The 115,343-nt window shown below is 64.9% G+C and carries 93 protein-coding genes and 1 pseudogene (2 of these 94 running past the window's edge); 47 read left to right on the plus strand and 47 right to left on the minus strand.

What is annotated here, in order from left to right; genetic code table 11:
• From JQ627_RS02570 to JQ627_RS02585, 4 genes are all read left to right on the plus strand, one after another.
• Positions 1 to 495, plus strand: partial view of a hypothetical protein gene (locus tag JQ627_RS02570; protein WP_212482575.1) — the final stretch only. Its footprint begins 1,269 nt before the window's first position; the window shows 495 of its 1,764 coding nt (coding positions 1,270-1,764); its start codon lies beyond the left edge, outside the window; the stop codon is at positions 493 to 495.
• A gap of 46 nt (positions 496 to 541) precedes the next feature.
• Complete coding sequence (locus JQ627_RS02575) at positions 542 to 1,564, plus strand: TAXI family TRAP transporter solute-binding subunit (protein ID WP_212483148.1); 1,023 nt, start codon at positions 542 to 544, stop codon at positions 1,562 to 1,564.
• A gap of 119 nt (positions 1,565 to 1,683) precedes the next feature.
• The gene (locus tag JQ627_RS02580; RefSeq protein WP_212482576.1) at positions 1,684 to 2,181 is read left to right on the plus strand and encodes a hypothetical protein; all 498 of its coding nucleotides are present in this window, start codon (positions 1,684 to 1,686) and stop codon (positions 2,179 to 2,181) included.
• A gap of 61 nt (positions 2,182 to 2,242) precedes the next feature.
• Positions 2,243 to 2,929, plus strand: a complete 687-nt coding sequence (locus tag JQ627_RS02585) for a HemK/PrmC family methyltransferase (protein ID WP_212482577.1) — start codon at positions 2,243 to 2,245, stop codon at positions 2,927 to 2,929.
• Positions 2,930 to 3,031: 102 nt separating this feature from the next.
• Here the strand turns inward: JQ627_RS02585 and JQ627_RS02590 are convergent, their stop codons facing one another.
• The 3 genes from JQ627_RS02590 to JQ627_RS02600 form a co-directional block, all read right to left on the minus strand.
• Complete coding sequence (locus tag JQ627_RS02590) at positions 3,032 to 4,555, minus strand: HlyD family type I secretion periplasmic adaptor subunit (RefSeq protein WP_249142837.1); 1,524 nt, start codon at positions 4,553 to 4,555, stop codon at positions 3,032 to 3,034.
• Complete coding sequence (locus JQ627_RS02595; RefSeq protein WP_212483150.1) at positions 4,555 to 6,396, minus strand: type I secretion system permease/ATPase; 1,842 nt, start codon at positions 6,394 to 6,396, stop codon at positions 4,555 to 4,557. Before JQ627_RS02595 ends, JQ627_RS02590 begins: the two co-directional genes overlap by 1 nt.
• A gap of 207 nt (positions 6,397 to 6,603) precedes the next feature.
• Positions 6,604 to 8,013 (minus strand): calcium-binding protein, encoded by a 1,410-nt coding sequence (locus JQ627_RS02600; protein ID WP_212482578.1) that lies wholly within the window; start codon positions 8,011 to 8,013, stop codon positions 6,604 to 6,606.
• 1,033 nt (positions 8,014 to 9,046) lie between these two features.
• Between JQ627_RS02600 and JQ627_RS39765 the strand changes: the two genes are divergently transcribed.
• On the plus strand, positions 9,047 to 9,598 hold the full coding sequence (locus JQ627_RS39765) for a hypothetical protein (protein ID WP_249142838.1): 552 nt from the start codon (positions 9,047 to 9,049) through the stop codon (positions 9,596 to 9,598).
• Between the two features lie 221 nt (positions 9,599 to 9,819).
• Here the strand turns inward: JQ627_RS39765 and JQ627_RS02605 are convergent, their stop codons facing one another.
• Complete coding sequence (locus JQ627_RS02605; protein WP_212482579.1) at positions 9,820 to 12,102, minus strand: MHYT domain-containing protein; 2,283 nt, start codon at positions 12,100 to 12,102, stop codon at positions 9,820 to 9,822.
• Positions 12,103 to 12,593: 491 nt separating this feature from the next.
• Here JQ627_RS02605 and JQ627_RS02610 point away from each other — a divergent pair, with 491 nt between their 5' ends.
• The 20 genes from JQ627_RS02610 (at position 12,594) to JQ627_RS02705 (ending at position 34,732) form a co-directional block, all read left to right on the plus strand.
• Positions 12,594 to 13,844: an ABC transporter substrate-binding protein gene (locus tag JQ627_RS02610; protein ID WP_212482580.1), complete on the plus strand. Its 1,251-nt coding sequence runs from the start codon at positions 12,594 to 12,596 to the stop codon at positions 13,842 to 13,844.
• Positions 13,845 to 13,974: 130 nt separating this feature from the next.
• Positions 13,975 to 14,802 carry an AraC family transcriptional regulator gene (locus JQ627_RS02615; protein WP_212482581.1) on the plus strand — a complete coding sequence of 276 codons (828 nt, stop codon included), beginning with the start codon at positions 13,975 to 13,977 and terminating at the stop codon, positions 14,800 to 14,802.
• Positions 14,803 to 15,003: 201 nt separating this feature from the next.
• A complete protein-coding gene (locus JQ627_RS02620; protein ID WP_212482582.1) occupies positions 15,004 to 16,014 on the plus strand; it encodes a branched-chain amino acid ABC transporter permease in 1,011 nt (336 codons plus the stop codon).
• A gap of 1 nt (position 16,015) precedes the next feature.
• Positions 16,016 to 17,146, plus strand: coding sequence for a branched-chain amino acid ABC transporter permease (locus JQ627_RS02625; RefSeq protein ID WP_212482583.1), 1,131 nt, complete (start codon positions 16,016 to 16,018; stop codon positions 17,144 to 17,146).
• A complete protein-coding gene (locus tag JQ627_RS02630) occupies positions 17,139 to 17,921 on the plus strand; it encodes an ABC transporter ATP-binding protein (protein ID WP_212482584.1) in 783 nt (260 codons plus the stop codon). Before JQ627_RS02625 ends, JQ627_RS02630 begins: the two co-directional genes overlap by 8 nt.
• Positions 17,914 to 20,127: an ABC transporter permease gene (locus JQ627_RS02635; protein WP_212482585.1), complete on the plus strand. Its 2,214-nt coding sequence runs from the start codon at positions 17,914 to 17,916 to the stop codon at positions 20,125 to 20,127. Before JQ627_RS02630 ends, JQ627_RS02635 begins: the two co-directional genes overlap by 8 nt.
• Positions 20,128 to 20,130: 3 nt before the next feature.
• The gene (locus JQ627_RS02640; protein WP_212482586.1) at positions 20,131 to 20,964 is read left to right on the plus strand and encodes a phosphoenolpyruvate hydrolase family protein; all 834 of its coding nucleotides are present in this window, start codon (positions 20,131 to 20,133) and stop codon (positions 20,962 to 20,964) included.
• A 25-nt stretch (positions 20,965 to 20,989) separates the two neighbouring features.
• Complete coding sequence (locus JQ627_RS02645; protein WP_212482587.1) at positions 20,990 to 23,911, plus strand: flotillin family protein; 2,922 nt, start codon at positions 20,990 to 20,992, stop codon at positions 23,909 to 23,911.
• A 9-nt stretch (positions 23,912 to 23,920) separates the two neighbouring features.
• The gene (locus tag JQ627_RS02650; protein ID WP_014496426.1) at positions 23,921 to 24,358 is read left to right on the plus strand and encodes an SRPBCC family protein; all 438 of its coding nucleotides are present in this window, start codon (positions 23,921 to 23,923) and stop codon (positions 24,356 to 24,358) included.
• 5 nt (positions 24,359 to 24,363) lie between these two features.
• A complete protein-coding gene (locus JQ627_RS02655; protein ID WP_212482588.1) occupies positions 24,364 to 24,807 on the plus strand; it encodes an SRPBCC family protein in 444 nt (147 codons plus the stop codon).
• A 2-nt stretch (positions 24,808 to 24,809) separates the two neighbouring features.
• Complete coding sequence (locus tag JQ627_RS02660; protein ID WP_212482589.1) at positions 24,810 to 25,628, plus strand: xanthine dehydrogenase family protein subunit M; 819 nt, start codon at positions 24,810 to 24,812, stop codon at positions 25,626 to 25,628.
• A gap of 5 nt (positions 25,629 to 25,633) precedes the next feature.
• The gene (locus JQ627_RS02665; protein ID WP_212482590.1) at positions 25,634 to 26,110 is read left to right on the plus strand and encodes a (2Fe-2S)-binding protein; all 477 of its coding nucleotides are present in this window, start codon (positions 25,634 to 25,636) and stop codon (positions 26,108 to 26,110) included.
• A gap of 11 nt (positions 26,111 to 26,121) precedes the next feature.
• A complete protein-coding gene (locus JQ627_RS02670) occupies positions 26,122 to 27,714 on the plus strand; it encodes a xanthine dehydrogenase family protein molybdopterin-binding subunit (RefSeq protein ID WP_212482591.1) in 1,593 nt (530 codons plus the stop codon).
• Positions 27,715 to 28,737, plus strand: a complete 1,023-nt coding sequence (locus tag JQ627_RS02675; RefSeq protein WP_014496431.1) for a xanthine dehydrogenase family protein molybdopterin-binding subunit — start codon at positions 27,715 to 27,717, stop codon at positions 28,735 to 28,737.
• 8 nt (positions 28,738 to 28,745) lie between these two features.
• Entirely contained in the window at positions 28,746 to 29,627 is an 882-nt protein-coding gene (locus JQ627_RS02680; RefSeq protein ID WP_212482592.1) for a MoxR family ATPase, read from the plus strand.
• Positions 29,624 to 30,745 carry a VWA domain-containing protein gene (locus tag JQ627_RS02685; protein ID WP_212482593.1) on the plus strand — a complete coding sequence of 374 codons (1,122 nt, stop codon included), beginning with the start codon at positions 29,624 to 29,626 and terminating at the stop codon, positions 30,743 to 30,745. Before JQ627_RS02680 ends, JQ627_RS02685 begins: the two co-directional genes overlap by 4 nt.
• Positions 30,742 to 31,626 carry an amidohydrolase gene (locus JQ627_RS02690; RefSeq protein WP_212482594.1) on the plus strand — a complete coding sequence of 295 codons (885 nt, stop codon included), beginning with the start codon at positions 30,742 to 30,744 and terminating at the stop codon, positions 31,624 to 31,626. The genes JQ627_RS02685 and JQ627_RS02690 overlap by 4 nt, the downstream gene beginning before the upstream one ends.
• 30 nt (positions 31,627 to 31,656) lie before the next feature.
• Complete coding sequence (locus JQ627_RS02695; RefSeq protein WP_212482595.1) at positions 31,657 to 32,505, plus strand: MBL fold metallo-hydrolase; 849 nt, start codon at positions 31,657 to 31,659, stop codon at positions 32,503 to 32,505.
• Positions 32,506 to 32,527: 22 nt separating this feature from the next.
• A complete protein-coding gene (locus JQ627_RS02700; protein WP_212482596.1) occupies positions 32,528 to 34,102 on the plus strand; it encodes an isochorismatase family protein in 1,575 nt (524 codons plus the stop codon).
• Positions 34,103 to 34,105: 3 nt separating this feature from the next.
• Positions 34,106 to 34,732: an FMN-dependent NADH-azoreductase gene (locus JQ627_RS02705; RefSeq protein ID WP_212482597.1), complete on the plus strand. Its 627-nt coding sequence runs from the start codon at positions 34,106 to 34,108 to the stop codon at positions 34,730 to 34,732.
• Here JQ627_RS02705 and JQ627_RS02710 read toward each other — a convergent pair.
• The 3 genes and pseudogenes from JQ627_RS02710 to JQ627_RS02720 form a co-directional block, all read right to left on the minus strand.
• Positions 34,699 to 35,016, minus strand: a pseudogene (locus JQ627_RS02710) (hypothetical protein); the annotation flags it as partial. The gene JQ627_RS02705 and the pseudogene JQ627_RS02710 sit on opposite strands and share 34 nt — an antisense overlap.
• Before the next feature lie 255 nt (positions 35,017 to 35,271).
• Positions 35,272 to 38,376, minus strand: coding sequence for a DEAD/DEAH box helicase (locus tag JQ627_RS02715; RefSeq protein ID WP_212483151.1), 3,105 nt, complete (start codon positions 38,374 to 38,376; stop codon positions 35,272 to 35,274).
• A 318-nt stretch (positions 38,377 to 38,694) separates the two neighbouring features.
• Entirely contained in the window at positions 38,695 to 38,955 is a 261-nt protein-coding gene (locus JQ627_RS02720) for a hypothetical protein (protein WP_212482598.1), read from the minus strand.
• Between the two features lie 121 nt (positions 38,956 to 39,076).
• Between JQ627_RS02720 and JQ627_RS02725 the strand changes: the two genes are divergently transcribed.
• Positions 39,077 to 39,808, plus strand: a complete 732-nt coding sequence (locus JQ627_RS02725) for a DUF3750 domain-containing protein (protein ID WP_212482599.1) — start codon at positions 39,077 to 39,079, stop codon at positions 39,806 to 39,808.
• Between the two features lie 299 nt (positions 39,809 to 40,107).
• Here JQ627_RS02725 and JQ627_RS02730 read toward each other — a convergent pair whose 3' ends face one another.
• The gene (locus JQ627_RS02730) at positions 40,108 to 41,163 is read right to left on the minus strand and encodes a LacI family DNA-binding transcriptional regulator (protein ID WP_212482600.1); all 1,056 of its coding nucleotides are present in this window, start codon (positions 41,161 to 41,163) and stop codon (positions 40,108 to 40,110) included.
• 136 nt (positions 41,164 to 41,299) lie between these two features.
• On the opposite strand from JQ627_RS02730, the gene JQ627_RS02735 reads away from it, so the two are divergent.
• The 5 genes from JQ627_RS02735 to JQ627_RS02755 are packed head-to-tail and all read left to right on the plus strand — an operon-like array spanning position 41,300 to position 47,397.
• The gene (locus JQ627_RS02735) at positions 41,300 to 42,316 is read left to right on the plus strand and encodes a TRAP transporter substrate-binding protein (protein WP_212482601.1); all 1,017 of its coding nucleotides are present in this window, start codon (positions 41,300 to 41,302) and stop codon (positions 42,314 to 42,316) included.
• Positions 42,317 to 42,342: 26 nt separating this feature from the next.
• A complete protein-coding gene (locus tag JQ627_RS02740) occupies positions 42,343 to 44,220 on the plus strand; it encodes a TRAP transporter large permease subunit (RefSeq protein WP_249142839.1) in 1,878 nt (625 codons plus the stop codon).
• Positions 44,221 to 44,239: 19 nt separating this feature from the next.
• Positions 44,240 to 44,779 (plus strand): VOC family protein, encoded by a 540-nt coding sequence (locus JQ627_RS02745; RefSeq protein ID WP_212482603.1) that lies wholly within the window; start codon positions 44,240 to 44,242, stop codon positions 44,777 to 44,779.
• A gap of 15 nt (positions 44,780 to 44,794) precedes the next feature.
• The gene (locus tag JQ627_RS02750) at positions 44,795 to 46,036 is read left to right on the plus strand and encodes a ribulose-bisphosphate carboxylase large subunit family protein (protein WP_212482604.1); all 1,242 of its coding nucleotides are present in this window, start codon (positions 44,795 to 44,797) and stop codon (positions 46,034 to 46,036) included.
• The gene (locus JQ627_RS02755; protein ID WP_212482605.1) at positions 46,033 to 47,397 is read left to right on the plus strand and encodes a four-carbon acid sugar kinase family protein; all 1,365 of its coding nucleotides are present in this window, start codon (positions 46,033 to 46,035) and stop codon (positions 47,395 to 47,397) included. Before JQ627_RS02750 ends, JQ627_RS02755 begins: the two co-directional genes overlap by 4 nt.
• 52 nt (positions 47,398 to 47,449) lie before the next feature.
• Here the strand turns inward: JQ627_RS02755 and JQ627_RS02760 are convergent, their stop codons facing one another.
• Both JQ627_RS02760 and JQ627_RS02765 read right to left on the minus strand, forming a co-directional pair.
• A complete protein-coding gene (locus tag JQ627_RS02760) occupies positions 47,450 to 48,475 on the minus strand; it encodes a glycoside hydrolase family 5 protein (RefSeq protein ID WP_212482606.1) in 1,026 nt (341 codons plus the stop codon).
• A 21-nt stretch (positions 48,476 to 48,496) separates the two neighbouring features.
• The gene (locus JQ627_RS02765) at positions 48,497 to 49,783 is read right to left on the minus strand and encodes an O-antigen ligase (protein ID WP_212482607.1); all 1,287 of its coding nucleotides are present in this window, start codon (positions 49,781 to 49,783) and stop codon (positions 48,497 to 48,499) included.
• A 230-nt stretch (positions 49,784 to 50,013) separates the two neighbouring features.
• Here JQ627_RS02765 and JQ627_RS02770 point away from each other — a divergent pair, with 230 nt between their 5' ends.
• Positions 50,014 to 51,150, plus strand: a complete 1,137-nt coding sequence (locus tag JQ627_RS02770; RefSeq protein WP_212482608.1) for a GNAT family N-acetyltransferase — start codon at positions 50,014 to 50,016, stop codon at positions 51,148 to 51,150.
• 26 nt (positions 51,151 to 51,176) lie between these two features.
• On the opposite strand, the gene JQ627_RS02775 is transcribed toward JQ627_RS02770, so the two are convergent.
• Positions 51,177 to 52,400 carry an NAD(P)/FAD-dependent oxidoreductase gene (locus JQ627_RS02775; RefSeq protein ID WP_212482609.1) on the minus strand — a complete coding sequence of 408 codons (1,224 nt, stop codon included), beginning with the start codon at positions 52,398 to 52,400 and terminating at the stop codon, positions 51,177 to 51,179.
• A 474-nt stretch (positions 52,401 to 52,874) separates the two neighbouring features.
• Here JQ627_RS02775 and JQ627_RS02780 point away from each other — a divergent pair, with 474 nt between their 5' ends.
• The 3 genes from JQ627_RS02780 to JQ627_RS02790 all read left to right on the plus strand — a co-directional run bounded on the left by JQ627_RS02780 (position 52,875) and on the right by JQ627_RS02790 (position 57,178).
• Positions 52,875 to 54,221: a lipopolysaccharide biosynthesis protein gene (locus JQ627_RS02780; protein WP_212482610.1), complete on the plus strand. Its 1,347-nt coding sequence runs from the start codon at positions 52,875 to 52,877 to the stop codon at positions 54,219 to 54,221.
• Between the two features lie 230 nt (positions 54,222 to 54,451).
• A complete protein-coding gene (locus JQ627_RS02785; protein WP_212482611.1) occupies positions 54,452 to 55,618 on the plus strand; it encodes a glycosyltransferase family 4 protein in 1,167 nt (388 codons plus the stop codon).
• Between the two features lie 30 nt (positions 55,619 to 55,648).
• On the plus strand, positions 55,649 to 57,178 hold the full coding sequence (locus JQ627_RS02790; RefSeq protein ID WP_212482612.1) for a hypothetical protein: 1,530 nt from the start codon (positions 55,649 to 55,651) through the stop codon (positions 57,176 to 57,178).
• 79 nt (positions 57,179 to 57,257) lie between these two features.
• Here the strand turns inward: JQ627_RS02790 and JQ627_RS02795 are convergent, their stop codons facing one another.
• From JQ627_RS02795 to JQ627_RS02815, 5 genes are all read right to left on the minus strand, one after another.
• Complete coding sequence (locus tag JQ627_RS02795) at positions 57,258 to 58,205, minus strand: ABC transporter substrate-binding protein (protein ID WP_212482613.1); 948 nt, start codon at positions 58,203 to 58,205, stop codon at positions 57,258 to 57,260.
• Positions 58,206 to 58,306: 101 nt separating this feature from the next.
• On the minus strand, positions 58,307 to 59,341 hold the full coding sequence (locus JQ627_RS02800; protein ID WP_212482614.1) for an ABC transporter permease subunit: 1,035 nt from the start codon (positions 59,339 to 59,341) through the stop codon (positions 58,307 to 58,309).
• Entirely contained in the window at positions 59,334 to 60,857 is a 1,524-nt protein-coding gene (locus tag JQ627_RS02805) for a sugar ABC transporter ATP-binding protein (RefSeq protein WP_212482615.1), read from the minus strand. Before JQ627_RS02805 ends, JQ627_RS02800 begins: the two co-directional genes overlap by 8 nt.
• A 129-nt stretch (positions 60,858 to 60,986) precedes the next feature.
• A complete protein-coding gene (gene xylB / locus JQ627_RS02810) occupies positions 60,987 to 62,432 on the minus strand; it encodes a xylulokinase (protein ID WP_212482616.1) in 1,446 nt (481 codons plus the stop codon).
• A 13-nt stretch (positions 62,433 to 62,445) separates the two neighbouring features.
• On the minus strand, positions 62,446 to 63,369 hold the full coding sequence (locus JQ627_RS02815) for a LysR family transcriptional regulator (protein WP_212482617.1): 924 nt from the start codon (positions 63,367 to 63,369) through the stop codon (positions 62,446 to 62,448).
• Positions 63,370 to 63,477: 108 nt separating this feature from the next.
• Here JQ627_RS02815 and JQ627_RS02820 point away from each other — a divergent pair, with 108 nt between their 5' ends.
• The 11 genes from JQ627_RS02820 to JQ627_RS02870 all read left to right on the plus strand — a co-directional run bounded on the left by JQ627_RS02820 (position 63,478) and on the right by JQ627_RS02870 (position 74,353).
• On the plus strand, positions 63,478 to 63,801 hold the full coding sequence (locus JQ627_RS02820) for a Dabb family protein (protein ID WP_212482618.1): 324 nt from the start codon (positions 63,478 to 63,480) through the stop codon (positions 63,799 to 63,801).
• Complete coding sequence (locus JQ627_RS02825) at positions 63,798 to 64,877, plus strand: maleylacetate reductase (protein ID WP_212482619.1); 1,080 nt, start codon at positions 63,798 to 63,800, stop codon at positions 64,875 to 64,877. The genes JQ627_RS02820 and JQ627_RS02825 overlap by 4 nt, the downstream gene beginning before the upstream one ends.
• 4 nt (positions 64,878 to 64,881) lie before the next feature.
• The gene (locus tag JQ627_RS02830; RefSeq protein ID WP_212482620.1) at positions 64,882 to 66,255 is read left to right on the plus strand and encodes an amidohydrolase family protein; all 1,374 of its coding nucleotides are present in this window, start codon (positions 64,882 to 64,884) and stop codon (positions 66,253 to 66,255) included.
• Positions 66,256 to 66,276: 21 nt separating this feature from the next.
• Positions 66,277 to 67,179 carry an NAD(P)-dependent oxidoreductase gene (locus tag JQ627_RS02835; protein ID WP_212482621.1) on the plus strand — a complete coding sequence of 301 codons (903 nt, stop codon included), beginning with the start codon at positions 66,277 to 66,279 and terminating at the stop codon, positions 67,177 to 67,179.
• 14 nt (positions 67,180 to 67,193) lie between these two features.
• The gene (locus JQ627_RS02840; protein ID WP_212482622.1) at positions 67,194 to 68,078 is read left to right on the plus strand and encodes an intradiol ring-cleavage dioxygenase; all 885 of its coding nucleotides are present in this window, start codon (positions 67,194 to 67,196) and stop codon (positions 68,076 to 68,078) included.
• A gap of 59 nt (positions 68,079 to 68,137) precedes the next feature.
• Positions 68,138 to 69,532, plus strand: a complete 1,395-nt coding sequence (locus tag JQ627_RS02845) for an FAD-linked oxidase C-terminal domain-containing protein (RefSeq protein WP_212482623.1) — start codon at positions 68,138 to 68,140, stop codon at positions 69,530 to 69,532.
• Positions 69,529 to 71,055, plus strand: coding sequence for a sugar ABC transporter ATP-binding protein (locus JQ627_RS02850; protein ID WP_212482624.1), 1,527 nt, complete (start codon positions 69,529 to 69,531; stop codon positions 71,053 to 71,055). Before JQ627_RS02845 ends, JQ627_RS02850 begins: the two co-directional genes overlap by 4 nt.
• Entirely contained in the window at positions 71,048 to 71,998 is a 951-nt protein-coding gene (locus JQ627_RS02855; protein ID WP_212482625.1) for an ABC transporter permease, read from the plus strand. Before JQ627_RS02850 ends, JQ627_RS02855 begins: the two co-directional genes overlap by 8 nt.
• Complete coding sequence (locus JQ627_RS02860) at positions 71,995 to 72,972, plus strand: ABC transporter permease (protein WP_014496503.1); 978 nt, start codon at positions 71,995 to 71,997, stop codon at positions 72,970 to 72,972. Before JQ627_RS02855 ends, JQ627_RS02860 begins: the two co-directional genes overlap by 4 nt.
• Positions 72,973 to 73,014: 42 nt before the next feature.
• On the plus strand, positions 73,015 to 73,989 hold the full coding sequence (locus JQ627_RS02865) for a sugar ABC transporter substrate-binding protein (protein ID WP_212482626.1): 975 nt from the start codon (positions 73,015 to 73,017) through the stop codon (positions 73,987 to 73,989).
• Positions 73,990 to 74,065: 76 nt separating this feature from the next.
• Positions 74,066 to 74,353: a YciI family protein gene (locus tag JQ627_RS02870; RefSeq protein ID WP_212482627.1), complete on the plus strand. Its 288-nt coding sequence runs from the start codon at positions 74,066 to 74,068 to the stop codon at positions 74,351 to 74,353.
• Here JQ627_RS02870 and JQ627_RS02875 read toward each other — a convergent pair.
• The 13 genes from JQ627_RS02875 to hydA form a co-directional block, all read right to left on the minus strand.
• Positions 74,325 to 75,335: an ABC transporter ATP-binding protein gene (locus tag JQ627_RS02875; RefSeq protein WP_212482628.1), complete on the minus strand. Its 1,011-nt coding sequence runs from the start codon at positions 75,333 to 75,335 to the stop codon at positions 74,325 to 74,327. The genes JQ627_RS02870 and JQ627_RS02875 overlap by 29 nt on opposite strands.
• Positions 75,332 to 76,321, minus strand: a complete 990-nt coding sequence (locus JQ627_RS02880; protein WP_212482629.1) for an ABC transporter ATP-binding protein — start codon at positions 76,319 to 76,321, stop codon at positions 75,332 to 75,334. Before JQ627_RS02880 ends, JQ627_RS02875 begins: the two co-directional genes overlap by 4 nt.
• A 19-nt stretch (positions 76,322 to 76,340) precedes the next feature.
• Positions 76,341 to 77,264, minus strand: coding sequence for an ABC transporter permease (locus JQ627_RS02885; RefSeq protein WP_212482630.1), 924 nt, complete (start codon positions 77,262 to 77,264; stop codon positions 76,341 to 76,343).
• Positions 77,261 to 78,202: an ABC transporter permease gene (locus tag JQ627_RS02890; protein ID WP_212482631.1), complete on the minus strand. Its 942-nt coding sequence runs from the start codon at positions 78,200 to 78,202 to the stop codon at positions 77,261 to 77,263. Before JQ627_RS02890 ends, JQ627_RS02885 begins: the two co-directional genes overlap by 4 nt.
• A gap of 17 nt (positions 78,203 to 78,219) precedes the next feature.
• The gene (locus tag JQ627_RS02895) at positions 78,220 to 79,824 is read right to left on the minus strand and encodes an ABC transporter substrate-binding protein (protein ID WP_212482632.1); all 1,605 of its coding nucleotides are present in this window, start codon (positions 79,822 to 79,824) and stop codon (positions 78,220 to 78,222) included.
• 141 nt (positions 79,825 to 79,965) lie between these two features.
• A complete protein-coding gene (nikE, locus tag JQ627_RS02900) occupies positions 79,966 to 81,636 on the minus strand; it encodes an ABC transporter ATP-binding protein (RefSeq protein WP_212482633.1) in 1,671 nt (556 codons plus the stop codon).
• Positions 81,633 to 82,481, minus strand: coding sequence for an ABC transporter permease (locus tag JQ627_RS02905; RefSeq protein WP_212482634.1), 849 nt, complete (start codon positions 82,479 to 82,481; stop codon positions 81,633 to 81,635). Before JQ627_RS02905 ends, nikE begins: the two co-directional genes overlap by 4 nt.
• Positions 82,478 to 83,512 carry an ABC transporter permease gene (locus tag JQ627_RS02910; protein WP_212482635.1) on the minus strand — a complete coding sequence of 345 codons (1,035 nt, stop codon included), beginning with the start codon at positions 83,510 to 83,512 and terminating at the stop codon, positions 82,478 to 82,480. The genes JQ627_RS02905 and JQ627_RS02910 overlap by 4 nt, the downstream gene beginning before the upstream one ends.
• A 28-nt stretch (positions 83,513 to 83,540) precedes the next feature.
• Positions 83,541 to 85,160, minus strand: coding sequence for an ABC transporter substrate-binding protein (locus JQ627_RS02915; protein WP_212482636.1), 1,620 nt, complete (start codon positions 85,158 to 85,160; stop codon positions 83,541 to 83,543).
• A gap of 109 nt (positions 85,161 to 85,269) precedes the next feature.
• A complete protein-coding gene (locus JQ627_RS02920) occupies positions 85,270 to 86,706 on the minus strand; it encodes an NAD(P)-binding domain-containing protein (RefSeq protein ID WP_212482637.1) in 1,437 nt (478 codons plus the stop codon).
• A complete protein-coding gene (locus JQ627_RS02925) occupies positions 86,703 to 87,452 on the minus strand; it encodes an SDR family oxidoreductase (RefSeq protein ID WP_212482638.1) in 750 nt (249 codons plus the stop codon). Before JQ627_RS02925 ends, JQ627_RS02920 begins: the two co-directional genes overlap by 4 nt.
• A 1-nt stretch (position 87,453) precedes the next feature.
• Positions 87,454 to 88,428, minus strand: a complete 975-nt coding sequence (locus JQ627_RS02930; protein ID WP_212482639.1) for an NAD(P)-dependent oxidoreductase — start codon at positions 88,426 to 88,428, stop codon at positions 87,454 to 87,456.
• Between the two features lie 16 nt (positions 88,429 to 88,444).
• Complete coding sequence (gene hydA / locus JQ627_RS02935; RefSeq protein WP_212482640.1) at positions 88,445 to 89,914, minus strand: dihydropyrimidinase; 1,470 nt, start codon at positions 89,912 to 89,914, stop codon at positions 88,445 to 88,447.
• Between the two features lie 56 nt (positions 89,915 to 89,970).
• Between hydA and JQ627_RS02940 the strand changes: the two genes are divergently transcribed.
• Entirely contained in the window at positions 89,971 to 90,633 is a 663-nt protein-coding gene (locus JQ627_RS02940) for an aspartate/glutamate racemase family protein (RefSeq protein WP_212482641.1), read from the plus strand.
• On the opposite strand, the gene JQ627_RS02945 is transcribed toward JQ627_RS02940, so the two are convergent.
• The 18 genes from JQ627_RS02945 to JQ627_RS03030 all read right to left on the minus strand — a co-directional run.
• On the minus strand, positions 90,630 to 91,298 hold the full coding sequence (locus tag JQ627_RS02945; protein WP_212482642.1) for a flavin reductase family protein: 669 nt from the start codon (positions 91,296 to 91,298) through the stop codon (positions 90,630 to 90,632). The genes JQ627_RS02940 and JQ627_RS02945 overlap by 4 nt on opposite strands.
• Before the next feature lie 5 nt (positions 91,299 to 91,303).
• A complete protein-coding gene (locus JQ627_RS02950) occupies positions 91,304 to 92,236 on the minus strand; it encodes an N-carbamoyl-D-amino-acid hydrolase (protein WP_212482643.1) in 933 nt (310 codons plus the stop codon).
• 106 nt (positions 92,237 to 92,342) lie between these two features.
• Entirely contained in the window at positions 92,343 to 94,025 is a 1,683-nt protein-coding gene (locus JQ627_RS02955) for a long-chain-fatty-acid--CoA ligase (RefSeq protein WP_212482644.1), read from the minus strand.
• Complete coding sequence (locus tag JQ627_RS02960; RefSeq protein WP_212482645.1) at positions 94,022 to 95,317, minus strand: aspartate aminotransferase family protein; 1,296 nt, start codon at positions 95,315 to 95,317, stop codon at positions 94,022 to 94,024. The genes JQ627_RS02955 and JQ627_RS02960 overlap by 4 nt, the downstream gene beginning before the upstream one ends.
• A 10-nt stretch (positions 95,318 to 95,327) precedes the next feature.
• Complete coding sequence (locus JQ627_RS02965; RefSeq protein WP_212482646.1) at positions 95,328 to 96,908, minus strand: hydantoinase B/oxoprolinase family protein; 1,581 nt, start codon at positions 96,906 to 96,908, stop codon at positions 95,328 to 95,330.
• A complete protein-coding gene (locus JQ627_RS02970) occupies positions 96,905 to 98,914 on the minus strand; it encodes a hydantoinase/oxoprolinase family protein (protein WP_212482647.1) in 2,010 nt (669 codons plus the stop codon). Before JQ627_RS02970 ends, JQ627_RS02965 begins: the two co-directional genes overlap by 4 nt.
• 425 nt (positions 98,915 to 99,339) lie before the next feature.
• The gene (locus JQ627_RS02975) at positions 99,340 to 100,887 is read right to left on the minus strand and encodes a PLP-dependent aminotransferase family protein (RefSeq protein ID WP_212482648.1); all 1,548 of its coding nucleotides are present in this window, start codon (positions 100,885 to 100,887) and stop codon (positions 99,340 to 99,342) included.
• A gap of 180 nt (positions 100,888 to 101,067) precedes the next feature.
• Positions 101,068 to 102,501: an NAD-dependent succinate-semialdehyde dehydrogenase gene (locus JQ627_RS02980; RefSeq protein WP_212482649.1), complete on the minus strand. Its 1,434-nt coding sequence runs from the start codon at positions 102,499 to 102,501 to the stop codon at positions 101,068 to 101,070.
• Positions 102,502 to 102,602: 101 nt separating this feature from the next.
• Positions 102,603 to 104,300: a GMC family oxidoreductase gene (locus JQ627_RS02985; RefSeq protein ID WP_212482650.1), complete on the minus strand. Its 1,698-nt coding sequence runs from the start codon at positions 104,298 to 104,300 to the stop codon at positions 102,603 to 102,605.
• Positions 104,301 to 104,363: 63 nt separating this feature from the next.
• Positions 104,364 to 105,695 (minus strand): MFS transporter, encoded by a 1,332-nt coding sequence (locus JQ627_RS02990; protein WP_212482651.1) that lies wholly within the window; start codon positions 105,693 to 105,695, stop codon positions 104,364 to 104,366.
• Between the two features lie 73 nt (positions 105,696 to 105,768).
• Entirely contained in the window at positions 105,769 to 106,575 is an 807-nt protein-coding gene (locus JQ627_RS02995; RefSeq protein WP_212482652.1) for an enoyl-CoA hydratase/isomerase family protein, read from the minus strand.
• Positions 106,576 to 106,604: 29 nt separating this feature from the next.
• A complete protein-coding gene (locus JQ627_RS03000) occupies positions 106,605 to 108,149 on the minus strand; it encodes an AMP-binding protein (protein ID WP_212482653.1) in 1,545 nt (514 codons plus the stop codon).
• Positions 108,142 to 108,660 (minus strand): (2Fe-2S)-binding protein, encoded by a 519-nt coding sequence (locus JQ627_RS03005; protein ID WP_212482654.1) that lies wholly within the window; start codon positions 108,658 to 108,660, stop codon positions 108,142 to 108,144. Before JQ627_RS03005 ends, JQ627_RS03000 begins: the two co-directional genes overlap by 8 nt.
• Positions 108,657 to 109,472, minus strand: coding sequence for a xanthine dehydrogenase family protein subunit M (locus JQ627_RS03010; RefSeq protein WP_212482655.1), 816 nt, complete (start codon positions 109,470 to 109,472; stop codon positions 108,657 to 108,659). Before JQ627_RS03010 ends, JQ627_RS03005 begins: the two co-directional genes overlap by 4 nt.
• Entirely contained in the window at positions 109,469 to 112,480 is a 3,012-nt protein-coding gene (locus JQ627_RS03015; protein WP_212482656.1) for a molybdopterin cofactor-binding domain-containing protein, read from the minus strand. The genes JQ627_RS03010 and JQ627_RS03015 overlap by 4 nt, the downstream gene beginning before the upstream one ends.
• Before the next feature lie 142 nt (positions 112,481 to 112,622).
• Complete coding sequence (locus JQ627_RS03020) at positions 112,623 to 113,462, minus strand: helix-turn-helix transcriptional regulator (RefSeq protein ID WP_212482657.1); 840 nt, start codon at positions 113,460 to 113,462, stop codon at positions 112,623 to 112,625.
• Between the two features lie 124 nt (positions 113,463 to 113,586).
• Positions 113,587 to 115,008 carry a UbiD family decarboxylase gene (locus JQ627_RS03025; RefSeq protein WP_212482658.1) on the minus strand — a complete coding sequence of 474 codons (1,422 nt, stop codon included), beginning with the start codon at positions 115,006 to 115,008 and terminating at the stop codon, positions 113,587 to 113,589.
• Positions 115,009 to 115,036: 28 nt separating this feature from the next.
• Positions 115,037 to 115,343: the end of a UbiX family flavin prenyltransferase gene (locus JQ627_RS03030; RefSeq protein WP_212482659.1), read on the minus strand. Its footprint extends 314 nt past the window's final position; the window shows 307 of its 621 coding nt (coding positions 315-621); the start codon falls outside the window, past its right edge; the stop codon is at positions 115,037 to 115,039.

Here is a 115,343-nt window from a genome sequence, read left to right on the forward strand (position 1 = left end):
GCATGGAATGCTTCCGCGGTTGTGGCGGCGCCCTCGCGCGAGCCCTCCAGCCGCGCACCGAACCAGAGCAGCCAGCCTACCGCTTCGCTCCCGTCCGCGCCTTCAGCCTCCGCCTCGATGCAGCCTAGCGCGCAGATCGCAAAGGGCACTGCCCTGCCCGGCCCCAACTCGAAGGCCAAAGCAGCGGCGGAGCGACAAGTAGCTGCGAGCGGAGCGCAGCGCCCGCTCGCAAATGAGGAGCGACTGCTCGCTCGCGCCAGCGCATTGTTGCGGCAGGCGGACATCAACGGTGCCCGCGGATTGCTGGAATATGTTCTTGGACATGGCAGCGCGCAAGCGGCCTTCATGCTGGCCGAAACTTACGATCCTCACATGCTGCAATCTTGGGACGCCCGCGGCGTCGCCGGCGATTCCGCGAAGGCGCGCGAGCTGTATGAACGAGCCCAGGTTGGCGGCATTCACGATGCAGAAGGACGGATCAAGGGGCTCAAATAGCTGCTGGAGCGAGCCTCGGAAGCCAGACCAGAGAGTGGAGAGGCCCATGTCATTGAGCAAGCTCGCGTTCACGGTCGCATTCGCACTGGTCGGCCTGCAGCTTGCTGCCAGCGCCCAATCCCGATCACCGCGCGACCCGCCGGCGCCCTCCGCGCAACGGAATGCTGATACGGCCGCAAAGGAGCGCATCAATGCATGGACGGTGGGCCTCGCCGGAGGCCTTATCGAGGGCGCACCGCTTCGGCTCGCCGCAGAGATCGCACGCGTCGTTAATGAGGAGGACAAGCTTCACGTCATTCCGATCGTGACGACCGGCGCGACCGAGAACGTCAACTCGCTGCTCTATCTCAGGGGCGTTGATGCCGCGATCATCAACATGGATGCCCTCGACGAGTACAAGGCGCAGGTTCCGTCGATCGAACGGCGCATCGTCTATGTTCTCAACCTCTTCCCGGCCGAACTGCACGTCTTCGTGCGTCCAGAGATCAAGTCGCTCGATGACCTCAAGGGAAAGAAGGTCAACTTCAACACCCAGGGTACAGCAGCCGCTTATTCTGGTCCGCTGATCTTCAGCCGGCTGGGACTGAATGTCGAAAAGATGTTCATCCCCCACCAGGTCGCGTTGCAGCAGATGAAGAGCGGCGAAATCGCAGCGGTCGTCTTCATCACATCAAAGCCGGTCGATGCCTTCCTGAAAGGACGCTGGGATGATGGCTTCAAGTTTCTGCCGGTCGAATACGACCCCAGATTTGAAGACTACTATCTTCCGTCTTCCCTCGATTCAAAGGATTATCCAAACCTCGTGCCAGAGGGCAAGCGGATCGCGACCATTGCCGTTCCCACGATTCTTGCCGCCTACAATTGGCAGCCGCAAACCGAGCGCTATCGGCGCATGGCGCGCTTTGTGGAGCACCTGTTCGGACGGCTCGACCGACTGCAGTCCGCTGGCTTCGATACAAAATGGAGAGACGTGAATCTCCGTGCCGGCGTCCCCACTCTGGCTCGATTTGGTGCGGCGCAGGAATGGCTCGATCGCTCGCCCAGCGCGACAGTCGGACTATCGCGATGAAGCGAACCGGTACCCTTGCGGCCTCCTTGCTCGCGGGTATCGGTTGTCTAAGCTGTGCGCAAGCCGGCGACACGCCGGATCGTCTGAAGGCATGTGCGCGATTTGAGGGAATGGAGCACATGACCTGCGTCGACGACCAGATCGGGGAAGCACCCGAGCAAACCTTCCAAGCTCCGCCACCAAGTCCGAACTGGATCGTGAGCGAAACGACATCACCGGTGGACCACAAGCCGCAGATCGCCGCCCGAACCACCGCACGAGCCGGCTCGAAGGATGGGCTCTCGTCGCTCGCCATCCATTGTCGCGCCAATCGGACCGAGCTGCTGCTCTCCGCGTCGAGCTCCTGGACCAACACTCCGGTCACCGAAATCAGGGTCGTATTCCAGATCAATGATCAACCTCCTGTCGATCAACGCTGGAAGGTTGCCGAAGGCGGACGAAGTCTTGCCTTTCCGGGCGACGCCGCCCGCTTCATAAACTCCATGCCAGGGGTAGGCCGGCTTCTGGCCAAAGTGTATGCTGGAACGGCTCCGCCCTACGAGGAAACATTTGAACTGACCGGTCTGGACGCCGTTCGCCGGAGATTTGCAAAAGTGTGCGTCTGGCCGCCTGGCTGAATAGCCACAAGTCGGGCTGAACGGCTGACAGGGAATGCGTTGCGCGTGAGGTCTGAATGCGATGAGCGAAAAGATCAATGTCGCCGAGGCTTACGAGCGAGGACGTACCCAGTTCATGGGAATCGAACTGCTGGTTGGTCCCGGCGCGCTAGTGCCCCGGCCGGAGACGGAGTTGCTTGGCAGGACAGCGGTTGAAGCACTGCGCCGAACACGCCTCCCTGCGCCACGGGTCGTCGATATGTGCTGCGGCGCCGGCAATCTGGCCTGCGCGATCTCACTCAATATTCCCGGCGCTCACGTCTGGGCGAGCGATCTGACCGACGGATGTGTCGAGCTCTCCCGGCGTAATGCCGCGTGCCAGGGCGTCGATTCGCATATCACCGTGCTCCAGGGTGATCTGTTCGAGGCTTTGTCAGGCCTGCAACTCGAGCGAACGATCGATATGATCGTCTGCAATCCACCCTATATCTCGGAATCCCGGCTCAAGGGCGATCGCGCTTCCCTGCTCACAGACGAGCCGCGCGAGGCTTTCGCCGCCGGGCCCTACGGACTGAGCATCCATATGCGCGTTACGAAAGACTCACCTCGCTACTTGCGGCCGGGAGGACTGCTGTTGTTCGAGGTCGGCCGCGGCCAGGATCGACAAGTGGCAACCCTGCTCGAACGCAACGACGCTTACGAAAATGTTCGCGTTGTCCTGGACGAGACGGGCGCCGGTCGCGTCGTTATGGCGTACGCGAAGGAATAGCCAGGTTCGAGCACTTCCCCACAATGATGGTTGGCATTGCAGCGTAGTGCTCTGAACCCAGCGACCCTTCCACGGGCCGGTCAGCGTACGGCCAACACGCTCTCAGCTCTCCCGCATCCCGCGCCGGATCGCATCCGTGATCGGCTGGGTCAGATAAGCAAGAATTGTGCGTTCGCCGGTCGCGATCAGGACGTCGGCCATCATGCCAGGCTTGAGCTTCTCACGGACCTTCTCCGGGAATTGCGTCACCTGGACCGAGACCTTCACCTCATAATAGGGCTGATGGGTGGCTTCGTCACGAGCGGAGTCGGCCGAGATCGAAAGAACCTCGCCGAGAGCGATCGGGGTGGAGCGCGCCTTGAACGAGGGAAGCCGCACCTCTGTCGGAAGGCCGAGCTGGACGTGGTTGATATCAAGCGCCGACACCCTTGCGGCCACCACGAGAACGTCGTTGTCCGGCACGATCTCCATCAGCACGTCGCCCGCCTTGATCACGGCACCGATCGTGTGAACCTTCAGGTTCACGATCCGCCCCGATCGCGGTGCGCGTACTTCCATCCGGGCCAGGACGTCGACCGCGACGCGCAGCTTCTCCCGCGCATCAGCAAGCTGGGCGCGCGTGTCGGCGAGCTTGCCGGTCGATTCCTCCAGCACCTTCTGTCCGACCTGGTCGATCTGGAGCCGCGACTCGTCGATGATGCGGCCGTAGCGAGCGATATCCGCTTCATAGGCGCCGATCTTGCCCTCGAGATCGGCTCTGGAGCGCTCAAGCGTGGCGACGCGCGCGAACGGTACGATGCCCTGATCAACGAGCGGCTTGAGCTTGGTGTATTCCTGGCTCACACTGTCGAACTGCGCGCGCGCCCCCTTGTTCTGCGCGGTATTTCCCTGGATCTGCCGTTGCGCCTGCGCGATACGCTCCTCGAGGATCGAGATCTCGATCTTTCGCGCAGCGCGACGTTCATCGAATCGCCGCTTCTGGTCACCCATTGCGCGCATCGCGTTCGGATCGGAAGCCTTCTGGAGCAGCTCGGCCGGAAACGTGATGCTGTCCTTTCCTTCGGCTTCCGCCTGCAGGCGTGCCTCCTCGGCAACCGCGGAGTACACCGCCGAGCGCGCGATCTCTTCCTTGGCCCGCTCCTGGGTCGGATCGAGCCGCAACAGGACCTGACCTTCCGCCACATGAGCATCGCCTGTGACCAACAGGTTCTGGACGATTCCACCCTCGAGGTGCTGCACCACCTTACGGTCGCTCTCGACGACGACGGAGCCGGCCGCCACCACGGCACCATCGATCGACGCGAGAGCGGTCCAGCCGCCAAATACGCCGAAGGTGAGGAAGACGACCAGGAAGCCTCGCCGCGCGGGTGTCTGCCAATCGCCCGAGGGGTCTTCATTGTTGCCCACTGGCCAACCGGACCACAAGGTCGGCAGTTTCGCCTTGGCGAGGTGGACCAGCGACTTTGTCGTCCCTTCCGCCCTGGCGAGGAATCCTTCCGCCCTAGCGAGGAATTTGCTCGGAGGTCGCGGCGCCCGCGCCGCTTCATCGGTTCTGTTGAACTGCTTCAAAAGCTCCGCCAATTCGTCGTGAAGAGCGTCCGTTCCCCGCTGCAACATCTTGTCCATTATTGCCTCGTCGCGTGCGCCTGACGCACCTGATTTGAAAGCTGCGCCGGTCGGTGAGCGCCATCGGCACGATGGTTGCCGTCAGCATGGTGATGACGATCGGCACGATGATGTTCAGCAGGCTCGCGCACGTCACGCCGCATCGGCGCGACCGTTTTCCCGAGCAGCGCAGGCAGCATCTCCTCGCGCGTGCCGATTTGCCCGATCCGCCCCTCGTGCATGAACACGATCTTGTCGACCGCGGCGAGCAGGTTCGGGCGGTGATTGATGATCACGATCGTCACCTTGTGCTGCCTCAGTCGCTGGATCGCATCGGCCAGCGCGCGATCGCCGTCGCCGTCGAGATTCGCGTTCGGCTCGTCGAGCACGATCAGCACCGGTTTGCCGAACAATGCGCGCGCGAGCCCGATGCGCTGCCGCTGACCGCCGGAAAGACCTGCGCCGTTATCCCCGATCACGGTGTCATAGCCCTTCGGAAGACGCTGGATCATCGCGTGCGCCGAGGCCAATTGCGCCGCCTCGACGACCGCCTCGTCGGAGGCGTCGTCGCGGAAACGCGCAATGTTGTCACGCACGGTACCGGCGAACAGTTCTACGTCCTGCGGGAGGTAGCCGAGATTCTGTCCAAGGAAATTGGGATCGAAATGCCTGACGTCGTTGCCGTCGATGCGCACGCAGCCGTGCACCAGCGGCCAGGCACCGACCAGGGCCCGCGCCAACGACGATTTTCCGGAGCCGGACTGCCCAACCACGGCGACGACTTCGCCAGGGGCCAGCCGGAACGTGACATCGGCGATGGCCGGCAATTGCGATCCTGGGACGAGCACCGTCGCGGCCTCGACAGAGATTTCGCCGACCAGGGGCGGCAGCCGTGTCGGCCGTCCCTCAGTCGCACGGTTCGCAAGCGCGCGGTCCAGCCGGGCATATGATGTGCGCGCGGCAACCAGCGCCTTCCATTGCGATACCGCAGCCTCGACGGGCGCGAGCGCGCGTCCCATGATCAGCGAAGCGGCGAACAGAACGCCCCCCGAAATCTCCTGCTGGATCGCGAGATACGCGCCCACCCCCATGATGGCCACCTGAATCGCCATGCGCAGGAATTTGGAGATGGCGAGCAACGTCCCGCCCCGCTCTCCGGCCGTCGCGCTTTCCAGCAGCGCTTGATTATGAGTTTCCGCCCAGGCGCCGCGGACCGCGGGTCCCATTCCAAGCGCGCGGATCGCTTCTGCGTTGCGCAGCGAGGAGGTCAACCGGTCCAGTGCGTGAAGGTTCTTCGATGCGGCTGCATTCAGCGGCGCCTTCGTAACACGCTCGTTGAGGAAGGCGAGCGTCAGGATGATCATCGCACCGATCAGCGCGACCAGACCGATCAGCGGATGGAGCAGGAAGCACATCGCGAGGAAGATCGGCGTCCACGGCACGTCCATCAGCGACGTGATGACGCCGCCCGACAGCACCTCACGCAAGGTGTCGACATCGCGCAGCAGCTGAACATGATGCGAGCTGCTCGTGCTCAGCGCCTGTCCGAGCGCGGTCTCGAACGTCTCGCCCGAGACGAACCGGTCGAAGCGCAATCCGGTTTGCACGAGAACCCGGCTGCGAAAATGCTCGAGCGTCGCGTAGCTGATGAAGAGCACCAGCGCGATGAGCGAGAGCAATAGCAGCGTCATCCCGTTTCGGCTCGTCAGCACCCGATCGTAGATCTGCATAGTGTAGAGCGGCGACACGAATACCAGCAGATTGATGAAGATGGATAGTCCGCCGGCCGCGAGCAGGCCGGGACGTATCCGACGGAACGCGTCCGCGAGCGCAGACTGTTTTGCCGAAGCGTGCATGTGCATATCCGGGCCGCCCTTGGCCGGGCGGCGGTAAGCGGTTGAAAAAAATTGCATGCGATCGAGCGTCGAAACGCCCGCATTTCAACATTCCGCGTGCGCGGAATGGCACCCCGCCTCTCGACCGCCCCGTGGTCGCGAGGGTCTCCCCAGAGCGGACATGCGCGCGGCGCACCGCGCGCATGTCCTTGTTGATGTAGACGACCTACGTGCTTACGAGTGCCACCCGTGATGATCGTTGTGGTGAGACATCCAATCGGCCAGATGCGCTACGAACGAGCCTGTGTCCGGCGTATCCGTCTGCCCAGAATCGGCATCCGCAGTCGTGTTCGACGTCGCATTGTGACCACGCCACCAGGAATGATCTCCGGATGCGAACGACGTGCTGGCCTTATTGAGCCACTGCGAGAAGTCGAGCCCACCACCGTGGTGGTTGTGCCCGCCATCGCCGCCGGCCGTCTGCCAGGACGAACCGCCGGACCAGCCGCCGTGGTGATGGCCACCCCAGCCGCCAGTATCGGTCGTACCACCGGTCGACGGATCCGTCGTTCCGTCCGAGCCCGACCCGGTGCTACCGCCAGCATCGGCAACCGGCGGCGTGGTGCCGTCCGTGCCAGTGCTGCCGCCAGCGTCCGCAACCGGCGGCGTGTCGCCGTCCGTGCCAGTGCTGCCGCCAGCGTCCGCAACCGGCGGCGTGTCGCCGTCCGTGCCGGTGCTACCGCCAGCATCCGCAACCGGCGGCGTGTTGCCGTCCGTGCCGGTGCTACCGCCAGCGTCCACCGGCGGCGGCGTGTCGGTCACCGGATCGGTAACGGGCGGAGGATCGGCAGCGGGCGGAGCGGTTGTGCCACCCGTCGACGTGCCCCCGCTCGTATTGTGGGCAAGGAACACCTGCTGCAGTTCCGGCAAATTCTCGAGCGCAGTGTCGCCATTCTGCGACCCCCACGCGTAAGCATAGTCAAAGGCCGGATTGGGAACGAGGTCCGCCCAATGATTGATCATTGCCTGCTCTTGCGCAGCAGTCGGCACAGCGACCTGGCTGCCAGTTTCGGTGGACCAGCCGCCGCCCCCGAACGCCTGATAAACCGGAACGATGGAGTCGAGCGGGATTCCGGCTTGCTCAGCGGCAGAGACGTACTTGTCGATCGTGCTTAGGTCGACGTTCGGACGGTCCGTCCACACCGGATACCAATCGAGACCGAAGTAGTCGATGTGGGTGTTCGCCTGGTTGTAGCTGTTCATGTAGTTCGGATCGTCCGATGATCCCGTGTTCATCAGGACGGTGAACGTCTTGGCGTTGGGATCGTGCTGATGAATCCAGTCGGATTCAGCCTTCAGATCCGCGGGGTCGGCTTGCGGTCCCCACTGACCGGTCAGATCGGGCTCATCCACAAGGTAGAAGCCGAACACTTTCGGATTGTTGAGGAACGGCGTCACCTGGTCGATAAAGTCCTGAGTCACGCCGTGGTACTGATCGAGCCAGACCAGACCCTGCACACCGTCGGGCAGTGCATTCACCTGGTCGACATACTGGACATCTGCGAGATTAAAGCCAGCTTCAGCTGGTGCGAAGTTACCTTGCGAGTCCAGACCCCCGCCCGCAGCGTAGTGTAATGTTGCCAATGATATTCCCCTGTCTGTGTTGAAAGCCCCCAGTGACCTGTAGGTCCGAGCGCCCGACAACCGATCGTGCGTCCCACCGAGGTGAACGTATGTTTACGTTTGAGGCAGGAATCTCCGTTCCATTGGGCGTAACCAAGGGATTATTGTGCTGAAAGTTTGCACAATAACTCGCCAGCGTTTACCGCCAGATCTGAGGGAAAACTTGTTTTGAAAGACGATTCAACGATATGCGGCCGACGGGCCGGAGAAGATCAATGTTAAATCTGGCACAACGCCGACGAATTTGTTCAATGCCGGGAGCGGCAGCGAACCGGATTGATTTATGTCCGGATTACCCCCGATGACGGATGTTCTCATCGAAGCGTTTCCGTTGTTCAGTAAAGGCGTGCGTGGATTGATCGAGAATTCAAGCGGATCGGCGCTAGTATAAGCCGGTATCTTAGCACCGAAGTCCAGATCGTTTGCGGGGACAATTTCGAATTACGGAAGCATTGGGCGTCGGCTTGTCTTGCCTCTTTAGCACCGATGCCGGAGACCTTTTTCAGCTAGCGCGCGCGATCGAATTTCTGCAACCCGTTCGTTCACTGTGCCGCGCGCTAGCGATTTTCGAGTTGAATTGGCTCACTCGCTGCCGAGGACGTCATGTCAGGGTCGGCCCAAACGAACCTTAAGTTTCCGCCGGGCTCACGAATTCAGGTAAAGCCAGCAGCCGGTCCTCGCTTAGCTGGAAAGACCGGGACCGTGGTTGGGGCCGGATACTATCCGAAGAGCCTCCGCGTCATTTTGGACGGATCGAAGGGACCAATTACTCTTCACATGGACTACTTGGCTAAGATCAACACGTGAAGCGGGCGCCACGTTCACGGCGCATTGCCAGCAAGCGGCGGTCTTCAACGACCGACACGGTTGGAGTTACCCCAGAAGTATGGCCGGCCTCTGATCCAGCATTAGGCCGCTCTTCTGACCCATTTCGGCCAATCTGTTGTTAGCTGTTCGCTGCTGGGGGCAGGATCCTTCAATCCCGGAGCCTGCGATGTTCAAGCAAGTTATTTCTGCGTGTTGCTTCGTTGTGATCACCTCTCTCAATTCGGAAGCACGACCGTATCGCATAGAGCACGCCTCCGAATGCAACGTCACCATGCCATGCGACTTCTCGTACCGCTCGCAAATCTCGAACCGAGGACAAGAGTTGCGACACTCATTACGGATACATCGATCCAAACAACTCTCTGCCGTCACCAGTACGAATATTGCGGCGCTTGATATTCCCACCAGCACTCGGATCGTTGGCGGCCGCCCCGCGGGCTGCCCCTCCTCGTTTTGCGGTTGTGCCGCAGCCCTGCGCTTGTTTGGTCGCATCGTGCCGGAATTAAATCTCGCGGCAAACTGGCTGCGATTTCCGCGTACGCCACCAGCGCCAGGAATGGTCGCGGCAAGACGCGGGCACGTTTTCGTCCTGGAGCAGCACGTCGGGGGCGACGTTTGGATGGCATACGACGGCAACTCAGGTGGACACGCAACGAGAATACACGCGCGTTCCTTGCGAGGGTACACAGTTGTGAATCCGCGCGGTGCGTCGACATGAATTGAGCCTTTCATCGCATCGGCAACGCATTTGCCGAGCACCGGCATGCTTCAACGGGGGCAACGGCAAGCTCTCGTCGCCAAGCCGCCCTTATTATCCCTGGTCGAAATACTACCTGGCAGCTCCGCGCAATCATATTGGCTCGTCGGGGAGCTGCCGCAAATGTGCTGGCGGCGCCGATCGGCAGCCGCCAGCCGGCGACTATAGAAGCTCCAGCAAGCTCACGCACTCTTTGGCCGAAAGGCGACGACAGATCTCGTGTGCTCTCGCATCGCTCCCTCGATTGCCTTCTCGAGGGCAGCCTGATCGAACGGCTTCGACAAGCGTTGCAGGTTAGAACGCGCTTCGATGGGAAGCTCCGCGTACCCGGTGCTCAGGAGGATGACCGTATCGGGACGCTCCACCACCACCGCTTCAGCAAGCTGCAGGCCGGTCATGCCCGGCATCGCATAGTCGGTGACAACGAGTTCGATGGTCCGCGTGCGGCGAAGTAGATTCAATGCCTCTTCGCCCGAGCGTGCCTCGACCACCGCATGCCCGAGATCCTCTAGCATTGCCGCCGTATTCTCGAGCACGAGAGGGTCGTCGTCGACCAGAAGCACGGAAAGCCGACGGTTGGCCCGAAGTATGGGGGCCGGAGCCTCCGCGCGCGGTGCTGGCAACACGGCCTCCTTCTCGGCTACTGGCAACCATATCTCAGCCGTCGTGCCCACCCCAAGGCGGCTCTTCAAGACGAGCCTGCCGCCGGACTGCTCGGCGAGGCCGTGAACCATTGATAGTCCGAGCCCGGTGCCTTTGCCGATGCCCTTCGTCGTAAAGAACGGCTCCTGAGCGTGCTTGAGCGTTTCCTCGTCCATGCCGCAGCCGGTGTCGCTGACCGAGAGTGCGACGTAGCGAGGGGCGCCAGCTTCGTGCTGCTCGTCTCGGGCGGATATGGTTATCAGGCCGCCGGCCGGCATCGCATCACGAGCGTTCACGGCGAGATTTAGGATAGCCAGCTCGAGTTGGTTGGCGTCAATCTTTACGTTTGGCAGGTCCAACGGAAATAGTGTGTCGATACGGACGCCCGCCTCGAACTTCAGCAGTGACGTCATGCCCCGCACCAGTGCGGCGATATCGACGACGGCCGGCTTGAGATCCTGTTTGCGAGCGAAGGCGAGCAAGCGCTGGGTTAGCAGAGCGCCCCGCTGCGCACCCTGCGTCGCGTTGTCCACGAGACGCTGTATCCTTGGATCATCCGTTTGCAGGCGCTTTTTCAAGAGCTCAAGGCTGCCGAGAACGGCGGCCAGCAGATTGTTAAAATCGTGAGCCACGCCGCCGGTAAGTTGACCGATGGTCTCCATTTTCTGCGATAGCGTCAGCGCTTCGCGCGCCCGCTCCAGAGCTTCCTGTGCCCGCCTTCTCTCGCTGATGTCGCGCACGATCTTGGCAAACCCAGTGATCAAGCCGCTTTCGTTCCGTACCGCGACCAGGGTTGCTTCCGCCCAGAAACGGCTGCCGTCTCGGCGAACGCGCCAGCCTTCTCCTGCTGACTTACCGTCCCGCTCCGCCTCGATGAGAGCACGTGCTGGTGCCCCGGACGCGCGGTCTTCGTCGGTATGAAGGATCGCGTAGCTCGTCCCTACAATGTCGTCGCCATAACCCATCAGCCGGCGCGCCCCGAGATTCCAGTTTCCCACGGACCCATTCGGCTCGAGCATGAACATGGCATGATCGGCGATGCCCTCCACCAGGAGCCGAAAGCGTTCTTCACTCCGCCTCAGCGCGCTGGCCTCGCGTTGGGCGCGCTCCGCCGAGGCCCTATCGTAGACGGCAGCGGCAATCCCAATGCTCAGGATCAGGATGGTGGCGCCGGCGAGGAGAAATGCCAGCGGCGCTCGACCCACGAGATGTCCAGCGTGTCCCGCCATGGTGTTCGCAGGCACGAACAGGGCACCTTCCATAGCCGCGTAATGCATGCCGGAGATCGCGAGACCCATTACGAGTCCTGCGAACAGCCGCTGCGTCGCATTTGTATGGCGAAAGGCGAGCCAGAGCGCCACGACCGAAGCGCACATCGCGATCACGACCGAGAGCACGACCCATCGTGGATCGTATTCGACAGATGCCGCCGTTCTCATTGCGCCCATGCCCGTATAGTGCATGCCGGATATGCCAAGCCCCATCGCCAAGCCGGACGCCAGGAGTGCCTGCGGGCGTCTTCCGACCACAGCAAATGCCGCGGCCGCGACAACAATGGGGACGACAAGCGATAGAAAGGTGAGGAATGGATCGTAGGAGATCTCGACCCCGGGCAGCCTGAAAGCCAGCATGCCAACGAAATGCATGGACCAAATGCCGCCGCCCATGGCGGTGGCCGCGGCTGCAAGCCAAGCCGGACGAGCCCGCCCGGACGCGGCACGCATCCGGGTCGCGAGGTCGAGCGCTGTGTAGGAGGCAAGCGCGGCGATCAGGATCGACAGCGCGACAAGAACGGGATCGTGAGAGGCCGTATGGTGATTCATTTCCACCAGATTGTAATGGAAGTCCGGTCCAAATCCACCCTGAGTTGAATTGCGGCGGCGGGATCAGAGCCCGGCCGACCGCGATCAGGTCGAATTCGTCGTCCTCCATCCGGCCGTGGCACCCGTCGGAAAATTCAAGCTGGATCCAGCCGTCGGGGGCCGTTCAGATTCAACATTTCCACCCCAGCTACCCATGGGGATTTGAACCGGACCAGACCTGTGCTGGGTCAAGCTCGATGCATGGGCCGTTCGGAGGGCCGCGCCCGTCACGCACCGTCCCACAACTTCGGCAAGCCGTCCGCCTATTGCACCGCGATGCCAATTGCGCCGCAACATTCAAAATGAGACTGCTCGTCAAGCCACACGATGCGCCCACACGTGCACTGCATCCGACTTCGGTTAGCCTTCATTCAACAGCCGGGAGCCTTTCGAAAGCCACGGGGGCCGCGCCAATTCAGCAGGAAAACCTCGGCTACACAGGGAGGAGTGCAATGTTGAAATGCAGTGTGGGACTGATCGCGCTGAGCAGCCTTTTTCTTTCAGGCGCGGCAATCGCCCAGGAAAAGATCAGGGTCGGCGTCACGGCAACGTTGGAGGGCACCTACACGGTGCTCGGCGAGGACGGCATGCGCGGCCACCAGACGGCGCTCAATGTGCTTGGCAAGAAGGTCGGGGACAAGGAGCTTGAATTCATCGTTGCTTCGACCGACGCGACGCCGGACTCCGCGGTGCGCGCCGTACGCAAGCTGATCGAGCAGGACAAGGTGCAGATCCTGTTGTCGCCGCTCTCCGGCGACGAGGGCATTGCGGTCAAGAACTTCGCCAAGACCCATCCCGAGCTGACCTTCATCAACGCGGCATCCGGCGCGCAGGAAACGACCTATGTCGACCCCGCCCCGAACTTCTTCCGCTACAACATGGATGGCGCGCAGTGGCAGGTCGGCCTCGGCAAATACGCCTATGAGGAAAAGAAGTATCGCAAGATCGCGACTGTCGGCGAAGACTATTCCTTCATCTACACGCAGGTTTTCGGCCTCGTGCTCGAATTCTGCGGCGCCGGCGGGCAGGTCACCAACCGGCAATGGGTGCCACTCGGCACCAAGGATTTTGCTTCCGTCATCGCGGCCTTGCCCGATGATGTCGACGCCATCTATCTCGGGCTCGGCGGGGCCGATGCCGTCAACTTCCTGAACCAGTACCAGCAGGCCGGCGGCAAGGCGCATCTGATGGGTGGTTCCATCATGATCGACCAGACCATCCTGTCCTCGAAAGGCAACGCAAAAAATGCGCTGGTCGGCACCATCGCGGCGAGCGGTCAAGCCGACACCTGGGAGGATCCGGGCTGGCAGAAGTTCGTGAAGGCCTATCAGGATGCCTTCCCGCCCAACAAGCGCTTCCCAAGCCCTTCCTTGCTTGCGACCAATTATTACGGCTCGACCATGGCGCTGATCCTCGCGCTGCGCGAGGTCAACGGCGATCTTTCCAATAACCAGGCCAAATACAGGGCGGCGCTTGCGAAGATCGAGCTTGATGCACCGAACGGCAAGATCAAGCTCGACTCCAATCGTCAGGCGATCGGCACCAACTTCGTCACGGAAGTCGTCGACGATGGCAAGGGCGCGTTGTTTTCGAAGGTCGTCAAGGTGATCCCAAACGTCAACCAGACGCTGGGCTACGACCCCGCGGTGTTCGCCAAGATCGGTTTGCCAAGCCGTACAGTACCGGAATGTAAGAAGTACTGACGTAGTCTCGTTCGCGAGCGATGACTGACCGGGGAGAGATTTGCAAGGTGCGGACATTGTGCGCCCTTGCATTCTCTCCCCGGTTGTTGAACGCTACCAAAAAAAGACAAGAACTTTTGGGAGGGAAGGCATGAGCCGGGCGCTCGCCGTCTTCCACGGCCGCTTTGGCCGGGCGACGGTCTATCAATTGAACCGCCCTTTCAACATCCACGCACATCGCGAAGGTCATCTGATCTTCCATGTCGGGGGACGTCCCGCGTGCATTGATGTCAACGATGGCCGCTACGAGCTCACTGAAGGCTCCGTCGTCGCGATCAATCCATGGGAGCCGCATAATTTCCTGCCGTCCGATCTCGAAGGCGGCGCCGTTTTCTTCGTGCTTTATGTCAATGCGGAGTGGTTCGCGCCCGATGCACCCGGCGCCGACCGCTTGCGCTTCGGCCGTACCCAGTTCACGCGGTCGGCTGCGCTGGACAAGCATATCCGGCACGCAGCCGCTCTCGTGTGCGGCGCACCCTCGCTCAATAGCCTCGATGGCGAGCTGAGACGGCTGATCGACGTCTGCTACGACGAAAGCTGGCAACAGGCGGAGACCTCGCGCGACCCGCGTGCAAACGGCTCGGTCACCGATTTTCGCGTACGCAAGTGCATCAAGATGATGTCGGAGAGCCCCGGCGCTGAGATCGAGCTCGACACCATCGCGCGCGAATCCGGCTTGTCCCGCCCGCATTTCTACCGGCTGTTCCGCACGCAGACGGGCGTGACGCCGCACCTCTATCTCAACACGCTGATGATGGAGCAGGCGCTGGAAGCGCTGGTGGCGAGTGAAGCACCGATCGCCGATATCGGCTTCGATCTCGGCTTCTCATCGCAGAGCGGTTTCACCCGGTTCTTCGCCGCCAATGTCGGGATGGCGCCGACCGATTATCGTCGCGCGGCCAAGGTTTTGCGCACCTGACGGGCGCGCGAAAAGATACTCACGATCAAACGCCCCCCTTACACCCCGATTAGGATGTGCGGGACGCGGTCCCGATAAGAGGATCGCGGTCGATAGGGAGCGCACGTTCATGGCAGGGCTTGCGGCCGGTAACGGTCAGCGTGCCCCCTCGCCCCGCTTGCGGGAAGAGGGCTGGGGTAAAGTGGAGACGGAGCGGCGATCATGACCCGCTTTGTCGAACGCCATCCAGCCTGGGCACTGATCATCATCATCGCGATCGCGGTGGCACTGTGGCTGATCTTCGCTGTGTGGCCGCCTGGCCTTGAAGACGCGATCGGGCGCAAGCGCGTCTTCCTCAACGCCGTGTTCAACGGCATCACGCTCGGCGGTCTCTACTTCCTGGTCGCCAGCGGTTTCACCCTGATTTTCGGCCTGATGCGCAACGTCAATCTCGCGCACGGCTCGCTCTATTTGTTCGGAGGCTATGTCGGCTACGCCATCAGCGCCTCGACCGGCTCGTGGCTCCTCAGCTTCATCATCGCCTTCATTCTGACGGCGTTGGTCGGCGTCCTGCTTCAGCTCATCGTCTTCCGCCGCATGGAGGGCCAGGACTTGCGGCAGACCATGGTGACGATCGGGCTCTCGATCGTTTTCGCCGACCTCATGCTGTGGGCTTGCGGCGGCGACTTCTACCAGATCCAGACGCCGAACTGGCTGATCGGCCCCGTGGAGCTGCCTCTGATCACTGCGGTCAAGTCCTCGGGCGAGCCGGTTTATCTGCGCTATCCGCTGGTCCGGCTGGTGATCTTCGTCGCCTCCGTCGTGATCGGCGTGGCGATGTGGCTGGCGCTCAACCGCACGCGCATCGGCATGATCATCCGCGCCGGCGTCGACGATCGCGACATCCTGGCTGCGACCGGGGTGCGGATCCAGCTCGTCTTCGTGGGGGTCTTTGCGCTGGGCGCCGGGCTTGCCGGCATCGCCGGCGTCGTCGGCGGTACCTTCCAGTCACTGTCCCCCGGCGAAGACATCCGCTTCCTGCTCGCCTCGCTCGTGGTTGTCATCGTCGGCGGCATGGGCTCGATTCCGGGGGCTGCCCTGGGCGCACTGATTATCGGCCTCGCAGAACAGCTCGGCTCGGTCTACATCCCCACCTATGCCATCGTCGTGACCTTCCTGATCATGGTGCTGGTCCTGGCAATCCGGCCGCAAGGCCTGGTGGCGAGGCGCTGAGATGTCGCTCGCCCACGATGCTCGCGTTGCCGTTCACCCCGCCGGGGTGGCGCAGCGATCCGCGCGGGGTTGGCCGGAGATCAACAATCCTGCAGCCTGGATCGTCGCGGCCATTCTCCTGATCATGCCGCTGATCGCCAACGGCTTCTTCCTGATCGAGATCTTTGCGACCACGCTGATCCTCGGCACGATGGCGCTGAGCCTGATGTTCCTCGCCGGCTATGGCGGCATGGTCAGTCTGATGCAGCTCACCATCGCGGGTTTCTCCGCCTACATGGTCGCGGTGTTCGGCGTCAGCGGCAACGCCAATATCAGCCTGGGCTGGCCGTGGTGGCTTGCAGTCCCGATGGCGCTCGCGCTCGCGACCATCTTCGGCACGCTCGGCGGCGCGCTAGCGGTGCGCACCGAGGGCATCTACACCATCATGATCACGCTCGCGATCGGCGCGGCATTCTATTACTTCACCAACCAAAACTGGGCGATCTTCAACGGCCATACCGGCATCAACACTGTTGCAACGCCGCATTTCTGGGGCGTCAACTGGCGCGCCGACATTCCCTTCTACTATATCGTGCTCGCGGTCGCTGCGCTGTGCTACTTCGCCGTCGAATACGTCTCTCGCGCACCGTTCGGCTTGGCACTGCAGGGTGTCCGCGACAATCCCCGCCGCATGGCGGCGCTCGGCTTCAACGTCAATGCGCATCGCGTTGCCGCCTACGCCTTCGCGTCCTTTGTCGCGGCGCTGGCCGGCGTGCTTCAGGTCTGGAATTACCGGCAGATCTCGCCAGGCTCGGTCAGCGTCGGTGCCTGCATTGACATCCTCATCATCGCTGTCGTCGGCGGCATCACGCGGCCGATCGGCCCCTTTATCGGCGCGCTGATTTTCGTGCTGCTCCGCACCTTCGCAATCGACTTCCTGGTCAAGCTCGGGCTCGACGGCAACCGCTTCCGGCTGCTGATCGGCCTCGGCTTCCTCGCGATCGTGTTCTGGTCCTCGGACGGCGTCATCGGGCTTTGGCAGAGCTGGTGGAGACGCCAACGATCCGGCGCGGCCCGTTCAAGCGGACGTCACGGCCGAGGATCTGGCCAAGGATCTGGCCAAGCATCTGGCCAAGGATCCGGTCATGGATAGCGTCGCGCAACGCCTCTCTGCCGTCGGCGCCGGCGCGGCGCTGGAGCTCCGTGGGGTGACCCGGCTGTTTGGCGCGCTCGCGGCGCTCACCGACGTCACCATTACCGTTCGCCCCGGCGAACGGCGCGCCGTGCTCGGCTCCAACGGCGCCGGAAAGACCACCCTGTTCAACTGCATCACCGGTGATTTCCCACCCTCCTCCGGCACCATCCGCTTCTTCGGCGAGGACGTCACGCACTTCCCGCCCTATGAGCGGATCCGCCGTGGCCTGCGCCGGACTTACCAGATCTCCGCGCTGTTCCCCGGCCTCACGGTGCAGGACAATGTCTATCTCGCTTGCCGCGGCGTCTCGCGGGGGCGCTTCTCGTTTCTCCGCCCCGGTCAGAACGATGCGCTGATGCACGCAGCCGACAATCTCGTGCAGGCCGTCCATCTCACGAGCGTGAAGGATCAGCACGTTGCCGAGCTCGCGCATGGCCAGCAACGCCAGCTCGAGATCGCGCTGGCGCTTGCCGGCGCGCCTCGCTTCGTGCTGTTCGACGAGCCAGCGGCGGGCCTGTCGCCGACCGAGCGCACCGAGCTGATCGAGATATTGACTTCGCTGCCGGCGCATATCGGCTACATCATCATCGAGCACGACATGGATGTCGCCTTGCGCGTCGTCGAAAGCGTCACGATGATGCACAACGGCCGCATCTTCAAGGAAGGCCTGCCGCAGGAAATCCAATCCGATCCTGAGGTGCAGGAACTTTACCTCGGAGGCAGCCATGAATGAGGCCCGCCGCACCGCCGCCGCGCTCGAGGTCCGCGGGCTCGATGTCTACTACGGGCATTCGCATGCGCTGCAAGGAGTCGACCTGACACTCGATAGGGGCGTGTTCTCGGTGGTCGGCCGCAACGGCATGGGCAAGACTACGCTGTGCAAGGCGGTCATGGGACTGGTGCCGGTCAGCGGCGGTTCGATCCGTGTCCACGGTGACGACGTCACCCGGCGGCCGCCCGCCCACATAGCCCGGCTTGGCGTCGGCTACGTGCCGCAGGGCCGGCGGTTGTGGCGCTCGCTCAGCGTCGACGAGCACCTGCAGCTTGCCGCCGGCTTGCGTCGCGGCGCCTGGACGGTCGAGCGCATCTACGAGACGTTTCCGCGGCTGGCCGAGCGCAAGGACCATGGCGGCGGCCAGCTCTCCGGCGGCGAGCAGCAGATGCTCGCCATCTCCCGCGCGCTGCTCACCAATCCGCAGCTCCTGATCATGGACGAGCCCACCGAGGGGCTCGCGCCGGTCATCGTCGCCCAGGTCGAGGAGATGCTGCTGCGGCTTGGCGAGGACGGCGACATGTCCGTACTCGTGATCGAGCAGAATATCGGCGTGGCGACGGCCGTCTCGCGCAACGTCGCGATCATGGTCAACGGCCGCATCAACCGCATCATCGATTCTGCGCGGCTTGCCGCCGACCGCGCATTGCAGCAGCGCCTGCTCGGTGTCGGGCTGCACGCCGAGCTCGAACCCGACATCGAGGCGCCAGCGACCGGGAACGCGGCGAGACCCGCCCCGCAGCCGGCCCGTCCCAGCGGCCCGATCCGAATCTACATCTCCAACCCGATACCGCCCACTCGCTGGTCGCAGCCGGTGCCGATCGCCCGCATCGAGGCCGCGGCGCGGACGCTCTCGACACAGGTGATGCGTCTCGACGAGACCTCCCGGCGCAGGCGCGAGCCGGCTGCGGCGCAAACGCAGGGACCGCCGGTCGTCCTCGTCGTCGGCACGCTCGACACCAAGGCCACGGAGCTTCGCTTCATCCGCGACATCATTGCTGGCAGCGGTCTGCGCACACGGTTAGTGGACGTCTCCACCAGCGGCAGGCATTCCACCTGCGACGTCTCCGCCCAGGAGATCGCCCTGAACCATGGGCGCGGCGGATCGGCGGTGTTCGGACCCGACCGCGGCGCCGCCGTCACCGCGATGGCCGAGGCCTTCGCCAGCTGGCTGCGACGCCAGAGCAATATTGCCGGCGTGATTTCGGCGGGCGGCTCGGGCGCTGCATCGCTGGTCGCGCCTGGGATGCGGACCCTTCCGGTCGGGGTGCCCAAACTGATCATCTCCTCCGTCGCCTCCGGCGACGTCGGGCCCTATGTCGGCCCCGCCGACATTACCATGATGCATTCGGTCACTGACGTGCAGGGCCTCAACTCGATCTCACGTGCCGTGCTCGCCAATGGCGCCAATGCGCTGGCCGGCATGGTCAGGGCGCGTCTCGATCAGCACGCGCGGAACGACCGCAGCGACGGCGGATTGCCGTCGGTCGGCATCACCATGTTCGGCGTCACCACGCCGGCAGTGCAGAAGATCGCGGCCGACCTGCGCGAGGATTTCGAGTGCCTCGTCTTCCACGCCACCGGCGTTGGCGGCCGCTCAATGGAGACGCTCGTCGATTCCGGACAGCTCGCCGGAGTCATCGACCTCACCACGACGGAGGTCTGCGATCTCCTGATGGGCGGCGTGTTTCCGGCGACCGACGACCGCTTCGGCGCCATCATCCGCAGCCGCCTACCCTATGTCGCTTCGGTCGGCGCGCTCGACATGGTCAATTTCGGCGCCGCCGAGACCATTCCGGAGCGCTACCGCGGCCGGAAATTCCACGTCCACAACCCGCAGGTCACTCTGATGCGGACTACCGCCGAGGAGAACGAGCGCATGGGCCGCTGGATCGCCGATCGGCTTAACCAGATGGATGGGCCGGTGCGCTTCTTCCTGCCCGAGGGCGGGGTGTCCGCGCTCGACGCGCGAGGGCAGCCGTTCTGGGATCCGGAGGCCGATTCTGCCCTGTTCCGGGCACTGGAGCGCACGGTTCGGCAGACCACCAATCGTCAGCTCATCCGCGTCCCCAAGAACATCAACGATCCCGAGTTCGCCTCCACCATTGTCGGCGCGTTCCGAACCTTGTTCGGCCGCTCCGGGGCGCGCCGGAGACTAGCGAGGTGACCGATGGCCCGGTTTGAACGCGCAGCACTGTTGAAACGCTTCCGCGAGATGGCAAGGCGCGGCGAGCCCATCGTCGGCGGCGGCGCCGGCACTGGCTTGTCGGCCAAGTGCGAGGAAGCCGGCGGCGTCGACCTCATCGTCATCTACAATTCCGGTCGCTACCGCATGGCCGGCCGCGGCTCGCTCGCCGGGCTGATGGCTTACGGTGACGCGAACGCGATCGTGCTGGAGATGGCCGGCGAGGTCCTACCCGTCGTGACCAGCACGCCGGTGCTGGCCGGCGTCAACGGTACCGATCCTTTCCGTGACATGGATGTTTTCCTGGATCAGTTGAAGGCACTCGGTTTCGCCGGCGTGCAGAACTTTCCGACGGTCGGCCTGATCGACGGTGTATTCCGCGCCAATCTCGAAGAGACCGGCATGTCCTATGCGCTGGAGATCGACATGATCGCAAAGGCGCGCGACAAGGACCTGCTGACGACGCCCTACGTCTTCAGCGAGAAGGAAGCCGCTGCGATGGCGATCGCGGGCGCGGATATCATCGTCTGTCACCTGGGCCTGACCACCGGCGGCACGATCGGCGCACAGACCGCACCGAGGCTCATGGATTGCCCGGCACGCATCGACACCTGGGCCTCCGCCGCGCTCAGCGTCAATCCGGACATTCTGGTGCTCGCCCATGGCGGCCCGATCGCCGATCCGGACGATGCCGATTTCATCATGAAGAACACGCGCTACTGCCACGGCTTTTACGGTGCCTCCTCGATGGAGCGGCTGCCGGTCGAGCGAGCGCTGACGGATCAGGTACGCAAATTCAAGGCGATCGGCGCGCGATAACGCCGGAAGGTCGAGGGAGGGAAGCATGTCAGGGATTCTGGTCGGTGAATTGATCCTCTGGCTGATCGTCGCGATCGTGGTGATCGTGGTCGGCGTCTACATCGTGAACTGGCTCTACCACCGCTCGTCCAAGGAGACCTCGTTCGTCCGCACCGGCTTCCTCGGCGAGCGCGTGGTGATCAACGGTGGCGCCTTCGTGCTGCCCTTCATCCACGACTACACACCCGTCAACATGAACGTACTGCCAATGGGCATCGTGCGCTCCCGGCAGGACGCCGTGATCACTCGAGACCGCATGCGCGTCGACATCGAGGCCGACTTCTATGTCCGCGTTCAGGCGACGCGCGAAGCCGTGTCCATCGCCGCCGCCACGCTCGGCCGCCGCACCATGGAGCCCGAGCAGCTCCACGCCCTCCTCGCCGGCAAATTCATCTCCGCGATCCGTTCAATCGCCTCCGAAATGACTCTGGAGCAGATGCACGAGCAGCGCGGCGAGTATGTCGCCCGCGTCAAGGCCAACGCGGCGGAGGCCCTCGCCCAGAACGGACTCGAGCTGGAATCCGTCGCGATCACCGATCTCGACCAGACCGACCTCGAATTCTTCAACCCCTCGAACCGCTTCGACGCCGAAGGTCTGACCCGCCTGATGGAGGACATCGAGGCCAAGCGCAAGCTGCGCAACGACATCGAGCAGGATTCGATGATCAAGATCCGCTCCCGCAATCTGGAGGCCGAGCGCCAGGCCCTTGAGATCGAGCGCGAAAGCGAGACGGCTCGCCTCGAACAGGAACGCGACATCGAGATGCGTCGCGCCCTGCAACGCACTGAGGTCGCGCGTGAGCGGGCCCTGCGCGAGACCGAGGCCGAGCAGGCGCAGATTTCCGCGCGCGAGACCATCGAGAAGGCGCGCATCGCCAACGACCAGGCGATCGCGGAAGCGCGCATCGCGTCCGAGCGCGAGACACGCCAGCGCGAGATCGAACGCACCCGCACCATCGAAGAGAAGGAATTGCTCGCACGCGAGGAGATCGAGAAGACCCGGATCGCCAACCAGCGTTCGATCGACACCAGCCGCATCGCCTCTGAGCGCGAGGTGCGCCAGCGCGAAATCGAGCGGATGCGTACCGTCGAGGAAGCCGAGATCGCCGCCCGCGAGGCGATCGAGAAGGCGCGCATCCAGCAGGATCGGGTGGTGACCGACGCCCGTATTGCCAACGAGGAAGAGACACGGCGCCGCGAGATCGAGCGGACCCGCGCCGTGGACGAAGCCGAGATCGCCGCCCGCGAAGCGACCGAAAAGGCCCGCATCGCGCAAACCATGATCGTCAATGTCGAGCGCATCTCGTCGGACGAGCGCACCCGCGCGCTGGAGATCCAGCAGGTGCGTACGATCCAGGAGGCCGAGATCGAGGCGCAGCGCGCGGTCGAGGCCGCGCGCATCGCCCGCGAGCGGACGCTTGCCGCCGAGCGCATCGCGGCCGAGCAGAACACGCGGCAACTCGAGATCGAGCGCAACCAGGCCCTCGATGTCGCTGGCATCAGCGCGCGCGAAGTCACCGAAGCCTCCCGCATCGCCCAGGAGGAACGAGTTCGTTCACTTGAGATCGCCCGCAACCGCGCCGTCGAGGAAGCCGACATCGCCTCGCGCGAAGCGATCGAAGCCGCGCGGGTTGCGCAGGAGAAGACCATCGCGGCCGAGCGGATCCAGGCCGACAGGGAGACCAAGGCGCTGGAGATCGAGCGGACCGCTGCAATCGAGGCGGCCGACCTCAAGCGGCGCGACGTGATCGAGCGCCAGCGCATCGGCGTCGATCTCGCGCTGGAGTCCGAGCGGATCAATTCGTCCAAGAAGCGCGAAGTGCTCAACATCGAGCAGAAGAAGGCGATCGAGATCGCGGACGAGGACCGCGTCATCGCGCTCTCCACCAAGCGCTCCGAACGCATCGACGCCGACCGTCAGGTCAAGCAGGCCGAGATCGTCGCGCGCAAGGACGTCGAGACCACCGACGTCTCGCGAGAGCAAGCCCTGGAGGCGGCACGGATCGAACGTCGTCGCTCGATCGAGCAGCTCGAAGTTGCCCGCGTCCAGTCGCTGCAGGAAGCCGAGATTGCCGCGCGCGAAGAGGTCGAGCGAGCCCGCATTTCGTCGGATCGCGGCCTGGATGAAGCCCGCATCGGCCGCGAGCGCGAGCTGCGCAAGCTCGAAGTCAACCGCGAGAAGGAGGTGGAGACTGTTCTGATGGAGAAGGCGATCGCGATCCACCTGAAGTCGCTGGAGGAGTCCGCAGCCAGGGCCTCGGCCGAGGAGGCGCGGATGCATGCGACGGAGGCTACCGAGCGCGTCATCACTGCGCGCGAAAACGAGATCGCCAAGCGTCGCAAGAGCGTGGAAATCGTGCTGGCCGAGAAGCAGGCCGAGGAAACCCGAATTGCCGCCGAAGCCGAGCGCGTACGCGCGGCCGTCGAGGCCGAAGCGCAGCGGCTGCTCAACGAGGCCGAGAACGTGCTGACCGACCAGGCCCGCTACTCGCTGTTTCGCCGAAAGCTGCTCGATCGCATCGAAGGCATCGTGCGCGAGAGCGTCAAGCCGATGGAGAAGATCGAGGGCATCCGCATCCTCCAGGTCGACGGCCTCAACGGCAACGGCCATGGCGGCGGCAACGGTGGCCGCAGCGCCACCGACGAGGTGATCGACTCGGCGCTGCGCTACCGCGTCCAGGCGCCGCTGATCGACTCCATCCTCTCCGACATTGGCGTCGAAGGCGGCAGTCTCGCCAAGATGCCAGGTCTGATCCGCGAGGCGCGCGACATGCAGGGCATCAAGGAGTCCGCCCGCAAAGGCGGCGGTGGAAGCGGAGGCGGAGGCGGCGAGAAGCCGACTGCTGCCTCCTCGCCTTCCACCGAGGGCGAGCCGCCCGCGGAGCGCAGCCCGCGGAAGAAGAGCTGAGGTCGCATCATGGCCCGCGTCTATGTCTCAACCGTCGTCAATGCGCGCAACGATCGCGTCTGGGCGCGGGTGCGCGACTTCAATGGCATGCCGAACTGGCATCCCGCGATAGCGGAAAGCCGCATCGAGGGCGGCGAGCCCTCGGACAAGATCGGCTGTGTCAGGGATTTTCGCCTGCGCAACGGCGACCGCATCCGCGAAAAGCTGCTCGGCCTTTCCGACTACGACATGTTCTGCACCTATTCGATCCTGGAATCCCCCATGGGCGTCGAGAACTATGTCGCGACGTTGCGGCTGACGCCGGTCACCGACGGCGACCAGACCTTCATGGAATGGACCGCCGAGTTCGACTGCGCACCCGAACGGGAAGCGGAGCTCGTCGGCAATATCGGCGGCGGCGTGTTCCAGGGCGGCTTCGACGCCCTCAAGCGCCAGTTCGGAGGGTGAGCTGCGTGCCGCATATCGTGAAAAGCACGATCCTGGATGCGCCCACCGATGCGGTGTGGAACGTGCTGCGCGATTTCAACGGACACGATCGCTGGCATCCGGCGGTCGCAAGTTCCACGATCGAGCGTGCGCACTCGCCCGACAAGATCGGCTGTGTCAGGCGCTTCAAGCTGCAGGACGGATCGGAGCTGCGCGAGCAATTGCTGGCGCTATCCGATCTCGAGCAGACCTTCAGCTATTGCCTGCTCGATACGCCGGTCCCGCTGTTCAACTACGTGGCGCACGTCCGTCTGCTGCCGGTGACCGACGGCGACCGCACCTTCTGGCACTGGGAGTCGCGCTTCAGCACCAGGCCGGAGGACCGCGATCGCATCGTCCACATGGTCGCGGAAGACATCTACCAAGCCGGCTTCGAGGCGATCCGCCGGCACCTGAAGGAGGCGGCGTAGCAATGGCCGTGACAGTGAAGACTTTTGCCAGCACCAGCGAAGCGGTCGGCGCGCTGTCGGCAGATCGCGGCGCACGCTATCTCGGCGGCGGCACGCTGGTGATGCGGGCGCTGAATGAGGGTGACGTCTCCGTCTCGACCGTCATCCGCGCCAGCGACAAGGCCTTGACCCGGATCGACGCGTCGGGCCCGCGCGTGATGCTCGGGGCAGGCATCACCTTCGCAAGAATCCTCGCCGAGCGCGACCTCGGCTTCCTGCACGCCCCTGCCCGCTCGATCGGCGGACCTGCGGTGCGCAACATGGGCACGGTCGGGGGCAACCTGTTCGCGCCAAGTCCCTATGGCGACTTCACGGTGGCGCTGCTTGCGCTCGAGGCCACCATCGCCGTGCAAGGCGGCTTTGGCACGCGCGACATCGCCATCGAAGAGTTCTTGCAGTCGCGCGAGCGGCAGGCCGGCACGCTGGTGCTCTCGGTGTCCTTTGCACGGCCGGCGAGCGCGGACGCCTTCCGCTACCACAAAGTCGCCCGCATCAAGCCAAAGGGCGGCTCCGTCATCACGCTCGCAGCCCATCTGCCGATCAGCGGCGGACGGATCGCCGGGGCACGGATCGCGCTGGGTTCGATGGCGCCGACCCAGATTCGCGCACGCGCCGCCGAGCGTGTGCTCGAGGGACGTTCGCTGGATGCCGCGACCATCGCGGCCGCGGCGGCCGCCGTCACCGAGGGCACCTCTCCCTCCGACAACGCGCTCGGCAGCGCCTGGTATCGCCGCGAGATCGCCGGCGTGCATTTGCGCCGTCTCCTCTCGGGTCAGGACTAGTTGTCATGGCCAAGACCGCCCTGCAATTTCGTCACAACGGCCGCGACGTCGCGATCTTCGCCGATGGCGGCACCAATCTGCTGGTCGCCTTGCGCGAACTGATCGGCGATATGACGCCGAAATTCGGCTGCGGCCAGGGCGGTTGCGGCACCTGCAGTGTCCTGATCGACGGCGAGTTGCACCTGTCATGCCTGACGCTGGCGGAGACCGTCGCCGGCCGATCGGTGGAGACGCTTGACGGCCTGAAGCAAGGCCCGAACCTGCATCCGCTCCAGCGCGCCTTCGCCGACAATTTCGCCGCCCAATGCGGCTATTGCACGCCGGGCATGCTGATGGCGGCAAAGGCGCTGCTCGATCGCAATCCTCAGCCTAGCCGCGCCGAGGTCGTCGAGGCAATCTCCGGCAACATCTGCCGCTGCACCGGCTACGAACCCATCATCGACGCCATCCTCGCCGCTTCGGGCGGCCGGGCCAGCGCCTAAAGGATTTTGTCATGCTGGAACTGCGCAAGGACATTTTCGCCGACGAGCGCGACGACAATCTCAAGGAAATCGGCAAGGGCACGCAGCGCCAGGACATGCTCGGCCATGTCACGGGCACGTCGAGCTATTTCAACGACCACAAGCTTCAGGGCATGCTGCATCTGAAGGTGGTCCGCTCGACCCAGGCGCACGCGCAGCTGCGCCACATCGACACCACGGAAGCCGAACGCTTGTCCGGCGTGCGCCGGATCATCCGCGGCGCCGACGTGCCGCGCAATCTCAACACGCTTCTCAGCCTCATCAACTTCGGCAAGGACGATGAGCCCACGCTGGCGGCGGACAAGGTCCGCTACAAGGGCGAGCCCGTCGTCGCCATCGTCGCGGACAGCGAGCGCGAGGCGTTCGAGGCCATCGCAAAGGTGCGGATCGACTACGCGCCACTTCCGGTCGTGCTCGACGTCGAGGACGCGCTCAAGGCCGGGGCGCCCGTGGTCAACGAGACCTATCCGAAGAACGCCTTCATCTATCACGACGTCCATGATCACCAGAAGCTGCGATTCGGTGATGCCGACGCCGCGCTCGCGACAGCCGACCACGTGCTCGAACAGCGTTACCAGATGTCGCCGATCGAGCACGCGCCGACCGAAACCAATGGCGCGATCGCCGCGCCCGACACCAATGGCCGCTACGTCGTCTACACGTCGACGCAGGCGCTGTTCTTCTCGGTCGACACCTGCGCCAAGATTTTGGACCTGCCATCCAATACCTTCCACTTCATCGGCGGCACGGTCGGCGGGGGCTTCGGCGGCAAGGTGGATACGCTGACCGAGCCGCTCGCGATCCTGGGGGCGATTCTGACCGGGCGTCCCGTCCGCTATGTGTTCGGGCGTGAGGAGGAGATGCAGTACGGCCCGCCCCGCGGCGCCGAGCGGATCTACATCAAGGACGGCGTGATGCGCGACGGCCGCATCGTCGCGCGCAAGATCCGCGCCTATTTCGACAGCGGCGCCTATACGAGACTTTCCAGCTACGCCGCGGTGAAATGCGCCGCGCATCTGCCCGGGCCCTACACGATCCCCAATGTCTGTGGCGACGTCTATTGCGTCTTCACCAACAGGACGCCCGCCACGGCGATGCGCGGTTTCGGCGTCACCGCGATGGATTTCGCGATCGAGTGCCAGATGGACAAGCTGGCAAACCTCGTCGGCATGGACCCGATGGAGTTCCGGATCCTCAACGCCTATCGCGACGGCGACATGAAGGCGCATCGGCGCGAAGCCAAGAACACCGCGCTGATCGAATGCGTCCAGGTCGCCGCCGAAAAGGCAAAATGGCCGATCCGCGACGAGTTCAAACGCGCCTCCTCGCGCAAGGACGGCGGCGGCAGCCGGGCTGTCATTCCATCGACACCGAGCGATGCGCGCGCACGCCCCGCCGTGCCGGCGCAACAGCGCACGACCTATGACCGGCTCCCACCGACAGTCACCCGCGAACCACCCCGCGAGCCGCCTCCCCCTGCGCCGCCGCCACCTCCTCCGCGGCCCGCGGCACCCTCGCATGGTGCGACCCGCTTCTCCTCCGTTTTCGGCACCAGGAGGCGCTAGATGACCCGGCATCGCGGACGCGGCATGGCGTCGATCAACTATCCCATCGGCATGAATCTCGGCGGCGATCCCAGCCAGGCGCTGGTTCATTCCAACCCGAGCGGCAAGTTCACGGTGGCGCTGTCGTCGATCGACCTCGGCCAGGGCATGAAGTCGGTGACCCGGCAGATCTGCGCGGAGACGCTGGGCGTTCCCGTCGAGGACGTCTATGTCGACACCGCGGACTCAGACACCGGTCCGCATTGCATGGGCTCCTTCGCCTCGCGCGGCACCCATCGCGTCGGCAATGCGGTGATGGCCGCGGCGCGCGAGGCACGCGGCGTGATGATGGAGGCGGCCGCCGAGGAGCTCGAGGTCAACGCCGCCGATCTCGAAACCGACGGACGCGGCAACATCCACGTCAAGGGTGCGCCGCATCGCTCGATCTCGACCAAGGACGTCGCCATCGCCGCCCAGTTCAAGCAGGGCAAGACCATCTCCGGCCGCGGCATATTCCTGGTGCCTCTGTCCAACGTCGACCCCGAAACCGGCGAGATGTCGCCGGCGACCTGCTACGCCCATGCCTGTCTCGTGGCGGAGGTCGAGGTCGACGACGAGACCGGTGAAGTCGCGATGGTCCGCATGGACTCCGCCTATGAGCTAGGCCGCGCGCTGAATCCGCGCCTGGTCGAGCAGCAGCTCGTCGGCGGCGCCTGGATGGGCATCAGCCACGCGCTCTACGAGACGACGGAGCCTCATTATCCCGACCCCGTTCACGGCCCCCGCGACTTCGTCGAATATCTGATGCCCGGCCCGGGCGACATTTGCCCGCACGATATCGCCGTGCTGGAGCGCCCTGCGCCGGACGGTCCGTTCGGCGCCAAGGGACCGGGCGAGATGTGCGCCAATCCCGTGCTGCCGGCGGTCGCGAATGCGATTTTCAACGCCGTCGGCGTGCGCATCGACGATCTGCCGATTACGCCGGAAAAGGTGCTGCGCGCGATCAAGACCCAGGGCGGCGCGCGGCCACAGGCGCGACGCTGAGACTGGCCATGGCAGTTCGCAGCAACATCGTCGGCATCGACAACCCCGAAGCGCTGGAGAAGGCGCTTCGGGCGGCCTATTACCTCGCAGATGATGGGCTCGCGACCGCGGCCTATCTCGGCCTTGCCCTCGGCAAACCGCTCCTGCTCGAAGGCGCCCCCGGTGTCGGCAAGACCGAGGCCGCGAAAGCCATCGCCGCCGTCCTCGGCCGCCGCCTCATTCGCCTGCAATGCTACGAGGGCATCGACGCCTCGGCCGCGCTCTACGAGTGGAACTATCCACGCCAGATGCTCGCGATCCGCCAGGCCGGCGACGAGAGCATCGACATCTATGGCGAGACGTTTCTGATTGAGCGGCCGATGCTGGCGACGCTCCGCGCGCCCGACTCGACCGTGCTGCTGATCGATGAGATCGACCGCGCCGACCAGGAATTTGAGGCATTTCTGCTCGAATTTCTCTCGGATTTCCAGATCTCGATCCCGGAACGTGGCACCGTGCGCGCGGCCGAACGTCCTGTCGTCGTGCTGACGTCGAACCGGACGCGCGACCTGCACGAGGCCCTGCGCCGCCGCTGTGTCTATCACTGGATCGACTATCCCACCGAAGAGCGGGAGGCGCGTATCGTGATGCTGCGGGCCTCGAGCGTCGCCGAGGCGACCGCGCGGGCCGTCGTCGCGGCCGTCGGCAAATTGCGCCGCGAGCCGCTCAGCAAGGCACCGGGCATCGCGGAAGCCGTCGACTGGGCCGAAGCGGCGACGCTCCTTCACAAGGGCGGTGCGCGCTGGCCCGACGCCTTCAAACGCTCGATCGGCGTGGCGCTGAAAGACGAGGAAGACCTGCACTTCATCTCGCCACGGCTCGACGTCATGCTCGCGGAGGCGACGGCATGAGCACCGGGCCGGAGCTTCCGCGCGCTGCCCGCATCTTCGTCTCCTTCGTCGCGCTGCTGCGCGCCAACGGCTTCGCCGTCGCGCCCGAGCAGACCACCTCCTATCTCGCCGCGATCGAGCTGCTCGGGCCGCGCGACCTCAACGACATCAGGCAATCGGCACTGGCCACACTCGCCCCGCCACCCGAGCGCCGCTCGACCTTCGACCGGCTGTTCGACCTGCACTTCCGCGGCAGCGAAGCCATCGAACATGTCGATGACGGCGAGGACGACGAGACCGTCCGGCTTCAGGAAGAAGGCCGCGGCGACGAGGAGCCGCTGCGCTCCGACGACGCCAACGAATCCGGCCTTACTGCGACGCGCACCGAGGCGCTGGTGGAGCGTCGCTTCGCCCAGCTCTCCACCACCGACGCGCTCCGGCGCCTGGCGCGCGAGGCCTCCCGTCGCCTGCCGCAGCGGCGCGGCCACCGGCGCATGCGCGCCCGCCGCGGGCCGTTTGCCGACCTTCGCCGGACCCTACGCGACAGCGTGCGGAGCGACGGCGAGATCCTGCGGCTCGGGCACCTGAAGCGGCGCCAGCGCCGGCGAAAACTCCTGCTGCTGATCGACGTCTCCGGCTCGATGAAGACGCGCACCGAGGAGAACATGAAGCTGGCGCATACGCTGGTACAGGCCGCGCCCAATGTCGAGGTCTTCACCTTCGGCACGCGGCTGACCCGCGTCACCCGCCCGTTGCGGCTCAAGCGTCGCGAGCAGGCGCTGAGCGCGGCGGCGCACCTCGCCAGCGACTGGGATGGCGGCACCCGCATCGGCGACGCGCTGCAAGCCTTCTTAGCGGTGCCGCGGTTCGGCGGCTACGCGCGAGGCGCGGCCGTCATCGTCGTGTCGGACGGGCTGGAGCGCGGCGAACCCGATGCGTTGCGCGACGCGGTCGCAAGGCTGTCGCGGCGCGCCTGGCGCGTGAGCTGGCTGACGCCGCTCGCGACGGGCCCGGACTTCCGCCCGCAGACTGAGGCGCTGGTTGCCATCGAGCGCTTCGTCGATGATCTCGTGGATGGCGGTTCAAGCGCGTCGATTGTCGCGCACATTCTGACGTTGGGACGGAGGAGAGCAGCGTGAGCGACATTGTCGACGGCCATCATCACATCTGGCGACAGGCCGACCTGCCCTGGCTGACCGGTCCGATGCAGCCGCGCATTTTTGGACCCTACGAGCCGATCCGTCGCGATTACCCGATCCGGGAATATCTCGACGATCTCAAGGGCACCGGCGTCACCCGCTCGATCTATGTCCAGACCAACTGGGCGAACGACCGCTTCGAGGATGAGACCGCCTGGGTGCAGCAGACCGCCGATGCGCACGGCTGGCCGCATGCCATCGTCGCCTACGCCGATTTCGCCGTCGACGACGTGCGACCGCAACTCGATCGCCTGAAGCGCTATCCGCTCGTGCGCGGCGTGCGCATGCAGCTGCACTGGCACGAGAACCCGCTCTATCGCTTCGCGGCCAGGCCCGATCTCTGCGTCGATCCCACGGTCCGCCGCAACATCGCGCGCCTGGCGGACTACGGCTGGAGCTTTGACCTCCAGGTCTTCACGCCGCAGATGCCGGATGCGGCGCAGCTCGCCGAATCCTGCCCCCGGGTGACCTTCATCCTCCAGCATGCCGGTATGCTGGAGGACCTCTCGCCCGCGGGCCGAGCCGCCTGGCGCGCCGGAATGGCCCGGCTCGCGGCCTGTCCGAACGTGGTCTCAAAACTCTCCGGGCTCGGCACCTTCATCCATCGCAACGATCCCGCGCACATCGCGGCCGTCCTTACCGATACCGTCGCGATTTACGGCGCGGAGCGCTGCCTGTTCGGCTCCAACTTTCCGATTGAGAAATTGTGGACCAGCTATCGGGAGCTCGTCGATGCCTTTCGTGCCTCGGCGGCGAAGCTGACGACCGAGCAGCAGGACGCAATTTTCAGGACGACGGCGACCCGCGTCTATCGGCTTTGACAGACAAGAACAGAACAGGGAGGGAGACGAATGGCGCTGGAGATCAAGATCCTGGACTACGGCGATATCGAACTGGAATCGAGCTTTCTGGTTCTCGGCCGCGACTGCGGCCGAACCCGCCGTGTCCTCACCCTCGGTTTTCTGATCCTCGGCGGCAAATATCCGGTCGTGGTCGATACCGGTTACCGCTCCAACCAGATCATGGAAACGCTGGGGATGCGCGGCCTGCAATACCACGAGCACATGATCGAGAACCAGCTCGCCCGCCACGGCGTGCGCATGGGCGACGTCCGCTTCGTCTGCCATACCCATCTGCACATCGACCACGCCGGCAAGGACGATCTGTTTCCGATGAACACGACCGTCGTCCTCAACCGGAAAGAACTCGAATATTCCGTCTCCGGCCTGATGCATCCGCAGTATCCGGCGCCCGACATCAAGCATCTCATCGACCGACTGCACACCAAGAGTGCGCTGCGGTTCCTCGACCTCGAGATCACGGGTCCTATCGAGCTGATGCCCGGCGTCTATTGCGATGCGGCCAATGCACATACCGAAGGATCGATGAACATCATCGTCGAGACTGCCGATGGGATCGCAACGATCTGCGGCGACGTGATCTACGACTTCAACGACCAGATCGTCACGCCCTTCAACGAGATCCACGACTGGGAGCCGCGGACGACCGGCAACCACGGCACCAGCAAGCGGGCCGAGAAGGCCTCGATCAAGAAGCTGCTGAGCAATTCGCGCTATCTGCTGCCGGTGCACGACAGGCCGGCCAAGATCGAAGGCGGCATGGTCGTCGGACGGTTGCACGACCAGGTCCCCGGCCCGATCGTGCAGTCGCTGCCGGCGCGCAACTGGTTCCCCGCCTGACGTGACCTGAGGATATCGACCGATGACGCACGTCACCTTGCGCTCCGAATTCGAGACCCTGATCGACCCCTACGCGCCGGTCGCGCAGGTCGGAACAGGTTTTGACTTCACGGAAGGGCCGATCTGGCATCCGGTCGATCATTATCTCCTGTTCTCGGACATGCCGGGCGACGTGCGGCGGCGCTGGGATGCGCGGCGCGGCATCGCGGAGGTCAGGCGCCCGTCGAACAAATGCAACGGCATGACCTATGACGCCGAGCTCAATCTGATCGTCTGCGAGCACGCGACCTCGTCGCTGATCCGTGAGCGGCCGGACGGGCGGCGCGAAGTGCTGGCCTCGCACTTCCAGGGACAGGAGCTCAACAGCCCCAACGACGTCTGCGTGCACTCCTCCGGCGCCATCTATTTCTCCGATCCCTGGTATGGCCGCATGCCGGTCTATGGTGTAGAGCGCCCGCGCCAGCTCGGCTTCCAGGGAGTCTATCGCCTCGTGCCGGGTGGAGACCCGAAGCTCGTGGTCGATCGCAACTTGTTCGATCAACCGAACGGGCTGTGCTTCTCGCCCGACGAAAAGCTGCTCTATGTCAACGACACCGTGCAGGCGCTGATCCGCGTGTTCGATGCAAATGTCGACGGTACACTGTCGAACGCACGCGTGTTTGCAAGCGGCATCCGCTCCGAGCTGGAGCCGGGCCTGCCCGACGGCATGAAGTGCGACCAGCATGGCAATGTCTGGGTCACCGCGCCCGGCGGCGTCTGGGTCTATTCAGCGCGCGGCGAGCTGCTCGGGAAAGTCCGCGTGCCTGAGCTGGTCGCCAACCTTGCCTGGGGTGGTCCGGATTTCCGCACCCTCTATTTGACGTCGACGCATTCGGTCTATGCCATCCCGACCAAGGTTGGGCCGCGCCACGAGCCCTTTATGAGCGGCAAACATGGCAGCGTCGGCACAAGCGCCGGCCCCGCGGCTGCAGCGCCCATCCTCGCCGACGGCGAGATGCGGCTCGATCCAAGCCGCTGCGCCATGATCATCCAGGATCTCCAGAACGACGTCATCATGGATGGCGGCGCATTCGCCGAGTCGGGCGCACCAGGTCATGCGAAGCAACAGCATGTGGTCGAGAACGTACGGCGCTTGGCTGAGACAGCGCGCGCGCGCGGCGTCGCCATCATCCATGTCTGGTTCGTAGTCGAGCCCGGTGCGCCCGGCGTGACGCTGAATGCGCCGCTGTTCGAGGGCCTCGTCGATAGCAAGGCGATGGTGCGCGGAAGCTGGGGTGCCTCCCCGGTCTCCGGCCTCGAGCCGCGGCCCGGCGATTTCGTCGTCGAGAAGATGCGGATGAGCGCCTGGGAGGGCACCCGGCTGGAGACCATCCTCAAAGCCACCGGGCGCGACATGATCATCAACACCGGCGCATGGACCAACATGTCGGTCGAGCACACCGCGCGCACCGGCGCCGACAAGGGCTATTTCATGATCGTGCCGGAAGACTGCTGCTCGACCATGAATGCCGACTGGCACTCCGCCTCGATCAACTTCGCCATGCAGAACGTCGCAATCGTCACCCGGGCGGATGCCGTCATCAGAGCGTTGGGATGAGTGGTGGCAAAGCTTTTGCACCTCTCCTGTTCGCCCCGTGCCGACTCCGAGTCGAGCGCCGGCGCGCGCGTCTTTCTTGACGGGTTTCGGCAGGTCCGTCCGGACTGGGATATCGACGTCGTGGATCTCTGGCGGGAGCACCTGCCGGAATTTTCAGGCCCCATCGTCGAGGCCAAATACGCACGGATGAACGCGCAAGCCTTCAACGACGCGCAGCGCGACAGCTTTGCCGAGGCCGAGCGGATGGCGCTGCGCTTTTCACTGGCCGATCGCGTGCTGATCTCGACGCCGATGTGGAACTTCAGCATTCCCTACAAGCTCAAGCAATGGTTCGATGTCATCGTCCAGCCCGGGCTCACTTTTCGGTTCGACCCCTCCCTGGGATACGTCCCGCTGCTGAAGGACCGGCCGACCACGGTGATCCTCGCCAGTGGCAGCGATTTCGCCACCGGAATGAACCGCGGGCGCATCGACATGGCGACGCCCTACCTGCGGGAAATCTTGCGATTTGTCGGTATCAGCAATGTCCGTTTCGTGCCGATCGGGCCAACCACCGGACCGCAACAACCGATCGAGGCTGCCCGGGAAAGAGCCCATCAGCACCTCGCCGCAATGGCAACGAATTTCTGATCTGGCGGGAAGACGCGGGGGCGCTCCCCGCTTCGCGACACCCATCGAAGCAAGCTGCGCATCACCTGCGAACCAAACGCGACCGCGCGCGGCATGTATTTCGTGCCGCAATCGGGGGCTGCGACGAGACGATCAGCCGACACATATTTCAGTCCGTTGCGGATGCGATCAGCCACGGTCTCGACGCTCTCGATGACGGGATCAGCGAGGTCGAGTACGCGCAGCATGATCTTCTTCGACGAGAGCTCCTTGAGCACGCCGAGGTCGAGCCTTGGCTGTGCGGCAGGCGCGGATTGACCATACCGGTGCGCGTCAGCACGTCCCGCGGCGCCAGGAGTTGCGTTCCGCCCTTCTCGCCCCCCTAGGAATGAGCAGGTCCGGACGGCGGCACATCGAGGCGAACTGCAACGCCGCTCAGGCTCGCGCTTGGCGCCGGGTACAGCTTCATCACGAGCGGATCATGGCCAAAGGCGGAGATCGGCAAATGGGGGCGGATCATCAAGGCAGCCGGAATCGAGCCGCAATAGGTCCCGTCTTCTTCACTCGTCCAGAAGCTCCAGGAACTCCTCGATGCGACCGAACGGGTCCTCGTGCCCGCGGGCAGCGTAGACGACGCGATCGCCGTCGCGTTGCAGCGATCGCGCTCTGGATTTCCGCAGCCGCCCGGGAAGGAAAGTCGCGGCGACGGCCTCCGGCCCGACATCGAGCCTGACGATGCCACGCCGCTTGCAATCGATCCTGAGCCTGGCGGCCGCAAAGAAATCGCGCGCCTCCGGCGGGAGCCTGCCGAAACGGCGCGAGGTCTCCTCCTCCAGGTCTTCCAGATCGTCGTCGCTCCGGCATCTGGCGGCGCGGCCATAGATCTCGAGCCGCACTGCTTCCGATTGCACATAGCCTTCAGGCAACATGTCGCCTACGGGCAGATTCAAATCGGGCACCCACAGAAAGGCGCCGGAGTCGCTTACTCTTTCCGAGGCGAGCTTCAGGAGATGACTGTAGAGCACCGGTCCGAACACCTGCACGTGCCCGGACTGCTGTTCCGAGAACAGATCGCCGGCGCCCCGGAGGTCCAGGTCGCGCTCGCTGATGGCGAAGCCGGCGCCGGGCTTGCTGAACTCCTCGAGCACGGCCAGACGCTTCTCTGACTGCTCCGAGGCCGATTCCGTCAACAGATAGGCGAAGGCGCGCGTTCCGCCGCGTCCCACCCGCCCCCTGAGCTGATGGAGCTGCGCGAGGCCGAATTTTTCGGGCCAGCACACCACGATAGTGTTCGCGCGCGGGATATCGAGACCGCTTTCCACGATGTTGGTGGCCAGGAGGACGTCCGCTTCGCCGTCGACGAAACCCATCATGCGGTCGTCGAGTTCGTCGACAGGCATTTTGCCATGAAGGCAGACGATGCGGAGGTCGGGCGCCAGCGCCTGCACACGCGCGAGCATCGGCTCCAGATCCTGGATGCGCGGGCAGATCAGAAAACTCTGTCCGTGCCGCCGCCGCTCGCGAAGCAATGCTCCGGCGATCGCTGCATCCGAAAGCGGAGCGATCTTGGTCACGATCGGAAGCCGGTGGACCGGCGGCGTTGCGATCACGCTGAGATCCCGGAAGCCCGCAAGCCCCGCCGCGAGCGTGCGCGGGATCGGCGTCGCGCTCATCCAGAGCGTATGAGCATTCTTCGCCAAGCCTGAAAGCTTCGCCTTCTCGGCCGCCCCGAAATGCTGCTCCTCGTCGATGATGACGAGGCCAAGATCGGCGAACTTCACGTCCTTTGCGGAGAGCGCCTGCGTGCCGACAACGACTTTCAACCTGCCGCTTCGCAAGCCCTCTTTGGTCTCTCGCGTCTCCGGGCCGGAGGTCGCCCGCGACAGGCTTCCGACGTCGATACCGAGAGGACCGAAGCGTTTGCGGAAGGTTTCGACATGCTGCCGGGCCAGCACCGTCGTCGGCACCGCGATCGCCACCTGTTTCCCAGACAGCGCCACGGCGGCGGCCGCGCGCAGCGCCACCTCGGTCTTTCCAAATCCGACGTCGCCGCACACCACCCTGTCCATGGGGTGACCCGCCGCGAGATCGTCGAGCACGTCCTGAATGGCCTTCGCCTGGTCCACCGTCGTGAAATACGGGAAGCGCGCAACGAACCTCTCATAGATCGGTCCCGGCGCAACCAGCTTGGGTGCGCGGCGGCGGTGGCGCTGGCTGATGTGCTTGGCGAGAGCCTTGGCGGCTACCTGAATTTCCGCCTCGGCCGCGGTGCGCCGCGCCCACCATGTGCTGCCGTCGGCCTTGTCCCGCGCCAGCTTGCCGGGCTCGGCCGCATACGGCCAGATCAGGGCAAGATCGGCCGGAGGAACGAGAACGGCATTGTCGCCCGCGAACGCAAGCCTGACCATCTCGCGGCGCGATCCCTTTCCCATGGCGAAGGTCTGCAAGCCGTCGAGCACAGCCAGCCCACGCTGCAAATGAACCACCGCCGTGCCGCGCTCCGGTACATCCGGATGATCGAAGGCAGCCGTCCAGGCCCTCGCCATCGGCTGCGGATGGTGCGCTCTGCTACCAAGCACGTCGGACGCCGTCACGACGACCAGAGGCTTGCGCCCGGCCCCGACGAAGCCGGCGTCGAAGTCGGCCAGGAACGCCGTCTCGCGATCCCGCCCGCTCGTCGCCTCGCTCCAATCGGCACAGCGTTCAGCCTTGATGCCGCTCATCCGCTCGATCGCGCGCAGGTCATCCTCGACGGCCGCGACGAACAGCAGCCGCGACCCGGCGCGTTGCATATCGTCGATAAAGGCGCGGAGGATCTTTCTTGGCGAAGAGGCCTTCGAGAAATCCGGCGTCGGCGTGAAGGCCGATTTTTGCGGCAGAACGCTGATGCGTTTCTTCAGCCGCTTCCAGTCATCCCGTCCGAGGTACTCGCGCTCGGCGTCCCTGCGACCGGCCGCCTCCTCGATCGTACCGAGCCAGCTATCGGCATGGGCCAGCACGCCGGCATCCACGATCCACCGCGCGCCACTGCAATAGTCCTGCAGCGTGGCCCGCTGTCCGCGCTTGCTTCCGAGCGCAACCTGCTCGGACATGGGATCGATGATCAGTTCCCTGGTGTCGAAGACGACCTCATGCTCGATCGGATCGACGGCGACAATCCTGCGGAGCACCCCCTCGGCATGCTCAATTCGAAAAGGACCAAGTGCACCCGCGGGAAACACCTCGAACGTCTTGCCGTGGAACAGGACGCCTCCCGGATATTCCGCCTCTTCGTCGAGGTCGTAGCCGAGAGCTTCCAGACGGCTCTCCAGCTCGGCTTCCGAATAGGCCGCGCCCACCTTCAGGCTGAGGCTGGTCTTTGACCAGCTCGCCGGCAGCGGCAGCCGCTCCATGATGGCCTCTGCGGTCGATACGAGGAAGACCGGCTTCCTTGCCCTGGCAAGGCGCCGCAACACCGAACTCCGCCTGCCCGCGATCTCGCGCGACGGCTCCAGACCATCGAATGGCAGATTGTTCAGTCGCGGGAACACCAGCACGTCGACCGAAGGATCGAGCGCGTGGATCACGCCCCCAAGCCGCTCCGCCCTGTTCTCATTCTCACAGAGGAAGACAAGACCGTCTCGGCCGGACTTCCCCCATTGCTCGAGCAGATGCAGCGCAAGCATGCCGAGCGGCGATGAGGACGAGACCGCGGGACGCGACGAGCTCTTGCCTTTTGAGCCCTTGGCTTTTGGGCTCTTGCCTTTCGAGCTCTTGGCCTTTGTCTTTTTCGCGCCGGTGGTGGCCCGGGCTTTCCTGGTGGGCGCCAATTTGTATCCAACTTTGTTTCTTGAATCGAGGCGAGCGACAGCGAGCCCTCCCGCTGAGCTCGGTCGATAACGCGCGTCGGGCCTGAGCGCCCAACGACGTCATTACAGTTTCACGATTGCGTTGAAAAGCAGGGATGCAAGCCTAGTCGACCGGCCTGCACGCCAAAATAAGGCCTATTGCAGGACCTTCGGCAGCACCACGACCACGTCGACACTCTGTCCGAGGATTTGCGTCGCGACCACAGCGAGGTGATGCGAGAATTCGTCTTCGATCTCGGACGCGCAGTCCTCGTCCCTGGCGATCGCGAACAGCAGATTGCCGTCGATTTCGTCGAATCGGATACCGGCGAAGAGACGGTCAAACGTCTCGGCGCCAGCGATGAACGCGATTCGCGCCTGGATGGCCTGATCTTCGACGAGTGACAGCTTGATCATAGCGGGAACATGGGGGCGCACCTCCCAAATGCAAGAGCGCAAGCGTGCTGGCGCGACCCGCCGGGCGAACTATATTCATCGTGTTGTCCCGCCTGACCGCCGTCTGCCCTTGAGGAAACTCTTGATTCTCTTCCTGCTGCTGGTCTTCGTGCCGATAGGACTGTCGGCCGGACGCTATTATGTGCTCGGCGACGGCCGCAGCAATTGGCAGACGGCGGATCGCTCGAGCGCCGGCCTCCTGCCGACGGCATCCGCCAATCCGGACGCGCTGATCCGGGTCTTTGCGGCGCGCACGGTGCGGTGGCGCAGCATTTTCGCCGTCCACACCTGGATCGTCGTCAAGGAGAAAGGTGCCAGCACCTACAGCCGATACGACTATACGGCGTGGGGCGACCCGATCCGGAGCAACGGATTTGCACCCGACGGCCGCTGGTTCGGTGCCATGCCCGAAACCGTCGTGGCGGTTGACGGCGCGCGCGCAGAAGCGCTGATCCCCAGGATCCGCCACGTCGTCGAGACCTACAAGTTCCGCACCTACGGCGATTACAGCGCCTGGCCCGGACCGAACTCCAACACCTTCGTGCAGGCAGCCCTGGACGCCGCTCCCGAGCTTCGTGCCATCCTGCCGCCCACCGCGGTCGGCAAGGATTATCCCTACAGCGGGCGCTGGGCTGGCATCACCCCTTCCCGCACCGGCCTCTACGCCTCGCTGTCGGGTTACCTCGGCATGACGGTCGGCTGGGTCGAAGGGTTCGAGATCAATTTCTTCGGCGTGGTGCTGGGCATCGACATCCGGCGGCCGGCGCTCAAGCTCCCCGGCATCGGCCGCCTGGGCGTCGCGGCCGGCTTGTAGAACGCCCACCAGCGACCTCGCCAAACAAAAAACCGAAAAACAACCCCATGCACAGTAGAACCGCCATTGGCCGGTTGGTCGCGGTGGCGCGGCCTAAGTCGAGATGAGGCCTGGTTGAATCGTTCCGCGGGCGCAGAGCGCGCGGCCTCCCTCCCGAAACGCAAATTGAGCTGCCGGACGAGCCCAGATTCACCAGGCTGCAGCCGTTTGACTCGTCGGGCAAAACACTGGCAGAATCGCATCGTGGCGATCATGCCAGCCGATATGATCCAGAGCGATCATGGCTCGCTGATACGCCGCTAGCTTCCAAGCGCCGGAATATTCTCGCGAAAGATGATCTCGCTGCGCGGCGCCTCGATGCCGTGCATGGCGCTGCGGCCGGCGCGCAGATTGTCGAAGATGCCGACACAGTTCATCATCGTGTTGAGCTGATTTTGAGTGATGACAGCATCCATCGTCCCATCGAGCAGAAAGCTGCGCGTATCCGAGGTCAGACCATGACCGATGAAGACCACGTCGCGCGCCCGGTTCATTTCCTTCAGGGCGCGAGCGACACCGTCGGCGGCGCCGCCGATGTTGTAGATTCCGGCAAGATCCGGATGCTGGCCTAGCAGCATGCGCGTCTGGCGATAGTTGCGGTCGGCATCATCGTGGCCTTCGCGCAAGCCCACGACCTTGATGGACGGGAACAGTTCTTCGAAGACGTGCAGGAAGCCCATTTCGCGCTCTTCATGCGCACGGTAGCTGCGGCTGCCCGCGATCATCGCGACCTTGGCCGGACGTTCGCCCAGAAAGCGCGCGATCAGATAGCCGGCGGTGCGCCCGATCGAGCGATTGTCCAGTCCGATATAGGCCGCGCGGCGCGCATTCAGGATATCCGAGATCAGCGTGACCGTCGGCACGCCGCGCTCGGCCAACCTGTCGACGGCTTCCCTCACGACAGGATGCTCGAGCGCCATGAAGGCGATCCCGTCGGCCTTGTCGCGGGACTCCCAGAGCCGGCGTGCGAGGAGCTCAGGATTGAAGCTCTTGATGGTATCGACCCGGCAATGGACGTTGAAAGGGGCGAGCCGCCCGTCCGAATGCGCGATCAGCTGTCCGAGCGTGGACAGGAAACGGTTGGTGCCCGCCGGCAGCAGGAACAGCAGCCGCATCGGCTTGGAGCGCATCGCCGCCAGGAGATTCTCGGCCGGCATGTAGTCGAGCTCGGATGCGGCGGCGAGCACGCGCTGCTGCGTAATCGCCCGTACACCGGGCCGGCGATTGAGCACGCGGTCGACCGTCGCCGTGGAGACGCCAGCCCGGCGCGCCACATCGACGATGCGGCTCAGCGAAGGAGCCACTGGTTTATCCATTCCGGGGCTTCACCCTCGAATACATCAAAAACCATCATCTTTATCGTTTGACATGGTAGCTCTAAGTCGCAATTTTCGCATCAACATTATCTCAGAAACATCAAATAACATCAAATCGCTGTTGGAGGAGAAGCCCATGTCCATGACCCGTCGGCGCGCCCTGCAAGCCCTGTCCGTCCTCCCCGCCGCGGGCCTGATCGGGAGCCTCTCGCGCCCGGCCCGGGCAGCCGAGTTCTCGCTGAAATACGGTAACAACCTGCCGCTGACGCACCCCCTCAACATCCGCGCCCAGGAAGCTGCCGACCGCATCGCCAAGGAGAGCAATGGCCGGGTCGAGATCGTCATCTTCCCGAACAACCAGCTCGGCGGCGACACCGACATGCTCGCCCAGGTTCGCAGCGGCGCGCTGAACTTCTTCACGCCCTCCGCGCTCGTGGTCGCGACTCTGGTGCCGGTCGCCGCGATCAACGCGGTCGGCTTTGCCTTTGCCGATTACGATCAGGTCTGGAACGCGATGGACGGCGGGCTCGGCGCGCATATCCGTGCCGCCATGGCCAAGGTCGGCCTCCATACGTTCGAGAAGATGTGGGACAACGGCTTCCGCCAGATCACCAGCGGCGCCAAGCCGATCGAGAGCGCCAAGGACATGGACGGGCTCAAGATCCGCGTACCCGTGTCTCCGCTCAGCGTCTCCATGTTCAAGGCGCTTTCGTCGTCGCCGACCAGCCTGCAATTCAGCGAAGTCTACTCGTCGCTCCAGACCCGCATTGTCGACGCGCAGGAAAATCCGCTGCCTATCATCCAGGTGGCAAAGCTCTACGAGGTGCAGAAGTACTGCGCGATCAGCAACCACATCTGGGACGGCTTCTGGTTCATCGCCAACGCCCGCGCCTTCAACGCCCTGCCCGCCGACCTCAGGACCATCGTCAGCAACGCCATCAACGATGCCGGGCTGAAGCAGCGCGAGGACATCAAGGCGTTCAATGCGACCGTGCAGGCCGATCTCCAGAGCAAGAGAATGAACTTCACCAAACCCGCGCCCGACTCGTTCCGCGCAAGGCTGCGCGATTCCGGCTTCTACGGCGAGTGGAAGGGCCGCTTCGGCGACGAGGCCTGGGCGCTGCTCGAAGGCGCCGTCGGCAAGCTGGCCTGAGCACGATGACGATCGCAGAGCATCAGATGACGGACTATCTGGAGGCGGCCGCGCGTCCTGCTTCCAATGCGAGCACGAGTGCCGTCCGCACGGTTGACCGGTGGCTCGGTTCCGTGGTCGAGACCGCCGCGGCCGGCCTCGTGCTGCTCGAGATCGGCATCATGCTCGCCGGTGTGATCATGCGCTATGTCTTCCACAATCCGCTGGTCTGGTCGGACGAGCTGGCCTCGATCCTGTTTCTCTGGCTCTCGATGCTGGGCGCGGTGATCGCGCTGCGCCGGGGCGAGCACATGCGCATGACGGGCCTCGTCAGCCATGTCGGCCCGGGCGCGCGCGCCTTTCTCGACACAGTCGCGGCCGTGGCGCCGCTGGCGTTGCTGGCGCTGATCCTGCACCCCGCCTTCGACTATGCGAGCGAGGAGCAGATCATCGTCACCCCGGCGCTGGAGATCAGCAACGCCTGGCGCGCAGCCGCCATTCCCGTCGGGATGACGCTGATGGCCGTCGTCGCCGCAATCCGGCTCGCGACGCATCACCGCCCCGCGCTGATCGTCGCGGCCTTCATCACCACCGCCGTCCTGATTGCCGCATTCTGGCTCGCCGGACCGCTGCTCGCCCCGCTCGGACGCTACAACCTGATCATCTTCTTCGTCGGCGTGGTCGCAGCCAACGTGTTCGCCGGCGTGCCGATTGCCTTCTCCTTTGCGCTCGCGACCTTCGGCTATCTGGCGCTGACGACCAGCGTGCCGATGATGGTGATGGTCGGTCGTCTCGATGAAGGCATGTCGCATCTGATCCTGCTCGCGGTGCCGCTGTTCATTTTTCTCGGCGCGCTGATCGAGATGACCGGCATGGCGCGGGCCATGATCCAGTTCCTGGCTAGCCTGCTCGGGCATGTCAGGGGCGGACTGTCCTACGTGCTGATCGGAGCCATGTATCTGGTCTCCGGCATCTCCGGCTCGAAGATCGCCGACATGGCCGCGATCGCGCCGGTGCTGCTGCCGGAAATGCAGCGGCGTGGCGCCAAGCCCGGCGACCTCGTCGCGCTGCTGTCGGCCACCGGCGCGCAGACCGAGACCATTCCGCCGAGCATCGTGCTGATCACCATCGGCTCGGTGACGGGAGTTTCGATCGCCGCGCTGTTCACCGGCGGGCTGCTGCCGGCGCTGGTCGTCGGCACCGCGCTCTGCGTGGTGGTGTGGCGGCGCTACCGGCATGAGGATCTCAGCCATGTGCGGCGGGCCTCGAAGCGCGAGATCGCAAAGCTCACAGTGGTCGCCCTGCCCGCCATCCTGCTGCCCTTCGTGATCCGCACGGCCGTGGTCGAAGGCGTTGCCACCGCGACCGAGGTCTCCACCATCGGGATCGCCTACGCCGCGCTGATGGGCCTTGTGGTCTATCGTCAGTTTCCCTGGCGGCGGCTGAAACCCATGCTGGTCGAGACGGCCTCGCTGACCGGCGCGATCATCTTCATCATCGGCTGCGCCACGGCGATGGCCTGGGGTCTGACGCAATCCGGCTTCTCGCAGCAACTGGCGAAGGCGATGGCGGCGATCCCGGGCGGTTCCTACGGCTTCCTCGCGATCTCGATCCTGGCCTTCGTCGTGCTCGGCAGCGTGCTCGAAGGTATTCCGGCCATCGTGCTGTTCGGTCCCCTGCTGTTTCCGATCGCCAAGCAGGCCGGCGTGCATGAAGTGCACTATGCGATGGTCGTGATCCTCGCGATGGGCATCGGGCTGTTCGCGCCGCCGTTCGGCGTCGGCTATTACGGCGCCTGCGCGATCAGCAAGATATCGCCGGACGAAGGCCTCAAGCACATCTGGGGCTATGTCGCAGCGCTGTTCATCGGCCTCGCCGTCGTCGCAGCCGTGCCGTGGCTGTCGATCGGTTTCCTCAAATTCTGAAGATAATGGGAATCATGCAATGAGCCGCTTTTTTGGCGAGATCCGGCAAGCCGGTTACGTCGTTGACGACATCGAGAAGGCCATGGACTATTGGAGCCGCGAGCTCGGCATCGGGCCGTGGTTCTATAATCCGCGCGTGCCGATCGTGAACTACCACTATCGCGGCAAGGCCTATGAGCCGCACAATTCGGTGGCGCTGGCGAATTCAGGACCGCTGCAGATGGAGCTGATCCAGATCCGCAACGACGTTCCGTCGATGTATGCCGATTTCCTGAAAGCCGGGAATAAGGGCTTGCAGCACGTCGCCTACTGGACCGAAGATTACGACGCGGATCTGGCGCGCCTCGAGGCCGAGGGTTTCAAGCCGGTCATGAGCGGCGAAGTCGGCGCGCGCGGACGCTTCGTCTATTTCGATACGGAATATCATCCGGGAACGGTGATCGAACTGTCTGAAGTCGCGGGACCCAAGGGCAAGATGTTCGACCTCATCCGAGCAGCCGCCAAGGACTGGGACGGGCGCGACCCCGTGCGCCCCTTCCCCGATCTCACCAAGCTCTAGATTGTCTGCGCGCCCGTGACGCAAAATCCTGTTCGCATCGAAGCCGATTATCTGATCGAAACGCCTGATGATCCGCGGCTTGCCGCGGAAACCATGGCGGGCGAGCAATCGAGCGGAACGTTCGTAGCAGTCCCCGGCGAGACGCCCGAGCTGAAAGCGCGTGCGGCCGCGCGGGTCGAGAGCCTCGAGCTGCTTGACGCGGTTCGCGCACCGTCGCTCCCGGTCGCCCGCCCGATCAACCCCGATGGCCCCTGGCAGCGCGCGCGCGTGACGTTGTCATGGCCGCTCGACAATATCGGCGCGTCGCTGCCCAATCTCGTCACGGCGATCGCAGGCAATCTCTGGGAGTTGCGCCAGCTGACCGGCCTGCGGCTGCTCGACCTGCGCCTGCCGCTCGCGTTTGCCGCCGCCTACCCCGGACCGAAATTCGGCGTCGCCGGCACGCGCGAGCTGACCGGCGTCAGCGGCCGTCCGCTGATCGGCACCATCATCAAGCCGAGCATCGGGCTCAGCCCGGCCGAGACGGCCAATCTCGTCGCCGCGCTGTGCGAGGCCGGCATAGACTTCATCAAGGACGACGAGCTGCAATCGGACGGCGCCTATTGTCCGTTCGACGCGCGCGTGCGCGCCGTGATGCGCGTCGTCAACGACCACGCCGGTCGGACCGGCAAGAAGGTGATGGTCGCCTTCAACCTCACCGGCGAGATCGACCAGATGCGCCGCCGCCACGATCTGGTGCTGGCCGAGGGCGGCACGTGCGTGATGGCGAGCATCAACTCGGTCGGGCTCACCGGCATGGTCGAGCTCGGCCGCCACACGCAGCTTCCCATTCATGCGCACCGCAACGGCTGGGGCGCGCTGAACCGCCATCCCGCGCTCGGCTGGGACTATACGGCGTGGCATAAGATCTGGCGGCTGGCCGGCGCCGACCACATGCATGTCAACGGCATCGGCAACAAGTTCAGCGAGACCGATGACAGCGTGGCCAAATCCGCAAAGGCCGCGCTGACGCCGATGTTCGCGCACAAGCCGTGCATCGCGATGCCCGTGTTCTCGTCGGGCCAGTCGCCGACCCAGGCGCTACCTACCTGGCGCGCGCTCGGCTCGACCGATCTGATCTTCGCAGCCGGCGGTGGCATTCTCGCCCACCCCGATGGACCAGCCGCCGGCGTTGCCGATCTGCGTGCAGCATGGGACGCGGCGATCGCAAGCGACGCGGCGATCGCAGGCGACGCGGCGATCGCAGGCAAGCCATGAGCGGCGCGTCCGCCCTGCCCGACGGCCCACTCGTTGCCTTCTACGGCGACGACTACACCGGCTCATCCGCGGCGATGGAGGCCCTCACCTTCGCGGGCCTGCCGACAATCCTGTTCCTGGAGCCGCCGACGCCTGAACGCCTCGCGGCCGCGAGGCAATTTCGCGGCATCGGCATTGCCGGCACGGCGCGGGCGAAGGACCCGGCCTGGATGGAGCGAAACCTTCCGCCTGTTTTCGACGTGCTCGCCGGCACCGGCGCGCCGATCGCGCACTACAAGGTGTGCTCGACCTTCGATTCCTCGCCGCAGATCGGCTCGATCGGGCGCGCGATCGATCTCGCCGTACCCAGGCTCGGCGGCAGTTGGCATCCGCTCCTCGTGGGATCGCCGGCGATGGGCCGCTACCAGATGTTCGGCCATTTGTTCGCGGCCGTGAATGGCGTGGGCCATCGCCTCGACCGGCATCCAACCATGTCGCGACATCCGGTGACGCCGATGGACGAGTCCGATCTCGGCCGGCATCTCGCCAAGCAGACCGCACGCTCGATCGGACTGATCGACTTCGTCACCATGGCCAATGGCTGTGCGGATCTTGCGCTGATGCGCGCGAAGGGCGCCGGCACCGAGATCATCTCGCTCGATGTGCTCGACCGGGCATCGCTGATCGAAGCCGGCCGCCTGATCTGGGAATATCGCGGCGAACGCCTCTTTGTCGCCGGTTCGCAAGGCGTCGAGCAGGCGCTGGTCGCCTATTGGCGGGCGGCGGGCCTGATCCCCGACAGCAAGCCCGATCTGCGCCTCGCCGGTGTCGAGCGCATCGCCTGCGTCTCCGGCTCCTGCTCGCCCGTCACCGCGGCGCAGATCGCCCATGCCGCGAACAACGGCTTCGATATCGTACGGCTCGATGCGACCCGCGCCGTCGATGCGGCGGAGTGGCCCAAGGAAATCGACCGCGCCGTCGAGCGCGGGCTCGCCGGACTCTCGTCGGGGCGCGATGCGCTCCTGATCACCGCAAGTGGGCCCGACGATCCCGCGATCGGTGCGCTCAACGCAGCCATCAAGGCGAGCGGCGCAACGGCGAGCGCCGTGAACGAGCGCATCGGCGCGGGGCTCGGCCAGGCGCTGGACTCAATTCTGGAAACCGCGCGGCTCCCGCGCGCCGTGGTCGCCGGCGGCGACACGTCCGGACATGCGCTGCAGGCGATGGGCATCTATGCGCTGACTGCGGTAGCTCCCCTCGCGGAAGGCGCCCCGCTCAACCGCGCATCGTCGGATCGCGCGCATGCGAGCATCGAGATCGCGCTCAAGGGCGGACAGGTCGGCGGGATCGATCTGTTCTGCCGGGCGAGAGACGGCGGATAGCCGTCACCGCGGGGGATCGTGATCCGGCCGATATTGGCCGTGAATCGCGGCCTCAACGGGCCGGCGGGATCAGGGCGCGCAGGATGTCGGGCTTCCAGGCCTGACGGGCGCTGTCAAAGGCCGCAAAATCATGGTCGAACTGCCAATAGGCCCATGCCCAGCCGCGTCCGTCGGCGCTTCGCGCCACGAACGACAGGTATCTCTGGCGGCTCTCGGATGGAGCCCGTTCGTATACCCCGAACTCGCCGAGATAGACCGGGCGTTTCTCTCTCTCCGACCATCGGCTGACCTTGTCGAAATCAGCGGCCGCCCTGGCTTCGTCGTCCGGACTGCCCCAATCCAGCGGCCCGATGCGCGCGAACGTCTCGGACCATGGCGCACCCTGATGCGTGAAGCGTATCGGCGCGTAATAATGAAAGGTCACGATGAGATTCCTGTCGTCGGCGGGGAGAGCCAGATCGTCGATGGGAATCTCGTCTGTGTTGAGGACGGCAGCAATCACCCGCCGCTCGGAGTTGGTGCGGCGGATGATGCCGATACATTCGTTGAGGAGCGAATTCCAACTGGCGGACGTCATCTGCCCCCCCGGCTCGTTCAAGACCTCAAAGACGAGCCCGGGATATCTTCCGGCATAGCGCTCGGCGATCTGCCGCCAGAATGCCCTGAGCTTCTCGCCGCATTCGGATACATCACGCTGACAGACATGCGTGTCGTGCTCGTCGACGATGGGAACGAGGTTCCTGGCGAGGATTTCCTCGATGACGGCATCGAGCCTTCTCAGCACGACCTCATCCAGCAAATTCACGCGATCCATGAACTTGAAGCCGAAGAAATTGATCCTGACGTGAGAGAATCCGGCCTTTTTGATCGCCGTCAAATTGTCCAGACGGAACGGCGCGTTCTGACCGCCCTCCCAGATTCCGTCATAACCGAGAATGTTGATCCCGCGCCCCAACCTTGCCGCATCACGAAGCACGACCTGCCCGGCAGCATGGGCGTCGGAGCAGAGCGATGCGACGACGAAAGCCGCTGCGGCAAGATTGAAGCTTCTCGACCAGCGAGCGCGAGGGGCGACCATCTTGCTTCCATTCCGTAAGGGTTAGAAATCAGTTTCCGGCACCGGCCTGCACGTTGCAAGGAGGAACGCCACCAGGAGCACCGACGTGAACATGGTCGAGCGAAGGAACGTCGTCTCGGTGAAATTGGTCTGAAAGCTGAGGGCGACAAATCCGATGATGAGGGCACAGTGCGCCCGGTGGATCGATCGCGTGGAAATCAAATAGAGAACCTTGTTCGAGAACAAAAGAATACTCGCGGCGAAAAGCACGTAACCCAGAAACCCTGTTTCCATCAGAATCGCGATGTAGCCGCTATGATAATTGTCGAGCACCCAGCCGTGGTTCTGCTCGAAATAATCGTAGATCGACGGGATCGTCCAGAAGCCGTTGATTCCGAAGCCGAGCAGCGGCGCATCGTCGAAATGGCTGATCGCGTAGTGCCAGATGAAGGTCCGTTCGGTAAAATTGACGGTGGCATCGCCAATGTGGATGGCGTCGTATCCCGTCGCGTAGAAATAGACGATCAGGAGGCCGGCCAGAATGCACATGACGAACGGCAGGATCGCATAGAGCCTCATGCAGCCGACCGACCACATCGACGTCACGAGCAGTGCACAAGCCGCCAGGGCAACGGCACCGGCGCCGCGCGATTCCGACGCGAGGACGCAGGTCGACGCCAGCAGGAACGCGACGAGGAACGCCAACCACCCCTGCCCCGTCATCTTCCGGTAGCAGGAGAAAAACATCAGATACGCGCCGACAAAGCCCAGCGTCTGCTTCGATTCATAGACGCCTTGCCATTGACCATTGTGCATCCAGCTATGGTCTACCCCGATATCCGGTACGGCGAGTGCGCAAAGCGCCGATGCGGCGACCAATATGAAGAGCCCGGAGGATGTCGCCTTCACGACATCGTCGATATCGATCCGCGTGATCATACAGAACGCGCCGAACGTCGTCATTGCAAGAGCAGCGCTCTTCATGATGGCTGCGGCATTTAGAGTGGTCCACAACACCGAGACGACCGCCAGCGTGTAGAATGCGAGGAGCGCGATCAGATCGGGGTTGAATGCCAGCTGCAGACGCGGGCGCACGAACGCGCTCGCGTAGATCAGGACGCTCCACATCAGCAGAGCGACCGCCTGTTGCAGATAGGTCAGTCCCGCCGGCAGTATCGCCGTATTGAATGTCCCCATCGACGCGACGACATTGACGGTGATCGATAGGCTGATGACGAGCCTGGCGACCTTCTCGACGCCGGCACTGCGCGTCTTCCAGATCGCGCTCGTGAGTGCCTCGGAGTCTCTCTCGGTCTGCAGGATGGCCATGAGGTGACTTTCCCTTAAGCTTGGTTAATTATCTGCTACTGCGGGTTGATCTCCCGAGCGCCGGCACTACGAAATCTCGAAACTTCGGGGATTGATAACGATACGGCCCCTGCTCGATGCATTAATGCAAATCGCACCCCGCTGGTGCTTCCGCCGTCACGACCCTGCTATAAAAGCGCGAGATCCGGCTCGATCGACTTTTCCGGGTCATCTGGTTTCTCTGGTCACGCATGAATAAGCCCAGCAATACGTTCGACATCGCCATCGATCAGGCGTTCGACTTCCTGTCTCGGGAATATGCGGCGCTGTTCGACGGCTCTGCCGCGACCGCGTTTCAGCATCCGCTCTGGCTGGACAGCCTCTACGCCAAGCTCGCATCCCATGCAGGCGCGACGCCGCTGGTCGTCGTGGTCCGCCACCGTGCGACGGGGGCGCTGGCGATGGTGCTGCCCCTGCTCCGGATCCGGCGCGGGCCGATCCGCACCATCGAATTCGCCGACCTGCGCGTGTCCGACTATCTGGCGCCGGTCTGCAGCCCCGAGGTGTTTGCCAGCCTGCTGGAGGACGAAGCGGCATCCGCGGAGATCAGGCGCCTCGTCCGCCCGTTCGATCTGCTTCGCATGACCAAGCTGCCCGACGGACGGCTTCCGATCGAGAGCCTCCTCGGCGCGCCACGCCGGGTCTCGATGGAGACGAACGCCTACGCGACCGTTCTCGTTGCTCCGTTCGAGCAATGGCGTGCCAGCGCGCTGGACCGCTCCTATCAGAAAGAGCTCGCCAAGAAATACCGCCAGTTGCAGAAGAAAGGCGAATTGAGCTTCTTCTGCTGCGAGGACAACGCCTCCATCTTGGAGGCAATGGACGCGATGAAGCAATATCGCGGTCCGCGCTTTCATGCCCAGGGCGACGGTGATCTGCTCCAGCGCGCTGAATACTACGACTTCTATTCCGACGTGGCGATCCGCGGTCTCGGCTCGTTCGTCCGACTCTATGCCATGAGGATGGACGGTGCCGTGATCGCTGCCGTGCTTGGGCTGTGCCATCGCGGCAGATTTCTCGTCATCATGAGCGCGTTCGACATTGCGGGGTACAAGAGCCAGTCGCTTGGCTCGCTGATGTTCGAGCAGGTCGCGAGAGACTGCATCGAACGCGGCGATCAGATGCTCGACTTCACCATCGGCGACGAGCCATACAAGAGACTGTTTGGCGGGCAACCTTCGCCGATGTGGATGGTCACGCAGGCCGGCAGCACTGCCGGCGCCGTCACCTTGTTCGCACTGAAGCAGGCCCCCTGGCTCAAACTGGCGGCCAAGCGGCTGTCGGATTTCAGGCTCTCGCCGGCCCGCACCCCAACGCCCACGCGCTAACCGAAGCGCGAGCGAGGGCGCAGCGATCAGGCGCTGAGCGCGCCGCGAACGCGTCCGAGCCAGCCCGGATGCATCTGATCGACGCGATGCGTGAGACTGCGCCGCAGGAAGTGCAACCGGCGCCGCACATCCCATCCGATATCGTTGCGGGACGTCAGGGCCTGACGGAAGCGCGCCATTTTCAGCGATCGCTGGTCTGCCGCGAGCTTGTCGGGATCGGAATAGAACTGCGAGATCTTCTCCGTGCCCATGCCAGCGCTTGCGAGCCAGCGCGGCGCATACTCCGTGCAAAGGCGATCGACGTCGACCAGCAGGCGGGCGACGCCCGTGCCGGCGGCGGGACAATTGGTCTGGAACGCATCGCCGATGAGGACGATTCCGGGCTGCAAATGTCCCTCCACCACCGTCAGATCCATCACCCAGTTCTGCACCTTGTCGGTCACATGAAAATCGCCGAGGTAAGGCCGTAGTCCAGGCAGCAGACGCAAGACGGTCGCCTCCGGTTCGCGGCGCAGCTCGCGCATGATCGGATCGGTCGGGTCGCGGAACATGAACAGATTGGCCCGCATGCCTGATGGCACCGGAAACAGGCTGAGATAGTCGATGCCGTCAGCGGTGCGCTCGCCGTAACAGGTCAGCGCCTCGAAATCGAACGGCGTGCCATCGCGGCGGGCGATCGTGAAGCCGAACGACACCGAATGGCGCTCGGCCAGGACGCGCCGCTTGATGCCGAGCTTGTAGCCGAGAGCGCCCGCCATGCCTGTGGCGAGCACGACGAGCCGCGCGTCAAGGCGTCGTCCAGACGCAAGCTCGATATGCTGGATATCGTCGCTGGGGTTGATCGCGGTGACTTCGTCGACGATCAGATTGGACGGATCGGGCAGCTGGCGGCGCGCCATGGCAACGAGGCCGGCATAGGAAAACCCGTAGGCCTGGCCGATGCTGACATCGACGACCTTGCCTTCCCGGATATTGAGCACCCGGTCATACCGGCAGGCGACGTTCTCCAGCGCATGGAGGAAACCCAGCTTGCGGAACATCTCCAGCTGCTGACCACCGAGCTTCTCGACCCGGAATTCGTCCGGATGCACCGCGCGCTTGTCGACGAGAGCAACGCGATGCCCTGCCCGCGCCAGCACGGCAGCAGCGAGCGATCCCGCGAGGCCGCCGCCGACGATCGCGATGTCTGCGACGATCGTCGCAGTCCCGGCGGTATCGCTCGGCTCGGTCACGGTTCTATCCGTCGTCATGGTTTCTGGGCTCCCACGGTTAACGGTGGTTCCATGTGCAATTCTCTCGCCTGATGTCGTATCGCAGGGCCAAACGCGATCATTTCCGGCGATTGAGGTTAACGGGTCGCCGGACACATCCGTCCCGGCACGCACCTTGCTCAGAACATCTTCGAAATCCTGCTCTTGCTTCAGACCCGCAGTCCGAATCCATTCCTGAGAGGCCATTCCAATGCTCGAACAGCCGCAGGCCGGCCGGCTTCGCGTCCTATCGTGCGCCGACGCGGTATCGCGTCGATTTTCGATCGAGCCGATGTTCGTTCAATCCGGGACATCAGGGACGCCGCTGTTCCACCGTGAAGCAGCAGCATGCGACCTTCGTCGACCAGGGACGACGGGCTGCGGAGATCGCGCATTAACACTCGCAATTTTCCGGCATGCTAGGCTCGCGCTGCCATTGCAACGCGTATCTCCGGGGGACGCCCAGTATCCTCGATGATCTCTACCATTGTTCAGTTCCTGCAGCGTGACGTGACGCGCGGTGTCGTCGGGACCATCCTCCTGAAGGTTGGCAGCGGCGCGCTCGCGTTTGCGTTGTTCTCGCTGGCAGCGCGAACGATGACGCCCGATGGATTCGGTATTTTTGCGACCTGGCTTTCGGTTGCGCAGATCGCCGCAGTCGTAGGACTGGTCGGTCAGGAAGCATTGCTGGTGCGATTCCTGAACGAGTATGAGGTCGGCCACAGGCCCGACCTCACCAAGGGCCTCCTGCTCTCCAGCTTCAGGATTTCCGCCGTCGCGATGCTGATCGCGATCGCCGCAGTTGCGCTGGTTGCGCATTTCAGAGGGGATTTGTGGCTGCTGATCCTCGCCGTCTCGGCTTACACCGCCGTGAGTGCCGGATTGATGCTCGGCAGCCAGATCGCACGCTCGCTGGTCAGCATCATCATGGGCGAAGGCAACCGCGAGTTCTTCTGGCGGGTTTTCGTCGTGCTGTTTCTGCTCGCCATGCTGTTCGGGCATCGGCAGCTCGACCCCGCCGAGCTGATCGCCGCAATGACGATTGCGATGTCGGCGGGCCTGGTCGCGCAGATCATTGCGATTGCGCGGGCGCTGCCGGATTTGCGCGCTACGGCGGCGCGTTCCGAAACGTCGCGCTGGCGATCGAGCGCGCTACATTTCTGGCTCGCGTCCATCCTCGAAGTCGCGAACCAGTATTTCGACGTCATTCTGGTCTACTGGATGCTGGATCCGGCCACCGCCGGCATCTACTTCGCGGCATCACGCCTCGCCAACATCTTCGCCATGCTCTCTGCCGCGCTGTACACGTTCGGCGCGCGCCGGCTTCCTTCGCTGTACTTCAGCAAGAACCACCGGGAATTCGAGCGGACGCTGCAGCTCATGGCGGAAGTGACCGCGCTTTGCGTGGTCGCCGGGCTCGCCCTGATCTGGATCGGCGGCCCCTATCTTCTCAACCTGTTCGGGCCTCATTTCACCGCGCAGCACTCGGTGCTGATCGTGCTCGCGATCGGAACGGCCATCCAGGCCGCAGGCGGGCCGTCCGCGGCGATCCTGCAGCTGACCGGCCATGAACGCATCTACGTCCCCGTCGTCGCCGCTAATGTCGCGTTGAGACTGGTCGGATTCCTCGTTCTGATCCCCTGGCTCGGCGTGCTTGGCGCGGCGATTGCGGCCACCGTGTCGCTGGCGCTCACGACCATCGCGCTCAATGTTTTGTGTCGCCGGCGAACCGGCGTCGATCCTTCGGTTCTCGTGCTGCTGCGTTTCTCGGCGTGGAGGCGCGGTCGCTATGCGGTTCGCGGCGCTGACTCCGCCGAATAGGCGTCAGTCGTGTGATCGGCCTGGTTAATCCGCGACGGCGCGCGCATGGCCCATTGGTTAACGCGCTCGCTGCGCGCCATACGGGAACCAGCGGAATTTCCGCACGAACGTGCCGATCGGCAGCTCGCGCATTAACTCCGTTTGTTGCTAGTCGGTGTCTGCCCGATGCCTGCATGATAGGTACGGGATTAAGAAGGTGAAGAATTCGTTTCTTTAGCGGGTCGGGATCCGTGCTCCACTACCAGCCGAACAAGGACTTGGGCGAGACGGCGCTTGCGCCGCTAAACGGCGGCACGCGAAAGCTGCATGTCCTTCTCGTACAGACCCAGGCCGAGAATGCTGGTGCGCAGGAGATCTCCAGGCTGCTCGGTGCCGGGCTCTCCGCGCGCGGCCATCGCGTCTCCAACCTGTTCTTCTTCCGCAAGTCGGATTCGTTCGACGAGCCGCCCGAGACGCTCTACTGCGCCTCGACCCGGCCGGGCAATCCGGTTGCGCTGCTGCGGATGCTGTGGACGCTTGGCGGTCAGATCAGAGCCACACGGCCCGACGCCGTCCTGACCTTCCAGCATTTCGGCAACGTCATCGGTGCGGGCGTGACGCGCCTCGTCAGCCGCGCCCCTGTCGTCGCCAATCAGGTCTCATCCGCGCTGTCGATGAGCTGGCCGATCCGCACGGCCGACATCGTCATGGGCAGCGCCGGCTTCTTCGACCGCATCACGCTGAACTCGAAGGACATGGAGCGCGAGTATTCGCGCTACCCGCAGGCCTACCGGTCGCGCATGGTGCATGTTCCGCACGGCTTCGAGGACAAGGCCCTCATCCTGCCGAAGGGCGCCGCCCGACAGAAATTCAACCTGCCGCCGGACCGCGTCCTGCTCGGCTGCGCGGCGAGGCTGCATCCGCACAAGCGGCTCGATGCGGCGATACGCCTGCTGCCGGATGAGCCGTCCTGGCACCTCGCCCTCGCCGGCCAGGGCGCCGACGAAGCGCGGCTGCGGCAGCTTGCGGACGAGTTGGAGGTCTCGGACCGATTGCATCTGCTCGGCGAAATCGCTCCACGCCAGATCGCGGATTTTCTCGCCTGCCTCGACATCTTCGTGTTTCCGACGCAGGCTGAGACCTTTGGCCTTGCCGCGGTCGAAGCCGCCAACGCAGGCGTTCCCTCGGTCGTCACGGATCTTCCCGTTCTGCGCGAGGTGCTGTCCTTCGAGGGCAAGCCCACGGCCCTCTTCGTCGATGCTTCAGACCAAGCGAAGCTGTCGGCTGCCGTCTCCAGACTCCTGACCGACCAATCACTGAGCGACGAACTGCAACAAAACGCCAAAGGCCTGAGGCTGCGCTATTCGGTCGATGCGATGGTTGAGGAATACGTTCAAATCCTCAACCAGCTCATCTGACCCGGTGCGCTGGAATAGGGTTGGCTCGACATGATCATCGAGTTTCGCTGCGAACGTGACTACGCGCGGCGGTGGATGCACCGCCAGACGCTGTCGATCGACGGCCGGGACGTTCCGGTTCAAATCGCGTGGACGGCAACGGCGGAGCCGCGGCCTGCAGGTCTCGACGCGCTGTTCGGGCTGGAGCGCCTGGTGCTGCACAAAGGCAAGCCCGGCGGCGCCGACCGACTGCCGATCAATCCGGAACCGGCGCACACCGGGACCGCCGACGTGATCGTCGATTTCACCGGTGCTCCGCGCGACCCGAACAGCCCCGCCCGGCTCTACCTCCGCCCGCTGTTCAATGGCGCCGCAGGCGAGAACGCTGCGCTTGCCGCTGTTCTCGCCGGCGATCTGCCGGTGATCGAGATCGTCAACGAGGTCGACGGCGCGGTGCTCGATCGCGGTCATCCCTCCGCGGAAATCGCGGCCGGCTTGAGCGGTGGTCTCGATACGGTCATGGCGCGTACCCTGACCATGGTGGCGGCCATCCTGTCGGGACGGCCACGCATCGTGCCGCAGCTGGCGCGCCCTGCACGGAGCGGCAACGGCAAGCCGCCGGCAGCCTATGTTGCGCGCGGCCTTGCCGTTTCAATCGCCAAGGAGATCTATCGCCTCTGCTGCTATGCGCCGCATTGGCATGTCGGATGGCGTTTCAATGACGGCGCGGGCGTCTGGCAGCATGGGGATCTCTCCGGGCCCAAATGGAACGTTCTGGGCGATCCCGGAAATCACTTCTACGCCGATCCCTTCCCGATCACATGGAAGGGACGAACATTCGTGTTCTTCGAGGACCTTGATCACCGGGTCGGAAAAGGCATCATTTCGGCGATCGAGTTCGGCGATACCGGACCGGTCGGAGAGGTCGTGCCCGCGCTCGAGGAGGCCTGGCACCTCTCTTATCCGTTCCTGATCGAGAACGATGGCGAGTTGTGGATGATCCCGGAGAGCTCGCTCAACGGCGACGTCACGCTCTACAAATGCGTCCGGTTTCCCGACAAATGGGAGCGGCATGCGACGCTGCTGTCAGGCCTTGAACTCGCCGATGCCACGATCACGCAGCACAACGGGCTCAACTATCTGTTCGGGGCCTGGCGCGACGGCGCCGGCGGCTATTCGGATTCGCTTGCGATCTACTACGCCGAGCACCTGCTCGGCCCCTGGTTACCCCATGCCAGCAACCCGGTCCTGATCGATCGCGCAACCACGCGACCGGCGGGGAATTTCGTCACCATCGATGGCAAATTGTGGCGGCCGGTGCAGGATTGCGCCGACGGATATGGCGCAGCGCTCGCGCTGGCGGAAATTGTCGAGTTGTCGCCGACGACGTTCAAGCAGATCATACGCCACTCCCTCAAGCCCGGACCGGCATGGCCCGGCAGGAAGCTGCACACGCTGAACCGCTGTGGTCGGCTCGAGGTGATCGACGGATCGCGCGTTCAACCCAAGACCCGCGCCTTCGCGAGCAAATTTCCATCGGTCGTCTTGTCCCCGCGAACCAGTCCCTTTACCGCCTGCTAGCGCATGGCACGACGGACGGCGTGGATCGCAACGCCGCCCGTCATCTCGTATGTCGACCGCTCCCGCAGGAGGCGGCGGTCTACTGAGAACGATCCGAGGTCCAGCCCTTGTAGTCGGCAACGTTGTCCCTGGTCACGAGCTTCGACGGCAGCAGCTCGACGGTCGAGGCCGGCTTCTGGCCATTGAGAATGCCGACGCCCACCTGCACCGCGCGACGTGCCATGAAGAACGGGTCCTGCGAAGCGGACGCCTGGATCTGCGGCGCCGCGGGATCCTTGAGTGCGGCCTCGATGTCGGGCGCGCCATCGACCGCGGTGATGATGATGCCGCTGCGGCTTTGCTGGCGCGCCGCGAGATCGGTGCCGATCGCCTGCGGATCGTTGATGGCGAAGATGGCGTCGATCTTGGCAAAGCGCGTCAGATAGCCCTGCGCGACGGTGAGACCGCCCTCACGCGAGCCTTTGCCGTCCTGGTCGCTGGACAATACCTTGATGCCGGGATTCTTCGAGAGAACGTTCTTGCAGCCCACGACGCGGTCGATCACGGCTGAGACCTGCGGCCCGTTCTCGATGATGACGTCGCCTTTGCCTCCCAATTTGTCGACGATGTACTGGCATGAGATCTCGCCGGCCTGCACGTTGTTCGTGGTCACGGTGGCGTCGGCGCCTTCGGCCGCGGTGTCGACCGCGACGACCACGATACCCGCCGCCTGCGCCTTCTTGATCGCCGGCCCGATCGCCTTGGGATCGCCGGGATTCAACAGGATCAGGTCGACGCCGGCCGCAATGAAGTTGTCGATCTGGGTGACTTGCTTGCCGAGGTCGTATTCGAAGCCGACCGTCGTGATCTTCACGTTGGGATTGGTCTTCCTGGCCTCGAACTCGGCGCCCTTCGACAGTGCGACGAAGAACGGGTTACCCATCGAGCCCAGCGAGACGCCGATCGATTTGAGGTCCTTGGCGAAGGATGGCGCGGTGCTTAGGGCAAGCGCCGTCACGACGCCGGCGAGCGTGATCGTCTTCAACATTGGCTTCCTCCCTGGTCTGTATTCATCCCCGGCACGGCAGACCAGTTGCCGCAGCGGAACCTCGCATCACACAAGGCGCACTCAGGTGCGCGCCGAGCCTTCTAGGTTCTGGCGGAGCCTTGCAGCCGGTAGCGGTCCAGCGCCACGGCGCCGATGATCACCAGGCCCTTGATCACATATTGCCAGATGTCGGAGACGCCGACGAGGATCAGGCCGTTCGACAGGACGGCGATGATCAAGGCGCCGACCAGCGTGCCCCAGATCGAGCCGATGCCGCCGACGAACGAGGTGCCGCCCAGGATCACGGCAGTGATCGCATCGAGCTCGTAGGACTGACCGAGCTGGAGGCCATTGGCCGCATAGAGCCGCGCCGCCTGCATGGCGCCGCCGAGCCCGGCGAAAAGTCCCGAGACGCCGTAGACGAAGATCAGCACGGCCCAGACCTTGATGCCGGCAAGACGCGCAGCGCTTTCATTGCCGCCCACCGCATAGATGTGCACGCCGAGCACCGTCCGGCGCAGCACCAGCCACGAGAGGAGGATAACGAGCAAGGCGATCACCGAGAGCCACGGGATCGACGCTACGCCGGGAACGAGCGTCAGCGAGCCGTTGCCGATGAAGGCATAGGGAATGGAAGGATTGAAGACGGTGGTGTCGGCCCCGAGCAGCCGCGCCAGGCCGCGTACGGCGGTGAGAGAGCCAAGCGTGACGATGAAAGGCGGCAGGCGGAGGAGCGCGATGAGCGCGCCGTTGATCACGCCGAAGCCAAGGCCGGTGAGCAGCGCGGCCGGCAGCCACAGCATCCCGAGCTCCGGCAGCTTGGAGAGGGTCAACCCGGCCATCGCGGAGGCCGCCAGGATCGAGCCGACCGAGAGATCGATGCCGCCGGTGAGGATGACGAAGGTCATGCCTGCGGCGAGCACGGTGTTCACTGCGGCCTGCTGCAACACGATGCCGAGATTTTGTCCGGTGAAGAAGCGGCCCTCCGACAGAAAATGGAAGCCGCCGCACAGGATCAACAACACCGGCAGCATGCCGGCGGCGCGGATCAGAAGCCTTATGCGCTGACGCTTCGTCTCTTGCGCGGCCGCGAGGCCCGCAGCGGCGGCGGTCGCCTTTGGAGGGCCGTCATGCATCGAGTTGCTCCATCCCCGTGGCGAGCGCCATGATGTCTTCCTGGTTCAGGGGCGATGTCGCGCCACGCTCGATTTCACCGGCGATATGCCCTGCCCGCATGACGACGACACGGTCGCAGATGCCGATGATCTCGGGCAGATCGGACGAGATGACGAGGATCGCCGTGCCGGATTTGGCAAGATTGTCGATGATCGAATAGATCTCGGACTTGGCGCCGACATCCACGCCGCGCGTCGGCTCGTCGAGGATCAGGACCTTTGGCGTGGTCGCAAGCAGGCGCGACAGCAGCACCTTCTGCTGGTTGCCGCCGGACAGTGCGCCGACGGTGACGTTGATATCGGCGGCACGAATGCCGAGCGCCGCGAACGCCCTGTTGGCACGGTCGCGGGCCTTGTCGCGATCCAGGATGTAGCCGATCCGGGCATCCCGGCCGAGCACCGCGAGGTTGATGTTGTCCAGGCATGACATGTCCAGGAACAGGCCGAGCGCCTTGCGGTCCTCGGTCAGATAGGCGACGCCGATGTCGAGCGCCTCGCCCGGCGTGCGGATATCGACCGGGCGCCCTTCCAGCTCGATACGGCCGGAGGTCCTGGGCGCCGCGCCGATGATGAGATGCGCAAGCTCGGTGCGACCTGCGCCGATCAAACCGGCGAGGCCGACCACCTCGCCCGCATGCACGGTCAACGAGCACCCCTTGACACGCTGGCCATCGGCCATGTCGATCGCTGCTAGCACGGGATGCCCCCGCCCCGCCTCCGGATCATGATCCTTCTTGTAGAACGAGGAGACATCACGCCCGACCATCATCCGGACGATGGTGTCGGCGCGGATGTCCTGCTTGTCGAGCGCCCCGACCAGCCGGCCATCGCGCAGCACGGTGACGCGGTCGCCGAGCGCGTAGACCTCGTCCATGCGATGCGAGATGTAGATGATGGCAAGCCCCTCGGAGCGAAGCTGGCGGATCAGCGCGAACAACCGCGCGCTCTCTCCGGCCGACAACGCGGTGGTCGGCTCGTCCATGATCAGGATTTTTGATCTCGCGTGCAGCGCACGCGCGATCTCGACGAGTTGCCGCTGGCCCATTGAGAGCTGCGCCACCGGCGTCGATGGCAGGAAGTCCGCGCCCAGTCGTTTCAGGATGGGGCCGACGCCCTCGCGCATGGTGCCGCGTGCCAGCAAGCCTGCACGCGATATCTCCCGGCCGAGATAGATATTCTCGGCAACACTGAGATTGGGAGCCAACGACAGCTCCTGGTAGATGATGGAGATGCCCGCCGTGCGGCCGCCGAGCGGACCTTCAATCCGTACCGGGCTTCCTTCGATGCGGATCTCGCCGCCGGGATCAGGCCTGTAGGCGCCGGACAAGATCTTCATTAGCGTCGATTTTCCGGCGCCATTCTCACCCATCAGGGCATGAATTTCGCCGGCATAGACCGTGAGATCGACGGAACGCAGCGCTTTGATGCCAAAGAAGGATTTCGAGACCCCACGCATCTCGAGGATCGGATCGTTCATCGTGCCTCCCGACGCACAATGCGTTTCCTACCCGCGTCTCAATCTTTTTTCAGCGCGGTTCACGCATTAAACAAAAGGCCGCGGCACAGGGCAATACCGAACACGGGGGAATGCAACGTCTAGGCGATACTAGTGGCGCGGCCGATACAGTTCGCGCCACGCGGGAAGCCGCTCGGCATAAGCGTCGACCAGTCCAGCGTCGGGTTCAAACGTCTCGACGCGCTGCGGCCGCGTGCAGACGGCGGCAATCGCCTCACCGGTGACAGCAAGCCGCCCCAATCTCGCCGCACCGAACGCCGCGCCGGTTTCCCCTCCGGCAAAGCGGTGGACCGGAACATTCAGCACGTTTGCCAGCACCGAGAGCCAGAACCGAGACCGTGAGCCGCCGCCAATGGCATCGGCTTCCGTCATCGCAATGCCGGCATCCGCGAGCGCGTCGCGGCAATCGGCAAGCGCGAAGGCAACGCCCTCGAGCACCGCCTGCACGATCGTCCCGCGATCGGTGCCATGGCTCAAACCATCCAGCATGCCGCGCACGACGGGATCGTCGTGCGGTGTCCGCTCACCCGCCAGATAAGGCAGGAAGCTCACAGGCGACGGCGCCCGCGGGCGCGATCCAAGCGGCGCCAGCAGCTCGGCCTCGGTGGCGCCGAACAGGCGCGCGATCCAGGCCAGGCAGGAGGCGGCCGAGAGGATCGCGCCGGCCTGAATCCACATGTCGGGAATGGCGTGGCAGAACGTATGCACCGCGCGGTCCGGATTGGCGGCGATTCTGCTGGTCGGTGCCAGCAAGGCACCCGAGGTTCCCAGAGACACGAACGCGGTTCCCGGCCGGATCGCGCCGATGCCGACGGCGCCTGCCGGGTTGTCGCCGGCACCGCCCGCGATCACGGGCTGGCCGGTCATGCCCCAGCGCCGAACCAGCTCGCTGCGCAGCGTTGTCGCGGGCGCGCATCCCTCGACCAGACGCGGCATGTGATCGCGCGACAGGCCGGTCGCTGCCAGTGCTGCGTCCGACCAGTCCCGGCGCGCGGCGTCGAGCCACAGCGATCCCGATGCATCCGAGACGTCCTCGATCGCCTCGCCGCTCAGCACCAGGCGCAGATAGGCCTTTGGCAGCAGCACGAGTTTCGTCGCCGCAAAGATTTCGGGCTCGTGCGTCGCGATCCAGAGCAGCTTCGGCGCGGTGAATCCCGGCATCGCCTTGTTGCCCGATGTCGCGCGCAACGCGGGCCAGCGTCGTTCAAGGACACGACACTCGGCGGCGGAGCGTCCGTCGTTCCAGAGGATGCAGGGCCGCAACGGTCTCGAGTTCGCATCGAGCAGCGTGGCGCCATGCATCTGGCCGGACAGTCCAATGCCTTCGACTGCCGCCAACGCGCCGGCATGCGTCACCTTCAGGGCATCCAGCGTGGCGAAGGTTGCATCGATCCACTGCGCGGGGTCCTGCTCGAAATAGCCTGGTAGCGGCGAGGCGGTCGCGAGCGGCCGGCTCTCGCTTGCAATCACGCGCTGGGCACCGTCGACGAGAACGGTCTTGACCGCCGAGGTGCCGAGATCGATGCCGAGATACATGGCTGCTACCCGCTCACTTCGTCGCGTCCATCCAGATTCCCGGCTCCGAATGCTCGCGGATGTGGGTGACGAGGAAGTCGGAAAAAGCCCTGATCTTGGCAGGCAGCCCGGCGCGGTTCTGGTAGGCGATGTTCATGGTGAGCAGCGGCAGCTCCCAATCCACCAGCACCGGGACGAGACGGCCCGCCGCGATGTCGCTTTGAACGATGTAGAGCGGCTGGATGAGGATGCCGAGCCCTGCCAGCGCCGCGCCGCGAATGACCTGGCCATCATTGCTGTCGAGCGTCGGCGTGATGCGGACGGTCTGCGCGCCATGGTTTTTGCGCAGGTGCAGCGAATAGGGATCGTTCGCGAGATTGTAGACCAGCATGTTGTGGCGCGCGAGATCGCCGGGCTGCTCCGGCTCGCCGGCGCTTGCGAGATAGGAGGGCGCAGCGGCAAGCACGCGGCGCATCTGGCCGATGCGGCGGACGATGATGTTCGAATCCGGCTCCTGCTCGCGCGTCCGGATCGCCACATCGATGCCGGCCTCGATGAAATCGGGATAGCGGTTGGCGGTCGTGATCTGCATGTTGAGCTTCGGATAGCGCGCGCGGAAGGCCGGCAACATCGGCGCCAGATAGATCACCGCGAAGGACAGCGAGCTCGTGACCCGCAGCGTGCCCTGCGGCGACAGCGCGCGATCGCTGACGATGTCCTCGGCTTCCGCCAGCTCGCTCAGCACCCGGCCGGAGCGCTCCAGCAGTTCCTGCCCCGCCTCCGTCAACCACAGCCGGCGTGTGTTGCGCTCGATCAGCCTGACCGCAAGGCGCTCCTCGAGCGCGCTGAGATGGCGGCTCGCCGCCGCATTCGACATGCGCAAGGCCTCGGCGGCTTTTGACAGGCTGCCGAGCTCGGCCGTCTTGGAGAACACCTCCAATTGCAGCAGGCGATCCATTTTTCCACTTTTAGAAAAAGAGACTTACAAATATTGACCTTTATTTCCGTATCCCGCAAGTCAAAATGGCCAGAACACAAGCAAGATAGCAGGCGAGGAAACAGGGAAATGTCGGGCCCGATCAGGCACATCGTGATGTGGCGGCTGCGCGGGGAGACGCCCGCGGAGCGCTCCGCGGCCCGGGACAAGGTCAAGACCCTGTTCGAGGGTCTGCGCGGCCGGATCGACGGCCTCACCCATATCGAAGTCGGGCTCGACGTCAGCGATGTCGATTATGCCTGCGACGTGGTGCTGTTCTCCGAATTCACCGACCAGGCAGCACTCGCCGCGTATGCCACCCACCCGGAACATTTGCGCGTGCGCGAGGCGCTCGGCGACTTGCGGATCGGACGCTTCCAGGTCGATTATCCCATCAAAGAGACCGGCGCATGATCGGTACGTTCACCTTTGAAAACCTGCCCTGCCGCGTCGTGTTCGGCAGCGGAACGCTGGCCTCGGCCAAAGCGGAGATCGAGCGGCTCGGCGGCAAGCGCGCGCTGGTGCTGACGACGCCGCAGCAGGAGGCTCAAGGCAAGAGCCTCGGCGAAGCCCTCGGCCCGCTCTACGCCGGCATCTTTCCCGGCGCGACCATGCATACGCCCGTTGACGTCACTGAGCGGGCGCTGGCTGCGATGAAGGCGTGCGAGGCCGACTGCGTCGTCTCGCTCGGCGGCGGATCGACCACCGGCCTCGGCAAGGCGCTGGCCTTGCGCACCGGAATCAACCAGCTCTGCATTCCCACCACCTATGCCGGCTCGGAGATGACGCCGATCGTCGGCCAGACCGAGCACGGCCTGAAGACCACGGTGCGCGACGCCGCCGTGCTGCCCGAGACCGTGATCTACGATGTCGACCTCACCCTGACGCTACCGGCGAGCCTGGCTGCGACATCCGGCATCAACGCGATCGCGCATGCGGTTGAAGCGCTCTATGCGCGCGACACCAATCCTGTGACATCACTGATGGCGGAAGAAGGCATCCGCGCGCTGGCTCGCGCTCTGCCCGTGATTGCCGCCAAAAGCGATGACCGCGAGGCTCGCACCGAAGCGCTCTATGGCGCGTGGCTCTGCGGCGTCTGTCTCGGCACGGTCGGCATGGCGCTGCATCACAAGCTCTGCCACACGCTCGGCGGCACCTTCGATCTGCCGCATGCTGAGACCCACACCGTCGTGCTGCCGCATGCGCTCGCCTACAACGCACCGACGGTGCCCGATGCGATGGCGCGGATATCGCGCGCGATCAACGCGAGCGATGCGTCCCAGGGACTCTACGACCTCGCGAAGCGGCTGGGCGCGAAGCTGGCGTTGCGCGACATCGGCATGCCCGAGAGCGGCATCGACAAGGCGGCTGATCTCGCCGTCACCAATGCCTACTGGAATCCGCGCCCGCTCGAGCGGGGTGCGATCCGCGACCTGATCGCCCGCGCCTGGGCCGGCGAGCCGCCTGTTACCATCAAAGCGGCGGCTTGAAGCGATGCGGCGCACGCTGATCAAATCTGCTGCCATCATCAGCATGGATGAGGCGATTGGCGACCTCAACACCGGCGATGTGCTGGTCGAGGGCGGCCGCATCGTGGACGTGCGCCCATCGATCGACCTCGGCAGCGGCGCAGCCGAGACCGAGATCGTGGACGGCACCGGGCGGATCGTCATCCCCGGCCTGATCAACGCGCATATGCACACCTGGCAGACCGCGTTGCGCGGCTATGCCGCGAACTGGACGCTGCTGGAATATTTCCGCCGCATGCATGCCGGGCTCGCGACCGTGTTCCGGCCGGAGGACATCCACATTGCGACCCTCGTCGGTGCGCTGAACCAGATCAATTGCGGCACCACCACGCTGGTCGACTGGTGTCACAACAATCCGACGCCAGATCATACCGATGCCGCCGTGCGCGGCCTGATCGAGAGCGGCATCCGGGCCGCCTTCTTCCACGGCTCGCCAAAACCCGAGCCGAAGCCCGGCGAGCCGCACTTCTCCGAGATTCCGCATCCGCGCCGCGAAGTCGAGCGGCTGCTGGCCGGTCCCCTCGCCGACCGCGATGGCCTCGTCACGCTCGGGCTCGCGATTCTCGGACCGCACTATTCGACGCTCGACGTCGCGATGCACGACTTCCGCCTGGCGCGCGAGCTCAACCTGATCGCATCGATGCATCAGGGCGGCGGTCCGGCCAAGACGCCCGGCGGCTGGGAGAAGCTGATCGAAGCCGGCCTCGTCGGCGCCGGCATCAACATCGTCCATGGCAACGATCTCCCCGACGATCTCCTCGACAAGATGGTCGGCCTCGGCGTCTCCTTCTCGGTGACGCCGGAGAACGAGATGATCCAGGGCCACGGTTTTCCGATCACCGGACGGCTGCTCAAGCGCGGCGTGCGGCCGACCATCGGGATCGACCTGGAATCCGTGCTGGCCGGCGATCTCTTCTCCGTCGCGCGCGTCGCGCTGTCGATGCAGCGGTCGCTCGACAATGCGGACTCGCGCAAGACCAGCGGCACCATTCCGGCGACGACCACGATTCCCGTCCGCGAGGCGCTGCGCTGGATCACGACCGAAGGCGCCCGCATGCTCGGCCGCGAGGGCCAGATCGGTTCGCTGACGCCCGGAAAACTCGCCGACCTCGTCATCATCAACGCGTCCGACCTCAACCTTGTCCCGGTGCACGATCCCGTCGCGACCGTCGTGATGCAGACGAGCCTTGCCAATATCGAGGCTGTGATGATCGGCGGCACCTGGAAGAAGCGGGACGGCCGGCTGCTGGTCGAGGGGCTGGAGACGAAGAAGGACCTGCTGGCCCAATCCGGCCGGCGGTTGGTGCAGGACATCGAACGACAGGGACGCGCCGCCTGAAGGCGCCAATGGATGAGATCAATGACCGACGCTTCAAGGAATGTCGCCTTCATCGGGATCGGCAAGATGGGCCTGCCGATGTCGGCGCTCGTCGCCAAGGCCGGCTACGCCGTGACCGCATTCGATCAGAGCGCAGCCCGGATCGACGAGGCGCGTGCGCAAGGCATTTCGATTGCCGCTTCGCCGGCCGAGGCCGTGAGCGGCAAGGCCGCGATCATCACATCCCTGCCCGATGATGCCGCCTTGCGCGGCGCGTTGCTTGGCCCCGCCGGCCTGATCGCCGCAATCGCTGCTGGATCTGTTCTGATCGAGACCAGCACCGTCAGCGTCGAGGCCTCCACTGAAGTTGCGGCCGCTGCACAGGCCCGCGGCATTGCCTATCTTCGTTCGCCGGTCTCCGGCAACGCCAGCATCGTCCACACTGGCGCACTGACCTGCTTCGTATCAGGGCCGAAAGACGCCTTCGAGAACGCCAAGCCGCTGTTCGGCGCCTTCACCCGCGCCCAGACCTATCTCGGGCCGGCCGAGGAAGCGCGCTACGCAAAGCTCTCGGTCAATCTGATGATCGCGGTGTCGGCCGCGATGATGGCCGAGAGCCTGGCGCTGGCGCGCAAGGGCGGCATCGCCTGGCAGGACATTCTGAAGGTGCTCGACGACAGCGCGGTGGCCTCGCCGATGGTGAAGTACAAGACCGCGCCGCTCAGAACGCGCGATTTCGAGTCCACCTTCTCCTGCAAGCAGATGGCCAAGGACCTCGATCTCATCCTTGGCGCCGGTCATGCCGTAGGCGTGCCCTTGCAGCTCGCCGCACAGGTGCGCGAGACCTATGGCTCGCTGGTCGCGCAGGGCGACGGCGACACCGACTTCATCGCGACCGTCAAGCACCTGGAACGTCTGTCCGGGCTTGGCGAGCCCAAACTCTGATCGCGGAGACACCGATGCGTAACTTCAACGAGACTACGATTACGGACGCGGTGCTGGAGCGCATCAAGGACGCAACCGATCCACGCATCAAGGAGGTCAGCGAGGCGCTGGTGCGCCACCTTCATGCCTTCGTCCGCGAGGTCCGGCCGACCCAGAAGGAATGGGAATACGGCATCGATTTCCTGACCCGCACCGGGCACATGTGCGACGACAAGCGCCAGGAGTTCATCCTGCTGTCCGACACGCTCGGCGTCTCCATGCTGGTCGACGCGATCAACCATCCCGTGCCGGAAGGTGCGACCGAGACGACGGTGCTCGGCCCGTTCTTCGTCCAGGCCGCGCCGGAGAAGGATAGCGGCGCGGATATCTCGGGCCCGATGGAAGGCGATCCGATGCTGGTCACCGGCTCGGTCTCGACCGTCGACGGACAACCGCTTGCGGGCGCCATCGTCGACGTCTGGCATTCCGACGATGACGGCTATTACGACGTGCAGCAGCTCGACGACATCGGCGATCTCGCGATGCGCGCGCGCTTCCACACCGACGCCAACGGCCGCTTCCATTTCTGGTCGATCAAGCCAGCGGCCTATCCGATCCCGCATGACGGCCCGGTCGGCGAGATGCTGGAGGTGCAGGGCCGCCATCCCTGGCGCCCCGCGCATGTGCATTTCATGATCTCGGCGCCCGGTTTCGAGCAACTCGTGACCCATGTGTTCGTCGCCGGTGACAAATATCTCGACAGCGACGTGGTGTTCGGCGTCAAGGACAGCCTGATCCGCGAATTCGTTAGTCACCCCGCCGGCCGTGCGCCGGATGGTCGCATGGTGGAGCGCGACTATTTTCACCTCAATTACGATTTCGGCCTGAAGCAGGTCGCGAGCAACGCGAGAGCCGCCTAAGCTCAAGCGACAGTGGACCAGACAAGAGTCCGACAACAGGGAGCAGACGGGAGCTAAGGATGGGACCGCGGGTCAGCACGAGCATATTGGCCGATCGCCTCGCCGGCATGATCGGCCCGCGCGCGAGCGTTGCGCGCGGCGTGCTCGATCAGCACGGGCAGAGCGAATCGCACTATCGCAATTTGCCGCCCGACATCGTCGTCTTCCCTGAAACCACGCGAGAAGTCGCGGAGATCGTGAAACTCTGCGCCGGCGCGGGCATTCCGATCGTCCCGTTCGGCGCGGGCACCTCGCTCGAAGGCAATGCAGCTTCGGTCGCCGGCGGCGTCTGCTTCGACTTCGCGCGCATGAACAGGGTGCTGACGGTGCATGAGAGCGACATGGACGTCGTCGTACAGCCCGGCATCACGCGAAAGCAGCTCAATGCGGAGCTGCGCAGCAGCGGACTTTTCTTTCCGATCGACCCCGGCGCCGACGCCTCGATCGGCGGCATGACCTCCACGCGCGCCTCCGGCACCATGGCGGTGCGCTACGGCACCATGAAGGACAACGTCATGGCGCTGGAGGTGGTGCTGGCCGATGGACGCGTGATCCGGACCGCCAGGCGCGCGCGCAAATCGGCCGCCGGCTATGACCTGACGCGGATGTTCGTCGGCGCAGAGGGTACGCTCGGAATCATCACCGAGATCACCCTGAAAGTGCACCCGGTTCCGCAGGCGATCTCGGCCGCAGTCTGCAGCTTCGACACCCTGCACGATGCCGTGGACACCGCGATCTCCGTGATCCAGTCGGCGATCCCCGTCGCGCGCATCGAGCTGCTCGACGACGTCATGATGCGCGGCATCAACGCCTACGCGAAGCTCGGCTACCGCGAAGCCCCCACCCTGTTCTTCGAATTCCACGGCTCCGAGACCTCCGTTGCCGAGCAGGCCGAAGCCGCGCAGGCGATCGCCGCCGACCATGGCGGCCATGGCTTCGCCTGGGCAAAGGCGCAGGAGGACCGCAGCCGGCTCTGGCACGCCCGCGACAACACGCTTTATGCCGGCCTGGGCTTGCGGCCCGGCGCACGCGCCGTGATCACCGATGTCTGCGTGCCGATCTCCCGGCTCGCCGAGTGCCTTACCGAGACCAGGCGCGACGCGGACGAGCACGGTTTTATCGCCCCGATCGTCGGCCATGTCGGCGACGGCAATTTCCATATGCTGATCCTGATCGATCCGGCCAAGCCGGACGAGGCCGAAGCCGCCAAGGCGCTTCAGGCCCGCATGGTCGCCCGCGCCATCGCCATGGACGGCACCTGCACCGGCGAGCACGGCATCGGGCTCGGCAAGATCGACTATCTAGCCGATGAGCTCGGCGAGGCCGTCGATGTGATGCGACAGGTCAAGACCGCACTTGACCCGAATGGCCTGATGAACCCCGGAAAGATCTTTGCAAGCGGAGCGCGCGCATGAGCAACGCCGCATTGGCCATCGAGCCCACCTCGCCCACGCCGCTGCTGGAGCTGCGTGGCATCAGCAAGGAGTTTCCCGGCGTCAAGGCGCTGGATGACGTGTCCTTTGCCGTCTTCCCCGGCGAAGTCCACATGCTGCTCGGGGAGAACGGCGCCGGCAAGTCGAGCCTGATGAAGGTTCTGTGCGGCGCCTATCGCGCCGATGCCGGCGAGTTCTACTACAAGGGCGACAAGGTCGCGATCTCTTCGACCGCGGATGCGCAGACACTCGGCATCGCCGTGATCTTCCAGGAATTCTCGCTGGTCCCCCATCTCGACATCGCCCAGAACATCTTCCTCGGCCGGGAGCCGAAGGGCCGCATCCCCGGCACCATCGACCGCCGCAAGATACTGGCCGACGCCAGGCGCGTGCTCGGCGCGATCGGCTTCGACATCGATCCCTCCACCACCGTCGACAAGTTAGGGGTGGCGCAGCAGCAGATGGTCGAGATCGCGAAGGCGATCAGCCAGAACGCGCGGATCCTCGTGATGGACGAGCCGACGGCGGCGCTGTCCGACCGCGAGACCGAGCTGCTGTTCGCCTTGATCGCCCGGCTGAAGGCCGATGGCGTGTCCATTGTCTACATCTCCCACCGCATGGCGGAGGTGTTTGCGCTCGGCGACCGCATCACGGTGCTGCGCGACGGCCGTCGCATCGACGGCGTTCGCCCTGCCGACGTCACGCCGGACCAGCTCGTTCGCATGATGGTCGGGCGCAACGTCGACATGACCTATCCGCGCAATTTTGCCGACAAGCCCGGCGAGCTGCTGCTCGAGGTCAAGGGCCTGACCGCGTCGACCGGCATCTCCGACATCAACATCGAGGTGCGCCGGGGCGAGATCGTCGGCCTGTGCGGCCTGGTCGGCTCGGGCCGCAGCGAAGTCGCACGCGCCATCTTCGGCGCCGATCCCGTGACATCAGGCGAGATCGTCTTCGACGGCAAGGCCATCTCCGGCGAGCCTGACCTTGCCGCCCGCCGCGGCATCGCGTTGATCCCGGAGAGCCGCAAGAGCGAGGGCCTCGCCCTGCTGCGGTCGGTGAGCGACAATCTGGTGGTGTCGGCGCTGCGAAAGCTGTTCCCGAGCGGCCTGTTCGACCAGCGCGGCGCACAGCGCACCTCCGACGACCTGATCCGGCAGCTGCGCATCGCGACGCCCAGCGCGCGCCAGACCGTCGGGCTGCTCTCGGGCGGCAACCAGCAGAAGGTCGTGATCGGCAAATGGCTCGCCGCCGGCTCAAAGCTCTTCATCTTCGACGAGCCGACGCGGGGCATCGACATCGGCGCCAAGTCCGAGATTTTTGCGCTGATCGACCGGCTGGTGGCGGAAGGCGCGGCGGCGCTGATGATCTCGTCCGAGCAGGTCGAGATCTGCCATGTCTGCGACCGCGCCTATGTGATGCGCGAGGGCCGCATCGCGGGACATTTGACACGCAGCGAGCTGACGGAGGAGAACATCGTGCGACTGGGGATGCATCATGCGTGAAGCCGCAGTCGTCTCACAACCCAATCCGCTGCAGCGCATTCCCGGCGTTGCCATCGTGCTGGTGCTGCTGATCGCGCTGTTCAGTGCGATCGCGCCCGGCTTCCTGTCGGTCGCCAACCTCTCCAATGTGCTGGTGCAGTCGACCATCCTGACCATGCTCGCGCTGCCGATGACCTTGATCATCATGACCGAGGGGCTGGATTTGTCGATGGGCGCGGTGCTGACGCTGACCTCGCTCTGCGTCGCCATCGTGTCGCTCGCGACCAAGTCGATGCTGCTGGGCCTCGGCGCCGGGCTTCTGGTCGGCGCAGCCTTCGGCTTCGCCAACGGCTGGCTGGTCGCCATCGTCGGCATTCCGCCCTTCGTCGCGACGCTGGGCACGCTCGGCATGGCGCAGGGCCTGTCGCTGATCGTCAGCGACGGCCAGAGCGTGGTCGGCATTCCCCACAGCGTGCGCGACATCTATTCGGCGACGCTTCTGGGCGTGCCGGTGCCCATCGTGATGGCGCTGGTGACCTATGCGGCCTTTCACGGACTGCTCTATCACACCCGCTTCGGCACCTACATCTTCGCACTCGGCGGCAACCGCGAGGCGCTGCGCTATGCCGGCCTGTCGCCGAACCGGCTCCTGATCGCGGTTTACGCGATCGGCGGCGCCATGGCAGGCATCGCCGGCCTCTTGATGACCGCGCGCATGAATTCCGGCCACCCGACTGCGGGCCTCGGCCTCGAATTCGACGCCATCGCCGCGGTCGCGGTCGGCGGCACCTCGTTCGAGCGCGGCAATGGCTGGCTGCTCGGCACGTTGCTCGGCGTGATCGCGGTCGGCGTGCTGCGCAACGGGCTCAACCTGATCTCGATGCCCTCCTCGGTACAGGTCGCAAGCGTCGGCGTCCTCGTCATCGTCGCTCTCTTCCTCGACGGCCTCAGGAGCCGCGCATGACCGACATCTCCAAAGAGGCCCTCTCGCCGCCCCGCTCGTTCCTGTCGCAGGACGCGATCCAGGTGTTCTACCGCCTGCTCGCGGCGCTGCTGATCTGCGCGGTGCTGGCTGTCCTCAGCGATTCCTTCCTGAGCCTCGGCAACATCCTCAACGTGCTGAGACAAGCGAGCCTGACCTTCTTCATCGCGTCGGGCCTGACGCTTGTCGTGCTGACTGCCGGCCTCGATCTGTCCGTCGGCGCCAATGTCGCGCTGTCCGCCTGTATCGCCGGCACCGTGATCCACAAGACCGGCTCGCCGGCGCTCGGCATTCTCACCGGGCTCGCCTGCGGCGGCATCGTTGGCCTGCTCAACGGCATCATGGTCACCGCGCTGCGCATCCCCTCCTTCATCGCCACCTACGGCATGCTCTGGGTGCTGAATGGCCTCACCTATTGGTACATGGCGGGCGAAACCCTGCACGGCTTCCCGGCAGGATTCCGCCAGATCGGCAGCGGCTATCTGTTCGGCCTGCCGATCCCGGTCTACCTGCTGCTGGTGTTCCTCGGCATCGGGACGCTGTTCGCGCAGCGGACGATCTGGGGCCAGGAGATCTATGCGATCGGCGCCAATCCGGTCGCCGCCCGCCTCTCCGGCATTCCTGTCGCGCGGCGCCTGCTGCTGGTCTACGCGGTATCAGGCACCATGGCGGGGCTCGCCTCGATCATCTTCCTGTCGCGGCTCAATTCGGCCGAGGCCGACATCGGCGAAAGCCTGACGCTGCCCGCGATCGCAGCCGTGCTGATCGGCGGCACCTCGCTGTTCGGCGGTGTCGGCACCGTGTTCGGCACCTTCATCGGCGCGCTGATCCTGACGCTGGTGCTGAACGGCATGAACCTGCTCTCGGTCAGCGCCAACTGGCAGCCGCTGGTAACCGGCATCATCGTCATTCTCGCGGTCTGGCTGGACATGAAGACCCGCCGCCGCGCGCAATGAACTCTTGGAAATCCAACAAGCAAAATGAGGGATGGAGGCTACATGAAACAGACACTGGGCTATTTGGCGCTGCCGCTGCTGATGGCGGCCGCGTTCACCACCGGGGCGCGTGCCGACGGCGAGACCATCGCCGTCTTCACCAAGAACCAGACGAATCCGTTCTTCCAGACGGTACGGGTCGGTGCCGACAACATGGCAAAGTCGCTGAACGCGAAGACGCTTCAGTACATCCCGACCAAGCCTGACTCGATCCCCGAGCAGCTCAGCCAGATCGAGGACGTCGTGGTGAAGAAGCCGAGCGCGATCGTCTTCACGCCGGTCGACTACAAGGCGATGGTGCCGGGCGTCGAGAAGATCAACGAAGCCAAGATCCCGGTCATCAACATCACCGACCGCTCAGCCGGCGGCAAGTTCCTCTCCTTCGTCGGCGCCGATGATTACAGCCTCGGGCTCGAGACCGCGCGCTTCCTGCTCAAGACCCTCGGCGGCAAGGGCAACATTGTCATCATCGAGGGCGTCAAGGGCTCGCTGACCAATGTCGACCGCGTCCGCGGCTTCAACGACGCGCTGAAGGAGAGCCCGGGCGCCAAGCTGCTGGCCTCGCAGCCCGGCAACTACCAGCGGCTCCAGGCGCTCCAGGTCATGGAAAACCTGATGCAGTCGAACGCGCAGATCGACGGCGTGCTCGCCGCCAACGACGCCATGGCGGTCGGCGCGATCGAGGCGCTCGACGGTGCGAACCGGAAAGCCCAGGTGATCGGCATCAACGGTACCAAGGAGGCGATCGACGCGATCAAGTCCGGCAAGCTGCTTGCGAGCGGCGACTACAACGGATTTGCGCAAGGGTGCCTGGGCACCATGATGGCGATCCGCAGCCTGCGTAACCAGCCCGTCATCGCCGAGATCGTGCTGAAGCCGACCGTCATCACCAAGGACAATTACCAGCCGTTCGACGTGCCGCTGGAACAGCGGACTTGCCCGACCTTCGAGGAAGCCGGCAAGCTCGGCGCCAAATAGGCGGGTCGATTATGACAAATCCGGACGGCCGCCCTCGCGGCCGTCCCAAGAAAACCGACACGTAAACGGAGACATCATGCTGTTCGCCATTCACGCCCTCGACCGCGCTGGCGCGCTGCCGACCCGGCTCGCCAATTACGACGCCCACAAGGCCTTCCTGAGCGACACATCGCGCTTCGGCGTCAAGATCGTGATGTCGGGGCCGCTCGTCTCCGACGATGGCGAGAGCATGATCGGCAGCCTTTTCCTGATCGAGGCGCCCGGACGTAGCGAAGTCGAAGCCTTCAACCGCGCCGACCCGTTTGCGGCCGCCGGTATCTGGGAGAAGGTGACGATCACAGGCTTCCTGCGCCGCCAGGGTTGAGGCCCTGCGCACCGTCTTCGAGGTGACAGGCCACCCATTGCTCCGGTCCAATCGCGCGCAGCGTCGGTTCCTCGGAGCGGCAGCGGTCGAAGACGAGCGGGCAGCGGGTGTGGAAGCGACATCCCTTCGGCGGGTTGATCGGGCTCGGCACGTCTCCCTTGAGGATGATCGGATTTCGCTGGGCGCCGGGCTCGGGCAGCGGCACCGCCGAAAGCAGCGCCCTGGTGTAGGGATGCTTTGGCGCTGCAAAGATCTCGCGGCGCGGGGCAACCTCGACAATCTTGCCGAGATACATCACCGCGACGCGGTGGGTCATGTGCTCGACGATGGCGAGATCATGGCTGATGAACAGCAGCGCAAGGCCGAACTCGCGCTGGAGATCCTGCAAGAGATTGACGATCTGCGCCTTGACCGAGACGTCGAGCGCCGAGACAGCTTCGTCGCAGACGATCAACTCGGGCTCGGCCGCGAGCGCCCGCGCGATGCCGATGCGCTGGCGCTGGCCACCGGAGAATTCGTGCGGCCGGCGGTTGAGCGCCTCGCGCGGCAGCCGCACAGTATCCATCAGCGCCGTGACGCGCGTTTCGAGATCGGCTGCTGATTTAGCGAGGCCGAAATTGCGGATCGGTTCGGCCAGGATGTCGCGCACGCGCATGCGCGGATTGAGGCTCGAGAACGGGTCCTGGAACACCACCTGCACGCGGCGGCGCATCTGGCGCATCGTGCTCGGATGTGCGTCGTCGATGCGCTGGCCGTCGAGGATCACCTGGCCAGCGGTGATGTCGAACAGCCGCAGAATTGCGCGGCCGACCGTCGACTTGCCGCAGCCGGACTCGCCGACCAGCGACAATGTCTCGCCCTTCGCGATCTCGAACGACACGCCGTCAACGGCATAGACATATTCAGCCTTGCGACCGAACAGGCCGGTCTTGACCGGAAAATGCTTCTTGAGATCATTGACCTGGAGCAGCGGAGGACTCATGCCGCAACCGCTCCCTTGGCGGCGTAGTGGCAGGCGGCGATGTGGCGCGGGCCCTTCTCCTCGAGCCCAGGCGCGTACTGGCGACACAGATCGGTCGCGAGCGCGCAGCGGCCGGCGAAGACGCAGCCGGTGATCGGCTTGCGCAGATCAGGCACCTGCCCGGGGATTTCGGCCAGCCGTCTCGCCGTGCCTGTCAGCGACGAGCCGAGCCTCGGCACCGCGCCGAGCAGGCCCTGCGTATAGGGATGACGCGGCGAGCGGAACAGCTCGGCCACCGGCGCCTCCTCGACCTTGCGGCCGGCATACATCACCATGACACGTTCGGCGATCTCGGCGACGACGCCGAGATCGTGGGTGATCAGGATGATCGCCGCACCGACCCGGCGCTTGAGATCGAGCATCAGCTTCAGGATCTGTGCCTGGATGGTCACGTCGAGCGCGGTGGTCGGCTCGTCCGCGATCAGGAGCTTTGGATTGCAGGCCAGCGCGATCGCGATCATCACGCGCTGTCGCATGCCGCCGGAAAGCTGATGCGGATATTCGCGCACGCGCCGCTTCGGCTCGGGAATGCCGACCAGCGTCAGCATCTCGATCGCATGCGCCTCGGCCGCAGCCTTGTCGAGGCCCTGGTGTATCATCAGCGTCTCGCGGATCTGGCGGCCGACCGTCAGAACCGGGTTGAGGCTCGTCATCGGCTCCTGAAAGATCATCGAGATGTCGTTGCCGCGGATGGCGCGCATCTCGCGATCGGGCAGTTGCAACAGGTCCTTGCCCGCGAAGCGGATCGCGCCCGCGATCCTGCCCGGTGGCTCCGGGATCAGCCGCATCAGCGACATCGAGGTCACCGATTTGCCGCAGCCGGACTCGCCGACGATGGCGAGCGTCTCGCCTTCGTTGACATGAAAGGACACGCCGTCGACCGCGCGGTTGATGCCGCCGGGCGTGCGAAAGTGGGTCTGGAGGTTCTGGACTTCGAGCAAAGCCATCGCGATCAGCCCCTCGACATCAGAGGCTCTTGGCCATGCGCGGATCGAGCGCATCGCGAAGGCCGTCGCCGAGCAGGTTCACGGCGAGCACGGTGACGGAGAGGAACGCCGCCGGAAAGAACACGATGTAGGGCTTGACCTGCCACAGCGCGCGGCCCTCAGCCATGATGTTGCCCCAGGACGGAATGGTGGGTGGCGTGCCGGCGCCGATGAAGGACAGGATCGCCTCCGTGATCATGGCGCTGGCGCAAATGTAAGTCGCCTGGACCAGCATCGGCGCGAGCGTGTTGGGCAGGATGTGCCGCAGGATGATCATCGGCGTGCGCGTGCCGCAGGCGACCGCGGCGTCCACATAGGGTTGCTCGCGCAGCGACAGCACCACACTACGGACAAGACGGGAAACCCGCGGGATCTCGGCGACGGTGATGGCCAGGATGACGTTGCCGACGCTGCCGCGCGTCAGCGCCATCAGCGCGATCGCGAGCAAGATCGGCGGGATCGACATCAGGCCGTCCATGATCCGCATCAAGATGCCGTCGGCCCACCGGATGAAGCCGGAGACGATGCCGATGGCGAGGCCCGCCGCGGACGCGAGGATCGCAACCGACAGGCCGACCGTGAGCGAGACCCGTGCGCCAAAGAGCACACGCGAATAGATATCGCGACCGAGGACGTCGGTGCCGAACCAGAAATCCGCCGACGGCGCCCGCGTGCGTTTGGCAGGCGCGAGTGCTGTCGGATCGACCGTCCCGAGATACGGCGCGAAGATCGCGATCAGAACGAGCATCAGCAGCAGCGCACCGCCGATCGCGACGGTGGGGTGGCCGCGCAAAAGGCCGATGAAGCCGCGCCGGATCGTGACCGGCCGCAGGATTTCAGGCAGTTGCGGCGCGAGAACGAAGTCGGCCGGGAGCGATTGCGGATTGACGGTCGTATCGGTCAATAGCGGATCCTCGGGTCAACGAGCGTATAGGTGACGTCGATCATCAGATTGACGAGGACGTAGACGAAGCTGAACAGCAGCACGATGCCCTGGATGACGGGATAGTCGCGGCGCAGGATCGCGTCGATCGTGAGCCGGCCGAGGCCTGGGATTGCGAACACGCTTTCGGTGACGACCGCGCCACCGATCAGCAGCGCGATGCCGATCCCGATCACGGTCACGATCGGCACCGCCGCGTTCTTGAGCGCGTGGATGAACAGGATGCCGCCCTGCCCGAGACCTTTCGCGCGCGCGGTGCGGATATAGTCCTGCTGCAGCACTTCGAGCATGGTCGCGCGCGTGATGCGCGCGACCAGCGCGATGTAGACGCAGCCGAGCGCGATCGCCGGCAGGATCAGATTCTCCAGCCACGGCCAGAAGCCCTGGGTGAGCGGCGTGTAGCCCTGCACGGGCAGCCATTCGAGCTCCAGCGCGAAGACGTAGGCGAGCACATAGCCGACGACGAACACCGGCAGCGAGAAGCCGAACACCGCGAAGGCCATGATGGCCCGGTCGATCAGGCTGCCCGCTTTCCACGCGGCTACGACGCCGAGCGGCACTGCGACCACGATCGTGAGCAGCAGCGTGATGATCATCAGCGACAGCGTCGGCCCCAAACGCTGCCCGATCATCGTCGAGACCGGCAGGTTGGTGAAGATCGAGGTGCCGAGATCGCCGTGCAGGATGCGCCAGACCCAGCTTCCGAACTGGACCAGGAACGGACGATCGAGGCCGAGGCTCTGGCGAATGCGCTCCACATCCTCCGGGCTTGCCTGATCGCCCGCGATCACCACGGCGGGATCCCCCGGCGCGATGTAGAGCAGGCTGAACACGAACAGCGCGACGATTGCCATCACCGGCAAGGTCGCGACGATGCGACGGAGGATGTAGGAGAGCATCTGGCCTCAACGCACGATCATGCGGACTTCGTCACGCCCCAGAAGAACGGCAGCGGCCCTTTCGTGATGCCGGAGACGTTCTTGCGCCAGGCCGTGTAGGTCAGGAAGAATCCGGTCGGCGCGTAGACGACATCCTCGAGCGCCGCCTTGTTGACCTGCCCGATCGCCGCCTTCTCCTCCTCGAGACTCTTGGCGTCGAACCAGGCCACGATCTCCTTCTCGGTGTTCGGGCTGTTGGGCCAGCCGAACCAGGCCTTGTCGCCATTGGCTCGGATGGCGGTGTAGGCGGCCGGCGTGATGCAGTCGGCGCCGGCATGCCAGCTGTGGAACATGTTCCAGCCGCCCTGTCCCGGCGGCGTCTTCGCCGCGCGGCGAGACCCGACCGTGCCCCAGTCGGTGGCGACGAAGTCGACATTCATGCCGAGCTTCTTCAGAAGATCGGCGGTGACGTCTCCTTGCGCCTTGGTGATCGGCTGGTCCTGCGCCACGAGGCAGGTCACCGGTTGGCCGGAATAGCCGCTCTCGGCGAGCAGCTTCTTGGCGGCGTCGAAATCGCGCTTGCCCTTGAGGATCTCACCGCCCAATTCGCTATAGAGGGGCGTGTCAGGCGTGAAGAAGCCGGGCAGCGACTTCCACAGCGCGGTGTCGTCGCCGACGATCGCGCGCATGTAGTCTTCCTGGCTCAGCGCCATCAGCACCGCACGCCGCGCCCGCACGTCGTTGAACGGCGCGAACATATGGTTCATGCGGAACGAGCCGATATTGCCGAGGGGATCGCCGATATCCACGCTGATGTTCTTGTTCTTCTTCAACACGGGCACAAGATCAGCGATCGGGTTCTCCCACCAGTCGACCTCACCGTTCTGCAAGGCCGCGGCCGCAGTGGCGGGATCCGGCATCACCAGCCACTCGACGCGATCGACCAGGATCTGCTTGCCGCCGGCGAGCCACGAGGCCTTCTCCTGCCGCGGCACGTAGTCGGTGAACTTCTCGAACACCGACTTGGCGCCGGGCACCCATTCGCTCTTGGCGAACTTCATCGGTCCCGAGCCGACATATTCGGTGATCTGCTTGAACGGATCGGTCTTCGCGATGCGCTCCGGCATGATGAAGGAGCACGGCGCGTTGTTCTTGGCGAGCGCGTAGAGCATTTTCGGAAAGGGCTGCTTCAAGACCCATTTGAAGGTGCGGTCGTCGACAGCGGTCAATTCCTGCTGGATCGCAAGGATCATCAGGCCCATCGGATCGCGCGCCGCCCAGCGCGACAGGCTGGCGACGACGTCCTTGCTCAGCACCGGCTCGCCGTCGTGGAATTTGAGGCCGGGGCGCAGCTTGAATGTCCAGGTCTTGCCGTCGTCCGAGGTCTCCTCGGACTCGACCATCTGGCGCTGCGGCTGAAGCTGCGCGTCGATGCCGTAGAGCGTATCCCAGACCAGCGCGGCTGCGTTGCGCACGACATATTGGGTGCCCCAGATCGGATCGAAATTGGCGAGATTGGCCTGCGGCACGAAGCGCAGTGTGCGGGCCGATGCGCCTTGCGCGATCGCCGGGGCCGAGAGGCCGCCCGACAATGCCAAACCGCCCGCGCCAGCCAGTCCCTTCAATACGGTCCTGCGATCCATGAAGTCCTCCCAGTAATGCCGTGATGCCGGCCATCTTTGGCCAAGGGCAGGTGAAACCAGAGCCCATTGGCGTGCAAATGGTATGCCACTAGCTGCACCTTCGCCAGCGGGATCTCACCGCCATTTTGGCTCGCCCAGGCCTCAAAGAGCGGCGGCCAGTGCCGGCCCGGTCTCGATATGCGGGATCGCCTCGACCAACTTCCGCGTATAGTCCGTCTTCGGATTGTCGAACAGCGCCCGGCTCTCGCCCTGTTCCACGATGCCACCGTTGCGCAGCACGATGGTGCGGTCGCACAGCATGCGCACCACGTTGAGATCGTGGCTGACGAACAGCAGCGCGATGTCGTTCTCGCGGCGCAAACGGTCGAGCAATTGCAGCACCACCGCCTGCACCGAGACGTCGAGCGCAGCAGTCGGCTCGTCCAGCACCAGCAGCCGCGGCCGGCAGGCGATGGCGCGGGCGATGCCGACGCGGGCCTTCTGGCCGCCGGAGAGCTGGTGCGGAAAACGCGGCAACAGATCGAGCGGCAAGCCCACCCGCTCCGCACACTCTTCCACCCGCTTGCGCAGCGCATCGCCCGCGCGCATGCCGTCGAGCCGCATCAGGGGATGGGCGATGCAGTCGAACGCCGTGAAGCGCGGGTTGAGGCTCTCGTTCGGGTCCTGGAAGACCATCTGGATGTCTTTGCGCAGCGGCGAGCGATGAAAATCGCGCGACGCGACATGGCCGATCGACTGCCCGTCGAACACGATGTCGCCTTCGCTCGGGTCGATCAGGCGGCAGATCATCCGCGAGGTCGTGCTCTTGCCGGAGCCGGACTCGCCGACCAGACCGACACTCTCGCCGCCGGCCATCGTCATCGAGAAGTCGGCAACTGCCGCAGACCCCTGGTCGAAACGTTTTGCCAGTTTGCGCACCTCCAGCAGCGGCGGCGTCCCGTGCGCGGGGTCCTGCCTGGGCTTGCTGACGACAGTCGCGTAACGCTCCCGCTCCTGCTCGGTCACGAGATCCTCGATCCGCGACGTCGCGGTCGGCGACGCCGCCACCAGGCGGCGGGTATAGGCGTGCTGCGGCGCGGTGAAGAGCGTTTTCGGGCTCGCCTCCTCGACGATGCGGCCGCGCTCCATCACCGCGATGCGGCGGCAATAGCGTGCTGCGAGTCCGAGATCATGCGTGATCAGGATCGTCGCCATGCCGCGCGCGGCGGCAATGTCTGCCAACAGATCCATCACCACCTTCTGGGTGGTGACGTCGAGACCGGTGGTCGGCTCGTCGGCGATCAGCAGCGCCGGATTGCAGGAGATCGCGATCGCGATCATGACGCGCTGGCACATGCCGCCGGAGAGCTCGTGCGGATAGGCGTTCATCCGCGCCTCGGGGTCGCGGATCTGCACCGCGCGCAGCAGGTCGAGCGCCTCGGCGCGCGCGGCGTCCTTCGATATCTTCTTATGCGTGAGGATCGCATCTGCGATCTGCAAGCCGATCGCGCGGATCGGGTTGAGCGCCGCCCGCGGATTCTGGAAGATCATCGACATCGCGGCGCCCTGGAGATGGCGGAGGTCATCGCCCCTGAGTTTTGTGACGTCCTGCCCGCGGAACAGGATCTTTCCGCCGGTGACGCGCCCAGCCGCATCGAGCAGCCGCGTCGTCGCGAAGCCGGTGACCGACTTGCCCGAGCCGCTCTCGCCAACGAGACCGAGCATCTCGCCCTTCCCGACCGAGAGCGTCACGCCGCGCACGGCCTCGACCATGCCACGCCGCGTCGAGAACGCGACGTGGAGGTCGTTGATCCCTAGCAGCTGCTCGCTCATGTGCGCATCCGCGGATCGAGAATGTCCCGCATCCCGTCACCGAGGAGATTGAAGCACAGCACGGCCATCATCAGCGCAAGACCCGGAAACGCCACCAGCCACCACCGCCCGGTCGAGATAAAGCGCGCGCCTTCCGCCACCATGATGCCCCATTCCGGCGTCGGCGGCTTGACGCCGAGGCCGATGAAGGACAGGCCGGCCGCATTGAGAATGGCCCAGCCGAGATTGAGCGAGATTTGCACCGCCATCGCCGGCAGGATATTTGGCAGCAGGAAGCGCAGCACCACCGAAAAATGGCTCTCGCCGCAGGCGCGAGCGGCCTCCACCCAGCCGACATTGCGGCGGACGTTCACCTCGGCGCGCGCGAAGCGGATGTAGAATGGTAGATTGATGATTGCGGTTGCGATCACGATGTTCTCGATCCGGTTGCCCAGCGCAGCGACCATCGCCATCGCCAGCACGAACAGCGGAAAGGCCATCATGACGTCGACGAAGCGGCCGACGGCCCGATCGAGCCTGCCGCCGGCATAGCCGCAAAACGCGCCGACGACGGCGCCGATCACGAAGGAGATGCCGACCGCGGAGACGGCAATGGCAAGATCGAGCCGCGCCGCGATGACGAGACGGCTGAACACATCGCGCCCAAGCTGGTCCGTGCCGGCGATATGCGCCGCGCTCGGCGGCAGCAATGCCTCCGAGACATTGGAGACCACGGGATCATAAGGCACGATCCACGGCCCGAAGATCGCGAGAAGGACGAACAGCATGACGCCGGCCGCGGCAACGGCGGTGAGCGGATTGCCGCGCAGGATCCAGACCGAATGGCGAAGGGTTGTGCTGGTCATTCGATCGACACCCTGGGATCGGCGATGCCGTAGCAGATGTCGACCACCAGATTGACCAGCACGAACAGGCTGGCCATCAGCAGCACGAAGCCCTGCACCGGCGCGTAGTCGGAGGACAGCAGCGCATCGAGCGCGTAGGAGGCAACGCCCGGCCAGGAGAATACCTTCTCCACGAGGACATTGGCGCCCAGCATGGTCGAGAACACGATGCCCGCGATAGTGATGACGGGGAGGATCGCATTCCTCAAGGCATAGGTCACGACCACCTTGCGGCAGGACAAACCAACGGAACGCGCGGTGCGCACAAAGTCGCTGCCGAGCGAAACCAGCATCGAGGCGCGCGTGATCCGCGCCAGCGGCGCGATCACGAACAGGGCCATGCTCACCGCCGGCAGGATCAGCTGCTTGCAGGCCGCCCACCAGCCCTCGACATCGCCGGCGAGCAGGAAATCGATCGACAGGAAGCCGGTGCGCTGCGGCGGCAGCGAGGTGAAGACGTCGATCCGCCCGGTCGGATCAGGCGCGAGCCCGAGCAGATAGTAGAAGACGTAGATGAGTAGCAGGCCCGAGACGAAAGTCGGCACGCAGACACCGAGCGCGCAGAACAGCCGCACGCCGTGATCGACCACCGACCCCGGCCGCAGCGCCGCGACGACGCCGAGCGGCACCGCCGCGATGAGCGCAATCAGGAGCGCTGTGAAAGTCAGTTCGAGCGAGGCCGGCAGCCGCTCGCGCAGATCCTTCAGCACCGGCTGCCCCGTCATCATGGAGCGGCCGAGATTGCCGTGGCCGATGTCGGAGAGATAGAACACGAGTTGCTCCGGCACCGATTTGTCGAGCCCCATCTGCTTGCGGATCTGTTCGATCTCCTCCTTGCCGGCATTGGGCCCCGAGGCGAAGAACACCGCGGGGTCGCCTGGAAGGACACGCATCAGGAGGAAGGTGAAGACCAGTACGCCGAACAGCGCCGGCAGCGACGACAACAGCCGCCTGCCCGCTCGTACCAATGTCGCACCAAGACCGGTCGTCACCCTTCAGAGCTCCTCTTGCTTGCGGCTATCACTTGCGGCTGACGTCGCGATAGTCGACCTGGCGGTGGAACTCGTAGGTGTAGCCCTCGATCGACGCCGCCATCACGGCATCCTGGTTGGGCTGCCACAGCATGATCTGCGGCATCAGATCGGCATGCATCGCATTGAGCTTGCGGCCGGCTTCCTCATACTTGGCCTTATCCGGCTCGAAGCGGGCTTCCTGCGCGATCGTAGCGAGGTCCGGGTTGTTGATCGAGCTGTAGTTCCAGCGCTGATTACCGGTGTAGAAGTTGCGGTAGAAGTAATCGGTCGACGGCAGCCAGGCTACGATGCCTTCGGTGTAGAAGGGAAGCTTCTTCTCGTTGATCTGCGTCGACATCTGCGCGTCCGGCAGCTTCTGGATGTCGACCTTGATCCCGATCTTGCCGAGCGACTCCTTCACCAGCGCGGCCATCGGCTCCGCGGTCGAGGACTGGCCGACGTTGAAGCTGAAGGTGGTCGAGAAGCCTTCAGGAAGACCGGCGGCCTTGAGATATTCGCGGGCCTTGTCGAGATCGAGCTTCACCGGCTGCTGGAACGGATAGATGCCGTTCAGCGGCTTGCCGTCCGGCCAGCTCGCACCGAACAGCGGCGCGCCGCGGCCGAACAGGGCGGCCTTGAACATGTCGTCATAGGGAAGCGCGTAAGCGATGGCGCGGCGGACATTGACGTTGTCGAACGGCGGCATCTGGTTGTTCATCGAGACATAGGTGATCGCATTGTATTGCGGGGTCGAGACCACCTTGAGCTTGCCCTTGGCCTCGAGCGACTGCACGTCGCTGGCCTGGAGATCGACGACGAGGTCGGCGTCGCCACGCTCGACGAGGTTGGCGCGGGTCGCGGGTTCCGGCACGGACTGCACGATCACGCGCTTGAAGAACGCAGGCTTGTTGGCCGAGCCGCGATTCCAGGTCTCGTCGCGCTTGAGGATGACCTGCTCGCCCGGCTTGAAGGTCTCGACCACATAGGCGCCGCTGCCGGCGGTGTGCTCCTTCAGCCATGCGGTGGCCCAGGGATCATCCGCCGTCGCGTGCTCTTTCGCCACTTTCGAGTTGATGATCATCGGGTAGACGGTAGCAAGGTTCGGCAGCGCGAGCTTGTCGGGCTTCGGCAGCGTCACCTCGATCGTGAGCGGATCGATCACCTTGAACTGGTCAGCCGACGTCAATGATCCCGTCAGGAGCTGCGCCTTGCCGAGGATCGGCGCGGTGACGCAGCGATCGAGCGACCATTTGACGTCTTCGGCCGTGACAGGCGAGCCGTCCTGGAATTTTGCGTCCTTGCGCAGGCGGAAGGTCAGCTTCAAGCCATCGGGGCTGACGTCATAGGACTCGGCGAGCTCGCCGGTGATCGTGTCGAGATCGAACACCCATTTTCCGTTGAGCTGCTTGCGGCCGAACGCCACCAGCCGGTCGTATGTGCTCATGCTTAGCGCGAAGGATTCGCGGGTCGATCCGGGGATGTTGGGATCGAGCGTGTTGACGGCCGAGCCGGTGACATAGCGCAACGTTTCCGCCCTGGTTTGTGCCTGCGAAGGCGCGGCGGCGATGAGCAACAGCGCAGTGGTGGCGAGGACGCAGCACCCGGGCCTGAAAGACACAAAACGCATTCGTTTTCCCCAAGATTTCGACTGGAAATGCCGGCAGAGGCAGGTCAAGAAAGAAGCAAGTTGCGCGCCAATCTCGCAGAGGCGCATCGTCGCGGCGGCGCATGGATGATCATCGCTGCTCCTCCATTGTTCGCGCGGGCCGCGTAACCACGGCCTGCGGCACGTCATAGGCGCTGAGCGAAGCCCAGTGACGTTCAACATCGGCGCGAAACAGGCCGCGCGTCAGGCCGTCGACCAGCTTGGGAACGGCCGTCGTCATCGCGTTGATCGACGATCCCGACGGACCAAAGCTCATGGTGGAGCCGATGGCGAACAGATGGATGTCGGAGATCCACGGCGTCTCGCCCGGCACGCGCTCGGTGAAGGCGTAATCGTCGTCGAGATAGGGAAAGCGGCCGAGCCGCGCGTTGCGTTCGCTCGCAGGCGGCTGGTAGCGATCGGCCCAGGTCGCGATATTGCCGGCAAAGCGGCGCAGCTCGCCGCGGCCGGCAAAGTTCATGTCGATGCCGGTGCCGCAAATCACGAAATCCGCCGTGATCGTGCCGCGTGGCGTGTGCAATTCGACGCCGCCATCGGTCTGCCTGGTGCCCTCGACCGGCGCGCCCTCGTGCAGTGTGAAATTGGCGTGACGCGCGCAGCGGTCATAGGTCGGCTGCGGAAAGCCCTCGCGCATCTCGAGGATCTTGCGCATGAAGCGCCAGCGCCAGGCATCATCGAGATCGCTGAGATGGCGCAGGAAGCCGCGGAAGGTCAGCCAGCGATAGGGCTGGATCACCTGGATCTGCGCGCGGCGACAGAGTAGATGCACTTCCGCCGCGCCCGCCTCCAGCGCGGTCGCCGCATTGTCGAAGGCCGACGCGCCGGCGCCGATCACGGCCACGCGCTTGCCGCGGAGCTTCTCGAAGTCGATGTCGTCGGCGACGGTTGCGACCGAGCTTGCCGGCAGATCGCGCAGCGGCTCCGGGATCATCCAGTCGCCCATGCCCTCCTGCCCCGTCGCCAGCACGATCTTGCGGGCATAGAGCGTCTCGATGGCATCGGCACGCTTCACGCGCGCGGCCAGCAGGCCGTCGGCCGCAGGCGCAATCTCGAGAAGCTCGCTGCCATTGCGCACGGGCAAGCCGATCGTGCGCCGTACCCACAGCAGATACTCCGCCCAATGCTCCCGCAGGATCAGGTTCAGCGCCTGCCAGCTCTCCCTGCCGAAGCGGGCTTCATGCCAGGACTGGTAGGTCAGGCTCGGAATGTCGAGGTCGGGACCGGTGTAATCCTTGGGGCTACGCAGCGTCGGCATGCGGGCATAGGTGAGCCAAGGGCCCTCCTCTCCCTCCTCCGCCTTGTCGAGCAGAAGGATGTTGCTGACGCGAGAGCGCATCAGGCCGAAGCCGATAGCAGTGCCGGATTGGCCGGCGCCGACGATCAGCACGTCGAGCGCGAGCTTGCCGTCCGGTCCCGTCTTCGGTTCGAGCCATGCCGCGCCGGGATGCGCGATCATCGCAAGATCGGCGCGTATGCCGGCTTCAAGCTCTGTCAGCGCCTCACTCATGCCGCGAGCCAGCCTCCGTCGACCACCATCACGGTGCCCGTTGTGAAGGACGACGCGTCACTTGCGAGATGCAGCGCGGTCTGCGCGATCTCCTCGGCCTGCCCGAACCGCTTCATGGCGTGGCGGTTGCGGGAGGCCTCGCGCACCTCGTCCGAATTGGCGTGACGGGCAAAGCTGCGGCGAAGCATCGGTGTGTCGATCGCGCCCGGCGCAATCGCATTGACGCGAATGCCGTCGGTGGCGAAATCCACCGCCATCGTCCGCGTCAGGCTGACGATCGCGCCCTTGGCGGCGATGTATGCGCTGTTGCCCTTGCCGCCGGCCATCGCCAGCTGCGATGCCAGCGTGATGATCGAGCCGTTCTTCTGCCGCTGCATCTGCGGCACCGCCGCCCGCGCCCACAGCCAGGTGCCGCCGACATTGGCGCGGAACACCGCGTCCCAGTCCTCCACGCTCGTCGTCAGCACGGTGCCGCCGACGGAGAAGCCTGCCGCGGTCATCAGGATGTCGAGCCGGCCGTGCCGCGCGACGACATCGGTAACAACGGCTTCGGCGAAGCCGGCATCACCGACGTCGCCGACATGCGTCGTTGCCTCGCCGACCAAGCTCAGCGTTTCCTGAAGCCCCTCCGCGTCGCGATCAACCAGAGCGAGGCGCGCGCCCTCCTCCGCGAACAGCTTGGCGCTCGCGCGGCCGATGCCCGAGCCCGCTCCGGTGATGACGGCCGTGCGCCCCTGCAGCCGCATGTCAGATCCCCTCCTTGTGCTGCATCCACCAGGCGCTCATCGCGGCGGCCGACTCCACGCAGCCGAACCGCGCTCGCCAACCGAATTCGTCGGCCATCCGCTTGACCGACATCGGCGCACGATCCCCGCCGTGGAGCTTGATGAAGGTCTTCTCTCCGGGAGACGCGAGCCGACACTGCAGCCCAGGATGCAGGGCCGCAAACGCCTCGCCCCATTGCAGCGCCGACCAGGCCACACCGCTGGAAATGTTATAGAGTCGGCGGCGCGGCCGCTCGGTCTCGATCAACACCGCTACGGCTTCGGCGGCGTCCGGCGCGTAGGTCCAATCCTTGATGCCAGGTGCAGGGAGAAGGGCCGGTTCGCCGCGGGCGAATGCAGCAAGGATCTGGAACTGGAGGCTCGGCGTATCGCGCACCGAGCCGGGCCGCTCCCACGGACCGAACACGGCACTTAAGCGCACGCTCAGGAAATCACCGCCAAAGAGCTCGGCGTGCCGTGCCACCGATCGCTCCGAGGTGAACTTGCTGATCGCATAGAACGAGACGGGATCGCAGGGCGTTTCCTCGTCCAGGACCTCGAACCGCGCGCCCGATGCGCCGTAAGCCGATGCCGACGACAGATTGACTACCCGGCGAACACCATGGCGGATCGCCGCAAGCAGAATGGGGATCTGCGCCATCACGTTGATTTCGAGAACGCGCGCAGTCGATACCCGCTCGAGCTCTTCGCCAGCCGTAACCGCCGCGCCGAGCACGATCGCATCGCAGCCCCCGGCAATGAGAGCGTCGATGCCATCCGCGTCGGTGATGTCGCCCTGAACAACCTTGAGCCGCTCGCCATAATCGGCCAGGGATCGCTGCGCAGCCGGCGGCAGCGGCGCACGATCATGCAGCGTGACGTCATGGCCGCGCGCGAGCAGCGCCTCGGCGAGATTGAGGCCGACAAAGCCGGTGCCGCCGAAGACGACGATCTTCATCGCGCGCGATCCGCCGTCACAGCAGCTTTGCTCCAAAGTTTCGCTCAGGATCCATATCCGCCACGAGTCGTCCGGTCGGCTTGGCCGCCTCGCCGCCGCTGCGCGCCAGGAATTTGCCGCTGCCGGCGCTCGCAAGGCATTTGTCGCCGTCGACGATCACCCGGCCGCGCGACAGCACCGACACTGGCCAGCCCTTCAGCTTGCGGCCTGCGAACGGCGTGTAGCCCGCGAGGTCGTGCATCATCTCGTCGGCGATCACGGTCTCGCGATTGGGATCCCAGATCGCGATATCGGCATCGGCGCCGACCGCGATCGACCCCTTGCGCGGATGCAGATTGTAGATCTTGGCCGGCGCGGTAGATGTCAGCTCGACGAATTTTTCGAGGCCGAGGCGGCCCTTCGACACCATCGCGTCGAACAGCAGCGGCAGCCGCAGTTCCAGTCCCGGCAGGCCGTTCGCGACCTGCTTGAAATTCGGATTGGGGCCGGCGCGCAGCTTGCCGGTCTCGTCGTAGCGATAGGGCGCATGATCCGACGAAATGGTCTGGAGATCGCCGAGCGACAGCGCCTGCCACAGCGCTTCCTGGTCGGCATGCGTGCGCGGCGGCGGACTGCACATCCACTTGGCGCCCTCGGAACCGGGCTTGTCGAGATCGTTCGCGGTGAGGAACAGATATTGCGGACAGGTCTCCGCAAAAACCTTCAACCCCTGCCCGCGCGAGCCGCGGATCACCTTGGCGCCTTCGGCGGTCGAGACATGGAAGATCATGATCGGCTGGTCGATCAGCGCCGCCATGCCGATCAGTCGCGTAAAGGCTTCGGCTTCCGACACGCGGGCGTGGCTGACGGCGTGGTATTTCGGCATCGTGTAGCCGCGCGCGAGCAGCCGCTTCACCATCCAGGCGATGATGCCGTGATTTTCGGCATGGGCGCACAGCATCGCGCCGGACTGGCGCGCGGCAAGGAGGATGTCAAGCAAGGGCTCGTCATCGACCTTGAGCCGATCGTAGGTCATGAAGATCTTGATCGATGCATGCCCCTGCTTCACCAGCGCCGGAATGTGCTCCTCGACCGTCTCTTTGGTCGCGTCCGCAATGATCATGTGGAAGGCGTAGTCGATCACGGCGCCCTTCTTGGCGAGCGTGTGATAATCCTCGACGACTTGCGGCAGCTTCATGCCGACATGCTGGGCGGCGAACGGGATCACCGTGGTGGTGCCGCCGAACGCGGCAGAGACAGTCGCGCTCTCGAAGGTGTCGGCATTCATGATGCCCGCTGCGGACAGCTGCTCGATATGGGCGTGGCTGTCGACGCCGCCCGGCAGCACCAGCTTGCCGCGCGCGTCGATCTCGCGCTTCGCCGCGGGAAGCCCGCGGCCGATGGCCGCGATGGTCTCGCCGGAGATGGCGACATCGGCCTCGAACACATCGGTCGTGGTGGCGACGCGTCCGCCGCGGATGATCAGGTCGTAAGTGGGTTCAGTCATGAGGCACTCCATGATATGCCTGAGCCAAGTGATCGCCCTTTTGCAGGAAGACCAGCATGTCCCGGCCGCGCATTCTCGTCATCAATCCGAACTCCAACCCTGCGGTCACGCAAGGGCTTGAGGAAGCTCTCAAGCCGCTCGGTTTTGAGGGCGGCCCCGAACTGGTCTGCCAGTCGCTGGCCGAGGGTCCATTCGGCATTGAAAGCCAGGCCGACGTCGATGGCGTCGCGATGCCGCTCCGAAAGCTGGTCGAAGGCGACAACAGTTTTGCCGCCTTCGTCATCGCCTGCTACAGCGATCCCGGGCTTCAGGTTTGCCGCGAAGGCACCGATCGGCCCGTGTTCGGCATCGCCGAGTGCGGTGTGCTGACGGCTCTGGCGCGCGCCGAAACCTTCGGCGTCATCGCCATTGCCCAGCGCTCGATCCCGCGGCACATGCGCTATCTCAGGCAGATGGGCCTGACCGACCGCCTCGCCGGCGAGCGGCCGCTCAACATGAGTGTCGCAGAAACGGCTTCGGGCGAAGGCACGCTCGCCAAAATGATCGAGGTCGGCCGCGCGCTGCGCGACGAGGACGGCGCCCGCGCCATCGTGATGGGCTGCGCCGGCATGGCGCGCCACCGCCGCCCGCTGGAAGACGCGCTTCGTATTCCCGTGATCGACCCGACACAGGCGGCCGTCACCATGGCGCTGGGTACGGTGCAGTTCTCGGCTCACTAGGCGTCCTTCAGCTCTTTGGCGTCCTGCCGCGCGAGCCACTGCGCATGGCTCTCGCGCGACAGCGCAAACGTATCCCGTTGCGTCGTGTAGAGATTGCCGAACATGCGGCCGATCGGCCGGTAGGCGTCGAGGTCCACATACATGTTCGCCTCGTCGACGAGGCCGTCGCGGGCATGAACCCGCAACACTTCGCCGACCAGCAGCTCGCGATCCGGCGAGAAGGTCAGCACGACGTGGCGGCGACATTCCAGCGCGAACGGCGCAGACGCGAGGCGCGGCACCTTCACATCGACGGAAGGAATCGTCGCAAGCCCGGTCGCAGCGGCCTCGCTGTCACCAGAGGGAAAATCGACCGCACAGTCGTTCATCGCGCTCGACAGCGCCTCGTCTACCATGTGCACGACGAACTCGCCGTCGCGATGGATGTTCCGGGTGGTGTCCTTCGGGCTGTGATCCGGCTTGTGCTGGAGCCCGAGCACGATCAGCGCGGGGCTTTCGGAGAACACGTTGAAGAAGCTGAACGGCGCGGCATTGACCGCCCCGTTCTCGTCCAGCGTCGTCACCAGCGCGATCGGCCGCGGCACGATCACGCCGCAGAGCAGCTTGTAGCGATCGCGCGGATCGAGCTCGCGCAGAGATATGCCGGATGTGCCCTTGTCCGCCATCGGCGTCACTTCTCCGGCGGCGGCACTGCGCCGGTCTGGCTGGTGATCAGGCCGTAGTGCTCGACGCGGCGGTGCGCTGCAAAGTTGAAGATCGTGGTCTTGCCGAAGGTGGTGGCGTCGAGGTCGCAAGCGTGGACCAGAACCTCGTCGTCTTCCGTCTTGGCCTCGGCGACGATCTCGCCGTTGGGATCGACGATCAGGCTGCCGCCGAACAGCGGATGGCCGTCCTCGCTGCCGGCCTTGGCCACCGCGACGACCCAGGTCGCGTTCTGATAGGCGCCGGCCTGCACCGAGAGGCGATTGTGGAACAGCCGCTTCTCGACGCCCTCCTCACTATTTTCCGCGTTGACCGACGGCGTATTGTAGCCGATCAGCACCATCTCGACGCCTTGCAGGCCCATCACGCGATAGGTCTCGGGCCAGCGGCGGTCGTTGCAGATCGCCATGCCGATGATGCCGCCCAGCTCGCGCCAGACGTTGAAGCCGAGATCGCCGGGCTCGAAATAGCGCTTCTCCAGGTGCTGGTGCGAACGCTTGGTATCGTAGTCGACATGGCCCGGCAGATGGACCTTGCGATATTTGCCGACGATCTTGCCGGACTTGTCGGTGAGGATGGCGGTGTTGAAGTGATGGCCGTCGGGCGTCAGCTCCGCATAGCCGAAATTCATCGCCATCTGATGCTGCGCCGCACGCTCGAACAGAGGCTTCGTCGCCGCGTTCGGCATCTCACGTTCGAACCAGATGTCCGCCTCCGCCCGGTCCTCCGAATACCAGCGCGGAAAAAACGTCGTCAGCGCCAGTTCCGGATAGACGATCAGGTCGGCGCCCTTGGCTTTGGCCTCGTCCATCAGCGCGATCATGCGCTTGACCACGGCCTCGCGGCTGTCGGCTTTCTGGATCGGGCCCATCTGGGCGGCGGCAACATTGACGATACGCATCAGCGAGTTCCTGATCTTTTGGCGAGGCTGGGGATTGCAGCTTCAAGGGGGTATCGACGCACGCAGCATAACGCGGTCTTGCGCCGGTTTTCCAGCCAAGCAGATTTCATGCCGTTCGCCCCCATTCGGCATCCTGCAAAAGCCGCCAGTTGATCTTGTTGCTGGCGGTGCGCGGCAGCTCATCGACGAAGACGACGGCGCGCGGCGCCTTGTAGCTGGCCATCGCGCCGCGCGCCCAGCCGACGATGTCGTCTGCCGACGTGATGGCGCGCGCGGCTTCATCCAGCACGACCAGGGCCTTTACGGTCTCACCGCGATAATTGTCCGGTGCCGAGACGATGCAGCACTCGCGGATGGCGCGGTTCTGGTACATCGCCGCCTCGACCTCGGCCGGCCACACCTTGAAGCCGCTGACATTGATCATCCGCTTCAGGCGGTCGACAGCAAAGAAGTAGCCTTCGGCGTCGCGATAGCCGAGATCGCCGGTGCGGAGGAACCGTTTTCCCGAGAGTTCGATGAAGGATTCCGCGTTGGCTTCAGGCCTGTTCCAATAGCCTTGCAGCACCTGCGGTCCATGCACGACGATCTCGCCGACGACATTGTCGTCGAGCTCGATCAGGCTTTCGGGATCGACGACCCTCGCATCGGTCTCGTGCACGGCAATGCCGAGGCACTGGCGCTTCGGCGCCGCCATCGGGTTGAGGTGCGTGGGCGACATCGTCTCGGTCATGCCATAGCCCTCGACGAAATCGAGGCCGAAGCGGCTCTTCAGCCGCTCGGCGACCGCAGTCGGCATCGCCGCGCCGCCGCCGGTTAGCACTTTCAGCTTGGCAAAACAGCGGTCGCGGAACCGGGCGCTGGCGAGCACGTCCACGATCATGGTCGGCGCCGCGTTCCAGAACGACACGCCATAGGTCTCGAACAGGTCCGGCAGCAAATCCCTGTCCCAGCGCGCCATCAGCAGCAGCGTCGCGCCCGCCACCATCGCCGCATTCATCGAGCCTTGCATGCCCGCGACGTGGAACAGCGGCATGAATCCGGTCATCACGTCGTCTGCGCCCATTCCATACCAGCGCGCTTGCAGAACGGCGGTGAACAGCGCGCTGCGATGCGTATGCATGCACGCCTTGGGTTTTCCTGTCGTCCCCGAGGTGTAGGGCAGGATCATCAGATCGTCCGGGCCCGCACTCATCGCACCGGGCTGCAAACCCTGTGCGATTGCGGACGACCAGGAATGCCAACCTGGCGACGACGGCACCTCCGACGGCGCCTCGGTGACGCATGACGGCAGCGTATAGGGCGTAGCGGCCGGAACCTCGTCGCGATATTGCGCGACGATCGCGTGCGCGATGGCCTCGTCCGCCAGCGGAGCAAAGACATCGCTGAGCTCGCTGCCAATGATTGCGACCTTGGCCCCGCTGTCCTCGGCGAGATACGCGATCTCCGCAGTCTTGTTCATGGGGTTGACGGGCACGATCACCCCGTCGGCCCGCATCACCGCGTAGTAGGCGATAACGTATTGCGGCGAGTTCTGCAGCGCGATCATGACACGGTCGCCGCGCTTCACGCCGCAAGCGCTTTGCAGGAAGCCGGCCAGGGCATCGACCCGCTCGCGCAGCTCGGCATAGCTCAGGCTCGCACCATAAAACACCGTCGCCGGATGCGAGGGACGATCCAGCGCGGCCCGAACAAGCGCGTCGTAGAGCGTCCCCTCGGGCATCGCGAGATGCCAGGGCTCATCCGCCGGCCAGGCCGGCGAGCGGTAGGGCGCTGCGTGGTCTGCGTTCACCCGCGCTCCTGGTCTGCGATATCGAGGCCGTGATCGAGCGCATCCAAAAGCAATTCGGCCTCATGCTCGGAGATGACCAGCGGCGGCGCCAGGAACAGCGAGGTCTGCTCGCCGCTGGTGCCGATTACGGCTCCCGCCTCCAGCGCGCGCTCTGCCACGCGCGAGGCGATCGGGACCTCCGTGGTGTCGGCGTGCCAGGTGCGCCAGTCCGGACCGTGCAGCTCCACCGTCCAGTGCAGCCCCTGCCCCGCCACGCGCTGCACACTCGGATGTTTTTGCGCGATCGCGAGCAGACGGCGGATGAACAGCTTTTCGAGGCTCTTCACGTGCTCCAGGACCTTCTCTTCGGAGACGACCTTGAGGTAAGCGCTGACGGCAGCCATGCTGATGGGATGGCCGCGCAGCGTGCCGTAATTCTGCCAGCTCGAGCCTTTGAGCCGCTCGACGATGTTTTTCGAAACAACGACCGCGGCAACCGCGGCCGCACCGCCGCCGAGCGACTTTCCGAGCGTCACGATGTCGGGGCGGCTCTGGGCGCCCTGAAACGCGAACCAGCGTCCCGCGCGGCCCGCCCCCGTCACGACCTCGTCCGCGATCCAGTACGAGCCGGCCTGCCGCGCGCACCGCGCCACCTCGTCCTGATAGGCGCCATCGTAATAGATGCCGCCCTGAGTGTAGTCGATGATCGTTGCCGCGGTGTCCGACAGCAGGCGCGTGGCATCGGCCAGATATTCGCTGGGCGGGGTGTTGTTGGCCGGCGCGCCATAGATTGCGCCGTCCGGGGCAGGCAGAATCCGCACCGGTGCCATCGGCGCCGGCAGCTTCGAGCCGCCTGCGTGCACGGCGAGGCCGCCGTGCCATTGCGGCTGCACCGTCATGCTGCGCGACAGGCCGGTGATACCGTGATAGGCGCGCTCGCGCGTCGCCAGAGCCGGGCGCTGCGTCAGTGCCTGACAGAGCGACAGCGCCATGTCGTTGGCCTCGCTGCCGCTGATGCAGAAGCGCACCGCGCCGACCCAATCCTCCTCGCCCTTGAACGCGGTGGCCATCAGATCCTCGGCGGCTTGCTCGCGGCCGACCCAGGTCCAGCCTTCGTTCACGACCGGTGTATCGGCCGCGCGGCGGATGGCTTCCACCATTGCGGGATGACGATGTCCGAGACCGCCACCGGTGTTGCTGCCGTCGATCAGGCGACGCCCGTCCGACAGGTGAAAATAGACGCCCTCGCCGCCGACCACGGCCATCGGCGCGCTCTCGCCCGCGTTCAGCCCGGTTCGCAACAATCTGCTCATCGCAATCCCCTCACTCTGCGGAGACGGCGCCATAGCCGCCGCCGCCGCACATCTCGATCGTGACGAGATCGTCTTGCTGCAACACCAGGTTCGACTTGCCGTCGATCGCGACGTTCGCGCCCTGCCGGACGAGCGAGATGCGGCAGGCCTTGCCAGGTTCGCCGCCCTGCATTCCAAACGGCGCAATCACCATGCGCTCGATGCAGGTGGTCAGGTGCATCGAGGGTGCGAGGATGCGATAGGTGCGAACCGAGCCGTCACCGCCGCGGTGAGCGCCAGCACCACCTGAATTCCAGCGAATAGCCTGCTGCTCGAGCCGGACCGCGTAGTTCGCCTCGATCACCTCGACCGGCGTGTTCGAGGTATTGGACAGATGCACCCGCGTCGCCGACATGCCGGCCCGGTCGTGCCGCGCGCCCTCGCCGCCGCCGTGGACCTCGTAGAGCATCTTCCACGAACCGTTCTGCCGCGGCTCGGCAAAGAACAGCACGCCCGCGGTGGTCGCCCCGCCGGCCGACAGTCGCTCGGGAATGGTGTCCTGCATCGCGCGAAAAATCGCATCGACGATGCGCATGGAGGTCTCGTGGTTGCCGGCGGCAACGGACGCCATCCAGCCCGGCTCCAGGATCGAGCCCGGACGCGTGATGATGGTCAACGGCCGGAGCGCACCGGCATTCTGGTGCATGTCGCGCCCGCTCATGATGCGCGCGGCATAGGCGACGGCCGAGCGCGCCATGAACGGCGTCGTGTTGCAGAAGTTCGAGACGCGGTCGCAGCTTCCGGAGAGGTCGAAGGTGGCCTCGTCGCCGCGAATGGTGATCCTGACGTGGATGCGGGCGGGTGCGTTGTTGACGCTGCCGTCGTCGAGATGATCTTCGCCTTCGTAGACGCCGTCCGGCAGCGCACGCAGGGCCTCGCGCATCTCGAACTCGGAGAGATCGTGCAGGCGCGATTGCGTCGCCGTGAACACCGCCTTGCCGTGCTCGCGGCAGAGCTCGACGATGCGCTTCTCGCCGGCCTTGGTTGCCGCGATCTGGGCGAGCAGATCGCCCTCGCAGGATTCGGGGTCGCGAACGTTGGCCTTGAGCAGCTGCACGATCGGCGCGCTGACGCCGGCCGCGGTGGCGATCAGTACCGGCGGAATCCGCATCGCCTCCTGAAAGGTGTCGATGGCTTTTGCGAAATAGCTGCCGGGCCAGGTGCCGCCGATGTCGGGCCAGTGCGCGAGGCTCACCGCGAACGCCACGATCTCGCCGTCGAAGAAGACCGGGCGCACGACCTTGACGTCGTTGAGATGATTGCCGCCGAGCGGACCGACATTGTAGATCACGACGTCGCCATCGTTCAGGCTGTCGCGCGGCATCACCTTCAGCAACTCTGGAATGGTGTAGGCCATCGCGCCGAGATGGATCGGGATGTCGCGGCCCTGTCCGACCAGGCCGCCATGGCCGTCGGTGATCGCGGACGAGAGGTCGCCGGCCTCGCGCAGCAGCGGCGAGCGCGCCGAGCGCGTCATCACCAAGCTCATCTCCTCGGCCGCGGCGGAAAGCCCGTGCCGGATGACCTCGACGACAAACGGATCGAGCTTCATGCGACCCTCCGCGTCAGGAACAGATTGCCTGATACATCAGGCTTTGCCTGCCAGCCGGGTGGGACCACCACCGTGGACCAGGCGTCTTCGATGATGGCGGGGCCGCTGACGATGTCGGTCAGCGCGGCGCGATCAATGATGGCAGTCTCGATCTCGTGGAGGCCATCGAACGAGCAGATGCGCTTGCCAGTGGACACCGCCCTCACCGCGGTCGCCGGACGGCCCACGACGGTCGTTGACGGACGGCGCGCCTGCACGCGTACGGATTCGATGACGCAGGCCTCGCTCGTCGCATAACCGAACAGCTCGTGATGCCGCGCCAGAAAGTGCGTCTTGAGCTTGGTCACGTCGAGCGGCAAAACAAACGGAACCGGGATGGCATCGTTCTGCGCCGCATAGCGCATCAACGCCACCAGTTCGACCTGAATCTCCGCCTTGGCAACGCCGTTGGCGATCAGCGGCGCCGAGGCATCGGCGATCAGCGTCCCGATCCGGTCCGACGCGCGAGCGATATCGATACCGTCGAGGGCAGCGCGAAGCGTCTGCTGCTGGAGGAAGCTGAAATCGGCGGTGAGACAGCCCAGCGCGGAAAACGCGCTCGATGCGCTGGGCACGACAACCTCTGCAATTCCGTAGAGATCGGCCAGACCGGCGGCATGCATCGGGCCACCGCCGCCGAATGCCAGCAGCGTGCAGTCGCGCCCGTCGATGCCGCGCTCGACCGTGACGCGGCGCAACGCGCGGGCCATCGTGGCGTTGGCGACCTTGATGATGCCGAGTGCGGTTTCGGTCAGGCTCAGCCCAAGTGCGCGCGCGATCGGCGCGACGACACGCTTGGCTGCCTCGATGTCGATGCCGATGCGGTCGCCAAGTTTCGTCTCGGGATTGAGATAGCCGAGCACGGCGTTGGCGTCGGTGATGGTCGGCTCGGTGCCGCCGCGACCGTAGCAGGCAGGCCCCGGCTCGGAGCCGGCGCTCTCCGGCCCGACCGTGAGGCCGCCGGGACCGTTGCGCACGACCGATCCGCCGCCCGCCCCGATGGAATGAACCGCGAGCATCGGCTGGCGCAGCGGCTTATCGCCGAGCATGCGGCCGTCGGTCATCTCCGCCTGGCCATCGACGATCAGGCAGACGTCCGTCGTGGTGCCGCCCATGTCGAACGTCAGCATGCGCGATGTGCCGAGCTGGCGCGCGATGCTGACGGAGGCCGAAACGCCGGCGGCCGGGCCCGACATTGCCATCACTAGCGGTCGCCGCTTCACGGCCGAGATCGGGATCATCGCGCCGGCGGAGTGAAACACCTGCAAGCCGGGGCCGATCGGCAGCCGCTGTTCCAGCTCGCTCAGATATTCCACCGCGATCGGCATCGCCGCCGCGTTGAACACGGTGGCCGAGGTCCGCTCATATTCGCGCGCTTCGGGATTGACCTCGTGCGACAGCGACACATGGGCGACGACGCCCTTGAGCCGCTCGCCGAGCATCTTTTCGTGGACGGGATTGGCGTAGGCGTGAAGGAGCGCGACCGCGACGCTCTGCACCCCGGTCTGCTTCAGCCACGCCAGCAGACGTTCGATCTCCGCGTCGTCGAGCGCCTTCAGCACGCGCCCCTCGTGATCGAGGCGCTCGGCGAGTCCAAAGCATCGCTCCGGCGGCACCAAAGGCTGGGATTTCGGCGGAATGTCGAGACGATAGAGATCGCGGCGGCGATAGCGCGCGATCTCCAGCACGTCGGCAAATCCGGCCGTAGCGACCAGCGCCACCTTCGGCAGCCGGTTCTCGACGATGGCGTTGGTGACGCGCGTGGTGCCGTGGACGAAGCGCTTGACCTCGCTCTTGCGCAGGCCGACCGCCTCGATCGCCTCCAGCATCGCCTGAACGGGCGCGTCGGGGCGCGATGGCACTTTTGCGATCCGCGCCTCCGCGGAGCCGCGCCGGATCGCGATGATGTCGGTGAAGGTTCCACCGATATCGGTGCCGACTTCCCAATGATCTTCGGAGGAGCTCATGTGTGGGGTCAGCTACGCGTGACGTCCGAACCGGACGCCGGGTCCTTGCCGTCCATTGCAACGTCCAATGCCAAACCGAGAGCGCTCATCATCATCCCCTGTCATGCCACTGCTCGCGAGCGTGCGACAGAGCGGAGGGCTCGGAATAGGGCCAGAGTTGTCGCAAACCACTAGACCAGCGCACGACCGGCGTTATGCACCGCGCCACCGGCTGCACGTTTTGGTGCAGCCGTGCTCGCCCAGAGTGCAGGCGAGCGCGGATCGTTCCAAGTGAGAAACGTGCAGCGCACCACGGATTTCTCCGCGCAAATCGCGACGCCCGCTGCACTGCAATCGAGGCTCTCAAGATCACCTGTCTAATTTACAGGCGATTGAACGGCGTTGCGGGATGGCCAGATGCCTACGAGCCATGCACGACAGTCGGCTCAGCTTCCCTTTATTGTACGAACAGTAAGAGAGGATATTGCCGGGTCGGATGGTGCGTTGCGGGAGCCGCTGCTGAGGCAGGTCGCGATTCTCGCAAGCAACGGCACGGCATCCTCGACGTGCAGGCGCCCGTAGCCGAACACCAGGCCCTGCCGCGTCGGCTGCTCCAGAAAATTCTGCGACAGAGGCTGCACGTGAATGCCGGCCTGCTTCAGGAGTGCGGCGGCCTCGCGGTCGCTCATCCGCGCCTGCATCGCGTCGGTGAACAGAGCCACGAGGTGCAGCCCGGTGACGGCGGAGGATACGCTCAGATCGTCGGGCATCAGCGTAGCGATCGCATCGATCAACGCCTTGCGTCGCTCCGCATAGAGCCGCCGCATTCCGCGCAGATGCCGCAGCAAATGCCCTTCCCGCATGAACTCCGCCAGAGCGAGCTGTCCGATGCCGGAGGTGTGGACGTCGATCCGCGCACGCCCCTTCGAGAAGCCGTCGATGAAATGCCGGTTCGCGACCATGTAACCGAGCCGCAAATTCGGCATCATGATTTTCGAGAAGGTGCCAAAGTAGATCACCCGGCCCTCGCGATCGAGCGAGCGCAAGGAGGCGATCATGCTGTCCTGATGCCTGAACTCCGAATTGTAATCGTCCTCGATCACCCAGACGTCGTTCTTGTTGGCCCAATCGAGCAGCTCGAGCCGCCGCTCCAGCCGCATGCTGACGCCGAGCGGATATTGATGCGACGGCGTGACCACGATCAGTCGCGCGCACGGTGCGCGCCGGATCCCTTCGGAGACGACGAGACCCTTGTCATCGACCGGAATTGGGACGAGCTTCGCACCTGCCGCCGTGAGCGCCCAGCGCGCCTCGACGAAGCCGGGTTCCTCGACCCAGACCTCGTCGCCGGGATCGAGGATCATGCGGCTGCAGAAATCGAGCGCCCCCGATGTGCCTGAGGTAACGACGACCTCTTCGGGTGAACAAACGAGACCGCGCACGGAGCCGAGGAAGTTCGCGATTTCGTTGCGCAGCCGCGGATGACCTTCGGGGGGAAGATCGAGACATTCCTGCTCTTTCGGATTTTGCCAGGACTGGCGCAGCAGGCGTGACCATTCCCTGAACGGGAAGGTCGAGATGTCAGGCGCGCCCGGGCTGAATTCCGAGGGCCAGTTGGTCTCGTAGTCGAAGGCAAGCAGCGAGCGCCAGCGCTCCGACATGTGGGCGGGCTTGGGTGCAGGCGCGGTGGCTGACGGAGGCTCCGCATGCGGCGTCGCGACCGATGCGACCATGACGCTGCCGCGCGGCGTCGATTCAAGGTAGCCCTCCGCATAGAGCAGATCCCAGGCGGTCAGCACCACCGTGCGCGAACAGCCCAATTCGCGCGCGATCTCGCGCGATCCCAGAAACTGCGTCCCGGCCGGAAAGGCGCGGCGCAAAATGCCATCGCGGATGTGCGCCGCGATCTGCAGGTGCAGCGGCACGGCCGACGCCCGGTCGATATGCATCCCGGCAAGGGACACGCGCTTGCTCGGGTGACGGCTGTTGTCCATGTCTCACCCGTCAGGCAACGCAGGTCCTGTCCACCGTCATCCGGGGCGCGCCACTTGGCGCGAGCCCGGAATCCATTTTCCCTCTTCACGCGCCGTGCGATGGTTTCCGGGTGCACGCTTCCGCCTTCGCTCTTCGAGCTTCGGCGGACAAGTCGCGCGCCCCGGAATGACAACGCGACTTTACACGCTCGCCTGCGTCACGAACTTCGTGTTCAGATACCCCTCGATCGCCTCGAGGCCGCCTTCTGAGCCGTAGCCGGAATCCTTGGTGCCGCCGAACGGCACTTCCGGCAGTGCGAGACCGTGATGGTTGATCGAGACCATGCCGCTCTCGACGTCGGCTCCGATCGCCTGCATCGTCTTGGTCGAGGTGGTGTAGGCATAGGCCGCGAGGCCGTAAGGCAGACGGTTCGCCTCGGCCACGACCTCGTCGTAGCTGCGGAACGAGGTGATCGGCGCCAGCGGGCCGAACGGCTCTTCGTTCATGATGCGCGCATCGCGCGGCACGTCGGTGATCACGGTCGGCTCGAAGAAGAAGCCTTCATTGCCGATGCGTTTGCCGCCGGCCTGGATCTTGGCGCCGCGCTGGACGGCGTCGGAGACCAGACCTTCCATGGCGTCGACACGGCGCGGGTTCGCCAGCGGACCCATGCGGGTATCCTTGTCGAGGCCGTTGCCGACCTTGAGGCTCTTGGCCGCCGCGACGAACTTGTCGACGAAGGGCTGGTAGACGCTTTCGTGCACAAGGAAACGCGTCGGCGAGACGCAGACCTGGCCGGCATTGCGGAACTTGTTGGCCGAGAGAATCTTGGCGGCGTTGTCGAGATCAGCGTCCGCGAACACGATCGCCGGCGCATGACCGCCGAGCTCCATGGTGACGCGCTTCATGTGCAGGCCCGCGAGCGCGGCCAGATGCTTGCCGACCGCGGTCGAGCCCGTAAAACTGATCTTGCGGATGATCGGATGCGGAATGAGATATTCCGACACTTCCGACGGCACGCCGAACACCAACTGGACGACGCCGGCCGGAATGCCGGCATCCGCATAGGCCCGCACCAGCTCCATGCAGCTCGCGGGTGTTTCTTCCGGGCCCTTGACGATGATCGAGCATCCCGCAGCGAGCGCGGCCGAGATCTTGCGCACCGCCTGGTTGATCGGGAAATTCCAGGGCGTGAACGCGGCGACCGGGCCGACCGGCTCCTTGATCACGAGCTGGGAGACGTTGCCCATCCGCGGCGGCACGATGCGGCCATAGGCGCGGCGGGATTCTTCCGCGAACCAGTCGATGAGGTCGCCGGCCAGCATGGTCTCGCCCTGCGCTTCCACGACCGGCTTGCCCTGCTCCATGGTCATCACGGGCGCGATCTCGGCGGCGCGCGAGCGGATGATGTCGGCGGCCTTGCGCATCAGCTTGTAGCGGTCAAATGGCGAGGTCTTGCGCCAGATTTCGAAGCCGGCCTTGGCGGCCTCCAGCGCACGGTCGAGGTCCGCGCGCGAGGCATGCGGGGTCTTGCCGATCGGCTGGCCGGTGGCGGGATTGAGGATGTCCTCCGACTTGCCGGACGTGCCGTCGGTCCACTCGCCGGCGATGAACATTTGAACTTTCGGGTACATCCCTGGTGTCTCCTGCATGATTTCGGCGGCGATGAGCATTGGCGCCCGCCGCCTAATAAGTGGGCGCAGAGCTACACCGAAAGGCGCCCGGCGAAAAGGGATCAATGATGCCGCAGCAGCGCATCGCTGATCTTCTCGGCCGCCATGATCACGGGGATGTTGGTATTGGCGGTCGGCAGAAGCGGCATGATCGAGGCGTCCGCCACGAAGATGTTCTCGCTGCCGATCACCCTGCCCTCGGAATCGACCACCGCCATGGGATCGTCGGGATCTCCGATGCGGCATGTCCCCACCGGATGCCAGACGCCGAACACGCTCTGCCGCACGAAGGCTTCCAGCGCGCGGTCGTCGGCCAGCGTCGCCTGGAAGGCGGTGCCGTTGAGCAGCACGAGCCGGATCAGGAACTGCCGGAGACCCGCGGGCACGTCGAGCATCGGGCCTAGGATGGAGGCGACGATGCGGTTGGCCGTGCTGTACCGGCTCAGCCGCTTGATGCGCGGTGAATAGGAGGCCGGGAAGAAATCGCCCGCCTCCGGGTTGAGCGCGGGATGGACGACAAGCTTTGCGAGCAGCCGGACAGAGGCGACGAGCCGTTCGAGATCGCGCGGGTCGGATAGCAGGTTGAAATCAACGACCGGATAGGTCTTGGGATCGGGCGTCGCCAGCTTTAGCGATCCGCGCGAATACGGGCGGTTGCACCAAAGGAAATAGAGCCCGAGCCGCCTGCCGAGCGCGTGCCAGCCGCCGCGGGCCGAGGCCGTGATGTACATGTCGGAGGCATCGCAGCCCGGATGTCCCGATGAGAAGCGCATCGCCGCAAAATTGGGGCGCCGCCGGGCCAGCGGCAGCCGCAGCCGGCGCGGCAGATATTGGCAGAAGGTCAGCGCGGGATGATCGCGCAGATTGCTGCCGACGCCTGAGAGATCAATGGCCACGGGAATGCCGAGCGCCTGCAGCGCGGCTCCCGGGCCGATGCCCGCCCGCATCAGGATCGCCGGCGATTGCAGCGCGCCTGCGGTGAGGATCACCCGGGCGGCGCCGACGGTGAATTTCTGTCCACCACGCGAGACGGTCACACCCGTCGCGCGGCGGCCTTCGAGCTGAAGCCGCTCGACCTCGCTGTCGGCCCAGATGGTCAGGTTCGGCCGCGCCCGCGTCGCCGCGTCGAGATAGCCGGCGGCGGTCGAGACGCGCCGATCGTTGCGGTTGGAGAAGGCCGGCGGAAAGATGCCGTCCTCGAAGTCCGCGTTCTGGTCCTTCCGGAACGGCAAACCGGTCGCCGACAACGCCCCTCCGACGGCCTTACCAAACTGCGGCATCGCCTCACGCGCGATGCGGCGGATCGGGATCGGACCGTGCTTGCCATGCAGCGGGCCGTCGAAATCGAGATCAGTCTCGAGCTTGAGGAAATATGGCAGCACGTCCGCCCAGCCCCAGCCGCGTGCGCCGTGATCGCGCCATTCGTCATAGTCGCGCGGCAGGCCTCGGTTGGCCGACTGCACGTTGATGCTGGAGCCGCCGCCCATCACCCGGCCCTGCTCATAGCCGCGGATGACAGGCTTGCCTTCGGCATTGCGGCCGGCCGCAGCCGTCATGCCCGGCCAGATGTATCGGTCGCCGTAGAACAGCGTCATCGGATAGCTGTCGAGGATTTCGGGCGGCGTTGCCTCAGGCGGCGTGTCCATCCCGGCTTCGATCAGAAGCACGCGGCGGCTCCCATCCGCAGAAAGCCGATTGGCGAGCACGCAGCCCGCCGACCCGCCACCGACGATCACATCGTCGAAATGCAGCTCATCCATTCCCGTCTCGTCGTACAATTCGATGGACCGGCGCGGCTGCAGGTGCCGCCGCGCCGATTTAGCTCAGCGGAAATTACCCTTGGTCTCGGGGATCACGATCGCTCCGATCAGGTAGATCACGAACACGCCGACCGCGAAGTAGGCCAGCGACATCGGAATCTCCGCCGGGCTGCCGCTCACCAGCGAGACGAAAGTCGGCATCATGCCGCCCAGCGCAAAGCCGATGTTCCAGGACAGGCCCGTGCCGCTCGCGCGCAGCGCAGTCGGGAAGCGCTCGTTCAAGAAGATCAGCACCGGCGCATAGCCCGCATTGCCGATGAAGGCGATGGCCAACGCATAGAGCGTGATCTGCGTCGTGTCCTTGGTGGCCGCGAGGTTGAGATAGCACAGAGGCAGCAGCACGGCTGCCAGGACGCCGATCAGGAGGAACGTCTTCTTGCGGCCGATGCGGTCGCTCAGCGCGCCGACGAGCACCGCGGAGAAGAACGCCGAGACGCTCGCTCCCATCAGGATCAGCGACGAGGTCTGGTTCGGGACCGCGTTGATGACCTTCAGGAAGCTCGGCAGATAGCCCGATGTCAAATAGTAGCCTGCACCGCCACCGAAGGTGATGAGCAGGTTGACCAGCAAGACGCCGCGATACTGTCCGGAGAACACGTCCTTGACCGGCGCCTTCGAGACTTTCGCCTGCTTGTTGCCCTGCTGACGCTTGAGCTCCTTGAAGTACGGGGACTCCTCGAGGTTGCGGAAGATGAACCAGCCGAGCAGCGAGCTCAGCAGCCCCGAGAAGAACATGAAGCGCCAGCCCCACACCGCGAACGCGTCGCCGGGGAAGATCGAGGACGTGATCAGGAAGATGAAGGACGCGAGCAAAGCGCCGATGCCGGCGCCGCCGCCGCCGACTAGGCCCGACATTGCGCCGCGCCACTGTGCCGGCACCGATTCCGTGCCGATCGTGTGGGTGGAGGCCACGACGCCGCCGACGAAGATACCCTGCACCAGGCGCAGGATCAGGAAGATAATCGGCGCGACCACGCCGACCTGCGCGATGGTCGGCAGCAGGCCGAATGCGGCCGTGCTGACACCGACGCCGACGATGGCGATCAGCATGGCCTGCTTGCGGCCGTGCACGTCGGCATAATGTCCGAACACCGCCGAGCCGAGCGGCCGCATCAGCAGCGTCACGGCGAACGAGCCGTAGACCGCAGCCAGCGACAGCGCCGCGTTGCTCGACGGGAAGAATAGCGCGCCGACGACCGGCGCCACGTAGAGCAGAATGAACAAATCAAACAGATCGAGCGCCCATCCGAGCACCGACGCGATGATCGCATTGACCATCTGCTTGTTATCCGCCGATGCTTGTGCACCTGCGACCGGCATATCCATCTCAGCCATTTTGTTTTACCTCCCCCGTTTGAGTAGCGCCGCGGTTCGCGTCATTGCGAACCGCGGCAGTTCTGTCGCTTGATCAGCGGCCGGTGAATTTCGGCGGACGCTTGGCGTTGAAGGCCTCGACGCCCTCCTTGAAGTCTTCCGACTGGCGCAGGCGGCTGTAGCAATGCCCCTCGAGCTCGATCGCGATGGCGAGCGTCGAATCCTCGGTGTCGTTGAGGAGCTTCTTGGCGGTGCGTTGCGCCAGCGGCGAGAAGGTGCGGAGCTCGTCGACCAGCTTGTCGGTCGCCTTCTCCAGCTCGGCATCCGGCACGCACTCGGTCGCGATACCCCACTCATAGGCCTGCTTCGCCGTAATGCGCTTGGATCGCATCACGATGTCCTTGGTGCGGGTGATGCCGACCATCTTCTGCAGCCGCGCCGAGCCGCCGGAACCCGGGATCTGGCCGAGCTTCTGCTCCGGCAGCGCGTATTGCGTGGTCTCGGAGGCGATGCGGAAATCGCAGGCCAGCGACAGCTCGAAACCGACGCCGAAGCAATAGCCGCGGTTGGCGACGATGACAGGCTTGGCGCAGCGCGCGGGTGCCGCGATGTTCCAGGCGAGCTTGGAGACGTGCTCGGGGCTTGCCTCCATGAAGCCGCCGATATTGCCGCCGCTGGAGAAGTGCTCGCCCTCGCCGCGCACCACGATGATGCGGACGCGCGGATCCTCGTCCAAGGTCTCGAAGGTCAGCCGCAGCTGGTCGCGCTGCGGCATCGCCACGACGTTGTAGGGCGGACGGCCCAGGATGATGTCGGCGCGCTCATGCGCCTCGTCGATCTCGACCTTGAACCCGTCGAGCTTGGCCAGCCGGGGATCGGCAAATGTGTAGGGTGACGGCATCTGTGCTTCCTTCCGTTGATGATTGATGATCAGGCCGCGTCCGACGGCGGCAGGCGCTCGGCCTCGTATTCTCCGGCGACCAGCAGTCGCCGCAGCAGCTTGCCGACCGGCGATTTCGGGATCGCGTCGACGAAGACGTAGCGGCGCGGCCGCTTGAAATTGGCGAGGCCGGAGGTCCGGCAGAACTGCTCCAGCTCGACATCGGAGACGGCGCGGTTGCGCTTGACGAAGGCGGCGACGACCTTGCCCCACTTCTCGTCGGCGACGCCGACCACCGCGACCTCGTCCACGGCGGGATGCAGCGACAGGCAGCTTTCGATCTCGACCGGCGAGACGTTCTCGCCGCCGGTGATGATCATGTCGTCAACGCGGCCGGTGACGAACAAATCGCCGTCGGGATCGACGAAGCCGGTATCACCCGTAAAATACCAGCCCTCGCGCAGGGACTTGGCGTCCGCCTCGGGACGGCGCCAATAACCTTCGAAGGACTCGTCACCTGCGAGCGTGGCGATGATCTCGCCCTCTTCGCCGACTGCGGCGAGATCCGCGATCGACCGCGCGCCGATGCGGACGACCTTTACGTGCTGGTTCAGCCCCGCCTTTCCGGCCGAGCCGGGCTTGGCCGCGGCGTTCTGGTCGATCGTGAACGTGTAGATCTCGGAGCTGCCGTAGTGGTTGACGAACAGCTCCGGCTTGAACGCCTCATTCAGCTTCTTCAGCAGACCATCGGTCATTGACGCGCCGGCGAAGCCGAGCTTGCGCACGCTGGAGACGTCGGTTTTGGCAAAGGCCTCATGATGGACGAGGTCGTGATAGAGCGTCGGCACCAGATAAAGATTGGTGATCTCTTCCTTCTCGATCAGCGCCAGCGCCTGGCGGCTGTCATAGCGCGGCAGGCAGATGAAAGTTCCCCCGATCAACGACATCGCCAGCAGCGAGCGGACGCCCATGGTGTGGTAGAGCGGCATCACGCCGAGCGTGCGCTCGCCGCGGCCGTAGAGGTTTTGCGCGACATGGGCGATCGCAGCGGCCCGCTCGGCGCGGTGCCGGCGTGGCACGCCCTTCGGGCGCGAGGTCGTGCCCGAGGTGTAGAGCATGATCGACCAGGCATCGGTGCCGACGCGCGGCTCGGCATCCGGCGCGCTGTCCTTGATCAGATCGGCGAAGCTGGTCGCCTCGCCTGCGCCGGGATCGACGGACACACGCAGCAACTTGCCTGATAGTGTCGAGCCCTGCACCGCCTCGGCGGAGATGTCCTGATAGATAATCGCGCAGGCTTCGGCGTTCTCGACGCAGTAATCGAGCTCGTCGGCCTTGGCGCGCCAGTTGATCGGCGTGATCACGAGACCTGCGAACTGGCAGGCCCAGTGCAGATTCGCGGCTTCCCAGCGGTTCTGCAGCAGCGTGACAACGTGATCGCCGGGCTTGAGGCCGAGGCGGTCGAACGAGGCAACGAGCGAGGAGATCTTGTCGTACCATTGGCGGTAGGTCAGGCGGAGATCGCCGTCGACCAATGCAATGGCGTGGGGATCGCGCGCGGCGCTGGCCATGAAGCTGCTGGCGAGATCAAGCATCTGACGTCTCTTTTTTGGATGAAGCGAGCTGGGCGGCGGCTTCGAGTGCCGCCTGGATGATCGGGGTGTAGCCGGTGCAGCGGCAGATATGCCCACTGAGGAGATCGCGGATCTCCGCCTCGGTCGGCGCCGAATTCTTCGCGAGATAGTGGTCGAGCGACATCAAAATGCCGGCGGTGCAGAAGCCGCACTGGAGCGCGTGGTTGCGGCGAAACGCCTGCTGCAGCACGCCGAGCCGGTCGGCCGAGGGTGCGAGCCCTTCGACCGTCTTCAGCTCGCAGCCGTCGACCTGCGCGGCGAGCGTGAGACAGGAGCGGGTCAGCATGCCGTCGACAACGATGGTACAGGCGCCGCAGACACCGTGCTCGCAGCCGACATGGGTGCCCGTGGCTCCCAGCTGATGGCGCAGGAAATCGGAGAGCAGCATGCGCGGCTCGGCCTCGCCCTCGACGGGCTTGCCGTTCAGCGAGAAACGGACAGCATGACGCTGATCTGCCTTGAGCCGGCTCATTGCAGCACCTCGCCGATCAGGTCGCGGCCGATCATACGGACGAGGTCACGGCGGTAACGCGCGGTGGCGTGGACGTCGTCGCGAGCACCGAGCTCGTAGGCGAAGGCGTTGAGGGCATCGTCGAGCGCAGTCCCTTCGAGCCGCGGCCAGTCGCGCGCGGTCGGCACGTCGGCAACGCCGCCGACGGCGAGACGCACGCCTGTCGGAATCTTCATCGCGGCACAGGCGACGATGGCGAAATCGCCGTGCCGGCGCGCGACCTCGCGGAACGCGAAACGCGATCCCCTGGTAACCGGCAGCGAGATCCCCTCGATCAGCTCGTCGTCGCTGCGTGCCGTCAGCATCATGCCGGCGAAGAAGTCCTTGGCCGCCACGCGCCGCCGCCGCTTGGCGCTGCGCAACAGCACCTCGCCGCCGAGCGCGACCAGTGTCAGTGGCATCTCGGCACTGGGATCGGCATGCGCGAGCGAGCCGCAGATGGTGCCGCGGCTGCGAGTCTGCACGTGCCCTACCCACGGCAAAGCCAGCGCCACCAGCGGCAACGCTTCGGCGAGGTCCGGCCATGCCAGCAAATCGGCCTGGCGCACGCCGGCGCCGATGACGACGGCGTCCTTTTGCCGTTCGATCTTGCGCAGCTCTTTCAAGCGCATAATGTCGATCAGCAGTTTTGGTTTGGCGAGACGCATGTTGAGCATCGCCATCAGCGACTGCCCGCCGGCGAGAACGCGTGCGTCGCCGCCTTGCTGAGCAAGACCTTCGAGGACGTCGCTAACGCTCTCGGCACGGAGATAATCGAATGCGGGCGGCTTCATCGGCGCCCCCCGAACAGGCTGGCGATCTTCGCCAGCACCGCGAACAGCGAAAAACCGCCGCCCTCCGCACCACCGCCGCCGGCCTTGCGGGCGAGCGCGGTGAAGAACTGGCCGATGATGACGCGCGTCGCGCCATCGAGCAGGCGGCCGCCGATGCTGGCGACCTTGCCGCCGATGGCAGCGTCATAGCTGTAGGTGAGCTTTGTGCCGCCGCTGCCGTCAGGCGCGAGCGTGATGCGTCCTTCGGCGTTGCCGAAGCCAAGCGCCCCCGTGGCGCCGCCGCGCAAGGTGACTGCGCGCGGCGGATCGAGATCGAACAACTCGACATCGGCTCGATAGCGGCCACTGACAGGGCCGATGCCGAGCGTGACGTCGGCGCGGAAATGCGTGTCGGTGATCTTGTCGACGCTCTGGCAGCCGGGAATGACGGATTGCAGCGTGGCGGGATCGAGCAGCATCGCCCAGACCTGCTCGGGCGCGCCTTTCACAGAAGCCTCGCCCTCGCCGCGCAGCCGCCGATCGCCCTCACGCACAGGTGCAGCGGTCGCACCGCCTGCGGGAGGCGGCGGTTCGGCGCCGCGCACAAGTTCCGCCAGTCGAGCCGGCACCAGCGGCAGCGTGATGTCGGCAACGCCGAGCGCATCCGCGACCGCATTGGCAAGGCACACCGGCGTGGACATGCAATTGCCCTCGCCGACACCCTTTGCGCCGAGCGGCGTGAACGGCGACGGCGTCTCCATGTGGATGATCTCAGGCTCCGGCACCTCGGTGGTGGTCGGCAGCAGATAGTCGGCAAGCGTTCCCGTCAGAAAGCTGCCGTCGTCGGCGTAGGCATATTCCTCATAGAGGGCGGCGCCGAGCGCCTGCGCAAAGCCGCCGCGGATCTGGCCGTTGACCATGCCGGGATGCAGGATGGTGCCGCAATCGTGCATGGTGACGTAGCGGTCGATCCGCGTCTCCAGCGTCGTGCGGTCAATCTCGACGCCGCAGAAGTCGAAGATGAAGCCGTGGCAGAGCGAGGAGTTGATGCGGTCGTCCTCGTCGGGCGGCGTCAGCTCCGGCGGCGTCCAGAACACGGTTTCGCGGATGGTCTGGCCGGCATCATCAGGCAGCGAGCCCGGCGACCAATGGCTGAGGGCGGCGACACGCGCGAACGCGATCCGGTTCTCCGGATTGTGTTTTGATGCGACGAAACCTTTTGCAAACACGATGTCGGCGGCTTCGACGTTCAACTGGCCGGCGGCGATACGCGCAAGCCTGCCCGCGACGCGCTGGGCTGCGATCTTCGCCGTACCTGCCACCGCCGCGGCGAACCGGCTGGCGTAGTTGCCCGAGGCGATCGACCAGGCATCCTTGGCCGTGTCGATCTCGGTATTGACGCGGATATCCCTCGGCTGGAGGCCGAAGACGTCCGCGACGACCTGCGACAGCACGGTGCGATGGCCTTGCCCCTGCGGCACGGATGCGACGTGAACCGTGACGCTGCCGACTGGATCGAGCCCGACGGTGGCGGTTGCCTGCGCGCCGTTCTTCGGCCCGGCCTTGCGGCGCTCGGCCGCCGTCAGCACGGTGGTGATATAGCCCATGTTGGAGACGCTGGGCTCGACCACCGCGGTGAAGCCGATGCCGTAGAGACGTCCCTGCGCGCGAGCTTCGTCACGCTTCGCCTTCAGTTCGGCAAGTCTGCCCTGCTCCACGGCACGCGCGACGGCTCCCTGGTAGTTGCCGGAGTCGAGCAATGCGCCGGTGGCGGTGCGATAAGGAAACGCGCCGGCATCGATCAGATTGCGCTTGATGACATCGAGCGGATCGAGGCCAAGGCCGATCGCGATCCGCTGCACCAGACGCTCCAGCGCGAAATAGACCTGCGGTCCGCCAAAGCCGCGGTTGAGCCCCGTCGGCGTCTTGTTGGTGACGACGACGCGGTTGCGAATCTTGACGTGACGGATGTCGTAGGCACCGGTCAGATTGCCGTGCATGCGGTAGAGCGTCGCCGGCTCGGGCGCCCGCAGATGCGCGCCGCAATCCTCGACCTGGTCCCAGTCGAGCGCGAGGATTTTTCCGTCGGCTGCGACCGCCGCCGACAACGTCGTCGCGCGATTGGTCGCCGACACCGAGGCGGTGAGATGTTCGAGCCTATCCTCGATCCACTTCACCGGCTTACCCGTGACGCGCGCGGCGGCGGCAATCAGCACGATATAGGGAAACACGCCCTGCTTGACGCCAAAGCTGCCGCCGGAATCCGGCGGCGTGCGCAGCCGCAGCCGATTGCCCGGCACTTTCAGCGCGCGCGCAATCACGGTGTGGATGCTGAACGGGCCCTGGAAATTTGCGAGAACCTCGTAGGCATCCTCGCCGGCGTCATGCGAAGCGACGACGCCGTAGGTTTCGATCGGCGTACAGGAGTTGCGGGGATATCTGATATCGATTGAGAAGCGATGCGGCGCCTCCGCAAAGGCCTTCTCAGAGTCGCCGTAGCGGAACGCGCGCTCGCTGGCGAGATTGCCGGGGAAGCCGTCATGCAGCACCGGCGCGCCCGGGGCGATCGCGCCAAGCGGATCGACGACGGCCCCGCGCGGGCGATATTCGACATTGATGAGTTCGGCGGCGTCTTCGGCGCGGGCGCGGTCGGTCGCCACAACCACAGCGACGGGCTCGCCGACATAGCGCACGCGGTCGATCGCAATCGGCCAGCACTCAACCGGCGCCTTCACGCCGACAACAAGGGTTGTCGTGACCGCCTTGACGTCCTCGCCGGTCAGAACCGCAGCAACACCCGGCAGGCGCTTTGCGGCTTCAGTATCGATCGAGACAATATCGGCATGTGCGTGCGGCGAACGCAGGATCGTCGCGTGCAGCGTGCCCGGCAGGACGCCGAGATCGTCGATGAAGCGGCCACGACCGCTGAGCAGCGCGGCATCCTCGATGCGCTCGATCGAACGCCCGACCCACGGTCTGTCGCCACCTTGATCAACCGAATTTGCGGATTGAACCGCAGCCTGCACCATGTCCCGGCATACCTCCCGACGCGTTCTTTGACGCGACGGTGACGTTTGTCAGGACAGGCGTGCAGGGCCCATACCGCCCGCTCTCACGACTTACCAAATCGTCTCATTCGAGAGCGTGCAGCGCAGTATCAGTCCGCAAGAATCAACCTGCGAGACGCGAGACGTTGCGAAACTCGCGTGGGCTGACGCCGGCATGATCGCGGAAGAACCGCGTGAAATGCGCGGGCTCCGGAAAACCAAAACGCTCGCTGAGCTCGCCAAGCGGCGTGTCCTCGCGCATCACGGCATCGAGCGCGCGCTCCATGCGGACGACGTTGAGATAGAGCTTTGGCGAGACGCCGAGCGAGGTCTCGAACAGGCGAAAGAACTGCGCGCGCGACAGGCCGGCGCCCTTCACGAACTGATCGACATTGGCATAGGAATCATGCACCCGCATCGCGTCCATCGCGCGGCGGATACGCCAGTCGCAGCTCACCGCGCTCATGCCACGGATCGACGTCGGGAAGCTGCGCCAGGGCGTGAAACGCTCGATCACCGCGATCATGAGGTCCGACAGCGTCTGCTCATGGGTCCGCACCGCGTCCGGATTTGCCATCATTTCAGCCGCAAGATGCAACGTGAGCTGGCGAATGCGCGGCGACACCTCTCCGGATGGCCGCTCGAAAAAGCCAGGCGCGCCGCTTGCGGCCCAGCCGGGACGGAACTCCTTCAGCCATTCCGGCTCGATATAGAGCGCCATGATGAGTGTGCGCGGCCGATTGGCGTCGTGCACATAGGCGTGCGGCTTCCAGCCATCGACGAGCACGGCGGCGGTGTCCGTCAGCGGCGTGACCTGGTCGCCGACGAGGAACTGCGTGTCGGCGCCCTCGACCTTGAGCAGGACATGGCAATGGTGATGGGCGTGCCGGACCAGCGAACGGTCCATGTCGAGCAGAGCGACCCTGCCGAAAGCGCCATGAGCGATGCGCAGGGCCGTCGACATCAGTTCCTTCCTCCCGGCATTGCGCCGCAAAATGGTTGGCTTGTTGGCGCGGCACTATAAGCAGCACCAGCTACATATTCCAATCGCGCAAACGGACGCAAGTTGCAGCCGGGCGGTAACCCGCTCATGTCCCCGCCTCCGCAAGCAGGCGCGCGACCGCGGCACTCGGGTCGGCCTGCAAGGCGGTCGCCAGATCGACGTCCTCCTCGCCCTTGACGCGGATGCGCTTGAAGGCGAGCTCGGGCGCATTGACGGGCGCGGTCGCATCCAGGCCCATCTTGGCACTGATGCCGTTGTCGGTGGTCGGATCGAGCTTCGAGCCGAGTGCGCCCGCGACCACCATGAGGTCGCGGTCGGCCTGGAAGCGTGTCGCCACCGCCCACTCGATCTCCTCGGACGAGGAGATGTCGACGTCCTTGTCCACCACGACCACCTGCTTGATGTCATAATGCGCACCGAAGGCGCACATCATGATGTTCTTGGGCTCGCCGTCATTGGCCTTGTCCATCTTGATGGCGAGGTGATAGCGGCAGGTGCCGCCGCGCGTGAGACGGACGTCGAGCACGTTGGGAAAACTGCGGCGCAGGTGCTGCAGCAGCGTCGCCTCGCGCGGCACGCCGCCGAGAATCAGGTGCTCGAAGCCGCCGCCGACGATGGTGTGGAAGATCGGCGCCTTGCGATGGGTGATTGCATCAACCTCGATCACCTCGCGATTGGCGCGCGGACCGTAATATTGGGGGAATTCGCCGAACGGACCTTCCGGCTCGCGCACGCCCTGAAGAATGCGTCCCTCGATCACGATTTCCGCATGGGCGGGCACGCGGACCGAATTGGTGCGGCATTTGACGACGTCCACCGGCGTGCCGAGCAGCGCGCCTGCAATCGCCATCTCGTCCTCGTCCAGCGCGGCAATCGCCTGCGAAGCCAGCATCAACGCCGGATGCGCACCGATGACGATCGCGATCTCGAGCGCCTGACCCAACTCTTCCGCGAGGCGATAATAGGAGAACGTGTGCCGCGGCAGCAGCAGCACGCCGATGCGGTTCTTGCCAGAGATCTGGCAGCGGTGGATCGACACGTTTTGCACGCCGGTCCGGGGATTGCGTGCGATCAGGAGCCCGGCCGTGATGTAGGGACCGCTGTCGCGCTCATTGTGCTTGGGAACCGGAAGCTGGCGCAGCAGGTCCACATTCTCGTGGACCACCTCCTGTACCGGCCCGCTCGCGACCTCATGGATGGGTAGCGGATTGCTCGCGGCAGCCAGGAACCGCGGCAGCAGCTGGTCCTCGGTGACGCCGATGGAATCGGCAACCCAATCGCGGCCGGCAAAGAGATTGGCTACGACAGGAATCTCGTGCCCGTCCGGCCGCGGAAACAATACGGCGCTATCACGCTCCAGCCGCTTGGCGACGGCGGCGAGCTCGTCGGCCAGCCCGATGCCCTCGCGCGCGATGGCGAGCTTGCCGCGTTCAGCGAGATGAGCGAGCCAGCCGCGCAGATCGGCTTGCGCCTTGGCGCTCTTTCCGGCCGGAGTTTCCATTTGCATGTAACGGGTCTTTCCTCAGGTCTTCACGTCAGGGCGCGATCTTGCGCAGCGACGGCGAGCGGCGCTTGAGCGCCTCGTCCTCGCCCCAGCGGCGCACCACGCCGATGTCGATATCGTAGAGGTCAAGCACGCGGCCGACGGTGTGCTCGACCATGTCTTCGAGGTTTTCAGGCTTGGCGTAGAACGCCGGCACGGGCGGCGCGATGATCGCGCCCATTTCGGACAGCGCCGTCATCGTCCTGAGGTGCCCGGTGTGCAGCGGGGTCTCGCGCACCATCAGCACCAGGCGCCGGCGCTCCTTGAGCACGACGTCGGCGGCGCGGGTCAAAAGCGTC

The sequence above is a fragment of the Bradyrhizobium liaoningense genome, assembly GCF_018130785.1.
Taxonomy (GTDB): Bacteria; Pseudomonadota; Alphaproteobacteria; order Rhizobiales; family Xanthobacteraceae; genus Bradyrhizobium; species Bradyrhizobium liaoningense_A.

What these genes read in the sequence shown, in the direction of transcription:
- JQ627_RS02670 (WP_212482591.1), top strand. Translation starts at nt 26,122, where the DNA reads ATGCTGGAACTGCGCAAGGACATTTTCGCCGACGAGCGCGACGACAAT.
- JQ627_RS02625 (WP_212482583.1), top strand. Translation starts at nt 16,016, where the DNA reads ATGTCGCTCGCCCACGATGCTCGCGTTGCCGTTCACCCCGCCGGGGTG.
- JQ627_RS02630 (WP_212482584.1), top strand. Translation starts at nt 17,139, where the DNA reads ATGGATAGCGTCGCGCAACGCCTCTCTGCCGTCGGCGCCGGCGCGGCG.
- JQ627_RS02965 (WP_212482646.1), bottom strand. Translation starts at nt 96,908, where the DNA reads ATGAAGCTCGATCCGTTTGTCGTCGAGGTCATCCGGCACGGGCTTTCC.
- JQ627_RS02735 (WP_212482601.1), top strand. Translation starts at nt 41,300, where the DNA reads ATGTCCATGACCCGTCGGCGCGCCCTGCAAGCCCTGTCCGTCCTCCCC.
- JQ627_RS02585 (WP_212482577.1), top strand. Translation starts at nt 2,243, where the DNA reads ATGAGCGAAAAGATCAATGTCGCCGAGGCTTACGAGCGAGGACGTACC.
- JQ627_RS02985 (WP_212482650.1), bottom strand. Translation starts at nt 104,300, where the DNA reads ATGGATGAGCTGCATTTCGACGATGTGATCGTCGGTGGCGGGTCGGCG.
- JQ627_RS02635 (WP_212482585.1), top strand. Translation starts at nt 17,914, where the DNA reads ATGAATGAGGCCCGCCGCACCGCCGCCGCGCTCGAGGTCCGCGGGCTC.
- JQ627_RS02870 (WP_212482627.1), top strand. Translation starts at nt 74,066, where the DNA reads ATGCTGTTCGCCATTCACGCCCTCGACCGCGCTGGCGCGCTGCCGACC.
- JQ627_RS02695 (WP_212482595.1), top strand. Translation starts at nt 31,657, where the DNA reads ATGGCGCTGGAGATCAAGATCCTGGACTACGGCGATATCGAACTGGAA.
- JQ627_RS02650 (WP_014496426.1), top strand. Translation starts at nt 23,921, where the DNA reads ATGGCCCGCGTCTATGTCTCAACCGTCGTCAATGCGCGCAACGATCGC.
- JQ627_RS02640 (WP_212482586.1), top strand. Translation starts at nt 20,131, where the DNA reads ATGGCCCGGTTTGAACGCGCAGCACTGTTGAAACGCTTCCGCGAGATG.
- JQ627_RS02620 (WP_212482582.1), top strand. Translation starts at nt 15,004, where the DNA reads ATGACCCGCTTTGTCGAACGCCATCCAGCCTGGGCACTGATCATCATC.
- JQ627_RS02740 (WP_249142839.1), top strand. Translation starts at nt 42,343, where the DNA reads ATGACGGACTATCTGGAGGCGGCCGCGCGTCCTGCTTCCAATGCGAGC.
- JQ627_RS02765 (WP_212482607.1), bottom strand. Translation starts at nt 49,783, where the DNA reads ATGGCCATCCTGCAGACCGAGAGAGACTCCGAGGCACTCACGAGCGCG.
- nikE (WP_212482633.1), bottom strand. Translation starts at nt 81,636, where the DNA reads ATGAGCGAGCAGCTGCTAGGGATCAACGACCTCCACGTCGCGTTCTCG.
- JQ627_RS02775 (WP_212482609.1), bottom strand. Translation starts at nt 52,400, where the DNA reads ATGACGACGGATAGAACCGTGACCGAGCCGAGCGATACCGCCGGGACT.
- JQ627_RS02790 (WP_212482612.1), top strand. Translation starts at nt 55,649, where the DNA reads ATGATCATCGAGTTTCGCTGCGAACGTGACTACGCGCGGCGGTGGATG.
- JQ627_RS02680 (WP_212482592.1), top strand. Translation starts at nt 28,746, where the DNA reads ATGGCAGTTCGCAGCAACATCGTCGGCATCGACAACCCCGAAGCGCTG.
- JQ627_RS02595 (WP_212483150.1), bottom strand. Translation starts at nt 6,396, where the DNA reads ATGCACATGCACGCTTCGGCAAAACAGTCTGCGCTCGCGGACGCGTTC.
- JQ627_RS02930 (WP_212482639.1), bottom strand. Translation starts at nt 88,428, where the DNA reads ATGAAGATCGTCGTCTTCGGCGGCACCGGCTTTGTCGGCCTCAATCTC.
- JQ627_RS02815 (WP_212482617.1), bottom strand. Translation starts at nt 63,369, where the DNA reads ATGGATCGCCTGCTGCAATTGGAGGTGTTCTCCAAGACGGCCGAGCTC.
- JQ627_RS02845 (WP_212482623.1), top strand. Translation starts at nt 68,138, where the DNA reads ATGGGACCGCGGGTCAGCACGAGCATATTGGCCGATCGCCTCGCCGGC.
- JQ627_RS02945 (WP_212482642.1), bottom strand. Translation starts at nt 91,298, where the DNA reads ATGGCGGACAAGGGCACATCCGGCATATCTCTGCGCGAGCTCGATCCG.
- JQ627_RS02860 (WP_014496503.1), top strand. Translation starts at nt 71,995, where the DNA reads ATGACCGACATCTCCAAAGAGGCCCTCTCGCCGCCCCGCTCGTTCCTG.
- JQ627_RS02835 (WP_212482621.1), top strand. Translation starts at nt 66,277, where the DNA reads ATGACCGACGCTTCAAGGAATGTCGCCTTCATCGGGATCGGCAAGATG.
- JQ627_RS02925 (WP_212482638.1), bottom strand. Translation starts at nt 87,452, where the DNA reads ATGCGGCTGCAGGGGCGCACGGCCGTCATCACCGGAGCGGGCTCGGGC.
- JQ627_RS03020 (WP_212482657.1), bottom strand. Translation starts at nt 113,462, where the DNA reads ATGTCGACGGCCCTGCGCATCGCTCATGGCGCTTTCGGCAGGGTCGCT.
- JQ627_RS02970 (WP_212482647.1), bottom strand. Translation starts at nt 98,914, where the DNA reads ATGAGCTCCTCCGAAGATCATTGGGAAGTCGGCACCGATATCGGTGGA.
- JQ627_RS02685 (WP_212482593.1), top strand. Translation starts at nt 29,624, where the DNA reads ATGAGCACCGGGCCGGAGCTTCCGCGCGCTGCCCGCATCTTCGTCTCC.
- JQ627_RS02980 (WP_212482649.1), bottom strand. Translation starts at nt 102,501, where the DNA reads ATGTACCCGAAAGTTCAAATGTTCATCGCCGGCGAGTGGACCGACGGC.
- JQ627_RS39765 (WP_249142838.1), top strand. Translation starts at nt 9,047, where the DNA reads ATGTTCAAGCAAGTTATTTCTGCGTGTTGCTTCGTTGTGATCACCTCT.
- JQ627_RS02895 (WP_212482632.1), bottom strand. Translation starts at nt 79,824, where the DNA reads ATGGATCGCAGGACCGTATTGAAGGGACTGGCTGGCGCGGGCGGTTTG.
- JQ627_RS02660 (WP_212482589.1), top strand. Translation starts at nt 24,810, where the DNA reads ATGGCCGTGACAGTGAAGACTTTTGCCAGCACCAGCGAAGCGGTCGGC.
- xylB (WP_212482616.1), bottom strand. Translation starts at nt 62,432, where the DNA reads ATGTATCTCGGCATCGATCTCGGCACCTCGGCGGTCAAGACCGTTCTC.
- JQ627_RS03010 (WP_212482655.1), bottom strand. Translation starts at nt 109,472, where the DNA reads ATGAAGCCGCCCGCATTCGATTATCTCCGTGCCGAGAGCGTTAGCGAC.
- JQ627_RS02940 (WP_212482641.1), top strand. Translation starts at nt 89,971, where the DNA reads ATGTCCCGGCCGCGCATTCTCGTCATCAATCCGAACTCCAACCCTGCG.
- JQ627_RS03000 (WP_212482653.1), bottom strand. Translation starts at nt 108,149, where the DNA reads ATGCTTGATCTCGCCAGCAGCTTCATGGCCAGCGCCGCGCGCGATCCC.
- JQ627_RS02825 (WP_212482619.1), top strand. Translation starts at nt 63,798, where the DNA reads ATGATCGGTACGTTCACCTTTGAAAACCTGCCCTGCCGCGTCGTGTTC.
- JQ627_RS02865 (WP_212482626.1), top strand. Translation starts at nt 73,015, where the DNA reads ATGAAACAGACACTGGGCTATTTGGCGCTGCCGCTGCTGATGGCGGCC.
- JQ627_RS02990 (WP_212482651.1), bottom strand. Translation starts at nt 105,695, where the DNA reads ATGGCTGAGATGGATATGCCGGTCGCAGGTGCACAAGCATCGGCGGAT.
- JQ627_RS02855 (WP_212482625.1), top strand. Translation starts at nt 71,048, where the DNA reads ATGCGTGAAGCCGCAGTCGTCTCACAACCCAATCCGCTGCAGCGCATT.
- JQ627_RS02615 (WP_212482581.1), top strand. Translation starts at nt 13,975, where the DNA reads ATGAGCCGGGCGCTCGCCGTCTTCCACGGCCGCTTTGGCCGGGCGACG.
- JQ627_RS02920 (WP_212482637.1), bottom strand. Translation starts at nt 86,706, where the DNA reads ATGAGTGAGGCGCTGACAGAGCTTGAAGCCGGCATACGCGCCGATCTT.
- JQ627_RS02880 (WP_212482629.1), bottom strand. Translation starts at nt 76,321, where the DNA reads ATGGCTTTGCTCGAAGTCCAGAACCTCCAGACCCACTTTCGCACGCCC.
- JQ627_RS02995 (WP_212482652.1), bottom strand. Translation starts at nt 106,575, where the DNA reads ATGCCGTCACCCTACACATTTGCCGATCCCCGGCTGGCCAAGCTCGAC.
- JQ627_RS02720 (WP_212482598.1), bottom strand. Translation starts at nt 38,955, where the DNA reads ATGATCAAGCTGTCACTCGTCGAAGATCAGGCCATCCAGGCGCGAATC.
- JQ627_RS02575 (WP_212483148.1), top strand. Translation starts at nt 542, where the DNA reads ATGTCATTGAGCAAGCTCGCGTTCACGGTCGCATTCGCACTGGTCGGC.
- JQ627_RS02730 (WP_212482600.1), bottom strand. Translation starts at nt 41,163, where the DNA reads ATGGATAAACCAGTGGCTCCTTCGCTGAGCCGCATCGTCGATGTGGCG.
- JQ627_RS02800 (WP_212482614.1), bottom strand. Translation starts at nt 59,341, where the DNA reads ATGCATGACGGCCCTCCAAAGGCGACCGCCGCCGCTGCGGGCCTCGCG.
- JQ627_RS02770 (WP_212482608.1), top strand. Translation starts at nt 50,014, where the DNA reads ATGAATAAGCCCAGCAATACGTTCGACATCGCCATCGATCAGGCGTTC.
- JQ627_RS02830 (WP_212482620.1), top strand. Translation starts at nt 64,882, where the DNA reads ATGCGGCGCACGCTGATCAAATCTGCTGCCATCATCAGCATGGATGAG.
- JQ627_RS02975 (WP_212482648.1), bottom strand. Translation starts at nt 100,887, where the DNA reads ATGGACAACAGCCGTCACCCGAGCAAGCGCGTGTCCCTTGCCGGGATG.
- JQ627_RS02905 (WP_212482634.1), bottom strand. Translation starts at nt 82,481, where the DNA reads ATGACCAGCACAACCCTTCGCCATTCGGTCTGGATCCTGCGCGGCAAT.
- JQ627_RS02820 (WP_212482618.1), top strand. Translation starts at nt 63,478, where the DNA reads ATGTCGGGCCCGATCAGGCACATCGTGATGTGGCGGCTGCGCGGGGAG.
- hydA (WP_212482640.1), bottom strand. Translation starts at nt 89,914, where the DNA reads ATGACTGAACCCACTTACGACCTGATCATCCGCGGCGGACGCGTCGCC.
- JQ627_RS02755 (WP_212482605.1), top strand. Translation starts at nt 46,033, where the DNA reads ATGAGCGGCGCGTCCGCCCTGCCCGACGGCCCACTCGTTGCCTTCTAC.
- JQ627_RS03005 (WP_212482654.1), bottom strand. Translation starts at nt 108,660, where the DNA reads ATGAGCCGGCTCAAGGCAGATCAGCGTCATGCTGTCCGTTTCTCGCTG.
- JQ627_RS02960 (WP_212482645.1), bottom strand. Translation starts at nt 95,317, where the DNA reads ATGAGCAGATTGTTGCGAACCGGGCTGAACGCGGGCGAGAGCGCGCCG.
- JQ627_RS03015 (WP_212482656.1), bottom strand. Translation starts at nt 112,480, where the DNA reads ATGGTGCAGGCTGCGGTTCAATCCGCAAATTCGGTTGATCAAGGTGGC.
- JQ627_RS02795 (WP_212482613.1), bottom strand. Translation starts at nt 58,205, where the DNA reads ATGTTGAAGACGATCACGCTCGCCGGCGTCGTGACGGCGCTTGCCCTA.
- JQ627_RS02850 (WP_212482624.1), top strand. Translation starts at nt 69,529, where the DNA reads ATGAGCAACGCCGCATTGGCCATCGAGCCCACCTCGCCCACGCCGCTG.
- JQ627_RS02645 (WP_212482587.1), top strand. Translation starts at nt 20,990, where the DNA reads ATGTCAGGGATTCTGGTCGGTGAATTGATCCTCTGGCTGATCGTCGCG.
- JQ627_RS02590 (WP_249142837.1), bottom strand. Translation starts at nt 4,555, where the DNA reads ATGGACAAGATGTTGCAGCGGGGAACGGACGCTCTTCACGACGAATTG.
- JQ627_RS02890 (WP_212482631.1), bottom strand. Translation starts at nt 78,202, where the DNA reads ATGCTCTCCTACATCCTCCGTCGCATCGTCGCGACCTTGCCGGTGATG.
- JQ627_RS02715 (WP_212483151.1), bottom strand. Translation starts at nt 38,376, where the DNA reads ATGCTTGCGCTGCATCTGCTCGAGCAATGGGGGAAGTCCGGCCGAGAC.
- JQ627_RS02665 (WP_212482590.1), top strand. Translation starts at nt 25,634, where the DNA reads ATGGCCAAGACCGCCCTGCAATTTCGTCACAACGGCCGCGACGTCGCG.
- JQ627_RS02950 (WP_212482643.1), bottom strand. Translation starts at nt 92,236, where the DNA reads ATGCGTATCGTCAATGTTGCCGCCGCCCAGATGGGCCCGATCCAGAAA.
- JQ627_RS02605 (WP_212482579.1), bottom strand. Translation starts at nt 12,102, where the DNA reads ATGAATCACCATACGGCCTCTCACGATCCCGTTCTTGTCGCGCTGTCG.
- JQ627_RS02700 (WP_212482596.1), top strand. Translation starts at nt 32,528, where the DNA reads ATGACGCACGTCACCTTGCGCTCCGAATTCGAGACCCTGATCGACCCC.
- JQ627_RS02780 (WP_212482610.1), top strand. Translation starts at nt 52,875, where the DNA reads ATGATCTCTACCATTGTTCAGTTCCTGCAGCGTGACGTGACGCGCGGT.
- JQ627_RS03025 (WP_212482658.1), bottom strand. Translation starts at nt 115,008, where the DNA reads ATGCAAATGGAAACTCCGGCCGGAAAGAGCGCCAAGGCGCAAGCCGAT.
- JQ627_RS02875 (WP_212482628.1), bottom strand. Translation starts at nt 75,335, where the DNA reads ATGAGTCCTCCGCTGCTCCAGGTCAATGATCTCAAGAAGCATTTTCCG.
- JQ627_RS02840 (WP_212482622.1), top strand. Translation starts at nt 67,194, where the DNA reads ATGCGTAACTTCAACGAGACTACGATTACGGACGCGGTGCTGGAGCGC.
- JQ627_RS02805 (WP_212482615.1), bottom strand. Translation starts at nt 60,857, where the DNA reads ATGAACGATCCGATCCTCGAGATGCGTGGGGTCTCGAAATCCTTCTTT.
- JQ627_RS02675 (WP_014496431.1), top strand. Translation starts at nt 27,715, where the DNA reads ATGACCCGGCATCGCGGACGCGGCATGGCGTCGATCAACTATCCCATC.
- JQ627_RS02760 (WP_212482606.1), bottom strand. Translation starts at nt 48,475, where the DNA reads ATGGTCGCCCCTCGCGCTCGCTGGTCGAGAAGCTTCAATCTTGCCGCA.
- JQ627_RS02610 (WP_212482580.1), top strand. Translation starts at nt 12,594, where the DNA reads ATGTTGAAATGCAGTGTGGGACTGATCGCGCTGAGCAGCCTTTTTCTT.
- JQ627_RS02580 (WP_212482576.1), top strand. Translation starts at nt 1,684, where the DNA reads ATGACCTGCGTCGACGACCAGATCGGGGAAGCACCCGAGCAAACCTTC.
- JQ627_RS02915 (WP_212482636.1), bottom strand. Translation starts at nt 85,160, where the DNA reads ATGCGTTTTGTGTCTTTCAGGCCCGGGTGCTGCGTCCTCGCCACCACT.
- JQ627_RS02745 (WP_212482603.1), top strand. Translation starts at nt 44,240, where the DNA reads ATGAGCCGCTTTTTTGGCGAGATCCGGCAAGCCGGTTACGTCGTTGAC.